The 115,343-nt window shown below is 73.3% G+C and carries 85 protein-coding genes, 2 tRNA genes and 1 pseudogene (1 of these 88 running past the window's edge); 37 read left to right on the top strand and 51 right to left on the bottom strand.

Annotated elements, in window-relative coordinates; genetic code table 11:
• Both BL253_RS42735 and ligD read right to left on the bottom strand, forming a co-directional pair.
• Window positions 1–43: the 5' portion of a hypothetical protein gene (locus BL253_RS42735; protein WP_198946107.1), read on the bottom strand. It extends 134 nt beyond the left edge of the window; 43 of the gene's 177 nt are visible here — the first part of the coding sequence; its start codon is at window positions 41–43; its stop codon lies off the left edge, out of view.
• Between the two features lie 254 nt (window positions 44–297).
• A complete protein-coding gene (gene ligD, locus BL253_RS00500; RefSeq protein ID WP_076812304.1) occupies window positions 298–1,182 on the bottom strand; it encodes a non-homologous end-joining DNA ligase in 885 nt (294 codons plus the stop codon).
• Window positions 1,183–1,836: 654 nt separating this feature from the next.
• Here ligD and ku point away from each other — a divergent pair.
• From ku to BL253_RS00485, 3 genes are all read left to right on the top strand, one after another.
• The gene (gene ku, locus BL253_RS00495) at window positions 1,837–2,883 is read left to right on the top strand and encodes a non-homologous end joining protein Ku (RefSeq protein WP_076812302.1); all 1,047 of its coding nucleotides are present in this window, start codon (window positions 1,837–1,839) and stop codon (window positions 2,881–2,883) included.
• 219 nt (window positions 2,884–3,102) lie between these two features.
• Window positions 3,103–4,278, top strand: a complete 1,176-nt coding sequence (gene moeZ / locus BL253_RS00490; protein WP_076812299.1) for an adenylyltransferase/sulfurtransferase MoeZ — start codon at window positions 3,103–3,105, stop codon at window positions 4,276–4,278.
• Window positions 4,279–4,463: 185 nt separating this feature from the next.
• Window positions 4,464–4,817, top strand: a complete 354-nt coding sequence (locus BL253_RS00485; RefSeq protein WP_081437859.1) for an MGMT family protein — start codon at window positions 4,464–4,466, stop codon at window positions 4,815–4,817.
• Window positions 4,818–4,885: 68 nt separating this feature from the next.
• Here BL253_RS00485 and BL253_RS00480 read toward each other — a convergent pair whose 3' ends face one another.
• Window positions 4,886–5,635, bottom strand: a complete 750-nt coding sequence (locus tag BL253_RS00480) for an SDR family NAD(P)-dependent oxidoreductase (protein ID WP_076812294.1) — start codon at window positions 5,633–5,635, stop codon at window positions 4,886–4,888.
• Between the two features lie 158 nt (window positions 5,636–5,793).
• Between BL253_RS00480 and BL253_RS00475 the strand changes: the two genes are divergently transcribed.
• Both BL253_RS00475 and BL253_RS00470 read left to right on the top strand, forming a co-directional pair.
• Window positions 5,794–9,435 (top strand): ATP-dependent helicase, encoded by a 3,642-nt coding sequence (locus BL253_RS00475; RefSeq protein ID WP_081437858.1) that lies wholly within the window; start codon window positions 5,794–5,796, stop codon window positions 9,433–9,435.
• On the top strand, window positions 9,435–13,226 hold the full coding sequence (locus BL253_RS00470; protein ID WP_116438816.1) for an ATP-dependent helicase: 3,792 nt from the start codon (window positions 9,435–9,437) through the stop codon (window positions 13,224–13,226). Before BL253_RS00475 ends, BL253_RS00470 begins: the two co-directional genes overlap by 1 nt.
• Before the next feature lie 83 nt (window positions 13,227–13,309).
• Here BL253_RS00470 and BL253_RS00465 read toward each other — a convergent pair whose 3' ends face one another.
• Entirely contained in the window at window positions 13,310–14,110 is an 801-nt protein-coding gene (locus BL253_RS00465; protein ID WP_076812290.1) for an endonuclease/exonuclease/phosphatase family protein, read from the bottom strand.
• A 123-nt stretch (window positions 14,111–14,233) separates the two neighbouring features.
• Between BL253_RS00465 and BL253_RS00460 the strand changes: the two genes are divergently transcribed.
• Window positions 14,234–15,277 carry a nucleoside hydrolase gene (locus BL253_RS00460; RefSeq protein WP_076812287.1) on the top strand — a complete coding sequence of 348 codons (1,044 nt, stop codon included), beginning with the start codon at window positions 14,234–14,236 and terminating at the stop codon, window positions 15,275–15,277.
• Window positions 15,278–15,308: 31 nt separating this feature from the next.
• Here the strand turns inward: BL253_RS00460 and BL253_RS00455 are convergent, their stop codons facing one another.
• The 5 genes from BL253_RS00455 to BL253_RS00435 all read right to left on the bottom strand — a co-directional run bounded on the left by BL253_RS00455 (window position 15,309) and on the right by BL253_RS00435 (window position 20,785).
• Window positions 15,309–16,682, bottom strand: coding sequence for a PucR-like N-terminal domain-containing protein (locus BL253_RS00455; RefSeq protein WP_241834387.1), 1,374 nt, complete (start codon window positions 16,680–16,682; stop codon window positions 15,309–15,311).
• 57 nt (window positions 16,683–16,739) lie between these two features.
• Entirely contained in the window at window positions 16,740–17,183 is a 444-nt protein-coding gene (locus tag BL253_RS00450; protein ID WP_131831427.1) for a hypothetical protein, read from the bottom strand.
• Between the two features lie 202 nt (window positions 17,184–17,385).
• Entirely contained in the window at window positions 17,386–17,607 is a 222-nt protein-coding gene (locus BL253_RS00445; RefSeq protein ID WP_076812362.1) for a hypothetical protein, read from the bottom strand.
• Window positions 17,608–17,867: 260 nt separating this feature from the next.
• Window positions 17,868–18,590, bottom strand: coding sequence for a response regulator (locus BL253_RS00440; protein ID WP_081437856.1), 723 nt, complete (start codon window positions 18,588–18,590; stop codon window positions 17,868–17,870).
• Window positions 18,587–20,785, bottom strand: a complete 2,199-nt coding sequence (locus tag BL253_RS00435; protein WP_076812282.1) for a sensor histidine kinase — start codon at window positions 20,783–20,785, stop codon at window positions 18,587–18,589. Before BL253_RS00435 ends, BL253_RS00440 begins: the two co-directional genes overlap by 4 nt.
• Window positions 20,786–21,208: 423 nt before the next feature.
• Here BL253_RS00435 and BL253_RS00430 point away from each other — a divergent pair, with 423 nt between their 5' ends.
• From BL253_RS00430 to BL253_RS00420, 3 genes are all read left to right on the top strand, one after another.
• Window positions 21,209–21,898, top strand: a complete 690-nt coding sequence (locus BL253_RS00430; RefSeq protein WP_241834386.1) for a hypothetical protein — start codon at window positions 21,209–21,211, stop codon at window positions 21,896–21,898.
• 180 nt (window positions 21,899–22,078) lie between these two features.
• Window positions 22,079–23,380: a M16 family metallopeptidase gene (locus tag BL253_RS00425; RefSeq protein ID WP_076812358.1), complete on the top strand. Its 1,302-nt coding sequence runs from the start codon at window positions 22,079–22,081 to the stop codon at window positions 23,378–23,380.
• A 136-nt stretch (window positions 23,381–23,516) separates the two neighbouring features.
• Window positions 23,517–24,875: a M16 family metallopeptidase gene (locus tag BL253_RS00420; RefSeq protein WP_076812277.1), complete on the top strand. Its 1,359-nt coding sequence runs from the start codon at window positions 23,517–23,519 to the stop codon at window positions 24,873–24,875.
• 78 nt (window positions 24,876–24,953) lie between these two features.
• Here the strand turns inward: BL253_RS00420 and BL253_RS43350 are convergent, their stop codons facing one another.
• Both BL253_RS43350 and BL253_RS00410 read right to left on the bottom strand, forming a co-directional pair.
• On the bottom strand, window positions 24,954–26,183 hold the full coding sequence (locus BL253_RS43350; RefSeq protein ID WP_420801606.1) for an ANTAR domain-containing protein: 1,230 nt from the start codon (window positions 26,181–26,183) through the stop codon (window positions 24,954–24,956).
• A gap of 207 nt (window positions 26,184–26,390) precedes the next feature.
• A complete protein-coding gene (locus BL253_RS00410; protein ID WP_076812272.1) occupies window positions 26,391–26,630 on the bottom strand; it encodes a mycoredoxin in 240 nt (79 codons plus the stop codon).
• A 191-nt stretch (window positions 26,631–26,821) separates the two neighbouring features.
• On the opposite strand from BL253_RS00410, the gene BL253_RS00405 reads away from it, so the two are divergent.
• The 4 genes from BL253_RS00405 (at window position 26,822) to BL253_RS00390 (ending at window position 32,331) form a co-directional block, all read left to right on the top strand.
• On the top strand, window positions 26,822–29,170 hold the full coding sequence (locus BL253_RS00405) for an ATP-dependent DNA helicase UvrD2 (protein ID WP_076812269.1): 2,349 nt from the start codon (window positions 26,822–26,824) through the stop codon (window positions 29,168–29,170).
• A gap of 423 nt (window positions 29,171–29,593) precedes the next feature.
• Window positions 29,594–30,070: a hypothetical protein gene (locus tag BL253_RS00400; RefSeq protein ID WP_076812266.1), complete on the top strand. Its 477-nt coding sequence runs from the start codon at window positions 29,594–29,596 to the stop codon at window positions 30,068–30,070.
• A gap of 95 nt (window positions 30,071–30,165) precedes the next feature.
• Window positions 30,166–30,459, top strand: a complete 294-nt coding sequence (locus BL253_RS00395) for a WhiB family transcriptional regulator (protein WP_076812264.1) — start codon at window positions 30,166–30,168, stop codon at window positions 30,457–30,459.
• Between the two features lie 264 nt (window positions 30,460–30,723).
• The gene (locus BL253_RS00390) at window positions 30,724–32,331 is read left to right on the top strand and encodes an alkaline phosphatase family protein (protein WP_241834385.1); all 1,608 of its coding nucleotides are present in this window, start codon (window positions 30,724–30,726) and stop codon (window positions 32,329–32,331) included.
• Between the two features lie 79 nt (window positions 32,332–32,410).
• Here BL253_RS00390 and BL253_RS00385 read toward each other — a convergent pair whose 3' ends face one another.
• The 4 genes from BL253_RS00385 to BL253_RS00375 form a co-directional block, all read right to left on the bottom strand.
• Complete coding sequence (locus tag BL253_RS00385) at window positions 32,411–34,036, bottom strand: ABC1 kinase family protein (RefSeq protein WP_076812260.1); 1,626 nt, start codon at window positions 34,034–34,036, stop codon at window positions 32,411–32,413.
• A gap of 159 nt (window positions 34,037–34,195) precedes the next feature.
• Window positions 34,196–35,254: a thiamine biosynthesis protein ThiF gene (locus BL253_RS00380; RefSeq protein ID WP_076812257.1), complete on the bottom strand. Its 1,059-nt coding sequence runs from the start codon at window positions 35,252–35,254 to the stop codon at window positions 34,196–34,198.
• A gap of 302 nt (window positions 35,255–35,556) precedes the next feature.
• Window positions 35,557–35,709: a DUF5679 domain-containing protein gene (locus BL253_RS42730; protein WP_007515992.1), complete on the bottom strand. Its 153-nt coding sequence runs from the start codon at window positions 35,707–35,709 to the stop codon at window positions 35,557–35,559.
• A 759-nt stretch (window positions 35,710–36,468) separates the two neighbouring features.
• Window positions 36,469–37,830, bottom strand: a complete 1,362-nt coding sequence (locus BL253_RS00375) for a zinc-dependent metalloprotease (protein WP_076812254.1) — start codon at window positions 37,828–37,830, stop codon at window positions 36,469–36,471.
• Between the two features lie 179 nt (window positions 37,831–38,009).
• Here BL253_RS00375 and BL253_RS00370 point away from each other — a divergent pair, with 179 nt between their 5' ends.
• From BL253_RS00370 to BL253_RS00360, 3 genes are all read left to right on the top strand, one after another.
• Window positions 38,010–38,495 carry a molybdenum cofactor biosynthesis protein MoaE gene (locus BL253_RS00370; protein WP_076812251.1) on the top strand — a complete coding sequence of 162 codons (486 nt, stop codon included), beginning with the start codon at window positions 38,010–38,012 and terminating at the stop codon, window positions 38,493–38,495.
• Between the two features lie 98 nt (window positions 38,496–38,593).
• Complete coding sequence (locus BL253_RS00365; protein ID WP_076812250.1) at window positions 38,594–39,145, top strand: hypothetical protein; 552 nt, start codon at window positions 38,594–38,596, stop codon at window positions 39,143–39,145.
• Window positions 39,146–39,241: 96 nt separating this feature from the next.
• Window positions 39,242–40,321 (top strand): YlbL family protein, encoded by a 1,080-nt coding sequence (locus BL253_RS00360; protein ID WP_076812247.1) that lies wholly within the window; start codon window positions 39,242–39,244, stop codon window positions 40,319–40,321.
• A gap of 256 nt (window positions 40,322–40,577) precedes the next feature.
• On the opposite strand, the gene BL253_RS00355 is transcribed toward BL253_RS00360, so the two are convergent.
• Window positions 40,578–41,087 (bottom strand): PPA1309 family protein, encoded by a 510-nt coding sequence (locus BL253_RS00355; protein ID WP_076812244.1) that lies wholly within the window; start codon window positions 41,085–41,087, stop codon window positions 40,578–40,580.
• Window positions 41,088–41,231: 144 nt separating this feature from the next.
• Between BL253_RS00355 and BL253_RS00350 the strand changes: the two genes are divergently transcribed.
• From BL253_RS00350 to BL253_RS00340, 3 genes are all read left to right on the top strand, one after another.
• Window positions 41,232–44,264, top strand: coding sequence for a UPF0182 family membrane protein (locus BL253_RS00350; protein ID WP_076812241.1), 3,033 nt, complete (start codon window positions 41,232–41,234; stop codon window positions 44,262–44,264).
• A gap of 83 nt (window positions 44,265–44,347) precedes the next feature.
• Window positions 44,348–44,424, top strand: a tRNA-Met gene (locus BL253_RS00345).
• Window positions 44,425–44,696: 272 nt separating this feature from the next.
• Window positions 44,697–44,773: transfer RNA gene (locus BL253_RS00340), tRNA-Met, on the top strand.
• Between the two features lie 91 nt (window positions 44,774–44,864).
• Here BL253_RS00340 and BL253_RS00335 read toward each other — a convergent pair.
• Complete coding sequence (locus BL253_RS00335; RefSeq protein WP_076812356.1) at window positions 44,865–46,241, bottom strand: aspartate aminotransferase family protein; 1,377 nt, start codon at window positions 46,239–46,241, stop codon at window positions 44,865–44,867.
• 262 nt (window positions 46,242–46,503) lie between these two features.
• On the opposite strand from BL253_RS00335, the gene BL253_RS00330 reads away from it, so the two are divergent.
• The gene (locus tag BL253_RS00330; RefSeq protein ID WP_081437862.1) at window positions 46,504–46,992 is read left to right on the top strand and encodes an Lrp/AsnC ligand binding domain-containing protein; all 489 of its coding nucleotides are present in this window, start codon (window positions 46,504–46,506) and stop codon (window positions 46,990–46,992) included.
• 78 nt (window positions 46,993–47,070) lie between these two features.
• Here BL253_RS00330 and BL253_RS45070 read toward each other — a convergent pair whose 3' ends face one another.
• The gene (locus tag BL253_RS45070) at window positions 47,071–47,205 is read right to left on the bottom strand and encodes a hypothetical protein (protein ID WP_338013674.1); all 135 of its coding nucleotides are present in this window, start codon (window positions 47,203–47,205) and stop codon (window positions 47,071–47,073) included.
• A gap of 316 nt (window positions 47,206–47,521) precedes the next feature.
• Window positions 47,522–48,883, bottom strand: a complete 1,362-nt coding sequence (locus BL253_RS00320; protein ID WP_076812235.1) for an NAD(P)/FAD-dependent oxidoreductase — start codon at window positions 48,881–48,883, stop codon at window positions 47,522–47,524.
• Between the two features lie 418 nt (window positions 48,884–49,301).
• Between BL253_RS00320 and BL253_RS00315 the strand changes: the two genes are divergently transcribed.
• The 3 genes from BL253_RS00315 (at window position 49,302) to BL253_RS00305 (ending at window position 52,786) form a co-directional block, all read left to right on the top strand.
• A complete protein-coding gene (locus BL253_RS00315; protein ID WP_076812233.1) occupies window positions 49,302–50,732 on the top strand; it encodes a gamma-aminobutyraldehyde dehydrogenase in 1,431 nt (476 codons plus the stop codon).
• A gap of 122 nt (window positions 50,733–50,854) precedes the next feature.
• A complete protein-coding gene (locus BL253_RS00310; RefSeq protein ID WP_476644098.1) occupies window positions 50,855–52,138 on the top strand; it encodes an alpha/beta fold hydrolase in 1,284 nt (427 codons plus the stop codon).
• A gap of 504 nt (window positions 52,139–52,642) precedes the next feature.
• A complete protein-coding gene (locus BL253_RS00305; protein ID WP_241834383.1) occupies window positions 52,643–52,786 on the top strand; it encodes a hypothetical protein in 144 nt (47 codons plus the stop codon).
• Between the two features lie 52 nt (window positions 52,787–52,838).
• On the opposite strand, the gene BL253_RS00300 is transcribed toward BL253_RS00305, so the two are convergent.
• The 5 genes and pseudogenes from BL253_RS00300 to BL253_RS45065 all read right to left on the bottom strand — a co-directional run.
• The gene (locus BL253_RS00300) at window positions 52,839–53,609 is read right to left on the bottom strand and encodes a glycerophosphodiester phosphodiesterase (protein ID WP_076812352.1); all 771 of its coding nucleotides are present in this window, start codon (window positions 53,607–53,609) and stop codon (window positions 52,839–52,841) included.
• A 131-nt stretch (window positions 53,610–53,740) separates the two neighbouring features.
• Window positions 53,741–54,613, bottom strand: coding sequence for a histidinol-phosphatase (gene hisN / locus BL253_RS00295; RefSeq protein ID WP_338013673.1), 873 nt, complete (start codon window positions 54,611–54,613; stop codon window positions 53,741–53,743).
• Between the two features lie 305 nt (window positions 54,614–54,918).
• The gene (rsgA, locus tag BL253_RS00290) at window positions 54,919–55,935 is read right to left on the bottom strand and encodes a ribosome small subunit-dependent GTPase A (RefSeq protein ID WP_076812226.1); all 1,017 of its coding nucleotides are present in this window, start codon (window positions 55,933–55,935) and stop codon (window positions 54,919–54,921) included.
• Window positions 55,932–57,311 (bottom strand): 3-phosphoshikimate 1-carboxyvinyltransferase, encoded by a 1,380-nt coding sequence (gene aroA, locus BL253_RS00285; RefSeq protein WP_081437855.1) that lies wholly within the window; start codon window positions 57,309–57,311, stop codon window positions 55,932–55,934. The genes rsgA and aroA overlap by 4 nt, the downstream gene beginning before the upstream one ends.
• A 113-nt stretch (window positions 57,312–57,424) precedes the next feature.
• Window positions 57,425–57,946: pseudogene (locus tag BL253_RS45065) on the bottom strand (methyltransferase domain-containing protein); the annotation flags it as partial.
• 1,017 nt (window positions 57,947–58,963) lie between these two features.
• Between BL253_RS45065 and BL253_RS00270 the strand changes: the two are divergent.
• The 3 genes from BL253_RS00270 to rsrA all read left to right on the top strand — a co-directional run bounded on the left by BL253_RS00270 (window position 58,964) and on the right by rsrA (window position 61,195).
• The gene (locus BL253_RS00270; RefSeq protein WP_338013672.1) at window positions 58,964–59,818 is read left to right on the top strand and encodes an alpha/beta family hydrolase; all 855 of its coding nucleotides are present in this window, start codon (window positions 58,964–58,966) and stop codon (window positions 59,816–59,818) included.
• Window positions 59,819–59,912: 94 nt separating this feature from the next.
• Window positions 59,913–60,911 carry a sigma-70 family RNA polymerase sigma factor gene (locus tag BL253_RS44615; protein WP_274535155.1) on the top strand — a complete coding sequence of 333 codons (999 nt, stop codon included), beginning with the start codon at window positions 59,913–59,915 and terminating at the stop codon, window positions 60,909–60,911.
• Window positions 60,908–61,195: a mycothiol system anti-sigma-R factor gene (gene rsrA / locus BL253_RS00260; RefSeq protein WP_076812218.1), complete on the top strand. Its 288-nt coding sequence runs from the start codon at window positions 60,908–60,910 to the stop codon at window positions 61,193–61,195. Before BL253_RS44615 ends, rsrA begins: the two co-directional genes overlap by 4 nt.
• 134 nt (window positions 61,196–61,329) lie before the next feature.
• Here rsrA and BL253_RS45255 read toward each other — a convergent pair whose 3' ends face one another.
• Window positions 61,330–61,404, bottom strand: a complete 75-nt coding sequence (locus BL253_RS45255) for a 50S ribosomal protein bL37 (RefSeq protein ID WP_420801609.1) — start codon at window positions 61,402–61,404, stop codon at window positions 61,330–61,332.
• Between the two features lie 166 nt (window positions 61,405–61,570).
• Entirely contained in the window at window positions 61,571–62,371 is an 801-nt protein-coding gene (locus BL253_RS00255; protein ID WP_241834380.1) for a DUF5317 family protein, read from the bottom strand.
• A gap of 240 nt (window positions 62,372–62,611) precedes the next feature.
• Between BL253_RS00255 and BL253_RS00250 the strand changes: the two genes are divergently transcribed.
• The gene (locus BL253_RS00250) at window positions 62,612–62,839 is read left to right on the top strand and encodes a biotin/lipoyl-binding carrier protein (RefSeq protein ID WP_076812214.1); all 228 of its coding nucleotides are present in this window, start codon (window positions 62,612–62,614) and stop codon (window positions 62,837–62,839) included.
• Between the two features lie 74 nt (window positions 62,840–62,913).
• Here BL253_RS00250 and bsaP read toward each other — a convergent pair whose 3' ends face one another.
• From bsaP to BL253_RS00230, 4 genes are all read right to left on the bottom strand, one after another.
• Complete coding sequence (bsaP, locus tag BL253_RS00245) at window positions 62,914–63,153, bottom strand: biotin synthase auxiliary protein BsaP (RefSeq protein WP_076812345.1); 240 nt, start codon at window positions 63,151–63,153, stop codon at window positions 62,914–62,916.
• A 94-nt stretch (window positions 63,154–63,247) separates the two neighbouring features.
• A complete protein-coding gene (gene bioB, locus BL253_RS00240) occupies window positions 63,248–64,288 on the bottom strand; it encodes a biotin synthase BioB (protein WP_096335879.1) in 1,041 nt (346 codons plus the stop codon).
• Window positions 64,289–64,457: 169 nt separating this feature from the next.
• Window positions 64,458–65,219: a dethiobiotin synthase gene (bioD, locus tag BL253_RS00235; RefSeq protein WP_076812208.1), complete on the bottom strand. Its 762-nt coding sequence runs from the start codon at window positions 65,217–65,219 to the stop codon at window positions 64,458–64,460.
• Window positions 65,216–66,430 (bottom strand): 8-amino-7-oxononanoate synthase, encoded by a 1,215-nt coding sequence (locus tag BL253_RS00230; protein WP_096335878.1) that lies wholly within the window; start codon window positions 66,428–66,430, stop codon window positions 65,216–65,218. The genes bioD and BL253_RS00230 overlap by 4 nt, the downstream gene beginning before the upstream one ends.
• A gap of 318 nt (window positions 66,431–66,748) precedes the next feature.
• On the opposite strand from BL253_RS00230, the gene BL253_RS00225 reads away from it, so the two are divergent.
• Window positions 66,749–68,209 carry a histidine kinase N-terminal domain-containing protein gene (locus tag BL253_RS00225; RefSeq protein ID WP_198946109.1) on the top strand — a complete coding sequence of 487 codons (1,461 nt, stop codon included), beginning with the start codon at window positions 66,749–66,751 and terminating at the stop codon, window positions 68,207–68,209.
• 630 nt (window positions 68,210–68,839) lie between these two features.
• Here the strand turns inward: BL253_RS00225 and BL253_RS00220 are convergent.
• Window positions 68,840–69,085: a WhiB family transcriptional regulator gene (locus BL253_RS00220; RefSeq protein ID WP_076812203.1), complete on the bottom strand. Its 246-nt coding sequence runs from the start codon at window positions 69,083–69,085 to the stop codon at window positions 68,840–68,842.
• Window positions 69,086–69,771: 686 nt separating this feature from the next.
• On the opposite strand from BL253_RS00220, the gene BL253_RS00215 reads away from it, so the two are divergent.
• Entirely contained in the window at window positions 69,772–70,494 is a 723-nt protein-coding gene (locus BL253_RS00215) for a glycerophosphodiester phosphodiesterase (RefSeq protein ID WP_076812200.1), read from the top strand.
• 36 nt (window positions 70,495–70,530) lie between these two features.
• Here BL253_RS00215 and BL253_RS00210 read toward each other — a convergent pair whose 3' ends face one another.
• On the bottom strand, window positions 70,531–71,529 hold the full coding sequence (locus tag BL253_RS00210) for a diacylglycerol/lipid kinase family protein (protein ID WP_076812196.1): 999 nt from the start codon (window positions 71,527–71,529) through the stop codon (window positions 70,531–70,533).
• A gap of 328 nt (window positions 71,530–71,857) precedes the next feature.
• Between BL253_RS00210 and BL253_RS00205 the strand changes: the two genes are divergently transcribed.
• A complete protein-coding gene (locus tag BL253_RS00205) occupies window positions 71,858–72,241 on the top strand; it encodes a hypothetical protein (protein WP_241834379.1) in 384 nt (127 codons plus the stop codon).
• A 70-nt stretch (window positions 72,242–72,311) separates the two neighbouring features.
• Here BL253_RS00205 and BL253_RS00200 read toward each other — a convergent pair whose 3' ends face one another.
• From BL253_RS00200 to sodN, 4 genes are all read right to left on the bottom strand, one after another.
• Window positions 72,312–73,397 carry an RNA polymerase sigma factor SigF gene (locus tag BL253_RS00200; protein ID WP_076812190.1) on the bottom strand — a complete coding sequence of 362 codons (1,086 nt, stop codon included), beginning with the start codon at window positions 73,395–73,397 and terminating at the stop codon, window positions 72,312–72,314.
• A complete protein-coding gene (locus tag BL253_RS00195) occupies window positions 73,394–73,927 on the bottom strand; it encodes an ATP-binding protein (protein ID WP_071049994.1) in 534 nt (177 codons plus the stop codon). Before BL253_RS00195 ends, BL253_RS00200 begins: the two co-directional genes overlap by 4 nt.
• A gap of 584 nt (window positions 73,928–74,511) precedes the next feature.
• Complete coding sequence (locus tag BL253_RS00190) at window positions 74,512–75,009, bottom strand: GNAT family N-acetyltransferase (protein ID WP_076812188.1); 498 nt, start codon at window positions 75,007–75,009, stop codon at window positions 74,512–74,514.
• 94 nt (window positions 75,010–75,103) lie between these two features.
• Window positions 75,104–75,502: a superoxide dismutase, Ni gene (sodN, locus tag BL253_RS00185; protein WP_007518544.1), complete on the bottom strand. Its 399-nt coding sequence runs from the start codon at window positions 75,500–75,502 to the stop codon at window positions 75,104–75,106.
• A gap of 143 nt (window positions 75,503–75,645) precedes the next feature.
• On the opposite strand from sodN, the gene BL253_RS00180 reads away from it, so the two are divergent.
• On the top strand, window positions 75,646–75,972 hold the full coding sequence (locus BL253_RS00180) for a S24/S26 family peptidase (protein WP_076812186.1): 327 nt from the start codon (window positions 75,646–75,648) through the stop codon (window positions 75,970–75,972).
• Here the strand turns inward: BL253_RS00180 and BL253_RS00175 are convergent.
• From BL253_RS00175 to BL253_RS00160, 4 genes are all read right to left on the bottom strand, one after another.
• Complete coding sequence (locus BL253_RS00175; RefSeq protein ID WP_076812183.1) at window positions 75,933–76,550, bottom strand: dTDP-4-dehydrorhamnose 3,5-epimerase family protein; 618 nt, start codon at window positions 76,548–76,550, stop codon at window positions 75,933–75,935. The two genes, BL253_RS00180 and BL253_RS00175, sit on opposite strands and share 40 nt — an antisense overlap.
• A gap of 497 nt (window positions 76,551–77,047) precedes the next feature.
• Window positions 77,048–77,800: an amino acid ABC transporter ATP-binding protein gene (locus BL253_RS00170; protein WP_096335877.1), complete on the bottom strand. Its 753-nt coding sequence runs from the start codon at window positions 77,798–77,800 to the stop codon at window positions 77,048–77,050.
• A gap of 38 nt (window positions 77,801–77,838) precedes the next feature.
• The gene (locus BL253_RS00165) at window positions 77,839–78,822 is read right to left on the bottom strand and encodes an amino acid ABC transporter permease (RefSeq protein WP_076812177.1); all 984 of its coding nucleotides are present in this window, start codon (window positions 78,820–78,822) and stop codon (window positions 77,839–77,841) included.
• Window positions 78,806–79,744, bottom strand: a complete 939-nt coding sequence (locus BL253_RS00160) for an ABC transporter substrate-binding protein (RefSeq protein WP_076812174.1) — start codon at window positions 79,742–79,744, stop codon at window positions 78,806–78,808. The genes BL253_RS00165 and BL253_RS00160 overlap by 17 nt, the downstream gene beginning before the upstream one ends.
• Window positions 79,745–80,457: 713 nt before the next feature.
• On the opposite strand from BL253_RS00160, the gene BL253_RS00155 reads away from it, so the two are divergent.
• Window positions 80,458–81,699 carry an NAD(P)-dependent malic enzyme gene (locus BL253_RS00155; RefSeq protein ID WP_076812170.1) on the top strand — a complete coding sequence of 414 codons (1,242 nt, stop codon included), beginning with the start codon at window positions 80,458–80,460 and terminating at the stop codon, window positions 81,697–81,699.
• An 87-nt stretch (window positions 81,700–81,786) separates the two neighbouring features.
• On the opposite strand, the gene BL253_RS42125 is transcribed toward BL253_RS00155, so the two are convergent.
• Window positions 81,787–82,191 (bottom strand): hypothetical protein, encoded by a 405-nt coding sequence (locus tag BL253_RS42125; protein WP_158230313.1) that lies wholly within the window; start codon window positions 82,189–82,191, stop codon window positions 81,787–81,789.
• Between the two features lie 132 nt (window positions 82,192–82,323).
• Here BL253_RS42125 and BL253_RS00145 point away from each other — a divergent pair, with 132 nt between their 5' ends.
• Entirely contained in the window at window positions 82,324–83,298 is a 975-nt protein-coding gene (locus tag BL253_RS00145; RefSeq protein ID WP_076812343.1) for a zinc-binding dehydrogenase, read from the top strand.
• Window positions 83,299–83,334: 36 nt separating this feature from the next.
• Here BL253_RS00145 and BL253_RS00140 read toward each other — a convergent pair whose 3' ends face one another.
• The 3 genes from BL253_RS00140 to BL253_RS00130 all read right to left on the bottom strand — a co-directional run bounded on the left by BL253_RS00140 (window position 83,335) and on the right by BL253_RS00130 (window position 89,169).
• On the bottom strand, window positions 83,335–83,514 hold the full coding sequence (locus BL253_RS00140; RefSeq protein ID WP_076812163.1) for a DUF6104 family protein: 180 nt from the start codon (window positions 83,512–83,514) through the stop codon (window positions 83,335–83,337).
• A 215-nt stretch (window positions 83,515–83,729) separates the two neighbouring features.
• The gene (locus BL253_RS00135) at window positions 83,730–87,509 is read right to left on the bottom strand and encodes a multifunctional oxoglutarate decarboxylase/oxoglutarate dehydrogenase thiamine pyrophosphate-binding subunit/dihydrolipoyllysine-residue succinyltransferase subunit (RefSeq protein ID WP_076812160.1); all 3,780 of its coding nucleotides are present in this window, start codon (window positions 87,507–87,509) and stop codon (window positions 83,730–83,732) included.
• 709 nt (window positions 87,510–88,218) lie between these two features.
• Window positions 88,219–89,169 (bottom strand): thiamine-phosphate kinase, encoded by a 951-nt coding sequence (locus BL253_RS00130; RefSeq protein WP_076812158.1) that lies wholly within the window; start codon window positions 89,167–89,169, stop codon window positions 88,219–88,221.
• Window positions 89,170–89,863: 694 nt separating this feature from the next.
• Here BL253_RS00130 and BL253_RS00120 point away from each other — a divergent pair.
• A complete protein-coding gene (locus tag BL253_RS00120; protein ID WP_076812153.1) occupies window positions 89,864–91,654 on the top strand; it encodes an acetamidase/formamidase family protein in 1,791 nt (596 codons plus the stop codon).
• A gap of 17 nt (window positions 91,655–91,671) precedes the next feature.
• Here the strand turns inward: BL253_RS00120 and BL253_RS00115 are convergent, their stop codons facing one another.
• On the bottom strand, window positions 91,672–96,915 hold the full coding sequence (locus BL253_RS00115) for an AAA domain-containing protein (protein WP_241834378.1): 5,244 nt from the start codon (window positions 96,913–96,915) through the stop codon (window positions 91,672–91,674).
• A gap of 166 nt (window positions 96,916–97,081) precedes the next feature.
• A complete protein-coding gene (locus tag BL253_RS00110; protein ID WP_076812150.1) occupies window positions 97,082–99,898 on the bottom strand; it encodes a right-handed parallel beta-helix repeat-containing protein in 2,817 nt (938 codons plus the stop codon).
• Window positions 99,899–100,398: 500 nt separating this feature from the next.
• Between BL253_RS00110 and BL253_RS40870 the strand changes: the two genes are divergently transcribed.
• From BL253_RS40870 to BL253_RS00095, 3 genes are all read left to right on the top strand, one after another.
• Window positions 100,399–101,505: a hypothetical protein gene (locus tag BL253_RS40870; protein WP_076812143.1), complete on the top strand. Its 1,107-nt coding sequence runs from the start codon at window positions 100,399–100,401 to the stop codon at window positions 101,503–101,505.
• Window positions 101,506–101,543: 38 nt separating this feature from the next.
• Window positions 101,544–101,840, top strand: coding sequence for a hypothetical protein (locus tag BL253_RS00100; RefSeq protein ID WP_076812142.1), 297 nt, complete (start codon window positions 101,544–101,546; stop codon window positions 101,838–101,840).
• Between the two features lie 90 nt (window positions 101,841–101,930).
• On the top strand, window positions 101,931–102,233 hold the full coding sequence (locus BL253_RS00095) for a WXG100 family type VII secretion target (RefSeq protein ID WP_076812141.1): 303 nt from the start codon (window positions 101,931–101,933) through the stop codon (window positions 102,231–102,233).
• Between the two features lie 135 nt (window positions 102,234–102,368).
• On the opposite strand, the gene BL253_RS00090 is transcribed toward BL253_RS00095, so the two are convergent.
• The 5 genes from BL253_RS00090 to BL253_RS00070 form a co-directional block, all read right to left on the bottom strand.
• Window positions 102,369–102,986 carry an HD domain-containing protein gene (locus BL253_RS00090; RefSeq protein ID WP_076812140.1) on the bottom strand — a complete coding sequence of 206 codons (618 nt, stop codon included), beginning with the start codon at window positions 102,984–102,986 and terminating at the stop codon, window positions 102,369–102,371.
• Entirely contained in the window at window positions 102,986–103,753 is a 768-nt protein-coding gene (locus tag BL253_RS00085) for a hypothetical protein (protein WP_076812139.1), read from the bottom strand. Before BL253_RS00085 ends, BL253_RS00090 begins: the two co-directional genes overlap by 1 nt.
• A 122-nt stretch (window positions 103,754–103,875) precedes the next feature.
• The gene (locus BL253_RS00080) at window positions 103,876–108,417 is read right to left on the bottom strand and encodes a nucleotidyltransferase family protein (protein ID WP_076812137.1); all 4,542 of its coding nucleotides are present in this window, start codon (window positions 108,415–108,417) and stop codon (window positions 103,876–103,878) included.
• 12 nt (window positions 108,418–108,429) lie between these two features.
• Window positions 108,430–113,379, bottom strand: coding sequence for an FtsK/SpoIIIE domain-containing protein (locus BL253_RS00075; protein WP_076812135.1), 4,950 nt, complete (start codon window positions 113,377–113,379; stop codon window positions 108,430–108,432).
• Complete coding sequence (locus BL253_RS00070; RefSeq protein ID WP_131831426.1) at window positions 113,376–115,100, bottom strand: hypothetical protein; 1,725 nt, start codon at window positions 115,098–115,100, stop codon at window positions 113,376–113,378. The genes BL253_RS00075 and BL253_RS00070 overlap by 4 nt, the downstream gene beginning before the upstream one ends.
• Window positions 115,101–115,343: the final 243 nt, after the last annotated feature.

Raw genomic sequence — 115,343 nt, 5'->3', positions numbered from 1 at the left:
CGGCATCCGGCACGTCGAGCGGAAGTTCGGTGGGTGCGCTCATGTGTTCCTCCACGTCATAGCGGGATGAACCAGCGGGATGAACCGGTCGGTCCTCGGCGTGGCTGGGCGTCCGCAACCGCGGGACTCGCCGCCGGGGCCGGGACCCTGGCCATACCCAGACGAGCGCGGGCTGAACGCCCGTCCGGGCCGCGCCGTCGAGAGCCCTGCCGTCCAGGGCTGCGTCGTGATGAGGTCCGTTGTTCGGGGCGTCGACCGGCGGCGACGGTGCCGGTCAGCAGGGACGGCGGCGGGTCGTCAGGCCAGCAGCGGAGCGAAGAGGTCTCCGTGCGCCTGGACGCGGTCGAGTACCTGGGAAGCGGTGAAGCGGAGATCGTCGACGTCCCGGGCGGCCGCGACCTCGTCCCAGGTGACGGGGGTCGAGACCGTCGGCGCGGCCCTGGCACGCAGCGAGTAGACGGAGACGGTCGTCTTCGCGGGATTGTTCTGTGACCAGTCCAGCAGCACCCGGCCGTCGCGCAGGTCCTTGCGCATGTTCGACACGACCAGGTCCGGATGGTCCTTGGTCAGGCGCTCCGCGATGATCCGCATGTCGTCGCGGACCCGCATGCTCTCGCGCCCGTCGTCCACCCTCCCGTACACCTGCAGGCCCTTGGACCCGCTGGTCTTCACACAGAGCGGCTCGGGCAGGACGTCGCGCAACAGGAGCGCGACCCGCGCGCAGTCGAGCACGGTCGTCCCCGGGCCGGGGTCGAGGTCCGCGACCAGAATGTCCGGCCTGCCGGTCGAGACCCGCCACATGGGGGTATGCATCTCGAGCGCGGCGAGGTTCGCGAGCCATACCAGCGTGGCCTGCTCGTCGGCGACCAGGTAGTCGATCGTGCGGCGGTTCTTCGTCGACCCGGGTGATGGCAGGGTCGCCACCGGAACCCAGTCCGGGCGGTGCTTGGGGGCGTTCTTGCTGAAGAAGCCMTCGCCTCCTACACCCTCGGGGAACCGCACCACGGTCAGCGGTCGGTCGGCGAGGTGGGGGAGCAGAACGTCGGCAATATGGGTGTAGTAGTCGATGACCTCGGCCTTGGTCGTTCCAACGGCCGGATAGAGCACTTTGTTCAAATTGGACAGCTTCAGCCGCCGACCAGCCACCTCGACGGTCGTGCTCGCGCCGCTCGCCTCACCCATTCGCGCCTCCCGCGCTCTGCCCTCACGTCTGTGCCGCCGCCGAGGCCCCGCGCCCGACGGCAGGCCCAGGTGCTGGAACGCTCCGGTGCGACCCAGCGTCTCGCGGGAAGCGCTCGGACGGGCTGGTTCCGGCGAGACCCGCGGCGACGGCCCACGGGACGTCGCGGCCAGCTCCTCTCCTTTGACGGCGCTGCGGGCATCCGCTCATCGGAGGTGGAGCGACAACCTGCTCGCGGGCGTCTGGCCCGCGGTCATGGCTGGCTGTCGTGGCGCGGCGGTGTGACGAGGCATATCGGCATATCGGATGTCGATGAGCGGCGGCGAGTGGGGAGGTCTACCCAGGAGAACTGGCGCGCCGAAGGCGGTTCGGGCGCCTCCTGGAACGGAGAGCGGGGACTTTATGTCCGCTACGCCCCATTCATGCCCTGAGGATCAAGACCCCTCCCGGCGGCGACGCTCCGTCCCGCTGGGCGCGGGCGCGCCCGCGCCCGCGAGGTCCTGGCTCACGCCTGCCGCGGCTGACGGCGGACTGGTTCGGGGAAATGCGCAGGCCAGCACCGGTAAGGGAACATATGTTCGAATGAGTTTCGTTGGTCCGGCAGACACGACGCGGTGCGTGCCTCACCATGAGAGTGACGGGAGGTGACCTGAAACATGCGTTCGATCTGGAAGGGCGCCATCAGCTTCGGCCTCGTCTCGATCCCCGTGAAGTTGTACTCGGCCACCGAGGAGCGTGACGTCGCCTTTCACCAGGTCCGACGCTCGGACGGGTCTCGGATCCGTTACAAGCGGGTCGCCGCGGCCGACGGCGAGGAGGTTCCGTACTCCGAGATCGCCAAAGGCTACGAGCTGACGGACGGCGAGACCGTCGTCCTTACCGACGAGGACTTCGCGAACCTGCCGCTGTCCACGTCGCGCGCGATCGAAGTACTGGAGTTCGTGCCGCTGGAGCAGGTCGACCCGATCTACTTCGCGAAGAGCTACTACCTGGAACCCGACAAGATGGCGGCCAAGCCGTACGTGCTGCTGCGCGACGCGCTGGAGTCGTCCGGCCGGGTCGCGCTGGTGAAGATCGCTCTGCGGCAGCGGGAGCAGCTCGCCACGCTGCGGGTCCGCGACGGCATCTTCGTGCTGGAGACCATGCTCTGGCCGGACGAGGTCCGCGTTCCTGACTTCCCGTTCCTGGAGGAGGAGATCCAGGTCCGCGCGCCGGAGCTGGCGATGGCGGGCTCGCTGATCGACACCCTCGCCGGGGACTTCGACCCGACGAAGTTCGGTGACGGGTACCGCGCCGCGCTCCTCGAGGTGATCGACGCCAAGATCGCCGGTAGGGAGATCATGGCCCCGCCGGCGGAGGAGAAGGCCGCGCCCGCGGGCGACCTGATGGCCGCGCTGCGGGCCAGCATCGAGGCGGCGCGCGCTGGCCGCCCGTCCGGCGGCGCCGCGTCAACGGCACAGGCCGGGGCGGAGGCGGAGCCCTCGGCCGAAGCGGGGGCGGAGACGGCCGAGGCCAGGGAATCGGCCACGGCCGGGGCCAAGGGCAGGCCTGGTGCCAAGAAGCCCGCGGCGAAGAAGCCCGCCGCGAAGAGCGCCCCCGCCAAGACGGCGTCGAAGCCCGCGTCTACCGGTCAGAAGACGGCTCCGGGCAAGAGCGCGCCGGCGAAGACGGCGGCCAAGACATCCACCCGCCGCTCGGCCTGACCCGACCGGCCGGGGGAGGGAAAGGCCCGGCGGCGTGACCTCGCGCCGAGGCGGCGGGAGCGGCGGGAGCGGCGGGAGCGGCGGGAACATCTGGCCGCGCGGGCGCGCTGCACCTCACGTCGTGGTCCTCCACCCGCGGCTTGGCGGGCCGGAGGGGGAACCAACTGTGGCATCGTCGGGGGGACGCCCTCTCGGCGATGCCGATAGCAAGGAGCACGCGTGTCCCTTCCGCCTCTGGTGGAGCCCGCCGACGGGCTCTCCGTCGACGAGGTCCGCCGATACTCCCGACACCTGATCATTCCGGATGTCGCGATGGACGGGCAGAAGCGCCTCAAGAACGCCAAGGTTCTGGCGGTCGGCGCGGGTGGCCTCGGATCGCCGACCCTCATGTACCTGGCCGCGGCCGGGATCGGGACGCTCGGCATCGTCGAGTTCGACACCGTCGACGAGTCGAACCTGCAGCGCCAGATCATCCACGGCCAGTCCGACGTCGGCCGGAGCAAGGCGGAGTCGGCGCGCGACAGCGTCCGGGAGATCAACCCGTACGTCAACGTCGTGCTGCACGAGACGCGGCTCGACATCGACAACGTCATGGAGATCTTCAGCCAGTACGACCTGATCGTCGACGGCACCGACAACTTCGCGACCCGTTACCTCGTGAACGACGCCGCGGTGCTGCTCGGCAAGCCCTACGTCTGGGGCTCGATCTACCGGTTCGACGGGCAGGCCAGCGTCTTCTGGGCGGAGCACGGCCCGTGCTACCGCTGCCTCTACCCCGAGCCGCCGCCGCCCGGCATGGTGCCGTCCTGCGCCGAGGGCGGGGTGCTCGGCGTGCTGTGCGCGTCGATCGGCGCGATCCAGGCCACCGAGGCCATCAAGGTGCTGACCGGTGTGGGCGACCCGCTGGTCGGCCGGCTGATGGTCTACGACGCCCTGGAGATGAGCTACCGCTCCATCAAGGTCCGCAAGGACCCGGAGTGCCCGCTGTGCGGCAAGAACCCGTCGATCACGACGCTCATCGAGGACTACGAGGCGTTCTGCGGCGTGGTCTCCGAGGAGGCGCAGCTCGCCGCCGCGGGCTCGACGATCACCGCGTCCGARCTCAAGGAGTGGATGGACGAGGGCGCCGCGATCGAGCTGATCGACGTCCGCGAGCCGGCCGAGTGGGAGATCGTCCGGATTCCCGGCGCGAGGCTGATCCCGAAGGGCGACCTGCCCGCGCATCTGTCGGAGCTGCCGCAGGACAAGCGCGTCGTCGTCTACTGCAAGTCGGGCGTCCGCTCGGCCGACGCGCTGGCCACCCTGAAGGGCGCCGGTTTCTCGTCGGCCGTGCACGTCCAGGGCGGTGTCACCGCCTGGGCGACCCAGGTCGACAAGGCCCTCCCGGTCTACTAGACCGTTCCAGGCCCGTCACGAGGGCTCCGGCACCGACCCATGGTCGGCGCCGGAGCCCTCGGCCGTTTCCGGCTTGGCCGCTTCTGGAGTGCTTGGCCGCTTCCGGGAGTGTCGGACGTCGCTGGCATGCTGCCCTCATGCGAGGACCTGGGCCGGGCGGGCGGGGAGCGGGCACGTCCGCGAGCGTGTCCGCGGGGCTGGGCACCCGGGTGCGTATCCACATCGGTGGCCGGCCAGGGGAGTACGCCAGAGCGGTGCTCGACGCGGTCACGCAGATCCCGGCCGGCAAGGTGATGACCTACGGCGACGTCGCCGAGTACGTCGGCGGTGGCACCGGCCGCCACGTGGGCGCGGTGCTCGCCCGCTTCGGCCACGAGGAGGACGTCCCATGGCATCGCGTGATCCGCGCCAGCGGTGAGCCCAACCCCTCCGCCCCGGTCGAGGCCATCACCCGCCTGATCGCCGACGAGACCCCGCTACGCCCCGCCGGTGACCGCGTCGACCTCCGTCTCGCCCGCTGGGACGGCCTGACGGCCTGACGGCCAGCGGTCCGATGCCCAGGAGGCCGGACGTTCGGAAGGCCGGACGCCCGGCAGCGTCGGGCCGGCTACCTGGCGGCGTAGCCGGCGTCGGCCAGGTAGACGCTGCCGGTGACGATGGAGGAGCGGTCGGAAAGCAGGAAGAGGACGATCTCGGCCACCTCATTGACGGTGGCGAAGCGTGCCATGGGAGCGAGCAGCGCCGCGCCACGCATCTTGCGGCCGGACTCCTGGTTCATCATCGCGGTGTCGACGAAGCTCGGGGCGACCGTGTTGACGCGGATGTTGCGGGTGGCGTACTCCAGCGCGGCCGTCTTCGTGAGGCCGATGACGCCGTGCTTCGCCGCGGAGTAGGCAGCGGCGTCCGCGAAGCCGACGACACCGAGCACCGACGCCATGTTCACGATCGAGCCGCCGCCCGCCTCGAGCATGGCCGGGATCTCGGCGCGCAGGCAGTAGAAGACGCCGTTGAGGTTGATCTCGATGGCACGCCGCCAGTCGTCGACCGGGATCTTGTCGACGGGCTGGCGCGGCAGGGCGATGCCGGCGTTGTTCACGGCCAGGTCGAGCCCGCCGAACGTGCGTGCCGCCGTCGCGACGGCCTCCGTCACCGCGTCCGGGTCGGTCACGTCCAGCCCGATGGCGAGCGCCGTGGCGCCCGCGTGCTGGATCTCGTCGGCGGTCTTCTTGGCCGCGGTCTCGTCGATGTCGGTGACGACGACGCGCGCGCCCGCGGCACCGAGCAACCGGGCGCACGCCGCTCCGATGCCCGCGCCCGCTCCGGTGACCAGCACGACCTTGCCCGCGCACTCTCCCATACCGTGCAGACTCCCACAGTGAGCGTCGACAGGCCGCGCCGGTGGGATTCCGGCGCCCGGGCCGTGCCCGCGGGCGCGCTCGGGGCGATCGCGAAACTGTCGGAGTCACGTGGTCTGCTGTATCCGTGCCCACCTCGTCCGCCGTCACACGACCCGCCGTGACGCCGTCCACCGCGACGCCGCCGGTCGCGCTGACGCGGCCGGGCGCTGACGTGCGCCGCTACCGGCTCGACCGGTCGGCGCCGGCGGCGTGGGCCGACCCCGCCCGGCTGGACGAGGCCCAGCGGGCGGTGCTGGAGCACCCCGGTGGGGCGCTGCTGGTCCTCGCCGGGCCGGGCACGGGCAAGACGACGACGCTGGTCGAGGCGGTCGCCCGTCGCGTGGAGGCCGGGCTGGATCTCGGCTCGGTCCTGGTGCTCACGTTCAGCCGGCGGGCGGCACGGGAGCTCTCCGAACGGATCACCGCCCGCGTGGGCGCCGCCGTCGGCGGGACGGTGGCCTGGACCTTCCATTCCTGGTGCTATTCCGTACTGCGGGAGTTCCCTCGTCCTGGCGACCCGCCGCCGCGGCTGCTGACCGGTCCGGAGCGGTTCACCCGGCTGCGCGACCTGATCGAGGGCTCGCGTGAGCTCGGCCGGCCGCGCTGGCCGGCGTCGCTCGAGGTGTGCCTGCGCACCCGGGGCTTCGCCGAGGAGGTCGAGGCGCTGTTCGCCCGGGTCCGTGAGGTCGGGTTCGACCCGGCTGGCCTCGGGGGGCTCGCGGCCCGCGCCGGGCGGCCCGACTGGACCGCACTCGCCGAGTTCTACACGGACTACCTGGACAATCTGGGGTACGCCGGCGCGGTCGACTACCCGGAGCTCGGCCACCGGGCGGTGACGCTCGTCGAGGACCCGGAGGCCGGCCAGGCGCTGCGCGCCCGTTATCGGGCGGTCTTCGTCGACGAGTACCAGGACACCGATCCCGCGCAGGAGCGGCTGCTGACCGCGCTGACGGCGGGCGGGGCCGACCTGGTCGCCTTCGGTGACCCGGACCAGTCGATCTACGCGTTCCGGGGCGCGCGGGTCCGTGGCCTGCTGGACTTCCCCGGCCGGTTCCGCCGCGCCGACGGCTCCCCGGCCGACGTGCGGGCGCTCGGAATGTGCCGGCGGATGGCACCGCCGGTGCTGGCCGCGAGCCGGCAGGTCGCCACCCGCCTGCCGGTGTCGGGCCTGCCGGTGGCCGCGCTGCGGGCTCACCGCGCGCTCGTTCCCGCGGAGCAGGACCGCGCCGGTCAGGTCGAGGCGCTGTCGTTCCCGACGGAGGCCGCGGAGACCGAGGCGATCGTCGACCTGCTGCGCCGCGAGCACCTCGCGGGCGGGGTGGCCTGGCGGGAGATGGCGGTGCTGACCCGCTCCGCCGACGCGTTGCCGCCGGTGGCGCGGGCGCTCACAGCGGCCGGCGTGCCGGTCGACATGGCCGGTGACGAGCCGCCACTGGCGGCCCGGCCGGCGGCGGCGCTGCTGCTCACCGCGCTGCGCTGCGCCGACGCCCCGGCGTCGCTGACCGCGGCGGACGCCCGCGCGCTCCTGCTGTCCCCACTAGGCGGAGCGAACCCCGCCGGCCTGCGGGCCCTTGGCCGCGCGCTGCGCGAGCACGCCCGCGCGGCGGAGGCGGCCAAGGCCGAGGCGGCCGCGCACAGTCGCGTCATCGCCGACTCGTCGACGGACGCCGCTCTCCCGGCGAAGGTCGACTCCCCGGCGAACGTCGACTCCCCGTCGGATACCGACTCTCTTTCGGGCGGTGACGGTCCGGCCGAGCCGGAGGCCGACGTCGACGCCGCGCGCGTCGCGCGCGGGCCGGCCTCGTCCGCGGAGATGCTTCGGGCCGCCCTGGCCGACCCCGCGTCGATTCCGGACGACATCGATACCGCCCTGGCCCGGCCGGTGGCCGAGGTCGGCGCCCTGCTTCGCGAGGTGCGCCACCGGCTGCGGGCCGGCGGCACCCCGCAGGACGCGCTCTGGGCGCTGTGGGAGGGCACCGACTGGCCGGCGCGGCTGCGGCGGGCCTCGGCCAGCGGCTACGGGGCGCGTCGGCGCGCGGCCGAGACCGACCTCGACGCCGTCGTCGCCCTGTTCGACGCGGTCGGCCGGCTCGGCGAGCGCCGCGGCCCGGGCGGCCGCGCGCGCGGTCTGATCGCGGACCTGACCAGCCAGGACTTCGCCGCGGACAACCGCGCGGGCGCCGAGATCCGCCCGGACGCGGTCCGGCTGCTCACCGCGCACCGCGCCAAGGGCCTCGAATGGGACATCGTCGTCGTTCGCGGCGTCCAGGACGGAGCCTGGCCTGACCTGCGCGCGCAGCACTCCCTGCTCGGCACCGAGCAGCTCGACGCACCCGAACGAGGCGGCCTGCGCCCGCCGGAGACTCCCCGTGACCGCTGGGCCGAGGAGCGCCGGCTGTTCTACGTCGCAGTCACCCGGGCACGGCGCCGGCTCGTCACCACCGCCGTCGACACCGCGGGCGAGGACGGCGCGGCGGGCGAGAACGGCTCCCGGCGCAGCGAGTTCCTCGCCGAGCTGGGCGTCCCGGTGGTCGACGGCTCGTCCTGGACACCGCGGCCGCTCACCCTGGCGAGCCTGGTCGCCACGCTGCGCCGGGTCTCGGTCGACCAGGCGGCGAGCCCGGCGGCGCGGCGCGCCGCCCGCCGCCGGCTCGCGGCGCTGGCCGCCGCCGCCGACCACGCCGGCCGGCCGCTGGCTCCCCCCGCGCACCCCGACCGCTGGTGGGGCGTGCGCGACGTGACGTCGTCCGACGTACCGGTCGTGCCGGCGCAGGAGCCGATCCGGTTGTCGGGGTCGTCCCTGACGAGCCTGCGCGACTGCTCACTGCGCTGGTTCCTGGAGCACGAGGCCCACGCCGGGAGCCCGGCGACGACGGCGCAGAGCTTCGGCCGGGTCGTGCACGCGCTCGTCGACGAGGTCACCTCGGGCCGGACCCCGGCCGATCTCGCAGCGCTGGACGCCCGCCTCGACACGGTCTGGCGGCATGTCGCCTTCGAGGCCCGCTGGCGCTCGGACCAGGAGCGCGCGGCCGCGCGGGAAGCGCTCGCCCGCTTCCTCGACTGGCACGCCGCCAAGCGTGGCCGGGTAGTCGTCGGCTCGGAGGAGCGGTTCAGCATCGACCTGAGCGTCGACGGCCGCCCGGTCCGGCTGCGCGGCTCGATCGACCGGCTCGAGCTTGACGACGCCGGCCGGGTGCACGTCATCGACTTCAAGACAGGCCGGGCGGCCGTCGGTGCCCGCGACCTGGCCGAGCACGTCCAGCTGGGCACCTACCAGCTCGCCGTCCGCGAGGGCGCCGTCGACGAGCGAGTCGCGCCGAACGCCCCAGCCGAGCCGCGCCTCGCGGCCCCGGCGGAGGCATCGGACCGGCCGGAAGCGCCGGAACAGCCGGAGCCACCGAATCGGGGGGAGGCGCCAGACCCGGCGAACGCGCCGGGCCGGCCCGAGCCCACGCGGCCCGCGGAGGCCGGCGACCGGCACGCCGTCCCCGGCGGCGCCGAGCTCGTTCTCCTGCGCCGCGACGCGGACGGGGACCGGGCGGGCCCCCGCGAGCCGGGCGAGCCCACCGGCTCGCCCCAGGTCCAGCGGCAGGAGGCGCTGCCCGCCGGGCGAGCCTGGGTCGACGAGCTGCTCGGCCAGGCCGTGCGCACGATCACCACCGAGACGTTCGTCCCGACGAAGGGGCCCGGCTGCGACTACTGCTCGTTCCGGCGCTCATGCCCCGCGTGGCCCGCCGAGGGCAGGCAGGTGGTCGACTGATGGACGCGTCGCCGCCGCTTCCGGATGAGGCACTCGACGAGCCGGCTCCCGATTCCGCCCGGCGCCCTGCCGACAGCCCCGCCGCGCACCGCGCGGATGAGGCGCTGCCCACTCTGCCCGCCGACGCCGTCCCGTTGGCGTCCGTCCCGCTTGGGACGAGACCAGCTCGGTCGACCTCGCCGCAGCCCGCCCTGCCCGGTCTTGGCGGCGACGGCGTGGATGCCGGCGCGGTCGCCGAGGAGTGGTTCGAGGAAGCCGGGCGCCCGGTTCCTCCCGAATCGGCCGCGGGGACCCCGCCGGACTGGCGAGGCCAGCAGTCTGGGAGGTCGACGATCGGCCCGGCCAGCGGCGCGGCCGCCGTCTTCGAACCGCGCCGGCTGACCAGGGAGGGACTGCGCGGCCTGCTCGGCGTTCCGTTCACCGAGGAGCAGCTCGACGCGATCTGCGCGCCCGCGGCCCCCGGCGTGATCGTCGCCGGAGCGGGCTCGGGCAAGACGTCGGTGATGGCCGCGCGGGTGGTGTGGCTGGTCGCCGCGGCCGGGGTGCCCGCGGAGCAGATCCTCGGCCTCACCTTCACCCGCAAGGCCGCCGGTGAGCTGGCCGAACGGGTGCGCCGGGCCCTGGCCCAGCTGCGCCGCGCGCGCCTGGCCGTCGCGGGCGGCGCGGGCGGCGTCGAGCTGGGCGGTCCCGAGCCGGGCAGCTCCGAGCCGGCGGGCGTGGGCGGCCAGATACTCGGCGACGGCGGCCTCGCCGCCCCGGCTCCCGAGGCGGCGGGGACGTGGGCGGACGACGGCGTCGGCGAGCCCACGATCGCGACCTACAACTCGTTCGCCAGCCGGCTCGTCGCCGACCACGCGCTGAGGCTGGGCCTGGAGCCCGACTGCGTCCTGCTGCCCGCCGCCGCCCGCTACCAGCTCGCCGCGCACGTCGCTCGCAACTACCCGGGCCGCGTCGAGGCCTTCACCGGCTCCATGTCGGCGCTCGTCGAGGCGGTCGTCGCGCTCGACGGCCAGTGCGGCGAGCACCTCGTCGACCCGGACCAGCTGATCACCTTCGACCGGCGCTGGCTCGCGGACGTGGTCGCGGCGACGGAACGCGCCCGCGCCCGGCAGAACACGGCCACCCTGGTGCGGGAGCTGCGCAGGCTGGCCTTCACCGCCCGTCGCCGGCTTGAGCTGGCGGAGCTGGTCAAGGCCTACCGCGCCACCCGCCGCGACCGTGAGCTGCTCGACTACGGCGACCAGATCACGCTCGCCGCCCAGCTGGCCGAGCGGGTTCCCGAGGTCGGCGCGCTGCTGCGCCGCCAGCACTCGGTGGTGCTTCTGGACGAGTACCAGGACACCTCGGTGGCCCAGCGCCGGCTGCTCGTCGGCCTGTTCGGCGCGGCGCACCCGGTCACGGCCGTCGGCGACCCGGCGCAGGCCATCTACGGCTGGCGCGGCGCCTCGGCGAGCAACCTCGACCGGTTCCCCGAGCACTTCACCCAGGCCGACGGCAGGCCGGCGGCGACCTACCAGCTGTCGGTGAACCAGCGCAGCGGCGGGCGGCTGCTCACCCTCGCCAACGCCGTCGCCGAGCGGCTGCCGACCAGGTCCGTCACCGTCCTGCGGCCGCGGCCCCAGGCCCTGCTCGCCGGGGAGACCGTCGTCGCGCTGCACTCCACCTGGGCGGACGAGGTCCGCTGGGTCGCGGGCCAGCTCGCCGCACGGGTCCGGGCCGGCTGCCCGCCCCGGGAGTGCGCGGTACTCGCCCGGTCCTGGTCCGATGTGCCCGCGCTGGTGGCGGCGCTGACGGACGAAGGGCTGCCCGTCGAGGTGCTCGGGCTCGGCGGCCTGCTGTCCAAGCCCGAGATCGCCGACATCCGGGCGACGCTGGAGGTGCTCGACGACCCGACGGCGAACCCGTCGCTGATCCGCCTGCTGACCGGGCCGCGTCTGCGGCTCGGCCCCCGGGACCTCGCCGCGCTCGGCCGCCGGGCGACCGAGCTGCTGCGCACCGCCCCCAGCACGCGGAACCCACCCGCGGCGGCGGTGCCGGCGGGGGCGCTGGACGACGCGGTCGCGGACGTCGACCCGAGCGACGTCGTCTCGCTGGCCGACGCGCTGGCCGACCCGGGCGACGAGATCTCCGCCGAGGGCGCCCGGCGCGTCCGCGCGCTCGGCGCGGAGCTCGCCGAGCTGCGCACGCACGCCGGCGCGGGCCTGGTGGAGCTGGTCCACCGCGTGGTCGAGGCGACGGGTCTCGACGTCGAGCTGGAGCTCGCGGCCCCGCGCGGGACCCGGGGGCGGGAGAACCTCGCGGCCTTCCTGCGGGTCGCCGCCGACTTCGACCGTTCGGCCGCCGGCTACGACGACGCGAGCGGGCGAGCGTCGCTCACCTCGTTCCTGGGCTTCCTGCGGGCCGGCGAGCAGTACGAGCGGGGGCTCGACGCCGACGTCGCCGGAGCGGGCAAGGCCGTCCAGGTGCTCACCATGCACGGCGCCAAGGGCCTGGAATGGGACATCGTCGCCGTGCCCAACATCAGCCGCGGGTCGTTCCCCGACAGCACGGTCGGAGATCGGTGGACCACCTCGCCCTCCGTACTGCCGACCCCGCTGCGCGGTGACGCCGAGGACCTGCCGGAGTTCGCCGTCGACGACGACCGGGCGGCGTTCGACCGGTTCGCCGACCAGTGCCGGGAACAGGCGGAGCACGAGGAGCGCCGCCTCGCCTACGTCGCGTTCAYCAGGGCCCGCTCGACGCTGATCTGCGGTGGCCACTGGTGGGGCCCCACCCAGAAGAAGCCGCGCGGCCCGTCGCCGTTCCTCGACGAGCTGCGCGAGCACGCCGCGCGGGAGGGCAACGGCCGGGTGGACCGCTGGGCCGACATCCCCCTGGAGAAGACCAACCCCGCGCTCGAGACCCCGCCCGAGTACGTCTGGCCGGTGCCGGCGGACGCGCTCGCGGGGGCCGCCCGGCGGGCGGTGGCGGGCGCGGTGCGTGACCTGCTCGCGGGCACCCCGGCCGCCGCCGCCGTCTCCGCCGCCTCGGCGGCCGGCGCGCCTGAGGCCCGGGGCGCCGCGGCCGTCCTCGTCGAGACGGTCACCGGGATCGCCGAGGCGGATGACCGCGCTGGCATGACGGCGCAGGAGAGGGCCCTGTTCGAGGCCCTGGACCAGGAGACCAGGCTGCTGCTCGACGAGGAGCTCGCGGCCCGCGCGCCGGTCCGCCGGGTGCCGCTGCCGATGGGGCTCACGGCGACGCAGGTGATGAGGCTGCGCGCCGACCCGGACGGTCTCGCCCGGGAGCTGGTCCGCCCGCTGCCGCGCCGGCCCGTCCCCGCCGCGAGCCGGGGCATCCGCTTCCACACCTGGGTCGAGGAGATCTTCGACCGCCGCCCCCTGCTCGACCACGAGGACCTGCCGGGCACCGAGGACGACCATCTCGACGACGCGGAGCTGCGCGCCCTCAAGGAGGCGTTCCTCGCCGGCCCGTACGGCGCCCGGCGCCCGCTCGCCGTGGAGACGCCGTTCGAGCTGCCGATCGGCGGCCGGGTGGTCCGCGGCCGCATCGACGCCGTCTACGACCTGGGCGGCGGCCGCTACGAGGTGGTCGACTGGAAGACCGGCGCCACCGCCGCCGACCCGGTCCAGCTCGCGCTCTACCGGCTGGCCTGGGCGCGGCTGCGCCGCGTCCCCCTCGGCTCCGTCGACGCGGCCTTCTACTACGTCAGGGACAGCCGCCTGGTGCGCCCGGAGCTCCCGGCCGAGGCGGACCTGGCCGCTCTGCTGGAGCCGCCCCGCACTCCCTGAGCCCGCCGCCGGCCGCCGTCACCGGCCGTCGGCGCCGCCGGCCGCCGGCCGCCGTCACCGCCCGCCGCCGCCGCCGGCCGCCGTCACCGGTCAGCCGCGAGGTCGACGAGCAGGGCGCGATGGTCGGAGACCGCCGTCCGCTCGGCCCGCACGGCGGCGACCGGCGGCACGATCCCGCGGGCGAGGACGTGGTCGAACTGCACCCGCGGGGCATGGACCGGGTAGGTGGGCGCGGCGGCCAGCCGCCGCCAGCCGGTGAGCATCCGCGGCAACGGCCCCGGCAGGTTCAGATCGCCGAGAATCACCGTGGCCTCACCGATCTCCCGGGTGGTGTCGTGGCGCAGGGCCCGCGCGAGACGGCGTAGCTGTGCCGCGTTCCAGCCGGGCACGAAGGACAGGTGGGTGCTCACGACGGTGAGCGGCCCGGCGGGCGTCGCCAGCCTGGCGACGATCGCGACGCGCGGCTCGTCGGCCAGCAGGATCAGCCGCGGCCGCCCGTCCGGCCCCGGCACGGCGATCGGCGACCGCACCGGCGCCCGCCCGAGCGTCACGACCCGCCAGCCGCGGACGGGAAACCGGCTGACCAGAGCGATCCCGTAGGCAGGCTCGCCGGGAGAACGGTTCCCGTCGGCGGGCCGCCAGGCGCCGCCCGGAGTGCCGTAGACGGTCGCCTCGAACCGCCGGTCCTCCCGGGCGACCCCCAGCGCGTCGGCGGCCACCGCGCACAGGTCGGCGCCCCCGGAGCGGGGCTGGCCCACGTCGAGTTCCTGCAGCGCCAACACGTCGCAGTCCAGGGACGCGACGGCCGCGCGGAACCGCGCCAGGTCGACGCCCCCGTCCGTCGGCGAGCGGCCGTGCATCACGTTGAACGTCCCCAGCCGCACGGGTCGCACCGTAACCGACCGGACCTCCCTGGTCGCGGGTGCGCCCGGCCTGGGAGCCGGGTTCGCCGGTTACGCGAGGATGGTCCTGGTCTGGCGGCGTGGCGGCGTGGGAGGAGCGGACTGATGCGGCTTGTCATCGACAGCGACGGCGGGATCGACGACGCGGCGGCGATCGTCTGGCTGTGCGGCCGGCCGGACGTCGAGATCGCCGCGGTCACCGCCGTGGGCGGCAACGTCGAGGTGCGCCAGGCCGCCCGCAACCTGCGGGTCATCCTCGAGGCGGCCGGCCGTCCCGACATCCCGGTGTACGTCGGGGCTGACCCGACCGACCCGGCGCCGCACATGACCCGGCCGGTGTTCATCCACGGTGAGGACGGGCTGGGCGACGTCGGGCTCGCCGACCCGGAGCGAGGCGCCGACGAGGCCACCCCCGCCGTAGACGTGCTGGTCAGGGAGATGCGCCGGGGCGCGTCACTGCTGACGCTGGGGCCGCTCACCAACCTGGCGGCGGCGGTGCGTGCCGACGCCGCGGCGGCCGCCTCGAGCCGGCTGACGCTGATGGGCGGCAGCGCGCGCGCCCAGGGCAACGCCCGGCCCAGCGCCGAGGCCAACGTCGCGAACGACCCGCTCGCCGCCGCCGCGGCGCTCGGCGCCGGCTGGTCGGCGCCGCCGGTGATGGTCGGCCTGGACGTCACCCACCAGGCGACCCTGCGAGACGTCGAGTTCGCCGCGCTCGCGGCGCGCCGGACCGCCGCCGCGGCGTTCCTCCACGGGCCGCTGTCGTTCTACCGCCGCAACGCCGGCTCGCTGTGCGCCGAAGGCGAGACGCCCTGCCACGACCTGCTGGCGGCGATGGCCGTCGTCCGGCCGGACATCCTCGGCGTCGAGACGCTGCCGGTCGAGGTCGACACCGGCGGCAGCGCCGCCTGGGGACAGACCGTCGTGGACCTGCGCCAGCTGGGCTGGCGACGCGGCCAGACCGAGCCCACGGCTCCGGCTGCCCCCGCTGCCGCCACGGCCCCGGGCGTCGCCGCTGGCCGCGGGCCGGACGGCAACGCCGACGGCATCGGCGCTCCGGTCGCCGTCGGCCTCGCCGTTGACGTCGACTTCTTCCGGGCGGCGGTACGCGAGCTCGCGGGTGAGCCGGCGGCAGGGCTGTCCGCCTGACGATCCGTCGGCGTCGGCGTCGGCGCCCTGGTCAGGGGTCTGGCTGGTCGGGTGACGGCGGTCGGGCGACGCGTCGGGCCCGCGGTCGCGGCGGCCTGGCGATGAGCGCGACCTGGCCTTCGTGCGCGGCCCGCGCCGATCCGGTCGGGTCCGTGGGGACGCGCTGGCCTCGGGCGCTTTCGCCCTCGTCGCCGATGATTGTGGCGGCGCCGGCGCGCAGGACGAGTTCCAGCTCGAAGCGGGCGTCCGGGTCGTCGAGGGAGTCGCCGAACAGTTCGCGCAGCTGCAGGACGCGATAGCGGACGGTCTGCGGGTGGATGTGCAGCCGGCGAGCGATCAGCCCGCGCTGGCCGTGCAGGGCCAGCCAGTGCAGCAGGGTCGCGGCGAGTCGCTGCCGGGTCCGCTCGGGCAGGCCCGCGAGCGGTTCGAGCCGGCGGCGGGTGAGGTCGGCGAGCAGCGGCGGATCGCGGGTGAGCAGCAGTGCCGCGAGGTGGTCGTCGGTGAACAGCGGGCCGCCGCGCGGGTCCGCGGGCAGCAGCCCGTCATCGCGTGCCTCGCGCGCGAACCTGACCCGTTCGGCGCTCGCCGCGGCCCGCGCCCAGTGCACCGTCGGGCCGACGACGGCCGAGCGCCCCGCGAGCTGGCCGGCCAGCCGCTGCCCGCGCGCGTCGTCCCCGCTGACGAACAGCCACAGGTCCGAGCCGTGCGTGGCGCTCGGGCAGCTGGTGGGCAGCCCGAGCCGCCGTTGGCCGTCGGCCTGYGTGGGGACCAGCACCGCGGCGAGGCGGTCCGGGATCAGTAGCGAAGCGGCCTGGGCGATCTCCTCGACGCTCGCGGGGTCCGCCCCGGACAGCAGCAGCTCGCCGATCCGGTCCCACAGCCGCTCCCGGGCGCCCGCGTCCGCGGACTGGGCCAGCGCGTATCCCTCGGCGGACGCCGCGCAGACACCGTCGATGTAGCCGAAGAGTGTCTCGCCGAGGGTCACCAGGCCGGCCGCGTCCAGCCCACCGCGCAGCAGGGCGATGTCGGCGAACCGTCGCCATGCGACCCGGGTGCCGATCCGGTAGGCGGCGAGCAGGTTGTCCAGGGAACGGCCGGCGTGGAACTCGCCGTGCCCCAGCCGTACGTAGATCTCGCGGCTGGCGGCGACGTCGGCCGGGTCGTCCGGGCCGACGTCGACGATCGCGAGGAACCGGCGCAGCGCCTCGGCGACGCCTGCCCGTACCCCCCGCCCGAACCGTCCTTCCAGCGGCCGGGCATAGGCCGGCACCTCCGCCGCGATCGCCGCGATGATGTCCTCACCCACGGAGGTCAACTCGGAGCTGAGCAGGGTCCTCAGACCGGCCGGAAACTGTCCCCCGGGAACAGTCGTATCCACGTCTCTCACAGTAGCCGCCGCGACCATCACCGAGCCGCGACGCCGCCCGTGGACACAAACGCCGAGGCGTCGCCGCGTGGTCTTCTATGGTGTCGCGACCGCGTAGCCCATCCGGGTCAGCTGGCTGGCGGCGGTCTCGGGGAATCGCCGGACGGCGGCCCGGAGCTGATGACCGAGGAACGAGTCGCGGGATCTGGCGAGTACCTCCCGCCACCCGTCGCGGGCGTCGCTGATCCGTTCCACGATCAGGAACTCGACGACGTCCTCGACCGTCGGCCGGAACCGTCGACCACCGGTCGGTAGGTGAAGGTAGCCCAACTCGTCCTTGGCGTTCCGACGCCGAGTCAGCAACGATGTCCATGAATCGGACGTCGCGGGAATCTGGAGGTGCGCGTCCGGGTACCCGTCCCGCTTGTCGCGCTCGTAGTCGTAGTGCAGCAGGACCTGCGTCAGGCCGGCGTCGGCGTACAGCCCGACGTAGGACGTGACGACCATCAGGTGCTCGCTGAATTCGTCGACGCTCGTCACAAAGCTAATGTCGAGCCAGCATCGAGGCGCGCGGCCGACCGAAACTGGAATGCCGCGTGTTCCGGCCAGGTGGYGAGGATCGGTGCGGAACGATGCCCAGGCCTGATTCCTGTTGGTCGACGACAGCGCGGCGCTCATCCGGATGCCATGGCAGATCGTGCCGTTGAGGAGCGTGCTCAGACCGTCGGCGAGGGCTCTCGTCTCACGCAGGAGGTTCACGCCAGGGGAGGAGGCTCTTGATGATATGCCAGCACCGGTGGGCCGTCGCGGACTTGAACGCTCCGGTTCTGGCCTGCTCCTCGAGTTCTTCATACGAGTACCCCACGAGCTGCAGGGCGTTCAGCCACGCCTGATGCAGGTCCTCGTCCGTCGCGATCATGGAGAGGTCGTCGTCCTCGTCCGGGGACGTGGTGGGAGCAGTCATGATCCACATCTGTTTCTCGTCTGTTTCTCACGCGATGTCTCCATGGTAGCGCCGGTCGGCGACTTTTTTTGGAGGACCGTCAGGCGAGTGGCCATCCTGTCGTGCGCGCGGTGCACCAGCCGGATCCGCTCTGCCGCCGTGCGTTGGGCGATGGAGCGTGATTACCGGGAGTTCCGACGATCGGTGCGCCTCTGGATATACGCCACTATAGGGCGCCGGCCGTCGATGTCAAAGCGTGGAAAGACGGTTCGGGTGTTGGTTTAAGGGTCGCCAAGACCGGCTCGGCGGGCGGCAAGAATCGCTGCGGCGCGATCCGTGGAGTGGAGCTTTGTAAGGATGTTTGAAACGTTGTTCGYGACCGTTTTCGGGGTGAGGCCAAGATGGCGTCCAATTCGGCCGTTTGGCCATCCGTTCGCGAGTAGGGCGAGGATCTCACGCTCCCGGTCGGTGAGTTCGGGGAACGGCTTGGCAACTGGCCGCGGGTCGGCGAACGTGCGCAGCACCCGCTGGGCGACGTCCGGCCCGAACACCGCGTCGCCACGGGCGGCTGCGTGGACGGTGCGCACGACGTCCTCCTGCTGCGCGCCCTTGAGCAGGTAGCCGCGGGCACCGGCCCGCAGCGCGGCGAAGACGAACTCGTCCTCGCCGTACATGGTCAGCATCACCACCGCGACTGACGAATGCGCGGCCATGATCCGCCTGGTCGCCTCGACACCGCCGATCCCGGGCATCTCGATGTCCATGAGGACGACGTCCGGGTGCAGCCGCCCGACCAGGCCGATCGCCTCCTCGCCCGAGGTCGCCTCGCCGATGACGGTGAGCCCGTCCATCGAGTCGAGCAGCACGACGAGCCCGTCCAGCACGATCCGGTGATCGTCGACGATGACCACGCGGATGGCTGCCGCCGAGCCCTCAACCGCGCTGTCCGTGCCGCCGGGCGCCGCCGCTTCCGCGCGGCCAGCGGTCCCGTTCGACTCCGTCATCCCGCGCTCCCGGCCAGTTGGGCGCCCGTCACGTGGGCGGCACCCTTGATCTTCGAATGGTCAGTGACACCTGAGGAACCGGCGCCGTCCGCGCTGCCGACACCGTCCGTGTCGCCTGTGCCGGCCGGCCGGCTCGCCAGCGGTGGCACGGCGCTTCCGGCCAGGGACAGCGGAAGCTCGACCAGGACGCGGCCGCCGTCGACGGTGGGCCCGGCGCTCCAGGCTCCTCCCAACGCCGTGGCCCGTTCCCGCATCGAGGCCAGCCCCACCCCCGGCGCCCAGGCGGTCACGGTCCCGTCGGCGCCGTTCGCCCGGCCGTCGTCGCGGATCTCGATGGCCAGCGCGTCGGCGCAGGCGAGCGCGACCTCGCAGCGGGTGGCGCCGGCGTGTCTGGCGACGTTGGTGACGGCCTCGGTCACGATCCGGTAGGCGGCGACCTCGACCGCCGCGGGCAGCGGCGGCAGCGCGTCCGGGGCGGTGAGTGTCACGGGCACCGCGGCGCCGCGCAGCGCCGCCAGCAGGCCGAGCTCGTCCAGGGCCGGCGGGCGCAGCGCGTAGACCAGCCGGCGCAGGTCGCCGAGCGCCGACGTCAGGTCGCGGCGGACGTCGGCCAGCAGGTTCGTCGCCCGGGGCAGGTCCCGCCCGGCGAGGTTGCGCGCGGCGTCGACCTTCGTCGCCGCGGCGGTCAGGACCGGCCCGAGGCCGTCGTGCAGGTCGCGGCGCAGGCGGCGGCGTTCCTCCTCGGCGGCGCTGACGATCCGTTCCCGGGACAGCATGAGCGCCTCGGTGAGCTGGACGTTGCTGGCGGCCACCGCGACCTGGCGCGCGATGTCGGTGAGCAGCCTGGTCTCCCGCGGCGCGAGCGCGTTCTCGCCGGACCGCAGGCCGACCACCAGGGCGCCGATGTCCTGGCCCTGGTGCACCAGCGGGAAGCGCACGGCCGCGTCCGGCGGAGCGGCGGCGCCGTGGGTGATCGCGCGGGTGGAGCCGTCGTCGCCGCGCATCTCCACGGCCGCCGACGGAAGCCGCAGCGTTCCGGTGAGTGCCTCCAGCAGGCCCGGCAGCAGCTGCTGAACGCTGCCGGCCGCCTCCAGCCGGGCCGCCACCCGGGTGGCCACCGTGTACGGCTCGTCGCGTTCGCCGTACAGGAAGCGGTTGACCAGGCGCTGCACGCGGTCGCGTGCCGGGGCGAGGCTGAAGGCGGCGCCGAGCGCCGCCAGYGCCGTCCACGGCCCGCCGACGGACTGGCCGAACGCGGCGAGCACGGCGACACCAGCCGCGTACGCCGCGGCCACGAACGCGGTGAGCAGCACATAGACGAGCGTGCGGTTGAGCACGACCTCTACGCCGTAGACCCGGTTCGCGAGCACCACGGCGACGACGACGACCAGCTCGACGATGGTCCCGACGGTCGCGATCCAGCCGCCGGCCGGGAGCGCCACGATGAACGGTGTCGACACGGCGGCGGCCGCGTTGGTCACCGCGAGCCAGCGCAGCACCTGGCGTAGTTCGCCCTCGGCGCGCAGCCACCGGACCACCATCAGGACCGACGCGAGCAGCATGCCGGAGGCGATCGCGGTCACCGCCAGTAGCTGGGTGCCGGGAACGGCGATCGGGTTGGCGAAGTGCGCGTACTTCGGCGGGGGGTCGACGAACCTGAGGTCTGTCGTCGGCCCGGTCAGCCAGCCCACGGCGCACAGTCCGATGCTGACGACGGCCAGCCAGCGGATCGGTCCACGAGGAAGCCGGCCGTACGGGAAGGTCGCCAGCGTGGTCGCCAGCACGATCGGCTCCAACGGCTCACAGGCGCCAGTGAGAATCACGACGGGGATCAGGCCCGGCAGGTCGTGGCCGCCGTAGACGGCGACCATCAGCCAGCCACTGCCGGCGGCCGCCCCGGCGTGGCCGAACGCGGCGGCAAGCGCGAGCCAGCCGAACGGCACCTCCGGCCGGCGCGAGGCCAGCAGCCAGCCGGCGGCGGCGAACGGTACGGCGAGCACGATGTTCGTCCAGCCGAACGTGCTGGCCGAACCGCTGGACGGCGAGGCCACCCCGTCCGGCGTGGCCAGGACCAGCACCACACCGATGACGATCATCGCCGCCACGGTCAGCGACAGGACGTGCGCGAGCCAGCGCAACCGTGACCGTGAGCGTGGCGCTGGCCCTGGCGGCGGGTCCTGCGCGGTCACATCCACGCCAGCTCCCTGCATCTGGTCCCCCGAAGGGGCTGTGGGGCCGCGTGATCGCGCCCGTCGGATCAAGTGTGGGGCATGTCGGTTCCCGTCGATCCCGGGAAGTTCTCCCGAGCCCCGACGGGAACGTGCACCCGTGCCCGCGGGACCTGCCCGACCGAATGATCGCCCTGCCACAGCGGCCGGTCAGCCCGACCGGTCCGGCCAGAATTCGATCGGGAGAGAACAATGAAGATCCACACCATTGGCGGCCAGTCCCGTCGTCGCCCGGGACCGCGCGACCGTCGCGAAGCGTCGCGCGGTCCGGGGCTCTCCAGCCGACGCGGCTGGACCGCCGCGGCGGGAGCCTTCGGCATCGGCGCGGCCGTCCTGCTCGCCGGTTGCTCCGGCTCCACCGGCTCCACTGATTCGTCCGGAACGCCTGCGGTGGCGGCCACGCCGGCGGCCGGCGCCGCGACCGCCGACGCCAGCGCGGCGGCGTGCTCCGCCGCGCTGGCCAGCGACTGGGTGAACGTCCCCGGGATCGACCCCGAGGGCCCGCCGGCGTCCGCGGCCGAGCTCACCGCCTGGGCGACGCCGCTGCAGACCCAGGTCACCACGGTGCGCGCGGGCGTTCCAGCCAGCCTCACCAGCCAGGTCGACGTGCTGGCGGCGGCCGTGCGGGGCGCCAAGGATGGGAAGCCGGTGTCCACCGACGATGCCTCGCTGCGCACCGCGCTCACCGCTGTCAACGCGTGGGTGCACGACTCGTGTGGCTACACGACGCTCGACGTGACCAACAGCGACGGCGGCGCGCTCGCCGGCGTGCCCGCCACACTGCCCGCCGGCCCGGTGGCGATGAGGTTCGCGAACACCGGCTCCGACCCGGCGAAGGCCGGCTTCATCCTGCTGCTCGGCAAGATCCGGGACGGCCAGACCGCGACCGCCGCGGACGTCCAGTCCGGCAAGGCCAACCTCGAGGACATCGCCGACATCGTCGCGGTGGCCCAGCCCACCGGCCCCGACCCGGCCTATGGCCTGGCCACGCTGAGCCCCGGCCGCTACATCGTCTCCACCCCCGTCGGCTCGCCCCCGGAGTTCGCGGCCATCCTCGCGAGCGGTTTCGAGGTCGGCTGACTCCTCGTCCGACCTTGGTGGCTGAAGCGCGGCACTGGTGCCGCGCTTCAGCCACCAAACGGGGCGGGCGCTTCGGCACCGCCCCGTTTGGCGCTACCGGTGCCGATGAGCCCTCCGGGGGCAGTAGCGTGACCAGATGTGTCCTCACGTACCGGCACCGGCCCGACGGTGTCCGCCACGATGACCCCGTCTCTTCCCTCGCCCGCCTATCCGTTGGAGAAGGCCCGGCTTGACAACGGGCTGCGGGTGGTGCTCGCCCCTGACGCGACGGCGCCGGTCGTGGCCATCGCCGTGCACTATGACGTCGGATTCCGATCCGAGCCCGAGGGCCGCACCGGGTTCGCGCACCTGTTCGAACACATGATGTTCCAGGGCAGCGAGAACGTCGGGAAGGCCGAACACCCGAAGTACGTGCAGGCCGCCGGCGGAATCTTCAACGGCTCCACACACCCGGACCACACGGACTACTACGAGCTGCTCCCGGCCGGCGCGCTCGAGCTGGCTCTCTTCCTTGAGGCCGACCGGATGCGGGCCCCGAAAATCACCCGCGAGAACCTGGACAACCAGATCGCCGTCGTCCAGGAGGAAATCCGGGTAAACGTGATGAACCGCCCATACGGCGGCTTCCCCTGGATCACCCTGCCGCCGGTCGCGTTCGACACCTTCCCGAACGCCCACAACGGTTACGGCGACTTCAGCGAGTTGGAGGCGGCGAGCCTGGACGACGCGGAGGACTTCTTCGAGAAGTTCTACGCCCCGGGCAACGCCGTCCTGACGGTCGCGGGTGACTTCGCCGCCGACGACGCGATGAAACTCGTGGAACGGTACTTCGGCGATATCGCCGCCCGCGCGGTGCCGGAACGACGCAGCTTCGCCGAGCCGGTCAGGTCCGACGAGCGGCGGGGCGATCTCGTCGACAGGCTCGCGCCCCGGCCGGCGCTCGCGATCGGTTACCGGGTCCCGGACCCGGATGCGGACCTGTCCGCCTTCCTCGCGCACTACCTGCTGACCGACGTGCTCACTTCCGGTGACGCGAGCCGGCTCGAGCGGCGGCTGGTACAGACCGACCGGTCAGTGATCGGCGTGAGCAGCTACGTCGGCACCTTCGGCGACCCGTTCGACCAGCGCGACCCGCTGCTGCTGACGGTGGAGGCCCGGCACCCGGCGGAGTCCCCGGCGGACGGGATCCTCGCCGCGATCGACGAGGAGCTCGACCGGGTCGCGACCGACGGCCTCGCCGACGGCGAACTGGAGCGGATACGCGCGCGCGTCGCCTCGGGGCTGCTGCGCGAGGCGGACGACGCGCTGGGCCGGGCGCTCGCGTTCGGCGCCTTCGAGCTGCACCGGGGCCGCCCGGAGACACTCAACGAGCTGCCGGCGCTGCTGTCCGAGGTGACGGGCGACGACGTCGCCGCCGCCGCGGCCGCGCTGCGCGCGCAGGGGCGTTCAGTGCTGGAACTGAAGGCCGGGGCGGCCTCATGACGGTGGACGGGTGGAAGGACACGATGGTCGCCCGCGGGGCGGCCGATCGGCCGAGGCAGCCGCGATCGTGGCGTGGTCGCGCGTGCCCGGCGGCTGGGGCCGGTAGAGGACATCTAGCGACGGGACGGCGCGGGCGATGACGACGACGACCGAGCGGGCCAGCATCATCCCGGCGGTCCGCCCGACGGTGCCGGCGGAGCTTCCGACAGTGGTGGAGCGGACGCTGCCGAGCGGGCTGCGGGTGCTGGTGGTGGCGCGTACCAGCGTCCCGCTGGTGGAGCTGAGGCTTCGGATCCCGTTCACCGGCCTGGGCACGGACTTCGCCGCGCAGGCCGAGCTCCTCGCCGAGACGCTCTTCACCGGTACGGCGAAGCGTGACCGGGTGGAGATCGCCACCGCCGTGCAGGCGCTCGGCGGATCCCTCTCCACCGGGGTCGACGCCGACAGGCTCGCGGTCGTCGGCTCGGCGCTGGCCACCAACCTCGACCCACTGCTGGGGATCCTCGCCGAGGTGCTGACCGAGGCGAGCTACCCCGACGACGAGTTCAGCGGCGAGCGCGACCGGGTGGTCGAGGACGCCACGATGGCGCTCAGCCAGCCGGCCGTGATCGCCCGGGAGGCGCTGCTGCGCCGGATGTTCCCCGGCCACCCCTACGGCAGCGTCGTGGCCGAGCCGGCCGTGCTCGCCGGGGTGGGCGTCGGGGCGGTCCGTGACCTGCACACGGCCAGGATCTCCCCGCGCGGCGCGATCCTCACCCTGGTCGGCGACGTCGACCCGGCGGCGGCGCTCGACGCCGTCGAGGCGGCGCTGGGCGGCTGGTCCGGTGGCGAGCCCGAGGTCATGCCGGCGGTCCCGGCCCTGGCGACCGGCCCGATCCTGATCGTGAACCGGCCGGGCGCGGTGCAGACGAACATCCGCCTCGGTGGCGCCGCGCTCGACCGCCACGATCCCGGCTACCCGACGCAGCGGCTCGCCAACACGATCTTCGGGGGCTACTTCAGCTCGCGGCTGGTCGACAACATCCGCGAGGACAAGGGCTACACCTACTCGCCGCGCAGCTCCGTCGACCACTACCTGGCCGGTTCCCGGTTCACGGCCGCCGCCGACGTCGCCACCGACGTCACCGGGCCCGCGTTGCTGGAGATCTTCTACGAGCTCGGCCGCATGGCGGTTCTCGCGCCGGAGTCCGAGGAGCTCGAGGCGGCCCGGCAGTACTCGGTGGGGACCATGGCGCTCGGTAGCGCGACGGCCGCCGGCCTCGCCTCCACGCTGTCGGGGCTCGCGGGCGCGGGCATCGGGGTCGAGTACCTACGTGACCATCCGGCGGCACTGACCAAGGTCACCGCCGAGGACGTGCTCGCCGTGTCCGCCGGTCTGCTCGCGCCGACCAGGCTCGTCACGGTCCTCGTCGGCGACGCCGAGAAGATCACGGGCGCGGTCGCGGCGCTCGGCGCCGTCACCACGGCCGTGATCGACCAGCCAACCGCTTCCTGACGCCTCGGCGCCGCGCCGCCGGCCGTTCCTCGGTGGCCGCACCATCGAGGAGCCGGTCGGCGCCGGAGCCCGCGACCCTCAGTGGCGAGTAGGCGCGGGACGCGGTGGGGTCGGCCGGGGCGTGGTGCCCGGCCCTGGCCCGGCCGCGGCCCCCGGCCCCGGCCGGCCGCCGAGTTCTCCTGGCAACGCGATCCGCGGGTCGCTGACCGACTCGACGACCTGGCGGGCCAGGTCGTGCACCCGTCGGCCCATGCCCCGCGCGGTGCGCCGCAGCCGCTCGAACGCGTCTCTCGGCTTGATGTGATGGCGCTCGGCCAGCACGCCGATCGCCTGCTCCACGATCACCCTGGACGCGAGCGCGTGCTCCAGCTGGACCACCGACAGCCGCAGCTTCTCGATCTCGCCAAGCTCCCGGTCGGCGCGGCGCGGCCGGCCGGGCGGGTTCAGGTCCTCCGCCAGCAGATCGGCCAGCACCATCGCGGAGATCAGGTCGCCCACCGGTCGGACGTCCGTGCCGGGGCCTTCGACCACCCAGCCGGCGCCGGTCCGGCGCAGCCGCATCTCACTGCCCGCCGTCGGCGCCGCCGCGGGCGGTGCCGGCGATGGCTGCGCGGAGTGCGGGGGGTGCGGGGGGTGCGGGGCGGCGGCGCGCGGCGGCGGTCCCGGCCGGGGACCAGGCCGCGGCGGGGGTCCAGGGCGGGGTGCCCTGGCCGCCCCGGCGGCGCCTCCAGCCAGCGGGGCGGGTCCGGGAACGGCGCGCCCTGGGCCGGTGACTGGCGGCTCTGCCGCCGCGTCGGGCGCGGTCGGCGGCGCGCCGTGCTGGCCGGGCCCCGGTCGCGGCGGTTCGGGCGAGGGGACGCCGGGCGCGGCGCTCGTGGAAGTCGCGCCGGCCGTGCTCGGCGCCGCGGGGGAGGCCACCTCGGGCGTGGCCACCTCGGGGGTGGCCGCGCCGGGCGTGGCACCGTCCGCCGGCCACGCGGCGCCCAGGCCATCGGCTATGCCTCGCAGCAGTGGCAGCGCGGTGGAACCGACCTCGACCGCGCCGCGGTCGAGTCCGACCAGCAGTCCGGCGAGCTCGCCCGTCCGGGTGAGGACCGGCACGACAACGTGACTGCCCACCCCGAGGCGTTCGTGTTCGGCCGTGTCCGCCAGACTCGGTTCCATCCCCACATTGGTGCCGATGGCTGGGGCACCGTCGAGCACGCGGGCGACGAGACTCGCCGACCGCGGAAACTGCGTTCCCGGATCCAGACCGGGCAGCGTCCCAACTACCTGCAGGTAGGTGGCCGTTGTCGCGGAGATTTCCACGAACCCGGTCGCCTCCATGTGGTGGAGGGCTTGCGCGGCCCGCGCGGCAGCGTCCACGGTGCTGCGCGCCTGTCCTGAGGGTGGTGACGACACAGGCCGAACTCTCCCACAAACTTCACGGGCAGTGACGGACACCGTCCCATGAGCCGGCCGTGTATGCGTCCGGAGGGCCTCGAGCCTCGATTTTCTCGTTGCTCTGCGTATCCGTTATGCGGCAGAAGTGACCTTCTCGGTGACCTGACGGAGGGACGGATTCGTCATCACAGTCCCATCCGGGAAGACGACCGTGGGCACGGTCGCGTTGCCGTTGTTCGCATCGCGGACCAGTTGCTCGGCAGTGGGGTCGGACTCGATGTCGACGACCTCATACGGGATGCCCGCATCGTCCATCTGGCGCTTGAGCCGCTTGCAGTAGCCGCACCAGGCGGTGCTGTACATCGTGAGCACTGGTCATCCTCTCGCCCGTCGGGCGCTGAGCACCCAACCGTCGCTGTGCCGTCACGAACCAGAGACCGGCATATCCGGGCACACGGGTAGAGATTCCCACGTCGTGGACGCTCATGCCGGGTGCCAGCCATCCACAACCCGCCGACGACCCCGGCGCTTCCCACCGCGAGCAGTGACTACGGTTCCAGGTCATGTCCAGTGAGCTGGCCGCCGCCTCCCGTCCCTCTCGCCCGGCTGTGCCGGCTGACGCCGACCGGCCGCGCCCGGCCACGAGCGGATTCGGCCCGCGCGGCGCCGCGGCCGCCGGGCTCGCGGGTGGCTCCACCGGGAGACGCCATGACGAGGGCGGAGAACCCGAGGACAGCGCGCTGGCGGACCGCCCCGAGGAAGACGGGCTCGACCCGGAGCAACGCGCGGCGGTGCTCGCCCCGGTCGGGCCGGTCTGCATTCTCGCCGGCGCCGGGACGGGGAAGACGAGGACCATCACCCGCCGGATCGCGCACCTGACCCGCCAGGGCGTGCCCGGCGACCAGGTGCTCGCGGTGACGTTCACCAACCGGGCCGCCGGTGAGCTGCGCGCCCGGCTGCGGGGGATGGACGTCGAGGGGGTTCAGGCTCGGACGTTCCACGCGGCGGCGCTGCGCCAGCTCGGGTACTTCTGGCCGAAGGTCGCCGGTGCCGCGCTCCCGAAGCTCGTGGAGAGCCGCATCCCGCTCATCGTGAAGGCCGCGGGCCGTTCCGCGCGACGCCCTGACCGGGGCGAGCTGCGTGACCTCGCCTCCGAGATCGAGTGGGCGAAGGCCACGATGGTGACCCCCGAGGACTACCCGCGCACGGCCGAGGCGGCGGGGCGCGAGACCGTCTGGCCCGCGGACGCGGTCGGCCGGCTCTACGCCGACTACGAGCAGGTCAAGCGCGTGGCCGGCGCGGTGGACTTCGACGACCTGCTGTTGCTGACCGCGGCGGTCATCGAGGAGCACTCCTGGGTCGCGACGGAGCTGCGGTCGCGGTACCGGCACTTCGTCGTGGACGAGTACCAGGACGTCAACCCGCTGCAGCAGCGGGTGCTCGACGCCTGGCTCGGGGACCGGGACAGCCTGTGCGTCGTGGGCGACCCGCACCAGACCATCTACTCGTTCAGCGGGGCCTCACCGCGCTACCTCGTCGAGTTCCCGCGCCGGTTCCCTGACGCGACCGTCGTCCACCTCGTCCGCGACTATCGCTCGACCCCCCAGGTCGTCGGTCTCGCGAACGCGCTGCTCGCAGCGGCTCCCGCGGGGCCGGCGAGCGCCCGGCCCGGCGGGGTCGTCGGCCGCGCCGGCATCCCCGCCGTCGGTGGGGTGGCGGCCAGCAGGCCAGGTCTCGTCGCGATGCGCCCCGACGGCCCGGAGCCGGCGCTGCTCGAGTGCGCGGACGAGGCGGACGAGGCCAAGGCCGTGGTGGCCCGGATCCGGACCCTGCTCGCCGGCGGCGTGCCGGCGAGCGAGATAGCCGTGCTTTACCGGATCAACGCCGCCTCGGAGGCCTACGAGGAGGCGATCGGCGCCGCTGGCATCCCGTACCTGGTGAAGGGCGGTGAGCGGTTCTTCCAGCGGCCGGAGGTGCGCGACGCGGTGCGGCTGCTGCGCGCCGCGGCGCGCTCCGCCGACACCGACCGCCCGGTGGGGCTCGCGGACACGGTCGCGGACGTGCTGCGGGCCGGCGGCTGGCGGGCGACGGCGCCCACCGTCGGCGTCGAGCGGGAGCGCTGGGAGAACCTCGCGGCCCTGCACCGCCTGGCGGTCGACCTGTCCGTCGCCGAGCCCGACGCCGGCCTGGAGCGTTTCGTGGCGGACCTCGCCGACCGGGCGACGCACCAGCACGTCCCCACCGTCGAAGGGGTGACGCTGGCCTCGCTGCACGGGGCCAAGGGCCTGGAGTGGGACGCGGTCTTCCTCGTCGGCCTCGTCGACGGGATGGTGCCGATCGTGCACGCGCAGAGCGACGAGGAGATCGAGGAGGAGCGCCGGCTGCTCTACGTGGGTGTCACCCGGGCGCGGGAGCACCTGGCGTTGTCGTGGTCGCTCGCGCGCGCCTCGGGGGGGCGCCCGCGGCGGCCGTCCCGGTTCCTCGACGGGCTGCGCCCGGCGGGTGGCCGACCCGCGTCCGCTGGCCGCCGAGGCTCGTCGGAGGGCCCGGGAGGGCGTGGCGGGGACGGCGCCGCGGTGAGCGGGGCGGCCAGGCCGAGGGGCCGGTCGGCCGTGCGCTGCCGGGTGTGCGGTCAGGCGCTCACCGGCGCGGCGGCCCGCGTCGGCCGGTGCGCGACCTGCCCCCGCCACGTCGACCGAGCCCTGCTCAACCGGTTGCGGGAGTGGCGGGCGGAGAAGGCGCGCGAGCTGGGCAGGCCGGCCTTCGTCATCCTGACCGACGCGACGCTGGAGGCGATCGCCGAGAGCAGGCCGAGCACGGTCGCCGAGCTGGTGGCCATCCCCGGCATCGGCCAGGTGAAGCTCGACAGCTACGGTGCCGGTGTGCTCGCCCTGGTCACCGACACGCGCTGACCGGCTGGCCGGCCAGCCGCTCGGTCGGCCGGCGGCGGTGGTCGGCCGGCGGCGGTGGTCGGCCGGTGGGCCGCTCGGCCGGTGGGTCGGTCGGCGGGCGGGCCGAGGGCATATAGCGACCGCCGTTCGTGACCTGCCCGGCGTGAGTCGTGACGTGACGTGACGGGCGGGCGGTTCGTCGCGACGGGCGTTACCCGTGGTGTCGCCTGGCCGACTCAAAAAATAAGTTGTCGCGGTTCCGGCGGCCCCCTACCGTTACCCACGAACACCGGAGCTGGTGCTCACTGAGCGCTGGGCCATGATCCCCTGGGTCCCCATCCCGTGGATCAATGGCGTGGCGATCGTTGTGGCTCCGGATCTCAGATGCCAGGGACAGATGTCGGACGCGAGAGCGGACCGGCCGCGCGAGAGGAGGCGATAGGGGTGCTTGTTGGCATTCGTGTCGCGGTCTTCGACGCCGGCTGTGCCGAGCTCGGGTCCGTTCTCGCGCGTCCGCGTGCGGCCAGCATCCTGTCGGGCCCCGCGCTCGGGATCCTCGGCGCTACCGGCGCCGGCGGTTTCTGGCACGGCACCGACGCACCGGAGGCATCGGCCTCGCGCGGCGGGATGACTGCCTCGACGTTGGCCGTCATGCCCATGGCGGATCTGCCGCCGGCCGTCGCGCCGATGGCATATGCGCTGGCGGATGAGGCTCGTCGCGACGTCGTTCCGGCTGTGAAGCCAGTCGTCGTCCCGGCGGATCGGCTCGCCGCGAGCGTCGCCGCTCCGTCCGCACGGGACAAGTCCGCCGTCAAGACGGCCGCCATTGCCCACCCGAACCAGCTTCAGGCCAAGACCCAGGCGTTCACGCGACGCCACGCACGCAGCAGGGGTCCGTCCCAGACGGAACCGCCGGTATAAGACCGGCACCTAGGCCAAGAACCCGAGGCCGCGGACCCCGCTGGGGACCGCGGCCTTTGTGTTTTTCCCCTTCTGACCGCACCGAAGAAATTCCCGTGTCGGAGGTGACACCGGTGTTCGACCCCTCGATCGTTGCCCGGATCGAGCGGGAGCGTCTTTCGCTTCCCTGCTGGGACGCTGACCCCGACCTGTTCTTCGCGGAGTCGCCCGCGGACGTCGAGTCCGCCAAGGCGATCTGCCGTGACTGCCCTATCCGGCTGGCCTGCCTGGCGACCGCGCTCGACCGCCACGAGCCCTGGGGCGTGTGGGGCGGTGAGCTCGTGGTCACCGGCGTGGTGGTCCCGTACAAGCGCCCCCGTGGACGCCCTCGCAAGGTGGTCGCGGCCTAGCTCCTGAGACCGTGCGATCATGATCTTCGATCACGCGGCCGGCAGGTCCCGCCGTCCGTTCCCGCTCCTCACCCGCTGGCCGCCTGGCTCGCCCCGCTCGGGGCGAGCCAGGCGGCCAGCCCCATCCAGGCACTCCGACCCCGGCCGGGTGACGGCGCTTCGTGCCCGTCACCCGGCCGCCGCACCAGGTGTTCGGTGATTCGCCCTTCGGGGGTGAGGCGTACGTCGCCTGTCGGTACGGTGTGCGCCAGTAGTGTTCCGATCGTGCCGAGCAGCGAGCGGACCTACCCCGTCCAGTCCGGGGCCGGGCGGAACCCGTCCGGCTCTCTCACCTCGTCGCGGTCCGCCGAGCGGGCCCTGGCCACAGTTGTGCTGACCTCCCCGGAGCTGGATCACATCGTCGACATGGTCGCCTGGGTCGACGACGGCTGGCTGCACGTCGCCAACGCCCACGGCGCGGCCCGGGTGGCCGCCGCCGCGCCCGACGGCCCGTGGCAGGTGCTGCGCGGCCGCAACCCGGTCGAGGCGCGGGACCCGATGCACGCGGTGCCGCGCGCGGTGGCCCTCGCCGACCCGTCGCCGCCGAACGAGCGCAACTCGTACCCGCTCGCCGGGCCACGGCTCGCCTCGATCTTCGCCGACCCGACCCGGTCGCCCGACGTCGTCGTCATGCACACGCCCGGCCACTACTGGCCTGAACGCGGCGGCCACCTCGGCGAGCACGGGTCACTCGACGCCGGCCAGTCGCGCGCCCCGCTGGTGCTGTCCGGTGCCGGTGTGCGCGCCCGCGGCCTGCTGGCGCGCCACGCGCGGATCGTCGACCTCGCCCCGACACTGGCCGCCCTCGCGGGCGCGGCGATGCCGGGCGTCGAGGGCACGGCGCTGGCCGACCTGCTCGACGACGACCTCGTCGGGATGGCGCCGCTGCGTCACGTCGTCGGCCTGCTCTGGGACGGCACCAACTGCAACGACCTCCTCGCGCTGGCCGCGGAAGGCCGACTGCCGAACGTCGCCCGGCTGCTCGCGCGCGGCTGCGCGCTGACCGGCGGGGCGGTGGCGGAGTTCCCAAGCGTCACGCTGACCAACCACACGTCGGCCCTCACCGGGGTCGGCCCGGGGCGGCACGGCATCCTGAACAACGTCTACTTCGACCGCGCCACCGGTGAGCAGGTCGTCACCAACGAGGTGAGTGTCTGGCACACCGCCTGCCAGCACCTGCGGCCCGGCGTGCGCACCGTGTTCGAGGCGATCGCCGCCGCCCGCCCGGACGCGATGACCGCGTGCGTGAACGAGCCGATCGATCGAGGCRCGACCTACTCCACGTTCGAGCTGGTCCGGGCGCTGGAGAGCCTCGACGGTGCCGGCGGCATGGCCGACCATCTGCCGCGCGGTGACGACGACCCGAACACCAGCCAGGAGTGGCTGGCCGCGAACCCGGACTACGRCTGGTCCAGCCGGGTCGACGCGCTCGGGCTCAAGCAGATGCTCGACCTGTGGGGGAGCCAGGACCCGCCGGCCTTCACCTGGTGGAACACGACGGTGACCGACACGGGTCATCACGGCGGCGGGCCGTACTCGGCGCAGTCCCGGGCCTCGCTCCTTGACTCGGACCGCCGCCTCGGCGTCTTCCTGGACCTGCTGGACGCCCGCGGGCTCACCGAGCGGGTCACGATCCTGCTCACCGCCGATCACGGCAGTGAAAGCGCGCGGACCAGCTGTACCGGCGACTGGGACGAGGCGTTGCGCGCCGCCGGCGTCACCTTCCGGGACGAGGCCTACGGCTTCCTCTACCTCGGCGAGCGCGACGACCGCGGCCACGGCGAGCTCCCGCCCGAGCAGCGCCGCCCGGGCGACGCCGAGACCGCGCACTAGCGGCCCCGCGCACGTGGTGGGCCCGCTAGTGCGCCGGTGGCCCGCGCGCCCAGCGGCCAGTGGGCCGGCGGGCCAGGGGCTAGGGCTCAGGCTTGTCCATCGGGTGCTCGCCGCCGCGTTGGCGCGGTGGTCGGGGCGCGCGGGGCGCTCGGGCTCGGCGGGAGGGCGGTGGGCCGAACAGGACCGGGTCGGCCGGCGTCCTGGTGGCGTCGCCGCCGGGCGCGACGGCGAGCGTGGGCAGCGGGCGGCCCGGACGGTTCGCCCTGGCCGCGTGCCGGGCGGCGGCCGTGCCGGGCTGGGCGAAGCCGGGCTGCCAGCGTTCCATCTCCGTCCGCAGCGACGTCGTGGCACCGAGCTGGCAGAGCAGGCCGATCCCGCTCATCGTGACCCGGTGGATCAGCAGATAGGAGGGCGGCAGGTTGAGCTGGCGGGAGACCTGGGCGGCCGGCGAGCGCCAGTCGGCCAGCCGCAGCGCCTGTTCTCGCAGCCACTGGCGGGAGAACGTGAACTCCTCCTCGACGAGCGCGTCGAGCAACGGGCCGAGGTGCTCCAGCAGCTCTTCGGCGTCGACCGTGACGCCCGGCCGGATGAACCCCTCACGGCGCAGCCCCTCGACCACCTGTGCCGCGGCGTCCTCGTCCGCGAGGGCGGTGGCTCCGTTCACGCCGCTGTCCTTCGTGCCGGTGCCCTTCGACCCGGCGGCCGCGGCGGCGGTGGCGGTGGCGGTGCGCCGCACGTCGAGGGCGAGCCGGGTCAGCCGGCCCATCACCTCGGGTAGTCCGTCCGGTAGCCGCTGCACCGCGCCGAAGTCCAGCACGCCGAGCCGGCCGTCGGCCAGCAGCCGGAAGTTGCCCGGGTGCGGGTCGGCGTGCAGCAGCCCGGCGCGCGCCGGGCAGGAGTAGAGGAACCGGCACAGCAGCAGCCCCGCCCGGTCCCGCTGGTCCTGGTCGCCGTCGGCGATGATGTCCGCGAGGGGGACGCCGTCGAGCCACTCGGCCACGAGCACGTGGTCGCTGGCGGCGAGCGGCCAGGGGATGGCGATGTCGGGGTCCCCCTGGTAGGCCTCGGCGAACGCGCGCTGCCAGCTCGCCTCGAGCCGGTAGTCGAGCTCCTCGGCGACCCGCGCCCGCAGCTCCTCGATCAGCGGCTTCACGTCCAGCCCCGGCGCGAGCACGCCGAACAGGCGCGCGGCGCGGCCGAGCTGGGTCAGGTCGGACAGCAGCGCCGGGCCCGCGCCCGGATACTGCACCTTCACCGCGACGGGCCGGCCGTCCGACCAGACCGCCCGGTGGACCTGCCCGATGCTGGCGGCGGCGGCGGGCTCGTCGTCGAAGGATGCGAACAGCCCGCGCCAGTCCGGGCCCAGCTCGGCGGCGAGCACCTTGTGGATGGTGGCCGCGGGCAGCGGGGGGGCCGCCTCCTGCAGCTTGGTCAGCGCCGCTCGGTACGGGCCGGCGACCTCGTCGGGCAGCGCCGCCTCGAAGACCGACAGCATCTGCCCGAGCTTCATCGCGCCACCCTTGAGCTCGCCGAGGACGCGGAAGACCTGCTCGGCGGTGCGCTGCTGGAGTTCGGTCGCGACGACCTCGGCGGGCCGGCCGCCGAGTCGGCGGCCGACGCCGAGCGTCGCCCTGCCGGCGTAGCCGAGGGGGAGCGTGGCGAGCCGGGCCGTCCGCACGACGGCCCGGCGGGGGATGTCGGACACTCCCCCATCGTCCACCCCCCACGGAGTGGCCACCCCGGATTCGGTGCTCACGGGCCGGCCGGGCGTCCAGCCGGCGTACCATTCCGCCGCTGCTCGGCCGGAGTCAGGAACGTTCCCGGCGGACGTGGGGCGGCTGGGAGCTCTGTCCGGAGGGGCGGACTAGACCGGGGTATCGGCTGCGCCGCAGGGGCAGTCGGCGTGTGGCTGCCAGGTACGCCGGCGGATGCGCCAGTCGGGAGTCGCGATCTCCAGCGTTCCCGAGGCCGTGGCCGGCAGCGCGTCGAGGGCGCCCCCGGCGTCGAGGAAGGCAAGCGCCTGCGCGGCAGTGAGCGCGCTGACCTGCGCGGCGAGCGTCACATCACACGCGTCCGGGCCCGTCTCGGCGCGGCGGGCGAGCTGCAGGGCCAGCAGCGGCCAGGCAGCGTCGGCCGCGTAGCGGTGCAGGTGCTGACAGTGCAGGCACGGCGTTCGCCCGGGCACGACGAGCGGACCGATCACCCCGGTGGTCTCCCGGACGCCCGTGAGCAGATGGGGGACGCCGCCGCGCGCCAGCTCCAGCGACTCGTCCGGGCGCAGCACGGGCAGCCCGACCGGGGCGAGCACGAGCAGGTCCGGCTGGAACGGCGCCGCGGCGCCCGCCGGGGCCGGGGGCCGGGTCACCCGGCCCAGTGCGGCCATCGCGGCCAGCGCGCGCGGCCGGCCGATGGCGTCGAGGCCCAGCCCACCGGGGGAGACGTCGGCCGGACCGGCCAGCCCCGCGTCGTCGACGATCACTCGCCCGACGCCGGCGGCGGCGAGCAGTGTGGCGACGTGCGCGCCGACCCGACCTGCGCCCCGGACCCGGACCCGGGCCCGTCGCCGCCCGGCGAGCACCTGGTGCGCGCCGCCAGGTCGGCTGGTGGCGAGCGAGAGAGCGGCGAGATCCGGCCGCAGGCGGTCCCGGTCGAGGGTGGGCAGCGGCGGTTCCTCGGCGTCGTCCGGCGCGGCGTCGTCGAGCAGCCTGGCCTCGTCCAGCAGGCCGAGCAGCGCGGTGGTGGTCTGGTCCGCGTCGGCGGCCGGCCGGGTGCCGGTACGCGAGCCGTCCAGGGCGTCGAGCGCGGCGACGAGCCCGGGTGTCACCCCCGGCAGAACGAGGGCGCGGGACGGGTCGACCCCGAGCTGCAGGGTGGACCCGTCCCGCCACAGCCGGCGCAGGCCTGGCTTGAGCACCGGGCGCATGGGGCACCTCCTGGGCCGGCCGGTGCCGCCCGGTGGACGGCGAGGCGCGGGACGAGCGTCGCGGGATGTCGCCGCGGGCCTCCGGGCAGACGCCGCGGCTCGCGGCCGGGCCATCGACCGCGGGGCATCGTCGATCCCGCGGGCCGGTGGCCCGGCGGCTCGCACGGTCGCACACCGCCCGCGGCTCCGGGCATCCGTGCGGATTGACTGTGGATGGCGGCCATTTGACAGCCCGTCGTCATCCGCCAGCGGCGCGGCGGCCCACCTTCGCCGCGTCCGCTGGCATCCGCGCTACCCGGCGGTCAGGCCTTGCCGAGGATCCGGTTAATCGTCGATCCGCAGACCGGGCAGGTCCCCCTGGCCATCCGTCGGCCTGACTCGCTGATCCGCACCTCGCCCTCGTAGTGGCGCTTCTCCTTGCACTTGACGCAGTAGCCCTCGTAGCTGTCGGCCACTCGAATCTCCCTTCCCAGGTCCGCCACCCGGCCACGACGCCGGGCGCGGACGCCCAGTGGTGCTCGGACACGGTGTTCGAGACGGCCGAGGGCCGGCCATCGGCCGCGCGGCTTCGCCGAACCCGGGTGGGCTCGCGTCGGCTGGCCGCCTGCCCGGGCGCGGGCCGAGGGCGCGAGGGAAACATGATCGCGTCCCGGTCCCTGGCGCGGGCCGTCTCGGGCGCGGGGCTGGTCCTCAGCCGGCCGGCCCGCGCCCGCCACCTGGATCGCCTGTCCACCCAGAGGTCTTGTCTCCAGGCCAGGCGGTCGCGCGGCGGCGGGACCCATCCTGCCCAGCCGGGCATCAGGCGAGGCCGGCGGGCCGGCCGGAGGCGTGGTCCCCCGGTCGCCGTCCGCGCGGCGGTGATTGCCCGGCGCGCGCGCCGAGGGTCCGGCGCGCGCCGGGAACGAGACGCCCCCGGCCCGCGGCGATACTCCGTTCCGGAGTGCCGTGGATACATGCCGTGTATGAGCGAGAAATCCCTGGCCGGGCCCAGCGCTCCGGTTTTCTCTCTCCGGCGAAGTCGAGTTACCGGGGGCTTCGCGGTGGTGACGCTGAGGTGGTCTCAGCTCGGCCTAGTCGACTCGTCGGTGTCACCGAACGGCACCCGGGACCGAGCGGATAGCCGGCTGGTCCCGGTTGGCAACCGTTGATCCTGAGGTGTCCGCGCCGGGACGCGCCCCACGCGTGCCCTCGTCGACCAGGGGCTCACGTGCCGGCTACGCCGACGCGTCGGGTCCGGGCTCCTCGGGCGGCGTGTCCCGCAGCTTCTCGATCTCGGCGATCGGGTCGAGCAGGCTCGCCGTCGCCCCGGAGACGAACCCGTCCGGGTTGGTCAGGTCGTCCGCCGACGGCAGCAGGTCCGGATGGCCCCAGACGGCGTCGCGCCCGTCGGCGCCGCGTGCCACCCGCAGCGCCTCCCACAGCGCCGCGGCCTCCCGCAGCCGCCGGGGCCGCAGGGACAGGCCCACCAGGGTCGCGAAGGTCTGCTCGGCCGGGCCGCCCTCGGCCCGCCGCCGGCGCACCATCTCGCGCAGCCGGGCGGCGGCGGGCAGGTGCTCGCTGGCCGCGATGTCGGCCACGTGGTCGACCCAGCCCTCGACGAGGGCGAGCGCGACCTCCAGGCGTCCGAGCGCCGCCTCCTGCTCCGGCGTCGTGGCGTCGGCGAACACGTCCTCGCCGAGCGCCTCGGTGAGCTTCTCCGGATCCATGATCGTGGTCGGGTCGACCATCCGCATCACCTGGCCCAGGGCCTCCTGGTCGACCGTGATGCCCCGGGCGTACTCCTCCACGGTCCCGAGCAGGTGCGCGCGCAGCCACGGGACGTGGGCGAACAGCCGGGTCGCCGTCGCCTCCCGCAGCGCCAGGTAGATCCGGACCTCCTCGGCCTCGACGCCGAGCCCCTCGCCGAAGGCGGCGACGTTCGCCGGCAGCAGGGCGGCCGTCCCGGCCGGCGCCAGCGGAAGCCCGATCTCCGTCGAGGACACGACCTCCCCGGCGAGCGTCCCGATCGCCTGGCCGACCTGGGCGCCGAACAGCATCCCGCCGACCCGGTTCATCATCTCGACGACCGGGCCACCGGCGGACATCAGCTGGCCGAGGTCGAGGCCGGGCGGCAACGCCGCCGCGAGCTCCGGCGGCAGGCCCTCGGAACCGCCGAGCTGAGCGAGACCGCCGGACAGGCCGGCGCGCATCGCCTCGACCACCTTCGTCGCGACCGGGTCGCACAGCGTCCGCCAGACCGGGAGCGTCGCGTCGATCCAGCGCAGCCGTGACCAGGCCCGCGCCGTCGCTCCGCCGGCGGGCAGCGGGGTGACCGGGTCGAGCCAGAGGTCGGCTATGCGCAGCGCCCCGGCGACGTTCTCCTCGTCCGCCGCGGTGATCGCCGGGTCGTCCGAGCCGACGGTCCGCGCCGCCACCTGCCGGGCGAGCTCCCAGTTGACCGGGCCGCCCTGCCAGGACAGCAGCTTCTCCAGTTCGGCGAAGAACGGCGCCGCGCCGCCGAACGGACCGAGTGGCCCCTGCTCTGGGTCGCCGCCTCCACCGCCTGGGGTGAAGCCGAAGGGAAACTGGCTACTCATCGGCTCGACACCCTTGCTGCGCGCTGTGCGGACATGTATCTACCGTAGTCCGGCGGACGCAGGGAAACAGGCGCGGCCGATCGTGACGGGAACCCGACCCCGTTGGGTCTGGGCCAGCCCGCCGCCGGGCCGCATGATTGGGAAGGCTCCGGCCCGGTCACACGGACTACCGTCGCCGTATGGATATCTCCCCGGCCGCCACGCCTGTCCGCGCGGACGGCCGCGCACTGGTCGTCGCCGAGCTGCGGGATTCCCCGCTGTCAGTGGACGAGTGTCTGACCATGGTCTCGCTGCCCGGGGTGGGCGGTACCGCCCTGTTCGTCGGGACCGTCCGGGACCACGACGGCGGGCGTCCCGTCGTCGAACTCGAGTATGTCGCGCACCCGCTCGCCGAACGGGAGATGGCCGCCGTCGCCCGCCAGGTCGCCGACGGCGCCGCCGAGCCGGTGCTGGCGGTGGCGGTGGTGCACCGCACCGGGCTGCTGGCGATCGGGGACATCGCGGTCGTCGCCGCCGCGTCGGCCGCGCACCGGGCCGAGGCCTTCGCCGCGTGCCGCCGGCTCATCGACGAGGTCAAGAGCCAGGTTCCCATCTGGAAGCGCCAGCTGTTCGCCGATGGCACGGCGGAATGGGTAGGCGCCTGCTCAGCTGGGCACCTACCATAGAGCTGGGCCTGGACAGAGCCGGTCAACCTCTCCGCTGATCCCAACCTTCCTGGTCAACCCCCTCGTTCGTTTCCCCCTCCCCTCGCGTCGAGGCCGCCATGTGGATGCTTCTGATTCCCCCCGCGGCGCTGTTGCTGGCGCTGCTGTGGACCGCGTCGCGCGGTCGTCCGAAGCGAGCCCGAGAAGCGATGATCACCATCGAGGGCTACCGCCGGAGCATGGACGCGCTCGCGAGGCCCGTTGATCCCGTTTCGAGGAGTTCGCCGGACGGCGGCCGTGCTCCCGCGGCCGGCTCGGACGAGCCGGAGGCTCCTGGGCGCCCCGCGAAGTCCCCGTCGGACCGGCGCGGCCCAGGGAGCCGCCGAGCCCGGGTCGCCGACGCTGCCCCTCAGCCCGCGGCGGAGCATCACGAGGCGCACGCCGTCTATCCGGACGACGTCGCTCGGGGGCCCGGGGCGGTGCCCACGGCCTACGAGGCGATGGTGGAGCGGCCAGGTGAGTCTCCGCGGGTAGGAGCCGTCGTCCCGGCCGCGCGGGCGGTCGAAGGCCGGACGCCAGCGGGCTCGGCGGACGCCAAGCCCGCGCGGCTGCCGGAGTCGCCCGAGGCGCCCGGGTCGCAGGGGGGCGAGTCCGCTCACCCGGTCGGATGAGCGGACATCTCAGGTCAAGGTCTGGCATCTCCCTGTGAGCCCCCACCGGCCGGCGGTAGCCATCGTCGGGATCTAGGCCTACGTAGACTGCGGGACATGGCCCGCAGGACGCAGACCCTGGTCGTCGCATCGGTGCTCGCACTGGTGCTGGGGATAGCGGGGCTGTGGCTTCCGGTGCCGTTCGTGACGCTGGCCCCGGGGCCGGTGACAGACACGCTCGGCAGCGTCAAAGGCGTGACCCTGATTGACATCGAGGGACGCCAGACCTACCCGACCAGTGGAAAGCTGGAGCTCACGACCGTCGAGGAGACGCCGCGGCTGAACCTGCTGGGCGCCCTCGAGGACTGGGCCGACGGGGACCGCGCGGTCGTCCCCCGCGAGCTGATCGAGCCGCCTGGCTCGTCGCAGGCGCAGATCCAGCAGGAGAACACCCAGGCGATGCTGGACTCGCAGGATCAGGCGACCGCGGCGGCACTGACCGAGCTCGGCATCGAGTCCACCGGTACATCGGTCGTCGTGGTCGCCGTCCCCGGGGACTCGCCGGCGACGGGCAAGCTGTCACCCGGCGACGTCGTCACCGAGGTCAACGGCACGCCGGTGCATTCCCAGGTCGAGCTGCGCGAGGAGATCAGCAAGGCGAAGCCGGGCGACGACGTCAAGATCGCCTTCCARCATGCCTCGACGGCGTCGTCCTCGCCGAGCGGCGGGGGGAAACCGACGTCGGACGTCATCACCACCAGCATCACCACCAGGRCTGCCCCCGACGACGCGAGCCGGCCCATCATCGGGATCACGACGACGGAGAAGCGGACCTACCCGTTCACCGTCCGGATCCGCATCTCGGACGTCGGCGGCCCAAGCGCGGGGCTGATGTTCGCGCTGGGCATCGTCGACCTGCTCACACCGGGGCAGCTCACCGGCGGCCGGACCATCGCCGGTACCGGCACGATCGACACCACCGGCAAGGTCGGCCCCATCGGGGGCATCCAGCAGAAGATCCTCGGTGCCCGTGGCTCGGGCGCGACAGTCTTCCTCGTCCCGGCTGACAACTGCACCGACGCGAAGAAGATGGCCCCAAGCGGCCTGACCTTGATCAAGGTGGACCAGCTCTCAGGCGCCCTCGACGCCCTGAAGAAGCTAGGTGGCCCCCAACAGTCGTCCATCCCCACCTGCTGAATTTCTGGTTCGCTCCGTCCGGGCGCGGCGCTACGGCCCCTTACTCGCTTCCCTCCCAAGGGACCTCCGCGCCGCGTCCTCCTCCGCTCACGGGCGCTACGGCGACCTCGCTGCGGCCCAACCCACATCGCTTCGCTCGTGGGCCGGGCCTCCGCGAGGCGCGCCTTCGCGCCCAGCTCGGTTGCGTGCCGCTGAACGTCACCAATCGAAGATCGGGCTCAGCCCCGATCCGACTCCTGTGCAAACCGAACAAATGTCACAAAAACGTGGCGAAGAGGCCGTCGAAGAGGGCGTCGGCGATGTCAGGGTCGACGACGACCTCGCCTTCGTCGTCGCGGCGGCGAAGGCACGAGGTGAACTTGCCCGAGCGGGTGACCGCGACGGCGACGCGGATGTCCTGGCGCTCCGGATGCCTGGTCGCCCAGATGTCGATCTCGTGGTCCTCGTAGGGGATGTCCTCCTCCGCGCTCGGAGGTAGTACCACCAGCTCGGTCACGAGAACGCAGCCCTCGACCTCGTCCGGCCATCCGATCGTGCCCAGCATCTGCTCGAGCGGGCCCTCGGGGAGGTTCTCCTGCTCGATGGGGGTCAGCAACCGGGACGCCGCGTCGCCGAGGTGGTCGGTCAGGCCTGGGTCGTATGCCAGCAGATCGGCGGTGTGCGCGAGCGCGAAAAGCCGGTGGGGCTGGTTCCAGCCGGCCGCGGCGACGTATCGCTCGAGCTCGAGCACGACCTCGGTCAGCTCCGGGAGATTTGGGCTCGTCACGAGGCCCATCCTCTCCGATCGGCCCAGACGCCTTTCGGGCCACCCCGGACCGCTGGCGTAGGTTGCCCGTAGTGGGCCAAARCCCGAGCGCCAGGTCGTCTCGGGGGAAGGCGGGCCAGGGCCTGAAGGCACGGAGGATGCACTGTGGCACCGCAACCGTCTGAGCGGGGGGCGCCGAGTGGCGCGCGCCGCCGGCTGTTCATCACTCGGCTACGCGTGATCGTGCCGCTGCTCGCGCTCGTCCTTTTGGTGATCTTGTTCTTGGCGTTGACGCCGGTGTACACCGACCTGCTGTTCTACCGGTCGGTCGACTTCAGCAAGGTCTTCACCACGATCCTCTGGACGCGGGTCGTGCTGTTCGTGCTGTTCGGCGCCGTGATGGCCGTCGCGGTCGGTACCAACCTGGTGCTGGCCTACCGGCTGCGCCCACCGGTGCGGCCGTTGTCGGTGGAACAGCAGAACCTGGAGCGTTACCGGAGCGCGATCGAGCCGTACCTRCTCGTCGTCCTGCTCGGGGTCATGGCACTGTTCGGCCTTGTGGCTGGCCTGTCGGCGTCCGGGCGGTGGCGGACCTGGCTGCAGTGGGTCAACGGGCAGTCGTTCGGCGTGCGCGACCCGCAGTTCCACCGGGACATCAGTTACTACGCCTTCACGTACCCGTTCCAACGGTTTCTGTTCGGCTTCCTGCTGACCGTGGTGATCCTGTCGCTGCTGGTGGCCGTGATCACCCATTACCTGTTCGGGGGCATCCRCATCCAGGCGCCGCGGGAGCGGACCGCCAGCGCGTCGATGGAGCGGGTGACCCCGGCGGCGAAGGTGCACCTGTCGGTGCTGCTCGGTCTGCTCGCGTTGCTCAAGGCCTGGGGCTACTACCTCGACCGGTTCGGGTCGGTGTTCTCGTCGCGCGGGGTGGTGTCGACGGGCGCGGGCTACACCGACGTGCACGCCGTGCTGCCGGCGAAGCTCATCCTGCTGTTCATCTCGCTGGCCTGCGCGGGCCTGTTCATCTACAACATCTTCCAGCGCGGGTGGACGCTGCCGCTGCTCGGTGCCGGGATCCTCGTGCTGTCCGCGGTCGTGATCGGTGGCATCTACCCGGCGATCGTCCAGCAGTTCCAGGTGAAGCCGAACGAGGCGTCCCGGGAGGCGCCGTACATCTCGCGCAACATCGAGGCGACGCGGGCGGCCTACGGGATCGCGGGYGTGAAGCCGACCGACTACCCGCCGGCGACGAAGGTGACCGCGGACGAAGTCGCGGATGATGTCGGCACCGTCTCGAACGTCCGGCTGCTCGACCCGAACAAGCTGTCGCGAACCTTCACCCAGCTCCAGCAGTTCGGCAACTACTACGGCTTTCCGGACACCCTCGACATCGACCGGTACTCGGTCGGCACCGGCTCCGCCAGCACGCGGGACTACGTCGTCTCCGTTCGTGAGCTCGACCAGAGCGGGCTGGCACCGGCACAGCGCAACTGGATCAACGAGCACCTGATCTACACGCACGGCAAGGGATTCGTCGCGGCGCCGGCGAACACCGTCGAGGGCGGCAAGCCGGTCTTCACGGAGGGAAACCTCACTCAGACGGGGCCGGGGCCGTTCGACATCAAGGAGAGCCGGATCTACTTCGGAGAACTCTCACCGGAGTACTCGATCGTCGGCACGAAGCAGCCCGAGATCGACGGCGCGGGTGACTCCCAGAACCAGGCGACGACGAACTACGACGGCGACGGCGGCGTGTCGATCGGCTCGGCGTTCAAACGGTTTGTCTTCATGACCCGGTTCGGGTCGAAGAACATCTTCTTCTCGTCCGACATCACCAGCCACTCGCGGATCCTCTACGAGCGCAACCCGCGTGACCGGGTCGCGAAGGTCGCGCCGTGGCTGACGCTCGACGGCGACCCGTACCCGGCGGTCGTCAACRGCCGGGTGACCTGGATCCTCGACGGCTACACCACGTCGGACGGCTACCCGTACTCGGACCGCAACACCCTCGGCGAGGTCACCGCCGACGCGGTCACCGGCCAGAACCGCACCCAGCAGGGCTCCAACCAGATCAACTACCTCCGCAACTCGGTGAAGGCCACCGTCGACGCCTACGACGGGACGGTGACGCTCTACGCCTTCGACGAGAAGGACCCGGTGCTGCGGACCTGGATGCGCGCCTTCCCCGGCACGGTGAAGCCGACCAAGGAGATTCCTGCCGCGTTGAAGGCGCACTTCCGCTACCCCGAGGACCTGTTCAAGGTGCAGCGGGACGTGCTCGCCGACTACCACGTGACCGACCCCCGGGCGTTCTACTCGCAGGAGGACTTCTGGGGTGTCTCGCCGGCGCCGGATGACACGAACAAGGACCAGCCGCCCTTCTACGTGTACAGCCAGCTGCCCGACAGGAAGGCGCCGTCGTTCAATCTGACGTCGCCGCTGATATCTCGAAAATCATCGAAACTGGCCGCCTACGTGGCAGTCTCCAGCGATCCGGACACCTACGGGCAGTTCGAGGTGCTGCGACTGCCTCCTGGCGTGACGATCAACGGGCCGCCGCAGGTACAGAACCTCATAGAGAGCGACGCGGCCCAGACACTCCTGGCCTGGCGAGGTACCAGCTCCAACACGATCGAGACCATCGAGGGCAATCTGCTCACCCTCCCGGTCGCCGGTGGGCTCGTGTACATCGAGCCCTACTACGTCCAGGCCAAGAATTCGTCCGGGTATCCGACCCTGCAGGGTGTCGCCGTCGCGTTCGGTGACAAGATCGCGCTGGAGGACTCGCTGGAGCTCGCGCTCGACAAGGTGTTCGGCCCCGGAGCCGGCGCGCCCGCCGCCGACGCTGGCATCGGTGGCGGTGGCGGCGGCGGCGGAGCCGGGCCACCGCTGGCCACCGGAGGTGCCACCGGCTCGGCGTCACCGACGCCGTCGACGACCGCGTCGCCGAGCGTGGCTCCAAGTGGTGCGAGCCCCGATCTGCTACGGGCGATCGGCGACCTCAACGCGGCCCGCACCGCCGAGCTCCAGGCGTTGGCGAAGTCCCCGCCGGACTGGGTGGCCTTCGGTACGGCGCGCGCGGACGAGGACAAGGCGATCGCCAAGATCAATGGGCTGACGGGCGCCAGCGGCACGCCGTCGCCCTCACCGTCCCCGTCGACAACACCCTCACCCACCACGGGGCCGTCCGGCTAACGGCGTGACGGTGGGGCCGCGCCGCGCGGCCCCACCGTTTTGACAGCCCGCCCCCCGGGTCTGATACGGTAGCTCTACACCGACGCGGGGTGGAGCAGCTCGGTAGCTCGCTGGGCTCATAACCCAGAGGTCGCAGGTTCAAATCCTGTCCCCGCTACCAGTTTGGATGTGCGGTCGAGGCCGTCTCGGAGAAATCCGGGACGGCCTTTGACGTTTGTTGGGAGCCATTCATCCGCGGGCGGCCAATGCCACCGTCCTCAGTCTGGTTTCGCCAGGGGCGAAACCGTCCGGTCTGGGTAGGTCGGGYTCCGTCGCGTATCGGGCCGCTCTCCGGACGGGCGGTCGCGGTGGCACGGTTCGTGGCATGGTTCGCGGATCGGACACCCGCTTTGACACCTCCCGGCCACAGTCGTGTATAGTTGGTTTTACCGACGCGGGGTGGAGCAGCTCGGTAGCTCGCTGGGCTCATAACCCAGAGGTCGCAGGTTCAAATCCTGTCCCCGCTACCAGATCAGGGATAGAAGTAGCCCTGAATGACAAAGACCGGCGCGATCGCGCCGGTCTTTGTCATTTCCGGGACTGGTTTCCGGGAGGGGCGGGTCAGCCGGCCGCTCGGGTGAGGTCGGCGCACATCGCGTCGAGGCTGTCCAGGTAGCGGTCCACGTCGGCGTTGGTGTGCTGGACCGAGAGGGTCCACTCCTCCTCACGGCCCGGGGCCATCAGCACGCCGCGGTTGGCGTTGTAGAGCCAGGCGAGCTCCGGCAGATCGGCGTTCTGGTGCTCCATGAACGTCGTGTAGTCGCGGATCGGGGCGTCGGTGAAGTGGACGCAGCCCTTCGACGAGATGCCGACCGTGTAGCCCGGGACGCCGTGGCGGGCGAGGATCTCGTCGCAGCCGGCGATGAGCCGGTCGTTCAGCCGGTCCAGGTGGGCGTACGCGTCCGGGGTGAGCACCTCGAACAGGCTCGCGCGCGCCGCCGCCATCGCGAGCGGGTTGCCGTTGTAGGTGCCGACCTGCTTCACCTTGCCGGTCGCCACGACCTCCATGATCTCGCCGGTCGCGCCGATCGCCCCGGCGGGCAGGCCTCCGCCCAGCGCCTTGGCGAGCGTCACCATGTCCGGCGTGACACCGAACCGCTCGGTCGCGCCGCCGGGAGCGACGCACAGGCCGGTCTTCACCTCGTCGAAGATCAGGACGATGCCGTGCCGCCGGGTGATGTCCCGGACCGCCTCCAGGTAGCCGGGCTCGGGCAGGATGACGCCGAGGTTCATCATCGCCGCCTCCATGATCACGCAGGCGGGCTTGCGCCCCTCGGAGATGAGCCGTTCGATCCGGCGCTCCATGGCCGGAGCGTCGTTGAACGGCACGGGGACGGTGAGGCCGACGACCGCGGCCGGGATACCCGCGCCGTAGCCGAGCGAGTTCATGTCGTCCGCCGGACCGATGTCCCCGTATGGGGCGCCGATCGAGACCATCACGTAGTCGTGGTGGCCGTGGTACGAGCCGAAGATCTTGACGATGGTGTCCCGGCCGGTGAGYCCGCGCGCGATCCGGATCGCGTCCATCGTCGCCTCGGAGCCCGAGTTGACGAAGCGCCACTGCGGCAGCCCGAACCTGCGGGCCAGYTCCTCGCTCACCGCGACGGCGTCCTCGGTCGGCATCGCGAAGTGGCTGCCCAGGGCGACCCGTTMCGAGACGGCGCGCACGATCGCCGGGTGCGCGTGGCCCTGCACCATCGAGCCGAACGCGTTGTGGAAGTCGGCGTACTCGTTGCCGTCCACGTCCCATACCCGTGACCCGCGCCCATGGGTGAGGTAGATCGGCCACGGATCGCGTTCCTGGTAGGAGGAGGGCACCCCTCCGGTCATGGTGCGCAGGGCGCGTTCATGCATCGTGCCGGAGCCGGGGGTGGCGGCCTCCAGCCGTGCCTCCTCCCGCCCGGCGAGGTCGGCGGCCCGTTCGGTGAGTGCCGCCATCGAGATCCTCTCGGCCGGTTGGTTGCGTGTGTCAGCCGTGGTCACGGCGGCCTCCCGAGGCGATGGGCAGTTCAACGCTGGAAGCGTAGCTCCCAACCCTGGTTTGCGATGGAATCCGTCGAGATAATCCCTTCTGATCATCGCATCACGGTCGAGATCGTGCGGTCATACGATGGCGGGTACTGTCGGCCGGCATGTCGCCGCGCATGGTGACCGGTCGGCCGAKGGGTCGCCCGACGGCGAGGGAGAAGAGGAGGAAGCGGTGCAGATGCGCAGGGCGCCGGGTGGTCGCTCCTCGTCCGAGCCTCTGCTGGACGACGTCAACAAGGCGATCATCGAGCAGCTCCAGCAGGACGGCCGGCGGTCCTACGCGGCGATGGCGGCGGCGGTGGGGCTGTCCGAGGCCGCCGTGCGCCAGCGGGTACAGCGGCTGCTCGACGCCGGGATCATGCAGATCGTCGCGGTCACCGACCCGTTGCGGGTGGGTTTCAAGCGCCAGGCCATGATCGGCGTGCGGGTGACCGGTGACACCAGGGTGGTCGCGGACGCGTTGTCCGCGCTGCCCGAGGTCGACTACGTCGTGATCACGGCGGGGTCGTTCGACCTGCTGCTGGAGATCGTCGCCGAGGACGACGAGCACCTGATCTCGCTGGTCAACGACCACATCAGGGCGCTTCCCCAGGTCAGGGAGACCGAGACGTTCGTCTACCTTCGCCTGGTCAAGCAGACCTACACCTGGGGTGTCCGTTAACGCCGGTTGATGGGTCTTCGGCCGGGTGGTGGCGGCACTCCGGGGCGGTTGCCGGGGCGAGGCCGTCCCGGCTCGTCCTTAGTGGCGGCGGGGCGGGGTGCGCCAGCTGGCGGGGCCGGACGGGTCGATGGTGTCCGCGGCGGCGAGAAGCGCGTGGGCGAGCGCCCGGGCCTCGGTCGGGCCCAGGTAGGCGACCGCGAGTGTGTCGAACATCGGGGAGACCAGGCGAAAAAGGATGATGGGCGCGTTGTCGCGACCCGCTGCCAACTCCGGCCGGACTGTGATCTCTGAACCGCCGAGGCGGGTCACGAGCATGTCATCGGTTGGTTCACGTCCGACCTGAGGCATGGGCCGTCCCATCTACCCGGGCCGGCTGACATCCGGCCACCGCGTTCTGTGGGACTCCTGAAACCACCCTCTGGTTGTGCGTCGGTTGATTTTCGCGACTATTCGGCACATTCGTCCGGGATCTCCCGCTGGCGAGGCGCGACGAGGAAGCCGACCGACCGGTGACTCAGTCGCCGGTGGATCAGTGGCCGGTGAGACGGTCCACGGCCTTGCCGAGGTGAGAAGGCCGGCCGGTGYGGTTCTCCCGAGCGTCGGCCGTCGCGGCGCCGAGGCGGCCGGCATTGACGCCGAGCCACCGCAGCGGTTCGGGCTCCCACGGCCGGGTCGACCGGTTCACCCAGGGAAGCCTCGTGTTCGGCGTGTCCAGGCCCGCGACCAGCTCGGCGAGCGTCCGTCCGGCCAGGGCGCTCGCGGCGACGCCGTCGCCGACGTAGCCACCGCCGCTGCCCAGGCCCGTGGCCGGGTCGAAACGCACCGACGGGGTCCAGTCACGGGGTACGCCGAGCGGGCCGCCCCAGCGATGGGTGATCTCGGCTCGCGCCGCCGCCGGGAACAGGGTGCCGAGGGTGCGGCGCAGGTGCTCGAAGACGGCGTCCTCATGGTCGAACGACGGCTTGATCCGCGAGCCCAGGTGGTAGGGCGCTCCGCGGCCGCCGAGCACGATGCGCCCGTCGGCGGTGCGCTGGGCGTAGATGATCAGGCGGCGGGCGTCGTTCAGGGTGAACCGTTCACGCCAGCCGATCTCGTCCCAGGCCGCGGCCGGCAGCGGCTCGGTCGCGATGAGCAGCGAGTAGACGGGCACGAGCTCGCGGCGGTGCCCGGCGAAGCGGGGCGTCCACGCCTCGGTCGCCCGGATCACCGCGTCGGCTCGGACGGTGCCACCGTCGAGCTCGACGAGCCCGGGGGCGATCGCGCGCGCGGGCGAGTGCTCGAAGATCATCACGCCGCGCCGCTCGACCGCGTCCGCCAGGCCCCTGACCAGCTTCCCGGGGGAGAGCGCGGCACATTCCGGGTCGAACACGCCACCGAGCGCGCCCGGGATGCGCACCCGCGCCGCCACCTGGTCGGCGTCCAGCCAGCCGCCGCCGTCGGYGCGCAGCCTCGCCTCCTGCGCGGGCGTGGTGGCCAGGCACAGGTAGCCGTCCTTGGCGAAGTCGCAGTCGATCCCCTCGGCCGCGGCGACCGCCCCCACCTCGTCGACCGTGGCGGCCAGCGCCGGGCGCAGCTGGTCGGCCATCGAGGCGGCCGGGAACAGCGCCGAGCACCAGCCGCCGTTGCGTCCGGACGCGCCGAACCCGGCGACCTCGCTCTCGACCACGACCACGCGCCTCTCCGGGGCGAGCGTGGCCAGGTGGTAGGCGGTCCACAGCCCGGTGAACCCGGCGCCGACGACGCACACGTCGGCGCGCAGCTCGCCGCGCAGCGCGGACCGTGGCGTCACCGGGCCCGGAAGCTGCTCGGCCCACAGCGAGGCGGGCAGCGCCGTCGACGGGCGCGCCGGGCGCCGGCGTATCCGCTGGACGATCCGGCTCGCGTCAGCCACCTGCCCTGCCTACCCTTCGGAACGGGGCACGCACCGGATCCTGTCCGGTCGGCGCGGCCGGACGGAGGTGCGATCCGTGCGATCCGTGTTCTACCTCGGAATCCTGGCGCCCTTCGGCGGCGGGACCCGCGGCGGCCTGGGGCCGCATTGTGCGGGCCGTCGGTCACCGCGTCCCGACAGCCTTCGGCCACACCGTGGACGACGTGCTCAGGGACATCTATCCGAGTGTGGTATCCGTGCCCTAGTGTGCGGGCAACTGCCGTCTTCGACCGTACTTGGCCGGTCCGAAGACGGCATCCGTAGGTCCGTCACGTTCTCGCGCCGCGCGGCCGCGTGCCGGATTCCGGAATGTGGTGGAGTCTGAGCCCGGCGGATGTGGGGACCGCGGAGGGCTGACGTCGGGGACGGGAGAGGCCGGATGGGCACGGTTCTGGGTAACTTCATCGACGGCGAGCACGTGCCGGCGGCCGACGGCCGAACGATGCCGATCGTCGACCCGTCGACCGGCGAGCAGTACGCCGAGGCGCCGCTCTCGGGCCCCGCCGACATCGACCGTGCCGTCACGGCGGCGGCACACGCGTTCGAGTCCTGGCGGGACGCGACGCCGAGCGAGCGTGCCCGCGCCCTGCTGAGGATCGCCGACGCGATCGAGGAGCGCGCCGACGACATCGTCGCGGCCGAGAGCCGCAACACGGGCAAGCCCGTCCAGCTCACCCTGGACGAGGAGATCCCGCCGTCGGCCGACCAGGTCCGGTTCTTCGCCGGAGCGGCGCGGCTGCTGGAGGGCCGCGCGGCCGGGGAGTACCTGGCCGGGCACACCAGCTACGTCCGGCGTGAGCCAATCGGCGTCTGCGGCCAGGTCACCCCGTGGAACTACCCGTTCATGATGGCGATCTGGAAGATCGCGCCCGCGCTCGCGGCCGGCAACACGGTGGTCCTGAAGCCGTCGGACACCACGCCGGCGAGCAGCCTGCTGCTGGCCGAGATCGCCGCCGAGTTCCTGCCGCCGGGCGTGCTCAACGTCGTCTGCGGTGACCGTGACTCCGGGCGGGCCCTGGTCACCCACAAGGTGCCGGCGATGGTCTCGGTGACCGGCAGCGTCCGTGCCGGCACGGAGGTCGCCAAGGCCGCGGCTGACGACCTCAAGCGGGTGCATCTGGAGCTCGGTGGCAAGGCGCCGGTCGTGGTGTTCGACGACGTCGACCCGGTCCGGGTGGCGGAGGGGATCGCCGGCGCGGGCTACTTCAACGCCGGCCAGGACTGCACCGCGGCGACGAGGGTGCTGGCCGCCCCCGGTATCTACGACGACCTCGTCGCGGCGCTCGCCCAGGCCGCCCGCGGCACCCACATCGGCCCGCCGTCGGACCCCGATGCCGCCTTCGGGCCACTGAACAACGCGAACCAGCTCACCCGCGTGAGCGGGTTCGTCACGCGGGCGCCCGCGCACACCGAGGTCGTGGCGGGTGGCGTGGCGGTCGATGGTCCGGGGTACTTCTACCCACCCACGGTCATCGCCGGCGTACGCCAGGACGACGAGCTCGCCCAGCAGGAGGTCTTCGGGCCGGTCGTGACCGTGCAGCGGTTCTCGGACGAGGATGAGGCGGTGCGATGGGCCAACGGTGTCGAGTACGGCCTCGCGTCGAGCGTGTGGACGTCGGACCACGGGCGCGCCATGCGGGTCACCCGCCGCCTCGACTTCGGCTGCGTGTGGGTGAACACGCACATTCCGATCGTCGCGGAGATGCCGCACGGCGGTTTCAAGAAGAGCGGTTACGGTAAAGATCTCTCGATCTACGGGCTCGAGGACTACACCCGGATCAAGCACGTCATGCACAACCTCGAGTTCTAGGCCTCGCGGAAGCGCTGCCCCCAAGGTCCGCGAGCGACGTCGGCGCGGTGCCGGCGGAGTGCACGGTCTGCTCCTCCCGCGCACCTCCGCCAGTCCTCAGGGGCACGGAGGCGGTGGTCGCGATGCGAACGGGCCAKCGGTCGCAGCGGTTCGTCACGGTGCACGGCTACCGGCGCGCCTACGTGCGTGCCGGGCGCGGCCCGGCGGTCCTGCTCATCCATGGCATCGGGGACAGCTCGGCGACGTGGGACCCGGTGCTGTCCAGGCTCGCGCGCCGGCACACGGTCATCGCGCCCGACCTGCTCGGCCATGGCCTGTCCGACAAGCCGCGCGCCGACTACTCCATCGGCGGGTTCGCCTGCGGGATGCGTGACCTGCTGGCGGTGCTCGGCATCGAGCGGGTGACGGTGGTGGGGCACTCGCTGGGCGGCGGCGTGGCCATGCAGTTCGCGTACCAGTTCCCGGAGCGCTGCGAGCGGTTGGTCCTGGTCGGAACCGGCGGCGTCGGGCCCGAGTTGCACCCCGTCCTGCGGCTGGCGGCCACGCCGGGTGGGGAGGCGCTGCTCTCGTTGCTTCGGCTGCCGCCGGCCCGCGTCGCCGGCCGGGGTGTGATCGGCGCGCTCGGACTGTTGGGAGCCGATCTCGGTCGTGACGCGGCCGATCTGACCCGGGTGTTCGACGCGCTGACCACGCCGGGTGCGCGGGCGGCGTTTCTGCGGACGCTGCGAGCGGCCGCGGACTCCCGCGGCCAGGCGATCACCATGCTTGACCGCTGCTACCTGGCGCAGGGGATGCCGACGCTGATCATGTGGGGCGAGCATGACGCCGTGATTCCGGTCACACATGCCGAGATCGCCCATGAGGCCATGCCCGGCAGCCGGCTGGAGATCTTCCCTGACGCCGGCCACTTTCCCCATCACACCGACCCCGATCGGTTCCAGGCCGTCCTGGAGGACTTCCTCGCGACCACTCGCCCGGCGAGCCACTCGGCCCGCAAGTGGCGGGCGCTGCTGCGCTCGCGCTCCCTGCCGCCCGGCGAGCCCCTCGCGGGTGCGGTGGGCGCGGACTCGACGTCCCCGGCCGGCCAGGGCGCGGCCGCGGACCGCCCGCGGACGCTGGGGGGCGGGACCCGCGGCGCCCGCGGCGCGCGCGGGGGGACCGCTCGGGCAGCGGAACGGCCGGCGAAGCCCGAGAGACCGGTGGAGCCGGCGGAAGCGACGGAACCGACGGAAGCGACGGAACCGGCGGAAGCGACGGAACCGACGGAAGCGACGGAACCGACGGAAGCGACGGAACCGACGGAGCTGACCGAACCGGTGGAAGCGACGGAGCTGACCGAACCGGCGGAACGAGCGCCGAGAACGGAGCGCACCGAGCCGCTGGGACGTTTCTACAAAGCGGGATGAGCCCGCGCCGGGCGGCCATCGTGCTGTCCGAAGGAGTCGTGGTGCTTTCGGTAGCGTCGACAAGCAAGACGGCGGTGACCCAAAGATGAGTGGATCATGCCTGCCGTCCGGTAGGTGGCGGCATGAGTGCCCCGAACGGGTCGGACCGTGCGGGCCCGGCTGTATCGGGCGCCGCGCGCCGGTCGGCGATGCCCGTGACTCGCGGCGGTCAGCTACTGGTAAGGCCAACGTCAGTGACAAGTTGCACGGGTAAGTTCCACATTTAGTCTCCGGGAAGCGCTACCGTAGAGTTAGGCCTGTCGGCCACCGGCAATCTGACCAATGTTGGTGACCAGTCCCGGCGACAAGGCTGGTGACGAGGCTGGCGAACGAGGACGGTGTGAGCCGCCTTGTTCGCCGAAGGGGTCATGTGGACACCCCGATGGACTATTCGGAGGTCGATCCTTGGCACGCCGTGCACGTCTCAGCTGGCCGGATGAACGCCGGGGGGCGAGTGATGTAGTGGTGACGCGATTCGATCCGGGCCGCGGCTGGACCCTCGAGCAGGCTCGCGACCTGGTACGCCAGGGTTACTCGGTGGATAATGTCGCGGAGCGGACCGGCTTTCCGTCGCAGATGTTGAAAGTCGCCGCCGTCGACGAGGACTGAACCTAACCTCGCAGATCCTTTACCTCCCAGATCGCAATCTGGGAGGTAAGGTTCAGCGCCCGACGGTGTGTTTGGCGGTGGCGGTCACGAGATGGTCGACGTGGTCTGAGTAGACGGCGTCCAGGCCGTAGCCGAGCAGCCGGGCGAGAGTGGTTGGGCGCTGCGCGTCCCAACCGAAGGCCAGCAGGCCATGGTCGTGCAGCACCTGGGCTATCGGGGCGGTAGGCGCCACCCACTCCCGGGAACGCAGATTCAACGCGGCCACGCCGGCGGCACGCAGTTCGTGTGCATAGCGGCCGATTCCGCCGGCCGCGCGGACCTCGCGCATCGACGTGGAGTTGACCAGGCGCACATCGGGGTCGAGTTCGCGCCAGACGCGCAGGCTACCCAAGGGGCCGCAGAGCCACAGGCGGCGTGGCGCGTCCGCGCCGGCCGCCCGTGCCACGGCCAGCACCGCGGCCACGGCGGCGTCGGCCGCCCTGCCCGCCGGCGTCTTCACGTCCAGGCTGAACTCGAAGTCGGTGCCAAGCGCCTGGTAGAACGCGGACAGCGTCGGCAGCCAGCCCGGCAGCGCGTCGGCGGGCAGCGCCGTCACGTCGCGGCGCAGCCTCGGCGGCCCGTATGCCCGGTCATGAAGCAGCACCGGCACTCCGTCGGCGGCGAGCCAGGCATCCGACTCCAGCCCCGTCGCCCCGCTCGCCAGCGCGCGCGCGAACGCCGGCAGCGTGTTCTCCCGCTGGTACCAGGCGGGTGCCCCACGGTGCGCGAACCCTATCGGCCCGCGCCGGGCGGCCAGCTCCGGGCCGGCGTCCGGGCCGTCCATGGCGTCACCGTCCATGTCTTCGCTCTCACCGGGCGAGGGTTGGTGCCGAGGGCCGCGGAGCGGGGCCCTCGCGCAGCGCCGGGCACCTGCCCGCCAGCGGGCGAGCGGGCCGTCCGCGACCGCCCCGCCGATCAGCGCGCGGAGCCGCTCGTCACGAAGGAGGCCAGCGCCGCCTCGTGCAGGTGGCCGTTCGTCGAGAGCACGGTGCCGTGCCCGGCGCCGCGCCGGCCGCGCAGGTCGGTGAACCGGCCGCCGGCCTCCTCGACGATGACCTGCAGCGCGGCGAGGTCCCACAGCGAGACGACCGGTTCGGGCGCGACGTCGATCGCGCCCTCGGCCACCATCAGGTGCGACCAGAAGTCGCCGTACGCCCTGGTCCGCCAGACCTGGCCGGCGAGGTGGAGCAGCTCGTCGAGGCGCCCGCGCTCGGTCCAGCCCTCCAACGAGGCGAACGACAGGAACGCGTCCTCCAGCCGGGACACCGAGGACACCCGCAGGGCGCGGGTGTCGCCGGTGGCGGTGCGGGTGAACGCGCCGGCGCCGGTGGCCGCCCACCACCGCCGGCCCATGGCCGGGGCGCTGGCGACGCCGACGACCATCTCACCGTCCACCTCGAGCCCGAGCAGCGTCGCCCAGACGGGAACGCCCCGCACGAAGTTCTTGGTGCCGTCGACCGGGTCGAGGATCCAGCGCCGCTGGGCGTCGCCTGTCAGCCCCTCCTCCTCGCCGAGTACCGCGTCGTCCGGACGGGCCACCGCCAGTCGCTCCCGGATCATCGACTCGACGGCGGTGTCCGCGTCCGACACCGGGGTGTTGTCCGGCTTTGACTCCACCCGCAGGTCCACCGCCAGGAACCGAGCGAGTGTGATCTTGTCGGCGGCGTCCGCGAGGCTCAACGCCAGGGCGAGGTCGTCGGCCGGCGTGGGCCAGCCGTCCGCGGCCGGCTCGGTCGCCGAGCCGGAGTTGGTGGCGGAGTCGGCCGCCGCCGGGTCAGACAGCTTCACGGCTGTAGAGCCTACGGTTCCGCTCCCGCCGGTCCTCCTTCCCCACAGGCCGCCAATACTGGCGCCGAGACGGATCAGCCGGGTGCTTCTGAACGGTGGYCGGAGGCGATCTACGGGACCCCGCGGACGGTCAGACCCTGAAACGCGGCGGATCTCGGCCTGTTACGCCGATGAGCAGGCCAGAAAGTACGCCGTGAAATGAGGCGGGCTCACCCGCAACCGTGACGAGCCGGTCAGAAGGCAGCACTTGAAATGAGACGGGTCTCACCTATCGACGGCCGCGTCACAAAAATGAGAGACAGCTCTCACCCGCCCCGTGCGGCCAGCAGCCGGCGCAGGCTGGTCAGGCGGGCGGGGTCGGCGTGGCCGGTACGGACGGCCTCGTCGAGGGCGCAGTCGGCGAGTCCTTCGGCGTGGGTGCAGCCGGGCGGGCAGTGGGCGGCGGCTTCGGCCAGTTCGGCGAACGCGGCGAGCACCCTGGCCAGGCTGATCGCCCCGAGCCCGAACGAACGCACCCCCGGGGTGTCCACCACCCAGCCGCCGCCGGGAACCGGCAGCGCCACCGCGGCCGACGACGTGTGCCGGCCCCGGCCGGTCACCGCGTTCACCACGCCGATCTCCCTGGCCGCGTCCGGGACGAGCCGGTTGACCAGGGTGGACTTCCCGACGCCGCTGTGACCGAACAGCACGCTCACCCGGTTGGTGATCAGCGCTCGCAGCCCGGCGGGGTCGACGTCCGGGCGGCTGGTGACGATGGTCAGGCCGAGCGGCCGGTACAGGTCGCGCAGCGTCTCGTCGTCCGCGAGGTCCGCCTTGGTCAGGCAGAGCACCGGGTCGAGGCCGCCGTCGTAGGCGGCGACCAGGCAGCGGTCGATCAGGCCGGTGCGCGGGGGTGGGTCGGCGAGGGCCGTCACGATGACGAGCTGGTCGGCGTTCGCGACGATCGGCCGCTCGGTCGGGTCGCTGTCGTCGGCGGTGCGCCGCAGCACGCTGGTGCGCTCGGCGCGGCGCACGATCCGGGCGAGCGCGCCCGGATCGCCGGACACGTCGCCGACGAGCGCCACCCGGTCGCCGACGACGACCGGCACCCGGCGCAGGTCCCCGCCTCGGATCGCGGCCACCAGGGTGCCGGCCGGGTCGGCCCGGCCGTCCGGCAGGGTGCGCCGGCAGCTGTAGCGGCCGCGGTCGACGGCGACCACGACCGCGTCCACGGCGTCGGCGTGCTCGGGACGCTCACGGGTACGCGGCCGCGAGCCGCGCCCCGGGCGGGTGCGGACGTCGTCCTCGTCGAGATCGCGCCCGCTTCGTCGCGCGCCGCTCATCCAGAGTTGTCTGGGGCCAGGGGCTGGTCAGTGACGTCCGAGACCAGGGACGGGCCGGTGAGCATCGCTGCCCACATGGCCGGGAACTCGGGCACCGTCTTGCCCGTCGTGGCGATGTCGTCGACGGCCACGCCGGGCACCGCGAGACCCACCACGGCGTAGGTCATGGCGAGCCGGTGGTCGGCGAGCGGGTCGAGCCGGGCGCCCCGCAGCGGCACCGGCCGGATGGCCAGGCCATCCTCGGTGACGGTGATGTCGGCGCCGAGCCGGCCGAGCTGGTCGGCGAGCGCCGCGAGCCGGTCGGTCTCGTGCAGCCGCAGGTGGGCGATGCCGCGCAGCCGGGACGGCGAGTCGGCGAGCACGGCGAGCGCGGTGAGGACGGGGGCCGCCTCACCGACGTCGCCGAGGTCGGCGTCCAGCCCGTGCAGGCCGTCGCCCGCGCGCACACGCATGCCCATGGGCGTCAGCTCGGCGCGGGCGCCCATCTGCTCCAGCAGGGCGGGCAGCATGCGGCCGGGCTGGGTGGTGACCTCGGGCCAGTCCGGGATCAGCACGTCGCCGCCGGTCGCGACCGCGGCGGCGAGGAACGGGGCGGCGCTGTTCAGGTCCGGTTCGATCGCCCGGTCATGGGCGCGCAGCGGGCCGGGCGCCACCCGCCAGACCGGGGGGCGGCCGGCGTAGGCCGGTGTGGTCTCGACCGTCGCGCCGGCGGCGCGCAGGTCGGTGACCGTCATGTCCAGGTACGGGCCGGAGGGCAGCCGGCCGCCGACGTGGCTGACCTCGACCCCCCGGTCGTAGCCGGGGGCGGCCAGCAGGAGGCCGGAGATCAGCTGGCTGGAGCCGGAGGCGTCGACCGTCACGGAGCCGCCGGGGACGCGGCCCTGGCCGTGGATGGTGAACGGCATCGCGTCGCCGTCGATGACGGCGCCGAGATGGCGCAGCGCGTCGAGCAATGGGGTGAGGGGCCGTGCGCGCATCTGGGGGTCGCCGTCGAAACGCGTGTCGGCGCGGGTCAGCGCGGCGAGCGCCGGAGTGAAACGCGCGACGGTCCCCGCGTTGCCGCAGTCCACCGCCACCGGGCCGCCGTCACCGCGGCCGAGGCCGCCGCGCACCACCCATTCGGTGCCCGTGGCGGCGCCGGGGGAGGGCTCCGCGTCCACCCCGACGCCGAGCGCCCGCAGCGCGCCGGCCATCAGCAGGGTGTCCCGGCTGCGCAGCGCGCCGCGCAGCCGGGAGACGCCGTCCGCCGCGGCGGCCAGGATCAGGGCCCGGTTCGTCCCGGACTTCGAGCCGGGTACCCGCACCACTGCCCGCACGGGGCCGCTCGCGGTCGGCGCTGGCCAGGGGTCGGCCGGAACGCGTGTCGCTGTCGTCACGCCCTCTAGCATGCCCTCGTCGCCGCGCTGGTCCGCCGGCCGGTCCGCGGGTTCGTTGTCTGTTCGACGTCCGTCCGACGCCTGAACGCGGACGAACCGGCGCGGGCCGCGATCTAGCTCGGTCTTCTCGCGGAGGCTATGAGGTGAATACCGATGGATTCGCCCTCGCGCTCCGCGGCGAGTTCGACCTCGGTGCGGACCAGGGTGGGGAACGAGGACATGTCCGTGGACAGTGCCCGCTTCACCGCCTCGACGGACAGCACGGTGCGCGGCCGGACCCAGTCGACCTCCAGGCCGGCGCTCGTCAGCACGGCCTTGAGCTCCTCGGGCCAGAAGCAGCGGGTGATCGTGCCGTCCTCCGCCGGGACGAGGACGACGTCGGCCCGTGGCACGTCGGAGAGCTCGGCCCAGCGGTGCTGCTCGGCCAGCCGGGCCAGGCCCAGCAGCAGCGAGTCGACGCACAGCAGCAACTGGCCGCCCGGCCGCAGCAGCCGGTGGATCTCCTCCAGGGTGCTCTCGGTGGCCAGGCAGAACGACAGCGCCCGCCCCTCGGCCAGCACCGCGTCGAACGACGCCGGCGCGAACCAGTCGAGGCTGCGGGCGTCGCCCACCACGCTGCGCAGCGCACCGGGCGGACCCCCGCGGGACTGCTCGCCCGTCCGGCGCGCGCCGGACGGTGTCCTCGTCATCGCCCGTGGGGAGGGCGCCGGCCGGCCACGGCCGAGAGACGGCACCTGGTCACGCGTGCGCTCCCCGGACCCCCCGAGGTCCATGGGGTCCCCACCGGATCGGCCGGAGCCGGAGCCGGGGCCGCGGCCGGGTGGGCGAAGCCCGTCGCCACCGCCGGATCGGCGCCAGGATTCCTCCCAGCCCAGCGCCAGGGTTCCCGCCGGATCGGCGCCAGGGTCCCCACCGGATCGGGGAAATCGATCCGGAAGGCCCGTGGGAAGGTCCGTCATCTGGGGGGTTCGCTGGGAGTCCGGCGATCTGGAAGGCCGGCGGTCCATGAGGTCCGCCGGGAGGCTCGTGACGTGTGCGGCGTCACCGACGACGCGGATGACCTGGTGGCCGGCCGCCACCATCTGCCGGGCGAACCGGTCACGCTGCCCGGAGACGTCGAGCACCCGGGACGGCGCGCCTGGCAGCCACTCGCGCAACTGGACCGAGGCGACCTCGTCATAGAACGACCAGTAGGGGTCGTCGCTGCCCGCGGGCGCCTCGCAGACCACAGTGGGCGCGACGGGGCGACGAAACTCCGGATCACCAAGCTCAGGATCAGCGCCGGGACCAGAAAGCATGAACCATTCCTACCCTTCGAAGGGCCRCGATGCGAGGCATGTCACAGACCAGGGCTGGAAGTCTCAAACGTCGGAGGGTCTGCGGTCATCGTTCCTCCCGCGGCGCGCAGCACGGGTGGCAGGACCGCCCGTGATGTCGTCGGGAGGACTCCGGTGAGGCTCACAGCACAACCTGATCTCATGACTCGAACCGTCGAGGGCGCGGCGCCCCGAGGTTGCTCCCAAAGCGGCGAATCCCAGGGTCGCCCCCGGCTCGGCCTCGCCGATCCGGGGGGTCTGCCGGGAGGTCAGCTGGCGAGTCCAGCCACCCAGATCGCTATGGCCACATCCGCCGTCGCGCAAACCACTGTTTCTGTGGACGGCGGACGGCTGCTCGTGGTTCCCGATGCTGGCCAGCGGCTGGCCGCGAGTGCCGGCGGCGCGGCCGGCGGCGCCCTTGGCACACCGGTGGTGGTGCTGTTGCACGGCGCCGGATCCGGCACCGACACGCCGCTGCTGCGACGCCTGAGCGAACTGCTCGTCGTCGCGGGCGTCACCGTCGGCCGGCTGGAGATGCCCTACCGGGTCGCCGGCCGCAAGGCGCCCGACCGACCGGCGCGTCTCGATGCCGTGCTCATGGCAGCCGTCGCGGCACTGACCGGGGAGCTGACCGGAGGCACGCCGCCCGCCGACGGCACGCCACGCCGGCTCGCGTTGGCGGGCGCGTCCATGGGTTCCCGGGTCGCGGTGCGGACCGCGACGGCGGTCGGGGCCCGCGCTGTGCTGGCTCTCGGGTTCCCGTTGAACCCACCGCCCCCCCGGCCATCGCTTCGCGAGCGGCCGGGGACCCCTGCTTCCCGTCGGCCATCGCTTCGCGAGAGTCCGGGGGCCCCTGCTCGCGACCGTCCCTCACGCCAGGGGGAGCTGTCCGGCGCCGGCGTGCCGGTGCGCGTCATCCAGGGAGAACGAGACGCCTTCGGCAGACCGGAGCCCGATCCGCGCCGCGGCGTCGAGGTGGTCGTCGTGGCCGGCGCCGACCACTCGTTCAAGGTCAGGGTCCGGGATGGTCGCGCCGCGGAGGAGGTGATCGAGGAAGCCGCGGTGCTCGGGGCGACCTGGCTGCTGCGATGGCTGGACGTGCCCTCCTCGCCCGTCGGCGGCTTGGAGGAACTGGTCTCGCGGGGCGCCGCCGGGGATCCGTCCTGTGCGGCCGCCCAAACGGGATCTTGAGCGGGCCGCCCAAGATCCCGGTCCGGTGGACCTGGGGAATCCCGAGGGCGGCCGGGTGGTTGGCTGAGACGGAAGCCAAGGTCACGGAGGTCAGATGACGTCTGAGAGCCAGCTGCGCCGGCCAGCCATCCCGGCGGCGATGATCGGCGGTACAGGCACATGGGCGGCCCGCGGGGCCGGTTCGTGGACGGGCGTACCTCCGCTGAGCGGGGTATCGTCCCCACGGAAGACCAGTGACAGCCGCTCGGCGCAGCCGATCACGCGATGGGAAGACGTGGCGGGCCGTGAGACCCTGAAGGGCGACGTCCCGACAGGAGAAGGCACGACGGACGAAGACCCGTCGGGGGCCGGCGACATCGCGACGGCGACGACGGCGGGCGGCCGGCGGACCAGCGAGGTTGTTGACGTTCAGTCAGCTTCCCGGCGGCCCGCGACGTCGGCCGGGGAGGACCGCCTCCCGGGCCACCCGAGCGGTGAGGGAGTGATCCTGGTCGACGAGACCACCGAGGAGCGGGGCGCGCGATTCGAGCGTGACGCCCTTCCCTACCTCGACCAGCTGTACGCGGCCGCGCTGCGGATGACGCGCAACCCGGCGGATGCCGAGGATCTCGTTCAGGAGACCTTCGTCAAGGCGTTCGCTGCCTTCCACCAGTTCCAGGAGGGCACGAACCTCAAGGCCTGGCTGTACCGCATCCTGACCAACACCTTCATCAACAACTACCGGAAGCGCCAGCGCCAGCCGCTCCAGAGCCCGACCGAGCAGGTCGAGGACTGGCAGCTCGCGGAGGCGGAGTCGCACACGTCCACGGGTCTGAAGAGCGCCGAGATGGAGGCGCTCGACCACCTGCCGGACAGCGACATCAAGGAAGCGCTCCAGGCGCTTCCCGAGGACTTCAGGATGGCCGTGTACCTGGCCGACGTGGAGGGTTTCGCGTACAAGGAGATCGCCGAGATCATGGGTACGCCCATCGGCACGGTGATGTCCCGGCTGCATCGAGGCCGGCGTGGCCTGCGTAAGTCGCTGGAGCAGTACGCCAGGGAGCGTGGGCTGGTTCCCGCCGGTTCCCCTGGAAACGAGGGCGGTGCCTCGTGAGCTGCGGCCATCCACACGACATCGACTGCCGCAAGGTTCTCGACGCGGTCTTCCTCTACCTCGACGGCGAGTGCGACGGGACCCAGCAGAACCTGATCCGCTCGCACCTCGACGAGTGCTCGCCGTGCCTGCGTGAGTTCGGCGTCGAGCACGAGGTGAAGCTGCTGGTGGCGCGCAAGTGCGGCGGCGACCGGGCCCCCGACTCGCTGCGCGCCAACCTGCTGGCCCGCCTGCGCGCCGCGCGGGTCGAGGCCGACGCGACCAGCGACCTGAGCGCCGAATAGGGGCGCTGGGCGCCCTCGCGTAGATATTCCGCATCTCCCCAACCGGCCGGCCGTCGGGCGACGCTGCGCGCGCTCGGCGGCCGGGCGGTGGGAATCCCCATGAGGGCCCGCACTGCGAGCCAATGGGGTTTCTGTCAGGCGTTGGGGCGCTTGCCGTGGTTGGCCTTGCTCTTGGCGCGGGCGCGCCGCTTACGCTTCTTCTTCGCCATGCCGCGACCTCCTTTCCTTGCCTGTCGCCGCCTCGGATGACGGGCGCCGTGTGCCCCGGACCCGCCGGATCGGTGAAGCCGATCCGGCAGGGACCCCGGTCGAACACTTCGCGTCCGCCAATGTAGCCCGGTGTCGGGGTGGCGGGCGGGCTGGGGACCCGCCTGATCACGGGTCGGACCGGCGGCCGGGTTCCTTCGTGAGGGACGCGGCGGTGGACGTTCCCGAGGAGGAGGCGTCCGCCGGGCGCCCGGCGGGCAGGGCCGCCGCGGGTCGACGGGGCCGGCGAGTGGCGGCAGGGGGGCCGTCGAGGCCTTCCCGGGCGTCCGCGTCCGCGTCCGTGTCGTCGGCGGGGCCGTCCTCATCGGTCGTCGCCGCGGCCCGCTGCCGCTGGCGGCGCTTGCGGGCGCGCTCGGCGCCCCGGGCGCGCAGCGTCCGGTTCGCCCGCACGGGCGCGAGCCCCGCGAACAGCGCCACGCCGGACACGATCAGGACGTCCCCGGCGCTGAGCACCGACGGAGCCACCCAGAAGGGAAACGGGACCACGTCGCCGAGCACGCGCAGCCGCGTGTCGTGGTCCGCGAGCGTGTAGTACCGCGAGGACGCCACATCGTCCCGCTCGACTCCGGCCGAGCTGATCGCCGCCGTCGAGACCGGCATCTGGCCATGATTCGCGCCGATCACCGCCGCGTTCAGCGCGAGCCCGAAGAACAGCAGGAACAGCCCGGGCACCCGCCGGTTCGCCGCGGTCAGGGCGGCGGCGAGCGCGGCGGCGGCGATCCAGCCCACGGTCCTGGCGCTGTCCACGAACGCGGCGATGACCAGCGCCAGGACGACACCCCCGGCGAGCCAGCCGAGCCGTACCCGGACGCGTCCCAGGGCTTCGAGGGTCCCTCCGCGCAGTCGGGCGACCAGCAGGCCGATCAGCAGGGCGAGGACGAGAAGAACGAACACACCTGTAGTTTGCAAGCCGCCGCACTTCCACCGCTTCCGTGGGGGTCCCGCCCGACCTTCGCCATGCCGGCCGGGCTCGCGGCGAGGCGGTCTGGCGAAAGCGCTCCGAGACATCCCACGCCTGAACCGGTCTGGCGGCGCCAGCCGACTACGCTGGCGGATAGACCGGAGGGCCGGTGAATGTGGGCGGCCCGGTCAGCTGCCGGATCTCTGGTGACGCGTTCGGCGCGCACCGTGCCCCTCGAAGGGATGACCATGGCCGAGGAAGTCCGCGCCGAGATGGTGGCGAACGTCTGGAAGGTCGTCGTGGGGGTGGGAGACCCTGTCGCCGCCGGAGACGCGCTGGTGATCCTCGACTCGATGAAGATGGAGATCCCCGTCATCAGCGAGGACGGCGGCACGGTCTCGGAGATCGCCGTCCGCGAGGGCGACGTCGTCCAGGACGGCGACCTCATCGCGATCGTGGAGCCGACCCCGGCCTGAGTGAGGCATGGGCGGCGCGCGCCGCGGGCTGGCCGGGGCGGGGATCCTCGTCGGACCCCCGCCCCGGCCGCTCGTCAGCTGGCGGTGACGCCGTGTTCGGCGCAGCGGGCCGTCCAGCCGGTGGGAACGACCTGGACGACCAGCCTGCGCCGGCAGGTGGGGCAGTAGCGGGGTGGCTCCAACGCGCGCGCCGCCGCGCAGCGGTCATGGGAGCCCGTCGCCGCCGGCTCGCCGCACCGGTCGCAGTAGCCGACCGACGCGACCTGAACCGCTCCTGCCCCGTACGGCGAAGGGCCGTCGTGGGGGCCTGCCACCTGGTCCTCGTTCCTCGTCACTGTCTGGTTCCTCCGCGGTCGCCTGGACGCCGGTGCGGTGCTTCGGGCTCGCTTCGCCGGAGCGCCGCCTCGCCTACAACGTCGCCTGCAGCGACTTGATCGGCATCGACAGGCGGTCGAGCATGGCCAGGTCGACGTCGGGGGACTGCCCGAGGGTCGTCAGGTAGTTGCCGACGATGACCGCGTTGATCCCGCCGAGCATGCCCTTGTCGGCCAGGTCGCCGAGGGTGATCTCCCGGCCGCCCGCGTAGCGCAGGATCGTGCGTGGCATCGCCAGGCGGAACGCCGCGATCGCGCGCAGCGCCTCGCGCGRCTCGACCGCGGGCAGGTCACCGAACGGCGTGCCCGGCCGCGGGTTGAGGAAGTTCRGCGGCACCTCGTCCGGCTCCAGCGCCGCGAGCTGCGCGGCGAGCTCCGCGCGCTGCGCGAGGCTCTCGCCGACGCCGAGAATCGCGCCGCAGCACAGTTCCATCCCCGCCGTTCGCACCATCTGGCAGGTGTCGAGCCGCTCTTCCCAGCTGTGGGTGGTGACGACGTTCGGGAAGTGCGAGCGGGCCGTCTCGAGGTTGTGGTTGTAACGGTGGACGCCCATCGCGACCAGCTCGTCGACCTGCTCCTGGGTGAGCATCCCCAGTGAGCAGGCGACGTTGATGTCGACGGCGGCGCGGATCGCCGCCACGCCCTCGCGGACCTGGGCCATCAGCCGGGTGTCCGGCCCGCGTACCGCCGCGACGATGCAGAACTCGGTCGCGCCGGTCGCCGCGGTCGCCTTGGCGGCCTCTACCAGGCTCGGCACGTCCAGCCAGGCGGAGCGGACCGGTGAGTCGAACTTGCCGGACTGCGAGCAGAAGTGGCAGTCCTCCGGGCAGCCGCCCGTCTTCAGGCTGACGATGCCCTCCACCTCGACCTCGGGGCCGCACCAGCGCATCCGCACCTCGTGCGCGAGCGCGAGCAGCTCCGGCAGCGCCTCGTCGGGCAGCTCGAGCACGGCCAGCACCTGCCGCTCGTCCAGGCCCCTGCCCTCGAGGAGGACGTGCTGGCGGGCGGTGGCGAGCAGGTCGGCGGCGTCCGCCGGCAGGGCAACCGGACTGATGGTGGTCACGGGTGGGGTCACTTCGTTCGCTCCAGCCGCCGAAACCGGCATCGGGGACAGTGGCGTCATCGTCGAGTCCATGGCCGAAGGGCACGAGACAACGGCGAAGTCTCGCGCGCGTTGAGGCCCATACCGAGCATGGGGGCCGTTGGGCGAGCTTGTGTCGTTGTATTGGTTCCTACCGACCCGCTCATTGTCGAACCCGGCCCGCCCGCGGCGCGCGGCTGACGGACGTGGCATCTGGCACGCTGGCGCGGAAGGCGGCGGAGTCGAAGGTGCCGCCGAGGGACGGGGCCAGCGACCGGCGGGCGAGCTCGCGGAACCCCACGCGGTCGAGCAGGCCCGCTCCGGCGGGGACCACACCGGCGAGCGGCCGGCCGGCGACCGTCTCCAGATCGGCGAGGTTGGCCCGTTCGGCGAGGCCGGGGCTGGTCGGCCAGCTGCCTATGACCACACCGGCCGGTTCCAGGCCGCGGTGCGCCAGCGCCTCCAGCGTCAGCGCGGTGTCGTTCAGGGTGCCCAGCGCCGCCCTGGTGACCACGAGCACCGGCGCCCGGAGCAGCCGGGCCAGGTCGGCGAGCGTACGGCCGTCGTCGTCGTAACGGACCAGCAGCCCGCCCGCGCCTTCCACGAGCACGAGCCGGTGGTCGGCCGCCAGCCTGGTCAGCATGTCAGCCGTGGCGACCAGGTCGAGGGGGGGAAGCCCCGCGCGCCGGGCCGCGGTCGCCGGGGCGAGCGGCTCCGGGTAGCGGGCGAGCTCGTGCACCTCGCCGACGCCCGTCAGGTCGCGGATCAGGTCGGCGTCGCCGAGCTCGCCCGGCCCGACGCCGGTCTGCGCCGCCTTGACCACCGTCACCGGTGCGCCCCGGCCGTGCGCCAACGCCGCCACCGCCGCCGTGACGACGGTCTTGCCGACCTCCGTACCCGTACCTGTGACGACGAGGATGCTCATGTCGCCGTCGCCGTCGCCGTCGCCGTCGCCGTCGCCGTCGCCGTCCGGACCGCGCCGTCGGCGGAGCGCAGCGCCTCGGCGAGCGCGCTCGCGAACAGGGCCACGTCGTCGTCGGTGAGGTCGGCGCGCGCGGACAGCCGCAGCCGGCTCGTCCCCGGTGGCACCGTCGGAGGACGGAAACAGCCGACGGCCACGCCTCGCTCCCGGCAGGCCGCGGCGGCCGCGACCGCCCGCTCGGGCGCGCCGAGCACGACGGAGACCACCGCCGCGGCGGGCGCCGGCGCGCCGGCGAGCCGGGCCAGCTCCATCGCCCTGGCCCGGCTCCTGGTGGCCAGGGCGGGGTCGGCCACCAGGAGCCGCAGGGCACCCAGCGCGGCACCGGCCGCCGCGGGCGCGAGGCCGGTGTCGAAGATGAAGGTCCGGGACGTGTCGATGAGGTGGTCGCGTACCTCGACCGGCCCGAGCACGGCGCCGCCCTGGCTGCCCAGGGACTTGGACATGGTGACGGTGGCGATGACGTCCGGCTCACCGGCGAGGCCGGTGGCGGCGGCCGCGCCCCGCCCGCCGGGGCCGACGACGCCGAGGGCGTGCGCCTCGTCCAGCAGCAGCACCGCGCCGTGCCGGCGGGCGACCTGGTGCAGCTCGGCCAGCGGGGCGAGGTCGCCGTCGGCGGAGAAGACCGAGTCGGTGACGACGAGGGCCCGGCGGTACCGCCGGTGCGTCAGGGCGTCGTCGACGGCGGCGACGTCCAGGTGCCCCGCGATCGCCACGTCGGCGCGGGACAGCCGGCAGGCGTCGACGATCGAGGCGTGGTTTCGCTCGTCGGAGACGATCAGGTCACCCGCCCCGACGAGCGCGGTGATGGCGCCGAGGTTCGCGGCGTATCCGGAGGCGAAGACCAGGGCCGCCGCGAACCCGGTGTGCGCGGCGAGCGCGTCCTCCAGCTCGGCGTGCAGCGCGGTCGACCCGGTCACCAGCCTGCTGCCGGTGGAACCCGCGCCCCAGGTCCGCAGTGCCTCGACACCGGCCTCGATCACGGCCGGGTGGCGGGACAGGCCCAGGTAGTCGTTGCCAGCCAGGTCGACGCGTACCTGGTCGTCCAGCGCGGGCCGGGGCCGTACCGACCGTCGGAGCCCGGCCTCGCGTCGGGCCCGCGCGTTCGCGTCCAACCAGGCGAGTGGCGCGGGCGGGGCGGAAAGTCGCTGGTCCACGGTCACGTCGCGACTGTATGACGGCGTTCTGGCCACGACCCTTGGCGCTGTGAGCCAGGAATCGCCMGGCGCGCTTGTACGGCTGCCCAATGTGAAGCGCTGGTCGCGGACCGGGGCCACGCGTGGGCCACGCGGTTGGTGCTGTTTGGCCCGGAGGCGCCGGTTCCCCTGGCAGGTACCGCCCCAGACGCGCTGTGAGCCTGGGYGGGCCGCACGCGTGGGCACCAGGCGGGGGCGGACTGGGACTCTCGGGGCACCGAGATTGTTCAGGAGGCGGCTTCTTCTGGCAGTCTGCCTGCCGTGGGAACCCTCGCCGACATGCTGCGCGCGAGCACCGACCTGAACGACGACGACATCGATCAGCTACACGCGCTCGTCGCCGACTGGGCGTTGCTGGCCGACCTCTCCTTCGCGGACCTGCTCCTGCTGGTTCCCAGCCGTACCTCGAGCCAGCGGGCGGCGAACAAGGGCGGGCACACGGAGTTCCTCGTCGTCGCCCAGGTGCGCCCGACCACTGGCCCGACCGCGTATCACAACGACGAGGTCGGCAGCGTCGTCATCAATCGCTGGGTGGTACGCAACGCGTGGCGGGAGCACCGGATCGCCCGGGAGGGCGAGCCCGAGTGGGACGGCGGCGTACCGGTGCGCACCGAGGCCATCCCGGTCCGGCATGGCAACCGGGTGATCGCCGTGCTGGCCCGGGACACCAACCTGGCGACCACCCGCACCCCGAGCGCGCTGGAGTCCGCGTACCTGCAGTGCGCCAACAACCTGGCGCTGATGGTCGCCGAGGGGCTGTTCCCGTTCCGGGGCAGCTCCGCCGAGCTCCCGGAAGCGCCGCGGGTGGGCGACGGGATGGTCCGCCTCGACGGCGCCGGCAAGGTCATCTTCGCGAGCCCGAACGCGCTGTCCGCCTACCGCCGGCTCGGCTACACCGGCAACGTCACGGGTGAGGACCTGCGTTCGGTGCACCGGGCGCTCAACCTGCCGGCCACCACCCCGGCGGTGTGGCACGCGATCGGCCGGCGCCGGCCCGTGGAAGTGGAGCTCGCGGTCGGTAGCACTGTGGTGCTGCTGCGCGCGATTCCCTTGTTCCCCGGGCAGACCAGGGAGGTCCTGGTCCTGGTGCGCGACGTCTCCGAGCTGCGCCGCCGGGAGGCGCAGCTGCTGAGCAAGGACGCCACCATCCGGGAGATCCACCACCGGGTGAAGAACAACCTGCAGACGGTGGCGGCGCTGCTGCGGCTGCAGATGCGCCGGACGAAGGTCGACGAGGCCAGGGACGCGCTGCGGGAGTCGGTCCGCCGGGTGACGTCGATCGCGCTGGTGCACGAGACGCTCTCGCAGACGTTGGGAGAGTCGGTCCCGTTCGACGAGATCGCCGATCAGATCACGTCCGTCACGGTCGACCTCGCGACCACCGGGACGCGGGCGACGACAAAGCGGGTCGGCTCGTTCGGCATGCTCTCGGGGGCGCTCGCCACGCCGCTGGCCCTTGTTCTCTCCGAGCTTTTGCAGAATGCTGTCGAACATGCGTTCGACGGATCGGCGGGCTCGATCGAGATCCGGGTGCGGTCCACGGCCAGCCGGCTCGATGTCGTGGTCGCCGACGACGGCGCCGGCCTGCCGGACGACTTCCAGCTGGAGCATTCGCCACGTCTTGGCCTGCAGATCGTCCGTCAGCTCGTGCTCGGGGAGATGCAGGGCACCATCCGTCTGCAGGCGGGTGCCGAGCGGGGGACCGAGGCGTTGCTCTCGATCCCACTTTCTTCAGGTTGAGTGTTTGGGGCGTTGGAAGGCGGGTATCACCCCGCTCGTGGAGTGTGCCTTCAGTGAGCGCCCATCGAGCGCTCACGCTGCGTCCCGCTCCATGTCCGTTGAGCCAGCACCCCACTTTCGGGCCCCCGAGCCCCCTCCAGCCCCCGGCCAGCCCGCCTCGGCCACAGCCGAAACCGTGGCCGTCCAGGCCGCTCCACGGAACGCGACCATCGCACCGACCCTGACGAGCGCCAGGCCGGAAGCATCCGCCAGCCCCGGACCAGGGCCCTCCAGTTTTTGGGCCGTCCAGGCCCCAAAAACAGCATCGGCCGTTCCGTCCATGGCGCGCCAGCCGGAGGCGGCGGCCATAAGGACAGAACGGCCGAGAGTGCCGTGGTCGGAGACGCACCGGTTGGGCACGCTCCGTGACTTGGGCACGGATGCAACTATCGCTGAGCCACGCGTCGCGTCGGCCAGCGATTCCTGCGATATATGGCCAGGTACTGGCGTTGTTGGCTGCTGGCCTACGGACCCGTGCTTCGAGCGTCGCTCGAACTCACAGGGAGGGATGACCCCTCAGGCACAGCTGGTGCGCGTTCCCGTTGGCCAGCGGACCGATCGCCGGTCCTTGGCCGGAGACACCGCCGCCGGTCAGGCGGTGCGGACCCGCAGCACCTGGCGCTTCAGGGCACGCCGTTCGTCCTCGCTCAGACCGCCCCAGACACCAGCGTCCTGGCCGGTCTCCAGCGCCCAGTTCAGGCAGTCGGAGGTCACAGCACACCGTCGGCAGACAGCTTTGGCTTCTTCGATCTGGCGCTCGGCAGGCCCGGTGGTCCCGATTGGGAAGAAAAGCTCGGGGTCCTCGTCACGGCAGAGCGCTCTGTGGCGCCAGTCCATGCGTCCTACTCCCTCTGTCGTAGCGGGCGACTCAGCACAAGAGACGCTCAACTGACTCCTGGGGTTGCGTCACGAGACGTGACTGCGCGGCGAGCCCCGTTCCCGTCGCGACCAGGTGTCGTCTAGTCAACTGCGTGCAGCAGTGCGCCCTGGTGTATGTGGTCCATCCACCTCGGACATTCGCCACCCTCCCACCGGAACCGGCAGGGGCGCAAGAACCTGCAACCGCGTTCACACCATCTCTGGCCTGCACTTGTCCGTTAAGGACACGGACGGACCACAGTCGGCTGCGCTCCGGATGACTAGTCCGGGCCGCCTGGATGCCTGGTGGCCATGGGCAGTTGGCTCCATCAGCGTGGTGTTGTCCGGATAGTCCGTCCAGGYCATGCCCTGTCACCCGCCGATCCACCATGCCAACTAGGCATTCCCGCCAGTCGCTCCGGACCTCGGCGACGAGGTGGCCTCCGCGCCCCGACCGGGCCTCGTCGGGCCGCGCCGGCGCATCTCCCGCCCCGCGCTCACATTCCGTGCGGTGCCCGCGTCGGGCCGGGCGGTCAGGGCCGTTCGGGCGGGCGCGGTGGCGAGATGTGGYGGTCTCCACCGATCCGCCCACTGAGCAGAAACGGCGCGTCCGGTGCAGGATGGCTGCGGGACATGGTCTGGTGGCGGATCGCTGGGGAGGCCGCATGGAGGTACTGGGGCATCGCGGCAGCCGGAGCCCCGGGCCCGAGAATACGGCCGCGGCGGTCGACGCGGCGTTAACGGCCGGGGCGGACGGGATCGAGGTCGACATCCGGCGCACCGCCGACGGTGACCTCGTCTGTGTCCACGACGCGCGGCTGCCCCGGCTCGGAGGCCGGGCGGTGATCCGTCGGCCCACCGCCGATCTCGCGGCCAGGGGCATACCGACGCTGCACGACGTGCTGGACGCCTGGAACGGCCGGGGGCGGATCGTCATAGAGATCAAGAACCAGCCCGGCCAGCCGGATTTCGACGCTCCCCGCGAGCGATCCGCGCAGGCGCTGGTCGACCTGCTGCGCGCCCGCGGCCTGACCGGGCCTGATGCCGGGGTGACCGTGTCGTCGTTCGACTGGTTCGCGATCGAGCAGGTACGAGGCAGCGGCGTGGCCGTGCGCACCGCGTTCCTGACCATGCCGAGGATGTCGGTGAGCGGCGGCCTGTCCTACGTGCGCTCCGCCGGGCACGCGGAACTGCATGCCCACACCTCGGCTGTGCTCGCCGCCGCCGACGCGGCCGAGCGTGCCCGCGCTGCTGGGATCCGGCTGGTCACCTGGACCGTGACCAACGAACGGGCGGCGCTGCGCCTGCGCGACGCGGGCGTCGACGGCATCATCTGCGACGACCCGGCCGGCGTCGTCCGCGCCCTGCGCGCCGCCCCGCCGCTGTGACATCGGTTCGCGCCGCGCCCGGACGGAGCGAACCAGCTATACAGCCGCGATCACGCGCAGGGCGTGGGGGTGGGCGGTGAGCTCGACCTCGGCGTGCTCGCCGAGGTACTCGCCGTCCATCTGGAACGGGGCGGTGGGTGTCGCGGTCATTCGGATCCTGGTCAGGTCGTGTTCCAGGACGACGTTGCGGCCGTGGGGGCCACGGTCGCCGGCGAGCATCTGCCCGGTGGTGCGCAGCAGGCTCGACAGCCGCGCCTTGCGCAGCCCCAGCAGGTCCAGGCCGGTGTCGAACGACGCCTCTGGGCAGGCGCGAAGCGGCATGCTGCCCAGATAGGTCCACGGCAGCGCGTTGCAGACGATGGCGACCGTCACCTCGCGGTCCGGCGTGGCCACGCTCTCGTCGGCGTCGTCCTGGCTCTCCGCGGCGGACCTGGGTGTCTCCGGCCCCTTCTCGAGCTCGAGGTTGACCGCTACCCGGTCGTGGCCGAAGCCGCGGCTGTACCGGGCCAGCGCGCTGCGAAGGAACAGCCCGGCGCTGTTCGGCCGTCCGCCTGAGCGCTTGCGCTCGACCCTGCCGACGACCTCGGCGTCCAGCCCCATTCCCGCGCAGAACGTGAACCAGCGCGCCTCGTCGGCCCAGCGGGCGTGGCCGAGGCCGACCAGGCGGCTTTTGCCGTCGCGCAGGTTGGCCAGCAGCTCACCGGTCGCCTCGACGGGGGACGCGGAGTAGCCGAGCGCTCTGGCGAACACGTTGGTGCTGCCGCCGGGCACCACGGCGAGCGCCGGCGCGTCCGGCCTCGGCCCGGCGTGGAGGAGGCCGTTGACGACCTCGTTCACCGTGCCGTCGCCACCGAGGGCGATGACCACGTCGATCCCGGTCTCGGACGCGCGCCGACCGAGCTCGGCCGCGTGCCCGCGCCCCTTGGTGACGACGGTCTCGACGGCGACATCGGCGGACAGGGCCGTGACGAGGACGTCGCGGACCCGTTCCGTGGTCGTCGTCGCGGCGGGATTGACGACCAGGAGCCCTCGCATACCCACCACGGTAGTACCGTGCGGCTTTCCGGCGCCGGCATGCGGAATGTCTCACAATGACAGTCAAGTGTCAGAATGTCGCCAAGGCGTGAAGCAGAGCCTGCTGTTGCTGGAAAGACGCGTCTGCGTCACCTGATGGCAATGGAGCGGCAGAACCGTCGTTCTGCCCTGATCTCACGCCATGCGGGCCTCACGCCGTGCGGGCCGACCGCGGGGCATGTGAGCGGAATCGGCCTGGGGGTGGCGCCGTAAGGTCAACGCCATGGGACGTGGCGAGACGCCGGGTGCTCGACCGGGAGCCTGGGCACGCGAGACAACGACCGCGCTGATGGCGGCTCCACGCGCGCTGACGGTAGCGGCGGCGCTGGTGGCGGCGGAGGGCCTGCTGCTTGTGGGCCTGGGCGCTTTTCAGGTGATTCGGGGCTTCGGGAACGGCATTGACGACCTTGCTCGCGCCGAGTTCGGCGGTGTGCTGTCGCTCGGGTGCGGACTCGTGGTGCTGGTACTCGCCCGCACGCTCGTGGTCAACCGCGCCGCGACGAAGTCCCCGGTCATCGTCATCCAGCTGCTGTGCGTGCCGGTCGGCGCCGCGATGATCCAGAACGGTCTCTACGCCTACGGCATCCCACTGCTGGTCGTCGCCGTGGCGGTCATCGCCGCGCTGGCGGCCACGGGCCTGCACCGCCCGTCCGACAACGACCCCGGAACCTGAACACGCGGGGCACTGAAGACAGGCCGGCGCGGTGGGCGCGGAGCGTCCGGCCGCGCTGGCCCTACCAGCCCTAACCGTCCTCGAGCAGACCGCGGCGCAGCTGGGCCAGGGTGCGCGCGAGCAGGCGTGAGACGTGCATCTGGGAGATCCCCAGCTCCGTGGCGATCTGGGACTGGGTCATGTTCCCGAAGAAGCGCAGCAGCAGGATGCGCTTCTCCCGCGGGGGAAGCTTCTCCAGCAGCGGCTTGAGCGACTCGCGGTACTCGACGCCCTCGAGCGACTCGTCCTGGACGCCGAGCGTGTCCGCGACGGCCGGTGACTCGTCGTCGCCGGAGTCGGGCGCGTCGAGCGAGACGGCCGAGTACGCGTTGGCCGACTCGAGTCCCTCGAGGACCTCCTCCTCGCTCATCTCGAGGTGGGCGGCGATCTCGGCGACCGTCGGCGACCGGCCGAGCTTCTGGGACAGCTCCGAGGTCGCCTTCGTCAGCGACAGCTTGAGCTCCTGCAGCCGCCGCGGAACCCGGATCGCCCAGCCCTTGTCCCGGAAATGCCGCTTGATCTCGCCGACGATGGTCGGCGTCGCGTAGGTCGAGAACTCGACGCCGCGCTCCGGGTCGAACCGGTCGACCGACTTGATCAGGCCGATGGTGGCGACCTGGACGAGGTCGTCCAGCGGCTCGCCGCGGTTGCGGAACCGGCGGGCGAGGTACTCGACGAGCGGCAGGTGCATCCGGACCAGCTGGTCACGGATCTGTGACCGCTCGCTGTCGCCTTCGGGCAGCTCGGCCAGCCGGGCGAACAACACACGCGCGTGCGCCCGGTCGGGGGAGCTGGTCCGTTCCGGCGCCGCGTGCTCCTCCTGCTCCGGGGCTTCGGGCGTCTCGGCCTTGGGCTCGTCCACGCCAGGCCGCTCGGTTCCGATGTTGGTCACGGCATCCTCGGGCTTGAGGTCGTCCTCGCCGTTCCTGGACGGCGTCTGGCTCGCCAGCGTGGCCGCCTCGGCGTCGTCGCGGGCCGGCGGCGGCTCGGGTCCCGGCCGCCGCGCGCTGGCGGACTCGGGCGAATCGGCGAGCGTCTCGTCCGGCCCGCCGGCGCGCTGGCTCAGGGCCGGCACCCGGTCGCGCGGGGTGGTCGGGGTACGCCCTGGCGACGTCATGACGTTCCCACGGCACCGAGCTTCGCACCCTGGCCAAGCTCGGTCGATTCGGCGCTGCGGCTGCGCACGTGACCGGCCGGCGGCTCGCCGAGGTCGGCACGGGCACCCTGTCGTTTCGCCAGTTCGATGGTCACTCGCTGGCCGGGGCCGGTCGAGCTGGACACCTCACCGGCGAGCGCGTCCAGAACGGTCCAGGCGAAGGTGTCCTTCGACGGCGGCTCGCCGTCGAGGCTGTCCACCGACACCGTGACCCGCATCACGCCCGGCGAGAGCGCGAACACGCACTCCAGCGCCGAGCCGGGCACCGCGGAGACCAGGAGCAGCGCGGAGGCCTCGTCGACGGCGATCCGCAGGTCCTCGATGTCGTCGAGGGTGAAGTCCAGCCGGGCGGCGAGGGAGGCCGTCGCGGTGCGCAGGACCGTCAGGTACGCGCTCGCGGCCGGGAGGGTGAGCTGCACGACATCGCGCAGCCCGCCGCCGTGGACACCGCCGGAGCTCACCGTGCCGCCGGCCGAAGGCGTCGGATCCACGTTCTACCCCCAGTGACTACGTTGTTCCAACGGCGGGCCTCGCCGCTGGTGGTGGTTGTGTTGTCCGGTTGCGTCAAGGCTCCCGGTAGAACCGCCCGCCTACATCATCCGGCCTCGGTGCCGGCCCGTCGCGGCGGGCATCCGGCGCTCGGCTGCCGGCCACCGCCCGGCCAACCCACAGCCGTGCCAGGCTGGCCCCGGGTCATGGCGGTCATCGGTGGCATATCCAGCATGCCGCCTCCCCACACACGCCACCGAAGGCCCACGAGTGCCCCGCACCAAGGTCGCCCCCATCCGAACGGCGGGAGCCCCCGGGAGCGGTTCTCGGGCCTGTCGTGGGCCCGAGGGCACCAACCGGGACCAGCCGGGCGCGCAGCGCCGCGCGCCAGACCACCACGGCCGCGCCTGATACCCGACTCCGTGCCGCTCGCTGTCCCCACGGTACCCAGCGTCGCCCCGGTGGCGCAGGTCGGGTGATCAGAAATGTTTGCCATCTTGCCAGCCCGGGTGGTGAACGCGCCGGGTGATTCCGGACCCCGTTCATAAAAGGCGTCCAGGTCCGGGGGTGTTCCCCGGCTCCGGGGCTACGCGCCCCCGGCGAGAGCGGCGAGGGCGTCGGCGTCGAGCCGCCAGGTCGTCCAGCCCTGCTGGGGAGCGGCGCCGAGCGATCGATAGAAGTCGTGCGCGGAGGTGTTCCAGTCCAGGACGTCCCACTCCAGCCGCCGGTGGCCGCGGCCGCGCGCGAGGGCCGCCAGCGCGACGAGCAGGGCCCGGCCATGGCCGGCGCGACGGTGTTCCGGCGCGACGAACAGGTCGACGAGGAACGTCCCCGTGCGGCCCGTCCAGGTCGAGAAGGTCTCGTGGTAGATCGCGAACCCCACCACCGGCGCCTCACCATTGGTGGGCGCCGCGCCGTCCGCCGTGGCCACGAGTGCCGCCGCCGCTGGCGGGTCCCCGAAGAGCGCCCCGGTGAGGTCGGGCTCGGTCATCTCCACCGCGTCCGGCTCCCGCTCGTACGCCGCGAGCGCCCGCACCAGCTCCAGCACGACCGGCACGTCACCCGGCTCGGCCGAACGAATCACTGACCTGCCTCCACTTCCGGGAGCTCGCCCCAAACAGGCGTCGCCGGCCTCCGGTCGGATGACCGGAGGCCGGCGACATGATCGCGCCCCTGGATCAGGCCGCGGCCTTGGTCTCCCAGAAGATCTTCGCGATCTCGTCGATCTTGTCGAGCAGCTTCTGGCCGTCGGCCGGGTCAACCGAGGCCTTCGCGCCGGCGGCGCCGGCGGCCTTGGTGGCCTGCCAGAACAGGTCATGCAGCTGCGGGTACTTCTCCAGGTGGTTTGGCTTGAAGTAGTCGGTCCACAGCACCCACAGGTGGTGCTTGACGAGGTCGGCGCGCTCCTCCTTGATGGACAGCGCCCGGGAGCGGAACACCGGGTCCTCGTTCCCCTGGTACTTCTCCTGGATCGCCTTGACCGACTGGGCCTCGATCCGGGCCTGCGCCGGGTCGTAGACGCCGCAGGGCAGGTCGCAGTGCGCGCTCACCCGGGTGGTGGGGTGCAGCAGGCTCATGCCGCCGTCCTTCCTCGCACGTTTGTCTGTCGTCGGGGGCACGGGCGGCGCCTCGGCGCGAGACAGACCGTCTACCCGTCCGCCGCGGTGGCGTCGTACGGGGGGCGGCGGCCCGTGTCCCCACCTTCTGGCAACCTACCCTTGTGCGGCCTTCGGTTCTCGTGGGGGCGGTCTCCGTTCGCGGCGCGTCGATGGCGCCGACACTGCGTGACGGCGACGCCTGCCTGGTCTGGTGGGGTCGCGCGCCCCGGCCCGGTGACGTGGTCGTCGCCCGCCTGCCCGCGGGCCGCGGGCTCGGCGTGAAACGCGTCGCCTTCGGCGACCAGGACGGCGGCTGGTGGCTGCGCTCGGACAACGTGGGCGTAGGCACCGACAGCGCCGCCTTCGGCATGATCGACACCGCCGACGTGCTCGGCCGGGTGGTGCTGCGCTACTGGCCCCGGCCGGCCTGGTTCCGCAACTCGGCGTAGAAGGCCAGGCAGTCGGCGTACCGGGGCAGCAGCCCGGCTGCGTCCGCCTCCTTCAGGGACGGCGCGACGGCGTCCTTGTCGGACAGCAGCGGGGTCAGGTCGGCCGGCCAGGGCAGAGCAAGATCAGGGTCCAGCGGGTGCACGCCATGCTCGCGTCCCGGGCTGTATGAGGTGGAGCACAGGTAGGAGACCTGCGCGCCGTCGGTGAGCGCGATGAACGCGTGCCCCAGGCCTTCGGACAGGTAGAGCCCCTTGCGGTCCACGTCGTCGAGGACGACCGCGTCCCATCGGCCGAACGTCGGCGAGCCGGAACGGATGTCCACCACGCAGTCCAGCACCCGCCCGGACACGCATGTGACGTACTTCGCCTGGCTGGGCGGCACATCCGCGTAGTGCACGCCGCGCAGCGTCCCCGCCCTGCTGACGCTCTGGTTGGCCTGAGCGAGCCGGAGCGGGTGGCCGACGGCCTTCTCCAGCGCGTCGACGCGGAACCATTCGAGGAAGGTGCCGCGGCTGTCGGTGTGCTGGCGGGGGGTGAAGACCCACGCGTCCGGTACGGACAGTTCGGTGACATCCACGCCTGCGGACCGTACCGGGTCGGCCGGCGGTCCGTACGCAGTCTCCCCGCCGATTCCGCCGTGGTGTGTCTCCGTAGGYCCGGCACCGACCCACGACCCGCGCCGGAACCGGTCAGATTCCCGCGTTTAGGTCAAAACGGTGTGCATTCCATGGCGATCCAGGGTGCCCCGCCCGCCCCCCAAAAGCGCCATGTCCCTGGTTCGCCGCGGGACACGTCTCGGGTCGGGGCTGGGGTCAGCCCGGGTCGGGCGGGAAGGTTGTTGCTGGTTCGCTCCGTGCGGGCGCGGCGCTACGGCCCCTTACTCGCTTCGCTCCCAAGGGACCTCCGCGCCGTGTCCTCCTGCGCTCACGTGCGCTCCGGCGACCTGCGCTGCGGCCCAACCCCGTTCGCTTCGCTCCGGGGCCGGGCCTCCGCGCAGGCGCGCCTCCGCGCCAGCTCGGTTGCTTGCCGCTGGAACGTCACCAGCCCAATGCTGTTGGTCCCCAATGCTGTTGGTCACAGCACCTTCGACAGGAAGGACTTCGTTCGCTCGTGCTGGGGGTTGACCAGTACCTGGCCGGGCGGGCCGCTTTCGACGACGACGCCGCCGTCCATGAAGACGACGGTGTCGGCCGCCTCACGGGCGAAGCCCATCTCGTGGGTGACGGCGATCATCGTCATGCCGTCCGCCGCGAGCCCCCGCATGATGTCGAGCACCTCGCCGACGAGCTCCGGGTCGAGGGCCGAGGTGGGCTCGTCGAACAGCATCAGCTTGGGCCGCATCGCCAGTGCCCTGGCGATCGCGACCCGCTGCTGCTGCCCGCCGGAGAGCTGGGACGGGTAGGCCTCGCACCGGTTCCCGAGACCGACCCGGTCCAGCAGGGCACGGGCGCGCTGCTCGACCTCGGAGCGCTTCTCCCGGCGTACCCGCAGAGGCGCCTCCATGATGTTCTCCAGCGCCGTCATGTGAGCGAACAGGTTGAAGCGTTGGAAGACCATGCCGATGTCGGCGCGACGCCGGCAGACCTCGCGCTGGCGCAGCTCGTGCAGGCGGCCGTTGTGCTCCCGGTAGCCGACCAGGTCGCCGTCCACCCACAGCCGACCCGAGTCGATCTTCTCCAGGTGGTTGATGCAACGCAGCATGGTCGTCTTGCCCGAGCCTGAGGGCCCGATCAGGCAGAGCACTTCACCCGGCTCGACCCGCAGGTTGATCCCGCGAAGGACCTCGTTGTGCCCGAAGGAGCGGCGGATGCTCTCGGCGAGCAYCATCGGGGTGCCGTTCCCCGCCGCGGTTGGTGTCTCGCTGGTCACAGGGTCACCCCGCTGTCCTCGCGGCGTATGGGTCGACCGGGCCCCAATCGGTTACGGCCGGCCGGGTCGTAGTGCCGTTCCAGGAAGTACTGGCCGACGCTGAGTACCGACGTGACCGCCAGGTACCAGATCGCGGCGACCATCAGCAGCGGGATGGTCTGGAAGTTGCGGCTGTAGATGATCTGGGCGGCGTAGAGCAGCTCGGTGTAGGCGATGACGCTGACGAGCGACGTCGTCTTGAGCATCGAGATGGTCTCGTTGCCGGTCGGCGGGATGATCACCCGCATCGCCTGGGGCAGCACGATCCGGCGCATCGTCTGCGCCTGGTTCATGCCGAGCGCGTGCGCGGCCTCGGCCTGGCCGGTGTCGACGGCCCCGATGCCGGCCCGCACGATCTCGGCCATGTACGCCGCCTCGTTGAGCCCGAGGCCGAGGATGGCCGCGCCCAGCAGCGGGATGAGCGAGTTCGAGTCGGCGGAGGCGAACTCGGGGCCGAACGGGACGCCGATCGACAGCCTCGGGTAGAGCGCGCCGATCGACGCCCAGAACAGGATCTGGATCATCACCGGCGTGCCGCGGAAGAACCAGGTGTACAGCCAGGACGCCGAGCGCAGGACGGGGTTCGGCGAGAGCCGCAGGATGGCGAGCAGTACCCCGCCGACCACGCCGATGGCCATCGCGTAGAGCGTCAGGAAGAGCGTCGCCCACAGGCCGCGCAGGATCTGCTCGGAGAACAGGTACTCCCGGACCAGGTCCCAGTGGAACGCCTTGTTGGTGACGAGGGCGTGCACCAGCATCGCGGCGAGGAGGGCGAGGGCGGCGACCCCCACCCAGCGTCCCGGGTGGCGGACCGGAACCGCCTTGATCACATCGGCCGGCGGCGCGTCGGCTCCGGCCGCCCCGGTCACCGGGGCGACCGGCGAGCCGGGGGCCTGCGCCCCCGGCTCGCCGCCTGGCGCCTTGTCAGCTGACAGCGCCATTGATCTTCGGGTCCGTGATGGCGCCCTCCTGCACGCCCCACTTCTCCAGCGTCTTCTGGTAGGAGCCGTCGGCGATGACCGCCTTCAGCGCCGCCACCAGCGGCTCGGTGAGGCCCGAGTTCTTCGGCACCGCGATGCCGTACGGAGCCGTGCCGTAGGGCTTTCCGACCAGCTTGAGCTTGCCCTCGGACAGCTTCACCTGGTAGTCGGCGACCGGCGAGTCGGCCATCGACACCTGCGCCCGGCCGGCGGTCAGCGCCAGGTTCGCCTGGTTCTGGTCCGGGTAGGCCTGGACGGTCACGGCCGGCTTGCCCGCGCTCTTGCACTTCGTGTCCTGGTCGGCGGCGTCGGCGGCCTGGGTGGTGCCCGTCTCGACCGCGACGGTCAGACCGCAGAGGTCGTCCAGCCCGGTCAGGGTGGCCGGCTTGGCGGCGCTGGTGAAGAACGAGGTGCCCGCCGAGTAGTACGTGACGAAGTCGACGACCTGCTCGCGCTCCTTGGTGTCGGTGAACGACGAGACGCCGATGTCGTACTTGCCGGCGGCGAGCCCCGGGATGATGTCGTCGAAGCCGGCGTTCTCGACCTCGACCTTGACGCCGAGCGCCGAGCCGAGTGCCTTGATCAGGTCGACGTCCATGCCGATGACGGTCTTGCCGTCCGTGTCGAAGAACTCGTTGGGCGCGTAGGACGCGTCCGCGGCCACCTTGAGGGTGCCGCCCGCGTACTTGGCGGGCAGCGTGGCCGCGACGGAGGGGTTGGCGGAGGGCGCCGCCGTCGTGTCGCCACCGTCCGACGAGTCGTCGCCACCGCCGCAGGCGGCGAGGACGGCGACCAGGCCAGCCACCRCCGTCGCGGCGACCGCCCGGCGCATGGCCCGGCGGCCCACGCCGCCGCCCATGATCCGGTGTGTTCGAAGGCGCATGCCTATCCTCTCCAGTTCCAGCCAGTTCCCAGGGCGGACGGCCCCACCGCCCTGGCCCAGGCTGGCGGTCGCTCGCGGGCAGGTGAGCACATGCTCATCGGCTGCCCGGCCAGCGGATCGCCTGGCTGGCTGGTTGGCGCTGGATGCACCCCCGTCACGACGTGCGGGCCGGGTTCCCACCGGATCGCGAAGCGATCTGGCGGGTTCGATCGCCCGTTCCGTATGTCCGTATTCGGGTGGGCAGGCGACAACGGCGGCGCACGTCCTGGGCCTCCACCCAAGCGTGGTTACGTGACAGTAGTGCTACATGGATGCTTCTGGAACGTTGCAAGACATTTCAGCCAGATGTCGCGAGTGTGATCGTCATGTGTAGTCGAACGATTGCATCTGACCGACCGCCCGCCGCATACCGGCGCTGACGTGCAATATTTGAAGGTGCCCCGGGCGACCCCTGGGAGCACCCCCGCCGGCCTACCCGCCTGCCGCCGAGGTTCTCGCTGGTCCGCACGGCAGACTGGCGGGTGAGCCGCTCAGGTCATCTCCTCGCGGCTGAGAGCTCCGCCCACGGGGACGGTCCGCCGGCCCCGGACGCCGGGCTGTGCCCGGCATCACCTCTCACGATGGGCGACCCCCGGACCTCCGCAGACAACAGCCCCTCGACGACCCCGGGCCGTACGCAGGCAGCCGGGCCGCCCGTACCCAGGAGCACTTCCGTGACAGCGACCGCAGACCATCAGATCCTCGACCAGTCCTCCAGTGCCGTCGCGGGCGTCATGCCCGTTCCCGTGAGTCCGCGGGTGTCCGACGACGACCCGGTGTTCGCGCTGCACCGCGGCGGGAAGATCGCGCTCGAAGTGACGTCGCCGCTGGCCAACAGGGACGACCTCTCGCTCGCCTACACCCCCGGTGTCGCCCGGGTGTGCCTGGCGATCGAGGAGACGCCGGCTCTCGCCGAGGACTACACCTGGCGCGGCAACCTGGTCGCCGTGGTCACCGACGGCACCGCCGTCCTCGGCCTCGGTGACATCGGCCCGGCGGCCGCCATGCCCGTCATGGAGGGCAAGGCGGCCCTGTTCAAGCACTTCGCGGGTGTCGACTCGGTGCCGATCTGCCTGGACACCAAGGACACCGAGGAGATCATCGACACGGTGGCCCGGATGGCGCCGAGCTTCGGCGGGATCAACCTCGAGGACATCTCCGCGCCCCGCTGCTTCGAGATCGAACGGCGTCTGCAGGAGCGTCTCGACATCCCGGTCTTCCACGACGACCAGCACGGCACCGCCATCGTCGCGCTCGCGGCGCTGGAGAACGCCGCCCGGCTGACCGGCCGGCAGCTCTCCGACCTGCGGGTGGTCGTGTCCGGCGCGGGCGCCTCCGGCATCGCGGTGACCCGCATCATCCTGGCCGCCGGCATCGGCGACATCGCGGTCGGCGACCGCAAGGGGATCATCTACGCGGACCGGGGCGACCTCACGTCGGTCAAGGCGGACATCGCGGCGGTCACGAACAGGAGCGGGCTGACCGGCTCGATCAATGAGGCGCTGGCCGGGGCGGACGTCTTCATCGGCCTGTCCTCGGGAACCGTTCCCGAGGAGGCGGTCGCGACCATGGCTCCGGGCGCGATCATCTTCGCGATGGCCAACCCCGACCCGGAGGTCCGGCCGGAGGTCGCCCAGAAGTACGCCAGCATCGTCGCCACCGGGCGCAGCGACTTCCCGAACCAGATCAACAACGTGCTCGCGTTCCCGGGCGTCTTCCGGGGCGCGCTGGACGTGCGGGCCAGCCGGGTCACCGAGGGCATGAAGCTGGCGGCGGCCCGCGCGCTCGCCGACGTCATCGCCGACGAGCTCGCGCCGGACCACATCATCCCGAGCCCGTTCGACACCCGGGTCGCCCCGGCGGTCGCCGCCGCGGTCGCGGCCGCGGCCAAGGCGGACGGCGTCGCCCGGCGATAACCGTCGGCGTCAAACCGTGGGCGTCGCCCGGCGACAAGCCGGGCGAAAGACGGAGGCGCGCGTTGGGCGGGGCGCTCGGCGCCCCGCCTAACGCCTGCCACAGCCTGGGCAGGGAGCCTTCGCGGTGACCTCGTCGATGGGGCGCAACGTCCCGCAGCTCTTGTAGGAGCAGGCGACGAAGTCGGTCTGGGTCACGGTGATCACCGGGCGACCGTCGTCGGTGAACGTCAGCGTCGGCGGCTCCGGGTCAAGCACCGGCCGGCGACGGCGCCAGCGCGGCCCGCGCGCCGACCGTCCCCGTCCAGGCGACGCCGCGGGCTCGGACGCCGCGGCCGGCGCCGCGGTCTGCGGCCGCGCGGCGGCCGGCGACGCCGCGGCGGGCTCGGCCGGCGACGGGTGTGCCGCGCGGGCCGGGGGCATGGACGGCCGGGCTGTCGGGAGGCCCGCGTCCACGGGACCGGTCGGGGGCCACGTCGGTTCAAGAGCCGCCATGATGACGAGTCCAGCACATCCGGGGACAGGCCGCGACTCAGCCTCCCCCCATCGGCCGGTACCGGACACCGGTTGTCCCGTTGACCCGGACTTCCGGTGGCGTCGCCCGCCGAGGCGACCTACGGTTTGTCCGTGCTTGCCGCTGCCGCAACGACGATCAACCCATCCGACCCGCTGGCCGGTCTGACCRTGGGAGAGCAGCCGGAGCCGGCCGTGCCGGACGGCTGGGCGACCGTCTCGATTCGGGCCGCCGCTCTCAACCACCACGACCTGTTCAGCCTGCGCGGCGTCGGCCTGCCGGCCGAGCGCCTGCCGATGATCCTGGGCTGTGACGGCGCGGGCGTGACGGCCGACGGCACCGAGGTCATMGTCCACGCGGTGATCGGTGATCCCGCGGCCGGCGGCGGTGACGAGACCCTGGACCCGAAGCGGTCGCTGCTCTCCGAGGTGCACCCCGGCACGCTGGCCGAGTGGGTCGCCGTGCCCACCCGCAACCTCGTGCCCAAGCCGGCGTCGCTGTCCTGGGCGGAARCCGCCTGCCTGCCCACGGCGTGGCTCACGGCCTACCGGATGGTCTTCACCAAGTCGGGGCTGCCGGCCGACGGCGGTGGCACGTTGCTGATCCAGGGCGCGGGCGGCGGCGTCGCCACCGCGGCGCTGCTGCTCGCCAAAGCCGCCGGCCACACCGTCTTCGTCACCTCCCGTGACGAGACCAAGCGCAAGCGGGCGCTGGACCTCGGTGCCGACGCCGCGGTCGAGTCGGGTGCCCGGCTGCCGGCCCGGGTCGACGCGGTCATCGAGACCGTCGGCGCGGCCACGTGGAGCCACTCGCTGAAATCCCTGCGCCCGGGCGGCACGGTCGTCTGCTCCGGCGCGACCAGCGGCCCGAACCCGCCCGCCGAGCTGAACCGGGTCTTCTTCCTGCAGCTCAACGTCGTCGGCTCGACCATGGGTACCCGCGACGAACTGGCCGCCCTCGTCGGCTTCCTCGACCGTACGGGCGTGCGGCCCCTGATCGACGACGCCCGCCCGCTGGCCGACGCCCGTGCCTCCTTCGAGCGCATCGCCCAGGGCGAGATCTTCGGCAAGCTCGTCCTCACCGTCTGAGCCCCAGCCGACGCGACCGGCCGACGCGACCGCGTCCTAGAGGTCGGGATCGTCGTCCGGGCGGGCGAGCCAGGTGGCGAGGGTCTCGATGGCGGCCTCGTGCTCGGGGTGCTCGTCGACGAAGAGACGCAGGGCGTCGGCGAGCCACTCGAGGGTGACGGTCTCCTCGCCGCGCCGCTGCGTCAGCTCCTCGATCCCCCGGTCGGTGAAGTACATCGCCCGCTCGCTTCCCTCGGCCTGGCCTGGGCTCCCGCCCCAGCCGTCCCCTGCCCGCCGAGGCACCTCTGGGCGGCCTGGCCGCCTCGCCCTGCGGTGCCCGGTTCTGTGCCAGCAAACCCCGTGCCGACGAACGCTCTGCCAGCGGGCCCCGCCAACCCCGCCAGGCCGCGACGGCCGCCGCGGCCTGGCGGGGTTGGCGGTGAGCGCGCGCCTCAGGTCGCGAAGGCGGCCTCGATGAGGGCGCGCTGCTCCTTCTCGTGGACCTTGGACGAGCCCGAGGCGGGGGCGGCCGAGGCCTTGCGCGAGACCCGGCGCAGCCGCAGGCCGGCCGGCAGGAACTCCGGCAGGTGCAGGCCCATGTGCGGGTAGGCGCCCTGGTTCGCCGGCTCCTCCTGGACCCAGACGATGTCGGTMGCGTTCGGGTAACGGCGCAGCGCCTCGGCGACCTCCGCGCCCGGGGTCGGGTAGAGCTGCTCGACCCGCAGCAGCGCGAACTGGCCCTTGTCGTCCCGCTTGTTCCGCGCGTCGGCGAGGTCCCAGTGCACCTTGCCGGCCGACAGCAGCACCCGGCGCACGGCCGCCGGGTCGGTGACCGTCGCGTCGTCGATCACCGGCCGCCACGAGCCCGAGGTCAGCTCCTGCACGGTCGACGCCGCGGCCTTCAGCCGCAGCATCGACTTCGGCGTGAACACCACCAGCGGGCGGCGCACCGGCGAGAGCGTCTGGCGGCGCAGCAGGTGGAAGTAGCTCGCGGCCGACGAGGGATACGCCACGGTCATGTTCTCGTCGGCGCACAGGGACAGGAACCGCTCGATGTGGGCGGACGAGTGGTCCGGACCCTGGCCCTCGTAGCCGTGCGGCAGCAGGAGCGTCAGCGCGGTGCGCTGGCCCCACTTGGCCTCGCCGGCCGACAGGAACTCGTCGATGATCGACTGGGCGCCGTTGGCGAAGTCGCCGAACTGCGCCTCCCAGAGGACGAGCATGTCGAGGCGCGCGACCGAGTAGCCGTACTCGAAGCCCATCGCCGCGTACTCGGACAGCAGCGAGTCGTGGACGTAGTACGTGCCGACCGGGCCGCCGTCGGAGCGGCGCAGGGTGCGCAGCGGGGTGTGGTCCTCGCCGGTGAAGCGGTCGACGAGCACGGCGTGGCGCTGGCCGAAGGTGCCACGCCGGCTGTCCTGGCCGGTGAGCCGGATCGAGCGGCCGTCGAGCAGCAGGCTGCCCAGCGCGATCGTCTCGGCGCACGCCCAGTCGATCGCGCCGGTCTCGACCATCTGCGCGCGGCGCTCCAGCTGCGGGCGCAGCCGGGGGTGGATGGCGAAGTCGGCCGGCAGGTTCACCTGCGTGTCGATGACCTGCTTGACGACCTCCAGCGGCACCGCGGTGCTGACGGCCGCGGCGGCGGCCGCGTCCTCCGCCGTGGTGACGATGCGGGGCTGGGGGGTCGGCCGGTCGCCGGTGGCGTCGCGGGTCTCGGCGAACGCCTTCTCGAGCTCCAGGCGGTAGCTCTTCATCGCCTCCTCGGCCTGGTCGCGGGTGATGTCCCCGCGGCCGATGAGCGCCTCGGTGTAGAGCTTGCGCACGGAGCGCTTCGCCGCGATCTCGTCGTACATCAGCGGCTGGGTGAACGACGGCTCGTCCATCTCGTTGTGACCGCGCCGCCGGTAGCAGATCATGTCGATCACGACGTCCTTGTGGAACGCCTGCCGGTAGGCGAACGCCAGCGTCGCCACCCGGACGCAGGCCTCCGGGTCGTCGCCGTTGACGTGGAAGATCGGCGCCTGCACCATCCGGGCGACGTCGGTGGCGTACACCGACGAGCGGCCCGAGGTCGGCGAGGTGGTGAAGCCGACCTGGTTGTTGATGACCAGGTGCACGGTCCCGCCGGTGCGGTAGCCGCGCAGCTGCGAGAGGTTCAGCGTCTCGGCGACCACRCCCTGGCCGGCGAACGCCGCGTCGCCATGGATCAGCACGGGCAGGACGGTGAAGCCCTCCGGCCCCTTGTCCAGGATGTCCTGCTTGGCGCGCGCGACGCCCTCGAGGACCGGGTCGACCGCCTCCAGGTGCGACGGGTTTGCGACCACGGAGACCGGCACCTTCCTGCCGTCCGGGCCGCTGTAGACGCCCTCGGCGCCCAGGTGGTACTTCACGTCGCCGGAGCCGTGCGCGGTCCGCGGGTCGAGGTGGCCCTCGAACTCGGCGAAGATCTGCCGGTAGGACTTGCCGACGATGTTCGCCAGCACGTTCAGCCGGCCGCGGTGCGCCATGCCGATGACGACCTCGTCCATGCCCGTGCTCGCCGCCCGCGACAGGACCTCGTCGAGCAGCGGGATCGCCGACTCGGCGCCCTCCAGCGAGAACCGGCGCTGGCCGACGTACTTGGTCTGTAGGAAGGACTCGAACGCCTCCGCGGCGCCGAGCCGCTCGAGCACGTGCAGCTGCTCGGCCGGGTCCGGCCGCTCCGCGGAGCGCTCGACCCGGGCCTGGATCCACTGGCGCTCGTCCGGCTCCTGGATGTGCATGTACTCGATGCCGACCCGGCGGCAGTACGAGTCGCGCAGCACCCCGAGCACGTCGCGCAGCGTCATCGTCCGGTGGCCGGCGAACCCGGCGACCGGGAACTCCCGGTCGAGGTCCCACAGCGACAGGCCGTGGCTGCGGATGTCCAGGTCCGGGTGGCTGCGGATGGTGAACTCGAGCGGGTTCGTGTCCGCCATCAGGTGKCCGCGCACGCGGTAGGCGTGGATCAGCTCCTGCACCCGGGCGCTGTGGTCGAGGTCGCCCTCGTGGCTGGTCGGGATGTCGGTGACCCAGCGGACCGGCTCGTACGGGACCCGCAGGGAGCGGAAGATCTCGTCGTAGAACTCGTCCTCGCCGAGCAGCAGCTGGTGGACCCGGCGCAGGTACTCGCCCGACTGGGCGCCCTGGATGATCCGGTGGTCGTACGTGCTGGTCAGCGTGGTCACCTTGGAGATGGCCATGCGGGCGAGCGTCTCGGTGGACGCGCCGGCGAACTCGGCCGGGTACTCCATCGAGCCGACGCCGATGATCGTGCCCTGGCCCTCCATCAGGCGCGGCACCGAGTGCACGGTGCCGAGACCGCCCGGGTTCGTCAGGCTGATCGTGACGCCGGTGAAGTCGTCGGTGGTGAGCTTGCCCGCCCGGGCGCGGCGCACGATGTCCTCGTACGCGGCCCAGAACTGGGCGAAGTCCATCGCCTCGGCCTCCTTGACCGCGGCGACGACGAGCTGACGGCCCTTCGAGGTGACCAGGTCGATGGCGAGGCCCAGGTTGACGTGCGCCGGCGTGACCAGCGCCGGCTTGCCGTCGACCACCGCGAAGGAGTTGTTCATCTCGGGGAAGTCGACGAGCGCCTTCACCATCGCGAAGCCGATGAGATGGGTGAAGGAGATCTTGCCGCCGCGGGAGCGGGCCAGATGGCGGTTGATGACGATCCTGTTGTCGATCATCAACTTGGCCGGCACGACGCGCACCGAGGTCGCCGTCGGCACGTGCAGCGACGTCTCCATGTTGGTGACGACCCGCGCCGCGGCGCCCCGCAGCGTCGTCTGAGCTCCTGCTCCTGCCCGATCGGCGGAACCGGAGGGGCTCGTGGGGGCGGCCCGCGGCGTGCTGGGCGCCGGCGCCGTCTTCGCGGCGGGCGCGGGGGCCGGGGGCGCCACGGGCGCCGGCGGGGCGGCGGGGGCCGCGACCGGGGCGGGCGCGGGCGGCGTGGCGGCGGCCGGGGCCGCGGGCGCCTGGGCGGCGGGGCTCTGTGGCTCGGCTGGCGTGGTGGCGACGACCGCGCGAGCGCTCTCCGGATCCGTGTTGTCGGTCGCGGTGGGTGCGCTCGGGTGATAGTCGGAGAGGAACTCACGCCATTCGGGTGACACGCTGTCCGGATCCGCGAGGTACTGCTGGTAGATCTCGAACACCAGCCACTCGTTGGTTCCGAAGTCAGGGCCTGACGCGGGTACCGTCGGTGCTGTCACGGGGCCAATCGCCTCTATCCAGGTGGAGACTTCACTTCTGTCGAAAGGGGTCTTCGAAAGGCCCTTCCGCTACCGCCTGTCTAGGCTACTCGCCGGGCCGAAGGTCCCTGGCGCGACCCATTGCGGCAAATGAGTACGACGCCGTTGGCGCTGGCGGCGCCCGCTGGCGGGGCGACGGACGGTGGCGAGGCGTGGTCGCGGGACTGCCCTGAGGCATCCGTCGCGGCATCAGTGCCGCGGCGTTCCGGCTGTACCGCCCGCCGAGAGCGCTCGCTGTTGCCCACCGTGATTGACCGACTACCCATCGGTTGCGGAGTGCGGCCGATGTGAGTTTCCCGGCATCAGGCCCCTCCATCCGCCTCTCTCCCCGCCGGCCGGCCGGCGGGGGCGGTCGTCGTCGCTCGCCATCGACGGCGAGCGACGGCGACGAGATGACCTGGGTGTCGCGGGTGGCCTCCGCCGAATGTGGCCTCGATCCGCGCGGGCTCGCGCTGGTGGCGTTCGAGGGAGCGGGCGGGACGCGCTCGCGGCCCGTCGTCCGGCGTTGGGAACAGTCCCGTGGCCTGCGTCGTTAGCATGGCTGTACCGGTCCGCATCATGGCCCCCGGACCTAAAAATTGTCGCCACGTGCGACCTTGCCCCGTGAGGCGACCTGGCGGGCCGGTGCTTTTCTTCAAGATCGCGTCCCAGTCGGGGCGCGATCTTGCTTTTAGGGGTGTCGGTAGTGGTCCCAGCCCTGCGCGCCCTCGTACGGCGTGCCGTCGACGAGGACCCCTGAGCCCTCGGTGATTTCGCCGATCAGGCGCGTGCCGGCCGGCGGCGCGCAGCTCGGCGGGAGGCAGGCGACGAAGGCGTTGTCGTCGCCGCCGGTGAGGACCCAGCGCAGCGGGTCGGCCGCGAGGCGCTCGGCGGCCGCGCGCAGCGGCTCGGCGATGTCGAAGGCGGCCGAACGCAGCTCGACGCGGACGCCCGACGCGGTGGCGATGTGGCCGACATCGGCCAGCAGGCCGTCGCTGACGTCGCACATCGCGCTCGCCCCCGCGGCCGCCAGCGCCCGGCCGGCGGCGTAGGGCGGCTCGGGACGGCGGTGGGCGTCGAGCAGCCCGGTGGGGCCATCGGCGCCCACGCCCAGCAGTTCCAGGCCGGCCTGCGCCCAGCCCAGGCGCCCGGCGAGCACGACCCGGTCACCTGGGCGAGCCCCGGATCGCCGGACGGGTTCGGCACCGCCCAGGTCGCCCAGCGCGGTGATGGCCAGGATCACGCGGTCCGCTGAGCTCACGTCGCCGCCGGCGATGACGGCGCCGACCTCGGCACACTCGTCACGCAGCCCGTCGGCGAGCCGCAGCACCCAGGCGACCGGGAGGTCGCCCGGCGCGGCCAGGCCGAGCAGCAGGCCCGTCGGCCGGGCTCCCATCGCGACCACGTCGCTGAGGTTCTGCGCCGCCGCCTTGCGGCCGACGTCGTACCCGGACGAGTAGTCGCGCCGGAAATGCCGGCCCTCGAGCAGCAGGTCGGTGGTCGCCACGACTCGGCCGTCCGGCGCGGCGAGCAGCGCTGCGTCGTCACCCGGGCCGATCAACAGCTCGCCGCCGCCGGGGAACCGGGCGGTGATCGCCCTGATCAGGCCGAACTCGCCGAGATCGGCCACGACGCCCGTCATCGGAAGTGGACGGCTGGGGAGGGGCGCACGCCCGGCACTCTAGTCTCGTGGCTCGCCGACGGTCATGCGCCGATCGTGTACGTCGCTCGCGCCGAATACGGCGTTCCTTGGGAAAACGTCGCCCACGGGTGCGCGGACCACACGCTCATGGCGGGGGCCGTCCGCTTGGCGGCGCGTGAGAGCGGTCCCTGCCGGGGATGACGAACAGCGCCGTTTTTCGCGGCATGGGACATTGTTTTCCTGGCGTTTCTTCCCGCGCGATACCCGAGCGAAATGCATCGACCGGTGCGGCTGAATCCGGTCGTGAAACGCCGTCGCGGTGCCCGGGCCGCTATCGGCGCGGTCGAGCGGCCCGGCGCGCGCGGGCCCGGCCAGCCGCGCGGTCGGCCTCCCGGCGGCCGGCGGCCGGCGGCCGGCGGCCGGCGGCTCCCGATGTTCCGTCCGGGCGGCACCCCGGCGTTCGGCCAGCAAGGTCACGACGGATGCGTCGATGGCAACATCGCCGACATCTGACCGTCACATCCCGCTGGGACTCTGACGGCCGTGCCGCTCGTCATCCCCTGCCGCCCGTATCGCCCGGCGGTGCCGGCCGCGCATGCCTCGAGGCCGAGGCCGCGGACGCACCCCGGGCCGGTGCCCGGCGCCCCGCCGGACGCCGGCGGGCGGGCCGGGACCAGGCGACGGTAGGGCGCCGGTGGCACTGCAGCCAGGGAAGGGAAAGGTCGAGGGCAAGCACTACCTGCCGTCCACCCCGGAGACGGTCCATTGGGGGGAGCTGCCGACGGCGCGCACCAGGCCGGTGCTGACCGTCGACACGGGCGCGACCGTCACCGTCGACACGGTCAGCCAGGAGGGCATCCTGGAGGACCAGGGCCGCGACCCTGACGCGTTCTTCGGCCGGCACGGCGTCACCACGGCCGAGGTCCTCGAGGACGCCAGGGCGATCGCGGCGTCCGGGATGCCCCACCGCTTCGGCGTCGACGGCCCGCACATCGTCACCGGCCCCGTGTACGTGCGCGGCGCCGAGCCCGGCGACGTGCTGCGGGTCGAGGTCGTCTCGCTCCTGCCCAGGGCCCGCTACGGCCTCATCTCCAACCGTCACGGGCAGGGCCTGCTCGCCGGCGAGTTTCCCGAGGGGCCGCCGCCGGACGACGACGCCGACTCCCGGCACTGGCACGGGTTTCGGACCGTCAGCAGCTTCTGCGCGGTCGAGCGGCGGCGCGGCAAGCTCTTCGGCGCGCTCGACGCGTCGACGGCCGGCGGCGCGCGGGTGCGCTTCCCGCTCACGCCGTTCATGGGAATCATGGCGGTCGCCGTGGATACCGGCGCCGAGTCCGGCACGGACGGCGACGGCGGGGCGGTCACCGTGCCGTCCACATCGGTCGGACTGCACGGCGGCGCGCTGGACTGCCGCGAGCTGGGGATCGGCGCCAAGCTCTATCTGCCGGTGCAGGTGCCCGGAGCGCTTTTCTCCGTCGGTGACCCGCACTACGCGGCGGGAGACGGCAAGATCGGGCTTACCGCGCTGGAGGGACCGCTGCGGGCGACGTTCCGGCTCACCGCTCTGCGCGAGCCGGCCGCGCGGGCGGCGCTCGGGACGCTGCGGGAGCCGTTCGTCGAGACCGAGACCAACTGGCTGGCGCTGGGGCTGGACGTCGACGTCACCGAGGCGGTCCGGCGGGCCGCTCGTTCGGCGGTGCTGTTCCTTTCCAGCCGGCTGGGACTGGAGCGCGCGGCCGCGCTCGCCTACCTGACGGCGGCGGCGGACTTCGGGATCAGCCAGGTCGTCAACGGCGTGCACACCGCCTACTGCCGCCTGCGGCGGGCCGACTTCAGCGAGACGCCGCCCAGGCCGCGGCTGCCGCGCGCCGCGCTCGGCAGACTGGTCACGAGCGAGGACGACGACGGGATCGAGCTGGACGCGACGATCGACGGTGAGATCCCGGACAGCGGCTCCCGCGACACCATCAGTCGTCACGGCGGCGGCCGTGGCCGCCCGTCCACGGGCCCGGGAACCGGCCGCCCGCTGGCCGCCGATGCCAGCCTCGCGGAGGCGGACGGCGACGGTGCGGACGGCGACGGTCAGGGGACGCCCACGGCCGGCGGACAACCGGCCGGCGGACACACGATCGATGGGCTCATGGTTGATGGACACGCCGCGGTCGATGGGCAGCCGGTCGACGGGCATGGCGCCCGCGGGCCCCGGGGCGGCGGTGYCGGCTCGGAACCCGCCAACGCGAGCCCGAACGACCAGACCGAGCCTGAGGACACCGACACCGACACCGACGACCTGCCGGCGGTTCCGGTCGGGCAGGAGGTCACCGCCTCGCCCCGCCCGCTCTCGCCACCCGGCCAGAGGTCACACGATCACGACGAGGCCCGCGCGGCCGGAGCCCGGCAGCCGGGTCGCGACCCGGCGTCGCGCGGCGCCCGCAAGGCATCCGGCCGCCCGGCTCCCGACAGCCCATCCACCGCCGGCCGCTGACCGGCTCCCGGCTCGTCCTAGGCCGGGCCGTCGTCCAGGCCGTCGAGCTCGGACAGCGTGATCGGGGACCACCGGCGGGCGAGCTCGTCCGGCTCGGCGCGGACGGCCGCTGTCCGGTCGGTCCCGCCTGGGCTTGACGACCTGTCCGCGCCGTCCCTCGTCTCGTCGACGGCGGCGCCCGCCGCCTCCCGGAGCGCGGGCGCGCCGGGCGCGTGCTCGGCACCGGCCGGCCCGGTCGCCACACGTCCGATGGGGCCCGTCGCGGGCGTTCCCGACCGGCCGCCGGCCGGGCCGATGCCGGCGGCGGACAGGCGCGGCCACAGACTGGCGAGCGCCGCCGCCGGGTCACTCTCGAAGTCGGACTGGCGGACGCGCCAGAACGGCCAGCCGGCGCGGCGCAGCTGGCGCTCCCGGGCGAAGTCGTGGGCGACCTGGGCCGGCGTGCCGACCTCGTCGCCGTCGCACTCGACCGCGAGCCGTGCCCGCCCGCCCGCGACGACCAGGTCGATGCGCCGGCCGTTCACCTCGACCTGCGGCAGCACGTGGTAGCCCGCGGCGGTGAGCTCGCGGAAGACCCGCTGCTCGAACAGCGAGTCGAAGCGGGGATGCGGGATGTCCGGGGACACCTGGTCGGGCCGCGGCGGCTCGACGGCGTCGACCTCCTGGGCGCGGCTACGGGCCAGCACGTAGCCGAGGTGGCTGTGCCGCAGGTCGTCGGGCCGCAGGTCCTCCAGGCCGACGGAGTGGAACAGCCACATCTGGTCGCGGGCGCGCGAGGCCGCGACGTTGAACCGCCGCTGGTACTCCTGCCGCCTCAGCGCCGGGGTCGCCGTGTCCGGCGTGACCACCATCGACAGGAACACCACGTCGCGCTCGTCGCCCTGGAAGTCCGGGGGCGTGCCGACCCGCAGCCGGCGGCGCTGCTGCTCGGCGGCCGACATCCGGGCGGCGAGCAGCGAGCGGACGAGGTCCGCCTGCCCGGTGCCCTGCAGGACGACGACGCCGAACGAGGCCCCGTCGTAACGGGGGTCGGCCGCGCAGCTCAGCACCTGGGAGACCAGCGCCTCCGCCTCCGCCGGGTTGCGCAGCGCGGCGCCCGCGCCGGTCGTGTAGGCGTGCGGCACATAGCGGGCGCGCAACGGGGGCAGCCGGTCGGCGCCGAACTGGCGCAGCGGGACCAGCGGCGCGTCCCGGTAGAACATCGCCGACGACCATTCGATGATCTCCGGCATGCAGCGGAAATGCTCGCGCAGGCGGATGACCTCGCCGAACCTGGTCCGCAGCAGGCTGAACAGGCTCGACCGGGGGGTGAACGAGACACGCAGCCAACCGGGCAGGTCGGGCAGCAGGGCGTCCAGGCGACGGAACATCGGGTCCAGGCCATCGTCGTCGGCGGTGGCGGGGCCCTCCCCGCCGGCGCCGGTGAGACCGGCGTGCGCCAGGTCGCCCGGCGCGGCCGCCGGGGCGCACTGCCGGTCGTCGCCGACGATGATCACCCGTGGCGCGAGCCACAGGAGGAACAGGCTGTCCAGGCCGGCCTGGCTTCCCTCGTCCACGATCACCACGTCGAAGCTGTCGCGGACAGCCGGGATCGTGGCGAGCACCTCGGCGATCGGCATGACCCAGGCGGGCACGGCCGTCTGGGCGATCGCCATCGCCTCCCTGGCGGCCTGCCGGTAGCGGTCGGCGTGCCGGCCGGCGAACCGGCCGCCGGCGGCGACCGCGTCCGCGTACGCGCGCAGGGCGGCCGACTCGCGGGTGCCCATCCGCTCCAGGCAGTGCCGCCAGGCCTTGGCGCCGGCGAGCTCGGCGGTGGTGGCGGCGACCGCGTCCTCGGCGGCGTCGAGCTGGGCGTCGAGGTCAGGCGCGGCGGCGGTGGACGCCCGGCCGGCATCGCCCGCCGGGCCACGCCTGGCGGCGCTCCCGCCCGGGGTTCCTCCCTGATCGGCTTGGCCAGTCCGGGAGGCCGCGAACCAGCCGGCGGCCAGCCCCCAGGACCAGGCGGCCTCGAACCGCGCGAGCCGACAACGCCATTCGTCGTCGCCCGCGGGCACGGGGGCGCCGCGCGGGCCGGCCGTGCCGGTGGCCGCCTGGGCGAGCAGCAGTTCCGCCAGCGCCGGGTGGGCGCCCGTCAGCCGCCGGAGCAGGACCTCGCGGCGGGCGGCCGCGCGCCGGGCGCCGACCGCGGCCAGCAGCCCGTCGCGCGCCAGGCGGTAGCCGGCGAGATCGCGGGCCGCGAGCGCGCCCGCGAGCCGGCGCAGCTCGGCGGGGAACCCGCTCCCGTCCGCCGCGGCCTCGACCTCGGCCCGCGGCCGCTCGATCTCCGCCCGGGCACCGGCCGCGGCCAGCCGCAGCCGGGCGAGTGCCAGCGCCCCGGCCAGCGCCCGCAAGGCGTCGGCTGATCCCAGGTCGACCAGGCCGCTGCCGAGGCCGGGACCGGCCAGGTGCACGCCAGTCTCGGCACCCAGCGACGCGAGCAGGGAGTGGACCTGGTCGCGGGCCGTGAGGACGGCGACGACGGCGCCCAGCGCGTCCTGGGCCTCGGTGAGCCGGGCGAGCCGAATCTCGGGAGCCACGATCTCGCCAGCCGGGCCAGTGGGGCCAGCCGAGCCACCGGCCGCGCCCTGGCCCGCGGGCCGCCCGGGAAGGCCCCCAGCGCCGGCTTCGGTGGGTGAGCCGGCCGTCTCGCCGCGCCCGCGCGCGTCACCGGGCCCGAAGCCGACGTTCACACCCGCGAGCGCCCAGGCCCTGGCGGCGGCGTCGATCGCGACCTCGGCGCGCAGCCGGGCGAGTACGAGGTCCAGCAGCTCGGGCGTGGTGGGCGCGCGACCGTCGACCGTGGACTCGGCGAGCAGGTCGGCCGCGTCCTTCTGGACCCGGGAGCGGAACATCCGGCGCAGGTTGCCGCCATGGTCCAGATGCCCGCGCAACGCCTCGCCGGCGGCGAGCATGCGCGCCGCCGGCGTCGCCAGGGGGTCGCCGATGCCCGCCGGTGCCAGGACCGCGGCGGCCGGCAGCGTGACGGCGTGCAGGCCGAGCGTCCCGAGCGCCTCGGTCGCCTCGGCGAGCGCCGGCGCCGCCGAGGTGACCTTCCCCCACACGGCGCCGTCGCGGCCGGCGAGGGCGTCGTCGAGCGCGCGCGGAATCCAGGGCGCGCGCCGGGCGGTCCGGCGCGCCTCCTCCAGCGCCCGGGTGACCGCCTCGACAGCGGCGGTGAGCCGGTCGAGACCGACCGCGTCGAGCACGCCGAGCGCGGCGGCCACCTCGCCGAGGGCCGACCCGGACGCGGCCCTGGAGGCGGTGCCCGCCTCGGCCGCCGCGGCCCGCTCCCGCTCCAGCAGCCGTTCGACGGCCTGGACGCCGGGCAGGGACACCGGGCCGAGGCCGATGTCGTCGTCCAACGCGTCGCCGCCCGGCTCGGTGAACTCCCCTGGGGCGCCGGCGCCTGGCGTGCCCGGGCGCCGGCTGCCGGCCTCCGTCCCGTCACCCGGCGCCGTCCCGGTGCCGGCGCGCAGCAGCGCCCAGAGCTCGATGGCCTCGTCGGCCGTCAGCGGCGCGGGCGGCGGCTCGCCCGCGGGGCCGCGGGGGACCGGGAGCGGGAGCCAGCCGTGCTCGGCGCGCTCGCCGCGGAGCCGGGCGGCGATCGTCCCGCGCGTCCCCGACCAGCCCGCGGCGACCTCGCCCTCCGGGTGGCCGACGGCCTCGGCGGCGCGCAGCTCCTGAATGGCCGCCACGAGCTCGTCGCGGCGGGCGATCGCGGCGTCGCGGCGAGCGCGGGCCTCGTCGATCCGGCGGACCTGGCCGTCCGGATGGTAGGCGGCCTTCTCCGCGGCGAGCGCGCTCACGCTCGCCGCGAGGTCGGAGGCCTCGATGCCCTCGGTGTCCGTGAGCGAGACGCACAGCCGCCGCAGCGACTCCGGGAGCTTGTCGCGCAGCACCCGCAACGCCTGCGCCTTCTGGCTGGTCACCAGCACTCGCTGCCCCTCGGCCAGCAGCGCCGAGACCAGGTTGGCGATGGTGTGCGTCTTGCCCGTGCCCGGTGGGCCCTCGACGATCACGCCGCTGTCGTGACGCAGCCGCTCCATGACGTGCGCCTGCTCCGGGTTGGCCGGCAGCGGGAACAGCGGGTCGTCGGAGAGACGGACGGGGCTGGCGGCGCCCTCGGCGGCGAGCCAGGCCAGCCGCTCGTCGGCCTCCAGCGTCTCCACCAGCTGGACGAGCCCGAGCGGAGGGCGGCCGTCGCCGCGCAGCGCGTCGAGCATCTGCTCGTAGTAGGTGAGCAACGCAGCGCTGCCGCGGGCGCGCAGCACCAGCGCGGGGGCGAGGTCGACCCGCGGCCGGTCGGTCGGCGGGCCGGGCGGCGGCCACGAGGCCGAGTAGCCGTCGTGGCCGACGTCGAGCGCGAGCGTCAGCCAGTCGCGCAGCAACCGCTCGTCCTCGCCGCCGAGCGGCGCGGCCGGGCGGGCGCGCAGCCGTTCGTGCAGCGCGTTCGTGCGCTCGGCGTGGAAGACGGGCAGCCCGTCCAGCAGGCCATCCTCGAGCCGGGTGGCGACGCCGTCCGGCACGCGCAGCCGGATGGCGGAGGTGATCGGGTCGACCTCGACGGCGAGCCTCGTGGTCAGCAGATGGCGGCGCAGCGTCCGGCCGTCGGGGGCGCGCCAGGAGAGCAGGCCGGTGGCGAGTACCAGCTCCAGCCCGTCGCCCTCCTGCGCGAGCCGGCCGGCCACGCTGTGCAGGACGCCGTGCAGAGCGCGCCGGTCGGCGTCGGCCCGCGCCCTGGCGGCCCAGATCTGCCAGGTGGGCAGCCAGTCCTGGTAGGCCTGTGGCACCTCGGGACGGTCGACGAGCCGTACCGGCTCCGTGAGCCCCTCGACCACCGGCTGGCCGCCCGGCCGCAGCGGGATCCCGTCCGGCCAGCCCGCGCGGGAGCGCAGGCTGGTCTCGCGCAGCGGCGGCGAGTCCGACGGCACGTCGCCCGGCTCGGGCAGCACCACCCAGCCGGCCAGCGCGTCCGGCAGCGGCGGCGGCGAGGGCAGCACGGCGGCGGCCGGCGCCTCCAGCGCGACCTCGCCCGCGGTCGCGTGCTCGAACAGTGACAGGCCGCCCGGCAGCTGCGCGAGCCACACCACCAGCGGGTTGTCCTCGACCGTTGTCACCTGGCCGGACTGGGACAGCGCGACCTCATGCAGGAACCGCACCAGCCGGTGGCACCGGTTGGTGAGCGTGGCGAACCGCTCCTGCTCCCCCGACGCCGCCGTCATCCACCCCTCCGTGCGTAGCTCTCTCGATAATGCCGTACCCGGCCCAGCGCCACGCCGGGCGCCGCCCGCGCCCGAGCGGTGTCCCCTCGGCCAGGACAACGGAACCCTGCCAGGGGCCCGGCGGCCGGGCCGCGACGCGGACCATCCCGGTCCGTGCGCGGCGGACTCAGAGGCCGGTGCCGGGCGAAGGAATGTCCTCCGGGGTGAGATGCAGCAGGTCGTCGGTGCTGGGTTCCAGCAGGTCGGCGACCCGTTGTGCCTGGTTCTCGGTCATCTGCTGGAACACCTGACGGRCCATCCGTCCGTTGCCGAAACCGCGGCCGCGAGGGATGGACGCGAAGTACTCGCCCAGCGCCGTCAGGGTGGGCGCCGGCAGCTCGTACTCGTGCTGCCGGCACTGCGCGACCACGATGCTGGTGAGCTCGTCCGAGGTGTAGTCGTCGAAGGTGATCGTCCGGGAGAACCGGGAGGCGAGTCCCGGGTTGGAGCCGATGAACCGGGTCATCTCGTCCGGGTAGCCCGCGACGATGACGACGAGCCGGTCCCGGTGGTCCTCCATCAGCTTCACCAGGGTGGCGATCGCCTCCTGGCCGAAGTCGTTGCCCACACCCGGCGGCACCAGCGAGTAGGCCTCGTCGATGAACAGCACGCCACCGAGCGCGCGGTGGAACACCGCCGAGGTCTTCGGTGCCGTGTGTCCGACGTACTCGCCGACCATGTCGGAGCGGTCGGTCTCGACCAGGTGGCCACGCTCCAGCATGCCCAGCGTGGCCAGCAGCCGGCCGTAGAGCCGGGCGACGGTGGTCTTGCCGGTACCCGGGTGGCCGGCGAACACCAGGTGCCGGCTGAGCGGGGGAGCGGCGAGCCCGGCCTCCTGCCGCCGGCGGACCGTCTGCATGAGTTTCACCTGCGCTCCGACGTCCTGCTTGACGCGGCTGAGACCGACCAGCCCGTTGAGCTCGGCGAGCAGGTCCTCGAGGCTCGCCGGCTCCTGCTCGGGCTCGGCGGCGGGCACGCCGGTCGCCGTGGAACCGGCCCGGTCCGCCGCGGTGGCCGGCGTGCCGGTCGGCCCACCCGGCCCGGTCGCCCCACCTGGCCCGCCCGGCCCGCCCGGCCCGCCCGGCCCGTCTGGCCCGTCTGGCCTGTCTGGCCTGTCTGGGCTGTCCAGGCCCGCCGCCGGGATGGTGCTCGAGGCGACCCGGGTCACCCGGCAGCGTTCGAACACCGGCGCGGCCTCCTCGGCGCAGACCAGATCCGTGTCGGTGTCCTGGATGTGGCAGCCCAGCAGCCGCGGGGTGGACCGGGCGCCGACGTGCAGCGCGGTGAAGCCGGCCGCGATGATCTCGCAGTCGGTGAAGGTGCCGGTCACGTCGTCGCCGACGAACACGCCGTTCTTGCCGGTCCGGGACACCCGCAGCCGCGCGACGGTCGGCACCGCGCCGTGCCAGACGACCAGGCCCGAGGCGGTGGCGTCGTGGATCGCGCAGTCCGTGAGCTCCACCCTGCCTCGCCCGCCGAGCACGACGCCGGCCGTGCCGGTACGTTCCACCCGGCAACCGGTCAGCGTCGCGTCCGCGCCGGCGCCGAGGCGGATGCCGACGTCCCGGCTGTCGGTGACGACACAGGCCGAGTACACCGCCGGCGCCGTCGACAGGGCGGCGATGCCGATGTCGTTGTCGCCGAACTCGGTGCCCTCGACGGTGAGCGTGGCATCCTGCTCGGCCTGCAGCCCGGACATCTTCGCGCCGGTGATCCGGCCGCCCTCGAGGCGCGCCGTCGCCCGCCCCGCGATGTGCACGCCATGCTCCTGGGGCGCCCGCACCCGCGCCCCGGCGAGGGTCACCGTGGCTCTGCCTCCCGCGTGCACGGCGCTGTACCCGGACTCCTCGACGGTCAGCGCGCGCAGGACCGCCGTGGCGTCGTCGATGACGAACACCCCGTTCGCCGCGCAGCGATGCACCCATCCGTCCCGCGCCGTCAGCGTCGCGTCGCCGCACACCACCAGCCCGGAGGTGCCGGCTCGCTGGACCGCGCAGGCCTCGAGCGTCGCGACGGCGGTCCCGGCGGCGACCACACCCACCCGGCCCGGGGCCCGTACCCGGCAGTCGGTCAGCGCCACCTGGCCGTCGCCGTCGACGAACAGGCCGTCGGTGCCGGCCGCGACGATGTCGCAGTCGGCCAGGATGACTCCGCCCGTCGTCGCCCCGTCGGCCCCGGTGTCGGCGGGCTTGGTCTCGCGGGTCTGGGTCTCGCGGGCCTGGGGCTCGGCGGCCTCGGTCCCGGTCCCGGTGATGTCCGGCCAGGCGGCCGCCGCGCCGCGTACGGCGAGCGGCGCCGAGCCGGTCACCCGGACGCCCTCGGTCCCGGCGCGCAACACGGTGCAGCCCCGCAGCCGAGCGCTGGCGTTCTCCTCGATGAGCACTCCGATGCGGCCGACGTCGATCAGCTCGCACCGGTCGGCGATGACCGTGGCCTGGTTGCGGGCCCGCAGCCCGAAGCCGCTCGCATGGGTCACGCGGCAGTCGGCCAGCGTCGCCGTGGCCTGGAGGGAGGCCGTGACGCCGGTGCCGTCGACGCCGGTGATCACGCAGTCGTCCAGCCGCGGCGCGCTCGACTCCGTCGCGTGCACCGCGGCGAGCCGGGCGCCGGACAGCCAGCACGACCGTAGCGTCGGCGCCGCGCCGCCGGTGATCTCCAGCCGGCCGCCCGTGATCCCGCAGTCGACGAGCGCCGGCGCGCCGGTGTCGATCACCACGGCCGGCGCCGCCGGGTCCGTGCCGACGACCGTCAGGCCGGACAGCGTCGCGGCGGAGCGCAGGACGAGTGGCTGTGCGCCAGCGATCCGGACCGTGCCCGGCCCGGCCTCGGCGATGATCGTCACCTCCCGGTCGACGACGAGGTCCTCGGGATAGGTGCCGGCCGCGACGACGATCGTCTGGCCGGGCCGGGCGGCGCGCAGCGCCTCGCTCAGCGTCGCGAACATCCCCGGGACCCCGGGCGCGACCCGTGGCCCGCCAGCCGGTGCTTCCCTCTCGCCAGCCGTCGCCGGGTCGATAGGCGCGGCCCCGCTCGGCCGCTTTCCTGACCACCGCATTCCGCGTCTCCCGCCGCCCCTGGCTCCCGCGCTGCCCGTCTCCCGCTGTGCCTACCTCGTCGCGGCGCGTCGGTCCGCCTGAATTGTGCCGTCGGTCGCGTCGAGTCGGGTACGGCCGAGGGCGTCGTCCTCGTCAGGACGTCCCCGGCTACCGAGTTTTCGTGGTGATTGTGATTTAGGAGTGTTTTATGGGTTCACGGTGTGATCGGATCTCGGTGTAGTCGGGTGCGTGCCGGGTGAACCCGGTGGTAGCTATTTGCGTTGTTTCGGGTGACAGGATCCCCACGGTCACGGACACTCGGTAGCGGGACGGCGGGCGAGCGTGGCGATGGACGGGCACTGTCGGCGGCGTTGGCCGGCAGGGGCCGCGGGATGGCGGGAGGCAACTGATGGACGCTCCGGACCGTATCTCGGCCCTTACCCCGGACCTTGTCCTGGACTATGGGCTGCTGCACACGCTCGCCGGAAACGTCCGTACCCTGAAAACTCAGATCGAGACCGACGTGACCGCCGGTTCCGGTGGCCGCGTGGTAGGCACCGGCGGGCCGGTGGAGAGCTCGGCCGCCGGCGATTCCGGGCTGTACGGGGCGCTAGGCATGTTTTTCTGGGCCYGCCGCCAGCCGTTCAAGGACTCCCTCGAACGGCTGGACCAGCTCTCTGGCCTGTTCGACAGCGTCGCGAACGCCTATTTCGATGTCGACGCCGACCTCGCGACCAAGGTGAACGGCGGCCGGCTGCCCGCCCTCATCGGCCAGTGGAAGTCCGACAAGGACGCCTGGGACCGTTACCAGGAGCTGAAGGCCAAGGGCGAATGGCCGGACGACCAGGTGCCCCCGCGGGACYCGGGCGCGATGCCGACCAGCATCGACGGCGACGGCGTCCACACGACAGCCGAGGTCGACGGCCAGGGCCGGATCCTCTCGGAGACGACCACCGTCACCACGCCGAGCGGGCAGACCTACACGGCGACGACGAACTTCACCTATACCCCGACCGGCGCGGACCGGGACGGCGACGGGAAGAACGACGACCTGGTCAGCTACGACAGCACGATCACCCACGCCGACGGCAGCACCGAGACCGTGTCGCAACGTGCCTCCGCCGACGGATCGAGCCGGACGACGTCCACCACCAGCGAAGGCACGACGACGACCACGTCGACCCCGGTGAAGCCGGACGGCTCCTACCAGACCGTCACTGTGACGCCGTCCGGCGAGACGACGACCACCACGGTGGAGTCCACCGGGGAGGGCGCTGGGCGAAAGACCGTCGTCGGTCCGGACGGGACCAAGGTCTACACCGGCAACCCGCTGATCGACCAGTGGACGCCGGTGGGATCGCCCACCGGCACGCCGACGCCGACGCCGGGCCCGTCGCCCACCCCTCCGTCGTCCACCTCCCCGGCGGCTGGCCCGGCCGGGAGCGCACCGGCGGCCCCCGCCTCGCCGGTCCCCGCGCCCCCGACTCCATCACCCACCCCGGCTCCGAATCCCTAGCCAGGCTCAGCCCAGCCCCGTGACGTCGAGGAGATCCGATGGCCAACATCAATGTCGACTACGAGCAGGTGAACAGCGTCGCGTCGCTGCTCAACAGCGCCGTCACCCAGACGGTGCCGAAGCTGAACGGGCTGAAGAACGAGGTGACGACCCTGCTGACCAGCGACGGCGGCCTGTGGCTGCAGCAGTCCAGCCCGGTGCTCAGCCGGCAGTACACGGACTTCAACACCTCCGTGACCGGCGCGGTGAACAACATCACGAGCTTCGCGAGCCAGTTCAACGCCATCGTCACGCAGCTGCAGACGATGGACGCCGCCATCGCCGGCTCCAAGTGATCCCTGCGGCCCGGACCCTCCGCGAGAGCGCCGGCCGGCGACGCCCGCCCCGGGACCACTCCCACGACCCTGACGAGGGAAGGACCTTCCATGGCTGACGTGACGCTCGACTACGGGCAGATCAACACGGTCGCCACGCACCTCACGACGGAGGGCGGCGACATCAGGGCGACGCTGATCGCGCTGCAGACCGYGGTGACCAACCTGCTCACCGGCAACGGCGGGCTGTGGCTGCAGCAGTCCAGCCCGGCGATGAGTTCTCAGTACACCGAGTTCCACGCCTCGCTGACGGCCGCGATCGACAACCTCGGCAAGTTCGCCGAGAGCTTCCAGTCGATCGCCAAGAACGTCAGCGACCTGGACACGTCGCTCACCGCCGCCGGGCAGCAGTGACACCCGGACGGCTTTCTGTCCCTCTCAGGGGCGATCCTGCGTGCCAGGACGCGGTCGGTTTCGAACGATGAGGTGATGCCTCCGGGCCGGCGTCCGGTGGCCGCGGCACACGTCGAAGGTCGCCCGGATTCTCGATCAGTCCCGGGCGACCGTGGCGGTGCCGTCGAGGTGGCCGAACTCGGCGCGCCACGCGCCGAACCAGTCACGGAACCACGGATGACGCTCGGCGAGCGGAACGACGAAACGGACGGTCTCGGGGTAGTAGCCACGGCGTTTCTCCGGCCGCGGATGCGTGCCCAACCGCTGGACGTTGCTCAACCGGTCGGCGAGTTTCACCAGCACCGCCTCGTCCGGAGCGCCGTCAAGCCGCTCCAGGTAGGCGGCTCTCGCCTCCTCCCGGCTCTGGCCCTCCCCACGCGGCGGCTTCGTCACCCAGTCGACCAGAACCGCCACCCGCCCACCGAAACGATCCCGGACCTCGGCGAGCGTGCACGCGGTGTCCTCGACCACGTCGTGCAGCACGGCGGCCCGCGGGACGTCGACGTCGGTGACCCCGACCTCCTCGACGAGCACCCGCGTCGCCTCGAGCAGGTGCTCCACGTAGGGCTCGCCCGCGGGCCGGGTCTGATCGCCATGCCAGTGCCCGGCGAAGACCACGGTCTCGTCCAACGCCTCCAGCTCCGCGGGCCCGAGGTGGGCCGCCCACGCGGCGCGGAGGGCCGGCCAGCCCTCCCTCGCGGTGAAGGTCCTCATCACTGGCCTGGTTCGTCCTCGGTGGCGAATTTCTCCGCCCACAGATCGAAAGTGCGGAACAGGATCACGTCGCGGTAGACCTCATCCGGCTCCGCCGCGGCTTTCGCGTAGGCCTCCGCGATTGCGCCGCCCCCGCCGAGTCCGCGTCGACGGTCYTCCACCGCGAGCAGCCAGGAGCGTTCGGTGACGCGCCTGCCCGCGCCCCCGAGGACGGCATCCGCGTCGGACCTACTGGTCGGGACGATGCGGCCGGTCGTCGTGTCCAGTCGCCAGGCCGTCACCGGGGTGCCGTCGTCGGCCAGGTCCACTCGTACCGGCTCGCCGTCGACGAGGAGGTAGGCCCGCCCGCGTTGGGCCTGACGCCACAGCTCGTAGGTGGCCCGCCGGGACTGCTCGGTTCGTCCGTCACGCGCCGCCTGTTCGTAGGCCGCGAAGATCTCCGGCTTGTCGTGGCGCTGGTAGAACGAGGTACGCAGCAGCCGCTCGCGTTGCTCCTCGACCGCCGCGATGAACTCGTCCTCGTCGTGCATCGGCCAGGTGTCGTCGTCCTCGCCGCCACTTACCAGCTGCAGCACGCGTCGGGTGTCGGCCTCGAACTCGCCTGTGTAGGCGTTCAGGCCGTATCCCCGCGCCTGGTAGCCCAGGACGGGATCGTAGGGACCCTGCCGTCGTGGGAAGATCTCGACGAGCTGCCCCCGACATTCGAAGTGCCGCCCCGAATACCTCGGGGCCGGCGGAACCTGGGCGGGCACGGTCGGGTCGGACACGGTTGTGCTCCAGATCGGCGGCGACGGATGCCCGCCGCGTGGTCAGCTGCAGCTCGAAGGTATCGGCATGCTCGCCCGCGTCCGCCGGTGCGGCGAGCGGGTTGGGACGGTACGCGGGATTCTCATTCCTCGGCGCGGCGTACAGCGTTCAGCCGGCTGACCTCCATCTCGCGGTCCCACACGGCGCCGTACTCCAGGCGGCCGTGCGCCTCGGCCGCGGCCGTGATCAGTGACTCGGCCGGGGTCGGCGGCCGGCGTTCGGCCACCCCGATCGAATCCAGGTCGCGGCGGATCTCATACAGCGGGTGCTCCGCGGCCGCGGGCGCGTCGTAGGACTTGAGGCTGAACTTCAACTCGGCAACCTGCGTGCCTCCCGTCCGCACGTTCATCAGCATGGTGCGATTCCCGCTGGGGGAGGACTCGGCGATCCGGTCCTTGATCCGGACGATGGTCAGCCGCCCATCATCCTTGAGGTTGTCCAGGGCCCTGTAAAGGTCGTCGACGCTGTCGAAGCGGATCTCCGCTCCTACGACGTCCACCAGATGCGAGGGATCCTTGCCCTCCTCCACGTACTCGTGGACCTTTTTCAGACAACGGACACGGTCTTTGACGCCAGGACGCCAGCGGGCCTCGCCGCCGTTGTCGCGCGCGATATCGGTGACGATCCGGTTGAGCTGTTCCTGCGCCTGCKGTGCCTCGGCGCGTAGCCGGTCGACGAATTCTGCCTGGTAGACCGGGTCCTTGCGGCGGGCAGAATCGAAACCCGGCTGCAGGTGGCCGTTCCGAGTCGTGCCCGCCTCGATGCCATCGCTGACGGCCAGCTGTTCGGGATTGGTGAGGACCTCGTTGGGGGCGACCCGGTTCAGGTCGTCGACGATGGAATCGACCGCTGCCCGGACCTCCGGGGTGATGTCACCGTGTCGGAGGGCATCGCGGATACCCGCATCATCAAGGCGGGTTTCGACGTCGCTGAGCGCACTGTCCAGCATCCTGACGGAGTCCGGGTTGGACACCACGCTTTTCCGGGTGACCGGATTGTCGTTGAGCACCCGGTCCACCTCGGGCCACCCGACGCGTTCGCCGATGAGGCCGCCGTCGGCGGAGAAGTGCAGCTCGGTGCGGCCCATGGTGGTGACCTGGTGGCCGTGTGGGGTGGGGGTGTAGGCGCCGGTCTCCCGCGCGCCAGCGCGGTCGAGGGTGGCCGTGCCGTTCGCGTGGTCGATGTCGAGATGGCCGTGTGGGGTGCCGCCCTGGTCATGGAGGGTGACGCGTTCGTGGGTGAGGCGGCCGTCCGCGGAGAAGTGGAGCTCGTTGCTGCCGGCGGTGGTGACCTGGTGGCCAGACCCGGTGGGGGAGTATGCGCCGGTCTMGCGGGTGCCGCCGGTCGGGTGCAGGGTGGCRCTGCCGCCGTCGTAGTCGAGGTCGAGGCGGCCGGACGGGGCGCCGTCCGCGCTCCGCATGGGGAGGTTCTCCCCGGTGAGCGCGCCGTCGGCGTTGAGACGGCGCACATGGCCGTCGGCGTCGAAGCGGTACAGCGAACCGTCGTGGCCGTTGACGAGCGCCTGGGTCCCGTCGGGAAGGGTGGTACGGCTGAGCGCCTCGGGATTGTGGATGCCGAAGGGACGAAGCCGCTCGCCCGCGTTGTTGACGACGGATTCCGCGATGTGGACCTTGTGCAGCGCCTGGGAGAGCTCGGATGGGCTGGCCGTTCCGCTCCTGCGTAGGGCGACCAGCTCGCCGCGGGCCTGGCTCAGTCCCGCGGCGGCGTGCTCGTAGTCGCCGAAGGCCCTGCTGAGGTCCTCGAAGCCGCCGCCGAAGAACCCTCCGTCGAACGGGCCGCCGCCGGGTGGCCCGCCACCGCCTGGTGGTCTGCCGGGTGGTTCGGCGGGCGGCCCGCCCGCCGAACCACCCGCCGGCGGCGGAGGGTCGGGTGGCCCGCCGCCGGGCGGCCCGCCGTCCGGCGGCGGGCCATGCCCGCCGGGCGGCACCCCGCCGCCGGCGTCAGCCGGACCGGCACCGCCGGCCGAGCCAGGGGTGCCAGCGCCATCGGTGCCGGTGGACGTATGGCCGGTGGATGCGTGGCCGGTGGACGTCCCGGTCTCGTGCCCACCGCCGGCCTGAGCCGTCGGGGACGGTTCAGCGCGGACCGCGACGGGTTCCATCGAGTCGGGCGAGCTGGTCAGCAGGTGGGTACGCGAGGTACCCGCGGCGCCGGGAGCCTCGGAAGCGGCGCGGGTGACGCCCGCGGTCGCGTCGTCCATCGTGCCGAGGCCCGCCGTGGCCGGGGAGCCGACCTCGCCACCGGCCGCGGAGTGGCCCGTCGCGGTGCGCGCGCTGGCGGCCTCGGCCGCGCCGCCCGGCCGGCCGGCGGCCCGGCCGGCACCCGCCGGGCCGGCCAGGAGGTCGAGGGCGGAATCGACGGTGGGCTGGGAGCCCGCCGCGGCGCGGAGCCGGGAAGCGTCGGCCGTCCCCGCGCTGGCCGTCCCGCCGGTCGCGCCCGCGGTGGCGGCCGGGCTGGACGCCGCCTCCGGGGCGCCGGTTCTCGGACTGGCGGCCGGCTCACCGTTCCCGGCATGAGATCCGGTCGCGGACGGTCTGGCGGCGGTGAGTTCCCCGTTGGGGACGGCCTCGCCGGACGCGGGGTGCCCGGAATGGACCGCGGGGCGCAGCTCGACCCCGTCGGGGGTGATGGTGAGGGTGCGGGCGGTGCCGCCGGCCTCGCCTGCTCCCGCGCCGGCGCGGGAGCCGGGGGCGGCGCCGGCCGGGGCCGGCGGATGCGCGGCGAGGGGCGTGTGGCCGGCTGCGGTGGGTGAGCCGGCGAGCGCGTCGTGCGTGGCGGCACTGGCGATCGTTTCCGCGCCGTGGCCAGCTACCGGGGGCGGCACGGCGAGGTCGAGGCGGCTCAGGTTGAAGGCGATGCCGGTGTCACTGACGCGGACGGCCGTGACCTCGCCGAGCCGGGCGGCGGTGACCTCGGGTATCCGTATCTCGGCGAGGGCGCCCCCGTGGTGGATGGCCTGGCGGGCGGCGCCAGCCGCGTCCCCGAGATTGGCCGCGCCGCTCGGGGTGCCGAGGTGGAGGCCCCCCGGCGTGCCGAGGTGGAGGTCGCCTGGGGAGGCGAGGTGAAAGCCGCTTGGGCGAGCGACGCCCGTGGGCGCGGACAAATGCACGGCGGCGGGATCGCCAAGGCTGGCGCCGTGGACGCCACCGGCGGCGTGCGGACTGACGGCGGACAGGCCGTCGGGGTGGAACCTGGCCGCCGGGCCGGTGAGGACACCCGAGTCGAGCGTGTGGCCAGGGACGACGAGCCCGCTGTTCAGCTCGACGTAATGCGGTGGGAGCGGCCTGTTGGGGAGCAGGACGCCGTCGGCGACGCGTAGCGAGCCGGAGTCGCCCACGCCGGCCACGTGCAGCGCGGCGCCGCTGTCCGCCTGGGCGGCACGCAGCCCGTCGACCGGGCCGGCCATGACGAAGCCGGCGACGCGCATCCTGAGGTCCACGAATCTGCCGGACATCCCGAGGCCGCGGTCGAGGACGGCGAGCTTGAAGGCGTCGACGACACCGAGCTTGCCGATCTCCACGCCCTCGAGGGGGGTGAAGAGGTGGAGCCATTTCATGCCGCCGAGGTTGTTGCTCAGGACCCGCGCGCTCCATGCCCCGCCGCGGCCGATGGCAGGCTTGGCGGCGCGGGCGAGGCGTGGGATGGCGATCGCGTACTTCGGCAGCGCGACGAAGCCGCGGGCGGTGAGCGCGGCGAGGTCGCCGGCGCCGTGAACCACCCAGAGCCCGCCGCGCAGGACGCTGTTCGCGATGGTGACGCTGATGTCGCGGACGCCGGCGACGGCGGTGGACAGGGTGAGGGCGCTGGCGGTCTTCCAGAAGTCGACGGCGACGCGGCCGACGGCCAGGCCGCGGGTCTTGGCGAAGGCGCGTGCGGTGACGCCGAGGGCGCGCAGGCTGGTGAGGCTGATGAGCGGCTTGGTGGACGGCCCGAGCAGCATGAGCAGGCCGAGGCCGAGGCCGAGCAGGTTCGTCCTGCCAGCGGAGTAGTCGACCACCGCCTTCGCGGCGAGGACGGCGTTGAGGCCGAACGCGAGCAGGCCGAGCGGCCCACCGGTGAAGACCGCGACGATGGTGATGACGAGCGCGATGTACTGGAAGCCCTCCCAGAAATCCTCGCAGCCGGTCTTGGGCGAGCGGATGTGCTCCGCGGCCGTTCTGATCGTTCTCGCGGCGGTGGTGGCCGCCGAGGTCAGGTCGGAGCCGGCGGTGCCCGCGTCGCTGGTCAGAGTGGTCAGCCGGGGCGAGTCCTCGGGCAGTCCGCGGGCCTCGCTGAGGGCCCCGTCTGCGCGTCGCTGCGCCTCGCGCATCGCGCCGATGTAGGTGCGCAGCGCCGGTTCGGCGTCGCCGAACGCGGTCTTGACCCCGCCGATGAAGCCGGTGACCCCGTCGGAGATCTGAGCGCGCATCCAGTCGGCGGTCTTGCCGACGAACGCGCCGTGGCCGCTGTCGGTGATGACCTGGTTCAGCCCGGTCTGGGCGTCGCCCGCGCGCCGGGACATGGTCGCCATGAAGTTCGCGACGCTCTCCAGGGCGTCCGGATCCCCCGGCGTGGGGTCGCCGTCCAGGCCCAGCGGTGACCAGTCTCCCGGCCGCGCGGCCATCCTTGCCCCCCGTCAGCGCAGCACGGTCAGCGGAATGGTGATGGTGCGCAGGGTGCCGGTGGCGTCGACGACGTGGCCCCGGCCCGGACGCACCCCGGTCCGCAGCAGACTGTGCGGGATCCGCGTGCCCAGCAGGTCGCCCTCCAGGGCCGACTGGGGCGCCAGCAGCACTCCCTGCCGGGAGCGCTTCGCCTCCCCGATCCAGCCGCTGATCGACTGGCTGATCGTCTCACCGTTGCCGGCGTAGCCCAGACCGATGCCACGGTCGCGRCCGGTGGCGACGATCGCCCGCAGCGGGGCGTCCAGCGGGCTGCTGAACCCGAGCAGGTCGATGTCGTCGACGAGCACCACGACCCGCCGCCCGCCGCCCGCCGCCAGGCCGGCCAGCGCCTCGGTGAGGTCGTCTCCGGTGAACGCGGGGCCGGCGACCAGCCGCACGTCCGCGTGCGCGGCGAGACGGCGCAGCGGGGAGTCCCGCGGTGTCACGACGACCAGCCCGGTCCCGCCGGCGAGCAGCGACACGGCCAGGGTCGCCAGGGCGTTGCTGCGTCCCGACCCGGGCGGGCCAGCGACGAGGAAGCTGTGTTCGCGGCCGCCGAAGTCGAGCAGCAGCGGCCCGGTCTCGTCGCCACCGAGGCCGAGCAGGGCTCGCAGCGGCCGCCGCCCGTCCGCCGGCACCTGCCCGAACACGTCCGCGAAGACCGCCGAGTCGGGCAGCGCGGCGACCCGGAACGGCCGGCGGGCGGCGGGGATGCGCGCGTCGGCCACGCGAGCCCGCTCGGCGATCCGGCGCAGCGCGTCCGCCTGGGCCTTTCCCGACGGGTCGTCCGCGAGCAGGGCGACCTGCGTCTCCGCCTGGTTCAGCGAGCGCCAGCCCCGCCCCGCCGGGACGACGGGAGGGATGCGGCGGCTCGGGACGTGGATCGTCGCGTAGTCGGTCCGGTCGGTCATCCGCAGCAGCAACCGGTTGTCGCTCAGGCCGGCGGCCCGGCCGGCGAGCAGGGCACGTTCGGAGGTGAGCACGAGGTGGACCCCGACACCCGCGCCCTCCCGCAGCAGAGCCAGGAGGATCTCGTACAGCCTGCCGCCGTCGTGGTCCGCGAGCGCGGCGGCGATCGAGTCCCAGCCGTCGATGAGCACCATCAGGTGCGCGGGCCGCTGGTCCACCGGCAGCGCCGCCCGCAGCTCGTCCAGGCTGGCGCAGGAGTGCTGGCCGAGCAGCGTCTGACGCCGGCTCACCTCGGCGGCGAGCCGGTCGGCCAGCCGCCCGAGCCGCTCGCTGTCGCCGGCCGGCACGACGGCGCCGCAGTGCGGCAGCTCGGCGAGCACGGCGAGCGCGCCGCCACCCGCGTCGATGCCGTACACGTGGACATCCGCGCTGGACATCGTGCCGGCGAGCGCGCCGGTCAGGGTGCGCAGCAGCTGGGAGCGGCCCGAGCGGGGCGCCCCGATCACGAACATGTGGCCGAAGGAGCCCAGGTCGCACAGCACCGGGCGCTGCGCCTGCCACGCCGGCAGGTCCTCGAGCGCGTACGGGACCGCGGGCAGCGCCACCGACCCGGCGGCGGGCCGCCGGGTCGCGAGGTCCCCGAGGAGGTCGTCGAGCAGCAGCCGGGTGCCGAGGGCCGGCAGCCACGGGCTGGACCGACCGGTGTCGCCGCTGGCGCTGGCCGCCGCCGCGATCGCGTCGACGAGAACGTCGAGGTCGGTCGGGGCGAGGTCGGCGGTCGGCGTGCCCGCGCCCGCCACCGTGGTGGTGAACGGCAGCGGGCGCCCGAGCCCGTTCCAGGTCAGCTCCGCGGCCTCGACGGGTACCCGCGGCGCCGTGTCGACGCCGCCGTCCGGCCGGGTGCCGGGCGCCGCGCCGGGCCAGGCGCCGGGCGGCTCCTGGCCAGCCGGGCCCCGATAGATGTCGCCGACGTAAGCGGTCTGGAACGGTTGTGACGTCCTGGCGGCCAGCCGGGCGAGCGCCCGCCCCGGCGTCGCCGCGGAGATGAAGGCGGCGTCCGGCGCGTCGAGGACGTCGGAGCTCTCCGTGGTGTCGGTGACCCGCAGCGCGATCCGCAGATTGGTGTTCGCGCGGATGTCGGTGGTGACCGCGCCCGCTGGCCGCTGCGTCGCGAGCACCAGGTGCACCCCGAGCGAGCGGCCCCGCTGGGCGAGGCTGACCAGTCCCGGCACGAAGTCCGGCACCTCGCGTACCAGCGTCGCGAACTCGTCGATGACGATGACGAGACGGCCGAGCGCTGGCAGGGCCGGGTCCGCGGCGCGCAGCGACCGGTAGTGCGTCAGGTCCTTCGCGGTCACCGCGGCGAGCGTCTCCTCGCGGCGGCGCAGCTCCGCGGCGAGCGACTCCAGCGCCCGGGTGGCGAGCGCCTCGTCCAGGTCGGTCACCATGCCGAGCGTGTGCGGCAGCCGGGCGCAGCTGTGGAAGGCGCTGCCGCCCTTGTAGTCGATGAGGACGAAACCCAGCTCGTCGGGGTGGTTGCGGGCCGCGAGCGACGCGACCAGCGTCTGCAGCAGCTCCGACTTCCCGGCACCGGTGGTTCCGGCGACCAGCGCGTGGGGCCCGTCCCGGACGAGGTCGAGGACGAATCCGCTGTCGAAGCCGGAGCCCAGCGGGAACCGGGTGCTCGCCGGCGCGTCCGCCCACGCGGCGGCGAGCCGGCGGGCCATCTCGTCCTGGTCGGCGCCGGCGAGGCCGAGCAGGTCCAGCAGGCGGACCCGGTCCGGCAGCCCGCCGGACTCGTCCGGAGTGACGTCTCGCAGCGGGCACAGGGCGCGGGCGACCCGCTCGCACCACGCGGTGTTGGCGATGTCCGGCCGTACCCCGCGCACCTCGGGAGCGTCGGACTGGCGGATGGTGAGGCCGTCGGGGTCCGCCCGTACGACGGCCGTGCACTCCTCCGGCAACAGGCGTTCGTCGGCGTCGACGCAGATCGCGAACACCCGCACCGACGGTCCCTCGGTGAGCAGCGGCACGATGCCCGGCAGGTCGCGCAGCCGCCGCGCGCCGTCGAGCACGACCACGACGTCCGGCTCGCGGAACAGGACCGTGCCGATGGACGACCCGCGGGCCTTCGTCCGCGCCTTCACCAGCGCGGTCAGCTCCGCGACGCGGTACGCGACGGTCTCCGGGTCCGTGCCGACGAAGGCGTACGGCGCCGCGCCGACCGGTCCGTCGGCGGGCCCCGGGCGGGCGTGCGGCAGCCAGCGGACCCACTCCCAGCGGTCCCGCCCGGAGGCGTCGGTGAGGATCTCGACGCGCACGTCGCGTGGGCTCTGGAGTACCGCGGCCTGCGCGACCAGCCAGCGCGCCACCCCGTACCGGGCGTCGGACCGGCCCGCCAGCCCGATCACGCCGCGGCCGGCGAGGTCGACCGAGACCGGCATGTCGGGCACGATCCACCGGACCTCGCGGTCGTAGCCGTCGACCGCCGGGTCCTCGACCTCGACCAGGGACGGCTGGTCGATCGTCCCGACCCGCAGCACCAGGTGGTCCGGGTCGGACCGGCGCCGTTCCCACAGCCGCCGGCCCGGACCGGTCGCGGTGAGGACGACCAGGGCCGGGTCGGGCAGGGCCTGGATGCGGGCGAGCCGTTCGGCGTCGACGGCGTCGAGCAGGACGCGTTCCGTCGACGCGCGCCTGGCCCGGTAACGGGCGGAGTCCGCCCGGTGCCTGCGGCGGCCGCCGCGCCGGTCCGTGTACCAGTTCGCCATCGCCATCAGCGGAGTCATCAGGACGACGACGAGGAAGAACACGGAGTGGAAGAACCAGACGAACGCCACTCCCATCAACATCGGCGACAGCATCATCAGGACGGGGATCGGGCGCCTGGTGGGCGGGGTGGGCGGGGTGGGAAAGCGCTGCCGGCCGAACAGCAGCGGCGGCACGATCCGGGGCGGCCGGTTGAAGTCGCGGCCGACGATGTCGACGGACGCGGTGACCGCCGCGTCGGGCTCGAACGGGTCGACGAGACGCAGCAGCGTGTCACCCACGGCGAGGTCGACGCCCGGCGGCCACGGTCGCCGGGCGGCAGGGGCGCCCGCCGCCGGGCCGTCCGCATCCCCGTCGGACGCCCGGATGCCCGCCCGATCCGCCCGATCCGGGCGTTCGGGCGTGAGCACGCCGATGCCCGCCATGGCGTCCGGCGTGTCCCCGGACTGGTTCCCTCGTCGCGCGGCCCCGCGTTCGTCCGCCCGGACGTCGGTCGTCATCGCCAGCCGATGCTCATCCGTGCCGTGCATCGCCGGTGGATGCGGTATGGCCAGGCGGGCCGCAGCCGGGTGGTTCGTGGTCGGGTGGTTCGTGCCGGCCGGCCTCCTGGGCCCCGTCGCCGGCGCGTCGGGCTCGTCCGGGCCGGGCGCGCGCGCCGGCCAGGTGAGCCAGCTCTCCCCGGTGTGCCCGACGTGCAGCACGGGGCCGCGCGCGGGCAGCCCGTCGAGCTGGATCGCGCAGCCCGCGGCGGAGCCGATGTCGTGCGCGCCAGGGCCGACCGGCCAGATCCGGCCGGCGTGCGGGCCACCGACCGCGTGCACCTCATACCAGCGGACCCGCTCGTCCGCCGCCCGCCACGGTGGCGGTTCCTCGACGGCGGGGACGCCGAGGCCGATGCGGGACCCGCCGACGAGCCCGGCCTCGGCCACCGTGCTCTCCGAGCCGTGCCACCGCCCGTCGATGTGGCAGGAGACCACGCCGGGTCGGGCGGGCGGCCCGGCGTTCGCCAGTTCGCCGGCGAGCACGTCCCAGGAGGGCGCCGCGGCCTGGCCTGGCGCCGCGGCCCCCGGTTGCGCGCTCTCGTCCGCCAGCGCGGTGATGCCCGCCGCGAGGGCGGCGACGGTCGTCGAGGGTTCCACCGCGAGCACCATGTCCAGGTCACGGGGGGCCGCCGCGGCGCCGTCCGCGGCTGACAGGACGACGGTGACCGGCACGGCCGTGGGGGTGGACGGCCGCCCCGTCATGGGCGGGTGTCCACGGACGGGACTACCGCCGAGGCGGCGGTGGTCGGAATGCGGGTGTGGACCTCGTCCGGCCCTGGCCCGGCCAGGTCGGAGTCGTCGAGGCCCGCGGGAGCTGGGGCTGGGCCGGTGCGCGGCTCGTCGGCGCGGGCGTCGTCGCCGGCGACGACGGCGGGCGTCCACCCCGGTCTGGCTGACGCCGGTGGGACCGGGGTGGGCTGAGAGGCCGGGACGGGCGGAAATGGTGGCGGGCAGGCCATGGGCGACGGCGGCGGCGGCGCCGGCGGCGACGGCGGCGGCGGCGCGGAGATGGTCGTCAGCACCTCGTCTGGATCGGGCGTGGGCTCGGGTCCGTGTGGAAGCCGGTCCGCCGGGTTGGGAACGGGTTCACGGTCGAGCGGGTCCGGCCGCGCCGCGCGCGGGGATCCACGGCGCAGCGCGCGGGAGACGGCGTGTTCGATCGGCGCCGCGTCGCAGTCGATCCCGAGCTCGGGCATCTCGAGATGGGCGAGGTGGTCGACGACCAGCCGCCAGCGGGCGCCCGCCCAGTCGCCGATGACGAGCGCTCGCAGCCGGCTGTCGCGCGCGACGAGCGCCGCGAGCCGGGCCGCCTGTTCCTCGGCGGGACGGACACAGACCAGAACGGTCAGGTCCGGGCATGTCCTCACATCGCCGGCGCCAGCGTCGTGGTCAGCGCCGTGGCCGCTTGGGGCGTCCGGGCCGCCGGATACCGTCGGATCCTCCTGCGGCGTCGGCACCGCCAACTCGTCGAGCGCGTCGGCCAGCGCCGGACCGCCATGGCCGGGCAGGACGTCGTCGGTCACCACCAGCCGTGTCCGCCGCCCGGCCGGTGACAGGCCGGCGGCGAGCTGCGCCGCGATGGCCGCGGTGACGCGGCGGCACAGCTCCTGTGGTCCTTCGACGACGCCGACCGCCGGCAGCCCGGCGAGGTCGAGCAGGACCAGCGCGTCGCCGGCGGATGACGCGGAGACGCCGACGGCGACCAGGCAGGAATCGGGGTCCGCGCCGGGCCGCCGTGGCGCGGTCGCCGCCAGGATGTCGGAGCGGGCGGCTGTCCAGCGGCCGGGATCGGCGAGCCGCCATGGCGGCGGTGTGACCGGCCGCGGCCCCGGCGCGGCGGGGCCGCCCCGAGCGGCCCGCCCGCCCTGGGGGCCAGCCGCGGTGGCCCATCTCCCGGTTGCTTCTTCTTCCCCGGGCGCCCGGTTGGCGGCGTTCGGGGCCGCGACCGGCGAGGGGGTGGCTCTGGTTCCGGCGGCGTTGGTCGCGCCCCGGGCGCTCGAGTTCGGGCCGCCCGTCGACGCCCGGCCGGCGATACCGACAGTGATCTCCCTGCCGACCAGCAGCAGGTACGGCCAGCGGCCGGGCTGGTCGGCGAGGGCGGCGCGAACCGTGGCCAGCGCGGCACCGCACACCGCCGGCAGCTCCGGGTCGAGCAGCGTGCGGGAGGCGAAGCGCACCCGTCGCCGGTAGCGGACCGGGGCCCACGCGAAGCTCGCGATGTCGCGGACACCGCCGGCGACGTAGCCGGCGATGGCGGAGGCCATCCGCCGCCAGCCAACCATCCGGGAGAACCATCGCGCGGCCACCGCGGCGACGATGAGCCCGGCCGTGATGGTCAGCCCCACGAGGATCGCATCGCGATGCGCGGTGAAGAGCCCCTCGGGGCCGAGGAGCGCCACGCCGGCGTGGACTCTGTGCGGCATCGCCCTCACCGCCGCCTCCACCTCCACGGCCATTTCTGGAAGTCACCGCCGTCGCCGTCGAGGATTGACGCTCTGGCCCGCTGGCCGACCCACCCGGAGGACGACACTCCTGCTCGCCTGGAGACGCCGTGGCGCGTCATGCCGCCGTGGTGACGGTGACGGGGTCTGATGGTGCGGCCAATGCGCTGGAGTTCGCGGCGATGATGCGGAATTCGGAGGTGTGTCCGCTGACGAGCAGTTGGA

Origin of the sequence: Pseudofrankia asymbiotica, assembly GCF_001983105.1 — a bacterium.
GTDB lineage: Bacteria > Actinomycetota > Actinomycetes > Frankiales > Frankiaceae > Pseudofrankia > Pseudofrankia asymbiotica.
Note: the sequence above shows the minus strand (reverse complement) of the source record. Positions and strands in the feature narration are given on the sequence as shown.

Coding starts and splice junctions, on each gene's coding strand:
- sodN (WP_007518544.1), bottom strand. CDS start 75,502: ATGAGCCTGCTGCACCCCACCACCCGGGTGAGCGCGCACTGCGACCTG.
- BL253_RS00220 (WP_076812203.1), bottom strand. CDS start 69,085: ATGGACTGGCGCCACAGAGCGCTCTGCCGTGACGAGGACCCCGAGCTT.
- BL253_RS00210 (WP_076812196.1), bottom strand. CDS start 71,529: ATGCGAGGGCTCCTGGTCGTCAATCCCGCCGCGACGACGACCACGGAA.
- rsgA (WP_076812226.1), bottom strand. CDS start 55,935: ATGAGCGGCGCGCGACGAAGCGGGCGCGATCTCGACGAGGACGACGTC.
- BL253_RS00445 (WP_076812362.1), bottom strand. CDS start 17,607: ATGACTGCTCCCACCACGTCCCCGGACGAGGACGACGACCTCTCCATG.
- BL253_RS00375 (WP_076812254.1), bottom strand. CDS start 37,830: ATGAGTAGCCAGTTTCCCTTCGGCTTCACCCCAGGCGGTGGAGGCGGC.
- BL253_RS00090 (WP_076812140.1), bottom strand. CDS start 102,986: ATGAGGACCTTCACCGCGAGGGAGGGCTGGCCGGCCCTCCGCGCCGCG.
- bioD (WP_076812208.1), bottom strand. CDS start 65,219: ATGAGCATCCTCGTCGTCACAGGTACGGGTACGGAGGTCGGCAAGACC.
- BL253_RS00070 (WP_131831426.1), bottom strand. CDS start 115,100: ATGCCGCACAGAGTCCACGCCGGCGTGGCGCTCCTCGGCCCCGAGGGG.
- BL253_RS00100 (WP_076812142.1), top strand. CDS start 101,544: ATGGCCAACATCAATGTCGACTACGAGCAGGTGAACAGCGTCGCGTCG.
- BL253_RS00315 (WP_076812233.1), top strand. CDS start 49,302: ATGGGCACGGTTCTGGGTAACTTCATCGACGGCGAGCACGTGCCGGCG.
- BL253_RS00405 (WP_076812269.1), top strand. CDS start 26,822: ATGTCCAGTGAGCTGGCCGCCGCCTCCCGTCCCTCTCGCCCGGCTGTG.
- BL253_RS00205 (WP_241834379.1), top strand. CDS start 71,858: ATGGCGGCTCCACGCGCGCTGACGGTAGCGGCGGCGCTGGTGGCGGCG.
- BL253_RS00215 (WP_076812200.1), top strand. CDS start 69,772: ATGGAGGTACTGGGGCATCGCGGCAGCCGGAGCCCCGGGCCCGAGAAT.
- BL253_RS00300 (WP_076812352.1), bottom strand. CDS start 53,609: ATGGACGGCCCGGACGCCGGCCCGGAGCTGGCCGCCCGGCGCGGGCCG.
- BL253_RS00130 (WP_076812158.1), bottom strand. CDS start 89,169: ATGACGGGCGTCGTGGCCGATCTCGGCGAGTTCGGCCTGATCAGGGCG.
- BL253_RS42125 (WP_158230313.1), bottom strand. CDS start 82,191: ATGGCGGCTCTTGAACCGACGTGGCCCCCGACCGGTCCCGTGGACGCG.
- BL253_RS45070 (WP_338013674.1), bottom strand. CDS start 47,205: ATGTTCGACACACTCGCGGTCGCCTACCTGGGCCCGACCGAGGCCCGG.
- BL253_RS00370 (WP_076812251.1), top strand. CDS start 38,010: ATGGATATCTCCCCGGCCGCCACGCCTGTCCGCGCGGACGGCCGCGCA.
- BL253_RS00225 (WP_198946109.1), top strand. CDS start 66,749: ATGCTGCGCGCGAGCACCGACCTGAACGACGACGACATCGATCAGCTA.
- BL253_RS44615 (WP_274535155.1), top strand. CDS start 59,913: ATGACGTCTGAGAGCCAGCTGCGCCGGCCAGCCATCCCGGCGGCGATG.
- BL253_RS00250 (WP_076812214.1), top strand. CDS start 62,612: ATGGCCGAGGAAGTCCGCGCCGAGATGGTGGCGAACGTCTGGAAGGTC.
- BL253_RS00480 (WP_076812294.1), bottom strand. CDS start 5,635: ATGGGAGAGTGCGCGGGCAAGGTCGTGCTGGTCACCGGAGCGGGCGCG.
- BL253_RS00460 (WP_076812287.1), top strand. CDS start 14,234: ATGCGGCTTGTCATCGACAGCGACGGCGGGATCGACGACGCGGCGGCG.
- BL253_RS00420 (WP_076812277.1), top strand. CDS start 23,517: ATGACGACGACGACCGAGCGGGCCAGCATCATCCCGGCGGTCCGCCCG.
- BL253_RS00200 (WP_076812190.1), bottom strand. CDS start 73,397: ATGACGTCGCCAGGGCGTACCCCGACCACCCCGCGCGACCGGGTGCCG.
- BL253_RS00165 (WP_076812177.1), bottom strand. CDS start 78,822: ATGGCGCTGTCAGCTGACAAGGCGCCAGGCGGCGAGCCGGGGGCGCAG.
- BL253_RS00365 (WP_076812250.1), top strand. CDS start 38,594: ATGTGGATGCTTCTGATTCCCCCCGCGGCGCTGTTGCTGGCGCTGCTG.
- BL253_RS00140 (WP_076812163.1), bottom strand. CDS start 83,514: ATGTACTTCACCGACCGGGGGATCGAGGAGCTGACGCAGCGGCGCGGC.
- BL253_RS00425 (WP_076812358.1), top strand. CDS start 22,079: ATGACCCCGTCTCTTCCCTCGCCCGCCTATCCGTTGGAGAAGGCCCGG.
- BL253_RS00380 (WP_076812257.1), bottom strand. CDS start 35,254: ATGCGCCCGGTGCTCAAGCCAGGCCTGCGCCGGCTGTGGCGGGACGGG.
- ku (WP_076812302.1), top strand. CDS start 1,837: ATGCGTTCGATCTGGAAGGGCGCCATCAGCTTCGGCCTCGTCTCGATC.
- BL253_RS00115 (WP_241834378.1), bottom strand. CDS start 96,915: ATGACGGCGGCGTCGGGGGAGCAGGAGCGGTTCGCCACGCTCACCAAC.